This is a genomic window from Novosphingobium sp. AAP83, from assembly GCF_001295795.1.
Classification (GTDB): domain Bacteria; phylum Pseudomonadota; class Alphaproteobacteria; order Sphingomonadales; family Sphingomonadaceae; genus Novosphingobium.
The window spans coordinates 115343-230685 of the sequence record NZ_LJHY01000003.1; the positions used below are offsets into that span (position 1 = coordinate 115343).

Here is a 115343-nt window from a genome sequence, read left to right on the forward strand (position 1 = left end):
AATATCAGGGAAGTGAACGCCAAAGGCGCTGCCTTCCTGCTTGTGAACGACCGCGTAGAAGTATGTCATAGCCAACCTGCCATCTTTGCGATGCTGCCAATATCACACTTCATACGCAACTTGATACACACGCTACCTAAAGTGCTGAGTTAGGCCAGCTTCCATTCCCAGCCGAGCGGATCACCGTCCATCACGTCGACACCCTGTGCTGCGAGCTCATCGCGCAGCGCGTCGGAGCGGGCGAAGTCCTTGGCAGCACGCGCTTCCTTGCGGGCGATGAGGGTAGCTTCGATTTCGGCTTCAGTGATGGTCGCGGCCTTGGGGCGGATGCGCAGGTCCGTCCGTTCGATCATATAAAGGTCTAATCCAAGAACTTGGTCCATGAGGTTGACAACATTCAACTTTTCGCCGGGTTGCGCGAGCTTGTAAAACAGGGCTTCTTCCATGAATGTCAAAGCCAACGGTGTATTCAGATCATCAGATACGGCGACTTGAAATTTTTCGAGCAATCCAGCCAGGCCTTTACTTGTGTTAATTTCTGGATCGCTGGCATTGTCTAATTTACGAAGAGCCATCAACATCCGCTTCAACCGCGTCAGCGCTGCCCCCAGCCCCTCCCACGAAAACTCCAGCTCGGACCGATAGTGCGCTTGCAGGCACATCATGCGATAGGCCAGCGGGTGATAGCCTTTGTCGATCAGCAATTGCAGGCGCAGGAATTCGCCCGACGATTTGCTCATCTTGCCCGAGCGTTCGACCAGAAAATTGTTGTGCATCCATATCTTGGCGCCAGAATTTGCGGGCAAGTCTAAACCATTGGTGCAGCAAAAGGCCTGATTCTGGGCGATCTCGTTGGGGTGGTGGATCTCGCGGTGATCAATGCCGCCGGTGTGGATATCGAACGGGAAGCCCAACACTTCGCCCGACATGACCGAGCATTCCAGATGCCAGCCCGGAGCGCCCTTGCCCCATGGCGAATCCCATTCCATCTGGCGCTTTTCGCCCGCAGGCGTTTTGCGCCAGATCGCGAAGTCGGCGGCATTGCGCTTGCCCTCGACCGCTTCGATCCGTCCTTCGCCGTCGTCGGTCTGCGCGCGGGCCAAACGGCCATAGTCTGCGACGGAGGAGACGTCGAAATAGAGGCCGCTATCGAGTTCGTAGCAGTGCTTTTCGGCGATGGTCTGGGCAAATGCGATCATTTGCGGGACGTAGTCAGTCGCCACGGTCCATTGTGCAGGCTGGCGGATGTTGAGCGCGCGGACGTCGGACCAGTAGGCCTGCTTGTAATGCTCGGCGATGTCCCAGATGGAACGTGCCTCTGCCCGCGCCATCTTTTCCATCTTGTCTTCGCCATCGTCCGCATCATCGGTCAGATGGCCGACATCGGTGATGTTGATGACGTGAGTCAGCTTGTACCCCTTGAATGACAGCGTGCGCCCCAGCACATCGGCAAAGACATAGGCGCGCATGTTGCCGATGTGGGGATAGTTATAGACCGTCGGCCCGCAGGAATAGACGCGCGCTTCGCCTGCATGGACCGGCTGGAACGGCTCCAACTGGCGCGTCAGGCTGTTGAACAGGCGCAAGGGTGCGGCGGCGGGGACGGATGCATCAGACATAGGCCTGCCATTGCCCCGCCCTTGCGCGCTTGGTCAAGAACTTCGGTTGTGCCAATTATGGCGCGGCAGGTGCGGTCGCCGCTTCATCCTCTTCCAGCGAAGCCGCCAGCCAATCGAATTGCGCCTTGCAGCCATTGTCCAGAAGCAGCGTGCCAAGCGATGCCGCATCGGCTGGCACGGCTTCAGGTTCGATCATCACGATCCGGAATTCCGTCGCCTTGTCGGGCGTGGTTTCATCATAGATGCGGTAGGTGCGCGCCTCTTGCGGGGCGAGCACGGTTTTGGGCCAGGCGATGCCGACCGTCTTGGGCGGCCACTGCATCCGCACCATCTCGCCGCCGGCAGCCTCGGTCAGCCATGAAAAACTGCGACTGGCGCTGTCCTTGCGCCACAGATAAAGGTCGCTGCCGCGCGGCACGCAAACGGTGCCGCCCTGATCCGTATCCGCGAGCCAGATGCTGACCGGCAGGACGGTATCGCCAGACGTATCACCAGCGCCGCGCACGGCCCCTGCCCGCACCGAAGCCGGATTGCTGAGCGAGCGGGCGAGCAAGGCTGCGCCGCCGCGCTCACGATTGGCGGAAACTGTCAGCGAGAACGTACCCGCACCACGCAGTACCCGCGTACCCGCCTTGTCGAGCACGGTGACGATATCACCCGCTTTCAGCGCAACCTGCTCGGTCGCTCCCAAACGCTTGCCCTTGGGGTAATTCACCGCCGACGGGCCGGTTGAGCGGACGACCACCGCCTGGGCCAGCGCCTGCCCCGAAACCGCAAGGCACAGCGTCAGCGCCAATGCCGTCACCAAGCCGCGCCCCGTTGTCCGGTTCATGCGCTCAGCCCCCCGCCGGTGTGGAAGCGGCGAGGCCTGCGAGCAGATCGAGCTGCGCGGTGCAACCCTTTTCGGCCATGGCGGCGGCGACTTCGATCTCATCTTCCGGCACGCTGGCCAGCAGCATGGTGCGGATTTTCACCGGCGCGCCCACGGCATTGCTGAAGCTATAGCTTTGTCCGTCAACCACAGGGACCGTGGCCGAAGGCCAGACTTTCAGTGCGCTGCCTGCCCGCCAGATAACATCGGCCGTGCTGCCATCCTGCGAGAGCAGCTTGCCGGTGCCTTCCTCGGTCTTGGCAGGACGCCACAGCACCAGCGTTGCAGGATCGGCAACGCAATAAGTGCCGCCCTTGCTCACATCGATGTGCCACACGTTTTCAGGACCAGTGGGCGCAGTTACAACAGGAGCCGCAGTGGCTCCGCGCACCGCTCCGGTGCGGGTGCGGGCACCGCCGCCGCGCGTCATCATCGCCGCAAGCGCCGTGCCGCCCGCCGCATCGCGGTTGACCGCACCATTCAGCGCAAAAGTGCCCGGGCCGGACAGCACGCGGGTGCCCGACTTGTCGAGCACGGTAACGTGATCACCCGCACGCAAAGCCACCGAGGCATTTGCCGGGAGCTTTTTGCCTTGCGGATAGGTCGCTGCCGAAGGGCCGGTCGAGCGCACGACGACCGATTGCGCAGCAGCCGAGCCTGCCAGCATCAAGCCGACGATGGCCGCAGCACCAGCCAGAACGGCCTTGCGTGCCTGTTCGCGCATGATGGGTGCATCAACCAAGAACATAACTTTCTCCCTTGTGCGTATTGCGCAATCTTTCGATCAAATTGATCATCGCATCATCATTGATAACTGATTCGCCAATTGTTGCTGTGAGTGTCTGCACACGATCCACTTCACCGGCTGAATGGGCGCTGACGAGGTCTTTGGCCAATTGGCGCTCGTCTTCGGGCATGTCCGGCACCGGCTCGAAAATCTCGACCGGGGTGTTGCGCCCGCGCAGCGTGACAGCGCCCATCGGGCGGAACCAATCAAGGCCAGACCGCTCTGCCGCCTCGCGGCTGACCAGCACTTTGGTATCAAGCGGTTTGTTCGCGCCTTCCAGCCGCGCGGCAGTGTTCATTGCATCGCCCAGCGCGGTATATTGAATGCGCCCTTCGCCACCAAAGTTGCCCACCACCGCATCGCCATAGTGAACGCCAACGCGGGTGCGGCCGATCTTGGGCACGCCTGCAGGCGCGGCTTTGCGGAATTCCTCGCCCGCCAGATACATCGCATAGGCGGCCTTCACCGCACGCTCGCCATCATCGGGATAGGCAATCGGCGCGCCCCAGAATGCCACCACCGCATCGCCCACGAATTTGTCGAGCGTGCCGCCATATTCCAGCACGACCGCACTCAACCGGTCCAGATAATCGTTAAGCAGCCGCGCGATCATTTCCGGCTCAACCGCGTGAGTCAGTTTGGTAAAGCCTTCCAGATCGCTGAACAGGCAGAAGATTTCGCGCTTTTCACCGTGCAGCAAAAGCCGTTCGGGATTGCGCATGATTTCGTTGGCGACCGAGCGTGGCAGATATTTGCCCAGCGCCCCTTGTGCAAATTCGCGCTGCGCCGCATTGACCGCGCGAACGCTGGAGCTGACCGCGGTAAAGGCAATCAACCAGCCGACAATCCAGCCAGTTGCCGGAAGGTTAAGCGTATCATAGCCCGCCCTCTCAACCAGAAATGGCACGATGAGGAACAAGGCAAATTGTGCGATCACGGCCAGCGCCTGCACCCAAGTGCGCGCCTGCACCAGTGCAGTGATTACGCCCAAGCCAACGGCCACAATCGCAGCCAAAACCTTGATCCACAGCGCAGGCGGCGCTTTCCACGCCTTGTCGAGCAATTGCGCGAGCATCGAGGCGTGGACTTCAACGCCGATCATCCGCGTTTCACCCGTTACCGGATTGCCGGTGCGGGTGAACGGCGTATCGAATTGGTCAAAGTCTGAAAAATCGCCGCCGATCAGAATATAACGGCCCTTGATGGCTTCGGCCACCAGCGGCGCGGTTTCGGGATCAGCCAGAAGATCGATAGGTATCTTGTCAAAAACCGGGCGATCAATGGCCGTGGGCACGCGATAGCGGATCGGCCCGGTATAGCGGGCAAATCGCGCATCGGCATCGGGTCCGTCTTTGGTTAATGCCAATGACAGCAGCGGCGGCAAGCCTGCATATTGCTTGGGCCAATAGCGCGCGACACCGTCGGCGTCAGTTTCCAGCAGGATCGAAGTGGGTTTGACCACATCGGTCTTCACGCTGTCCATAAAGGCGCGCAAATCCTGCTCTTGTTCATAGGTGATGGCTTCAGGATTGGTGCGGTTATCGGCAAAGGCCAGATGCACCGGCGTGCGCATGGCTTTCAACGCGGCGCGTAATTCCACGTCATCGTCTTGCGGGCTATCAAACAGAACGTCGATGCCGATGCCTTTTGCCCCCAACTGGTCAATCTGCGTCAGCGCCTTGGCCAGAATCGTGCGGTCAACCGGCGAAATCTGCCCCGTCGCGCGGTTGGTGTCGGCGGTATAAACCACCAGCGTCACGCGTTTGTCGGTATCGCTGCGTGGCGCAAAGTTTACGGCGCGAATATCATAGAAGGCAGCTTCGGCATCGTGCAGCAAAGGCAAGCGCCACGAACTGAAGGCAATATGCAATGCCAAGCCGAGCAGGAGAACCGCCACCGTGATCCGCTGCCAACCCAATTGCTTGAGGCTGCGGCGAGCCGTCTTGCTGATCTCGCCCGGACTGTTTTTCACAGCACCTCTATCCGGCATATTGTCACCCCCCGAACATCAAACATCTCTGCCGGTGAGTTGCCAGGTGGCATCGCACAGGCATTCCCAAGGCCAAGGCACCTGCCCCGGCTTTGCGATCAATAGTACTTGCGATGCCCGATAGCTTTTATGACGTTGGACACAGCATAAGCGCATTTGATCGCCGCTGCCAATGTCCTGCGCACAGTCGTCCCTATGAGAAACCCGGCTTTACTCAAAAGCCTTCAAAGGCAATCACTTCATCCAGTGGTGCGCGGGAAACTTGAAACGTATTGATCGCCGCCTGTGGATCGCGTTTGCCGATGGCAAGGCCGCAATAGAAGATGTGATCATCGGGAATGGCTGTGTGGCTGCGCACCTGTTGCTGGAAGGCCGCCCATGATTCCTGCGCGCAGGAATCCAGCCCCTCTTCGCGCAGCAAGAGCATGACCGTTTGCAGCCACATGCCGATATCGGCCCACTGCGGCGCACCCATATAGCGCGGTGTATGCACCAGCATCAAAACAGGCGCGCCAAAGCCACGGAAGTTGTTGAAATACTGCGCCAACCGCCCGCGCTTGTCATCGCGCGTTACACCCAGCGCTTCATACATCGCCTCGCCCACACCAAAGCGGCGGGCTTCATAAACGCCATCAAGCTCTGGCGGATAGACCGGATATTCGGGTGCGTGGGCCGCGCGCCCTTGCGGGAGCACCTCTGCTATGCCCGCGAAAAGCCGCGCCAGTGGCTCACCTGTCAGCACACGCGCGTTCCACGGCTGCACATTGCCGCCCGATGGCGCGCGCTGCGCTTTTTCCAGCACCCGCTCCAGCACTGCCAAAGGAACCGGATCGGGCAGAAAATCGCGGACCGACCGGCGGCTGGCAACAGCCTCTGAAACGGTGAGGCCCATCGCTTTAGAAGCCAAGGAAGCGGACGTTGCCCTCAACCGGTTCGCGCTGGCGTTCGAACTGGTTTACCGCCGTGTCATCAACCCGGTAGCCAATGGCAATGCCGCAGAAGAAAATGTGGCTTTCATCCGAAACGCCAAGGAACTCCTTGATCAGCCTTGCATGCATCGAGAGAAATTCCTGCGGGCAGGAATCAAGCCCCTCTTCGCGCAGCAGCAGCATGACAGTTTGCAACCACATGCCCACGTCCGACCATTGTGGCGGGCCCATGCGCCGGTCAAAATAACAGAGCAGCACGGCAGGTGCGCCGAATGACATCACATTGTTGCGCACAAAATCGTCGCGCGCTTCGGCATCAGACCGGCCAATGCCCATTGCCTGATACATTGATGCCCCTACCTGTTGCAGGCGCGCTTTGCATTCGGGGATCACTTCGGGATCGGACCACGAGTATTCAATCGGGTCCTGCATCGGCGAAACCAGCATCTTGGCCTGCAATTGCGCCAAAGGTTCGCCCGAGATGATCGTGGCTTCCCAAGGCTGGAAATTGCAGCCCGAAGGCGACCAACGGGCTTTGTCCATCACGCGGTGCAGCACCTCGAACGGGACAACATCGGGCTTGAACACCCGGATAGAACGGCGGGAAAGGACGGCTTCGCTGACGGTCATGTTGCTCATGCCGGGTTAACTGCCCACTTAACTGCGTGCGGTCAACCCGGCAATGAGCTTGGAGGTTCAGTTCGTGGCTGGCGCTGCTGCTGCCTCAGGCGCAGGCGCTGCTGGTGCCGCTTCAGGAGCAGGAGCAGGGGCAGGCGCAGGCGCTGAACCAGCAGCAATAGCCGCTGCCATCTGATCGGGACGAATCGCACCGGGGGCTGGACCCATGTCATCGGCATCCACCAACCGGTCAGTGCCCGCCTTACGGAACTCGGCTTCGGTTGAAGGGCGCAGATCGGGGCGTCCGGCCATGATGCCCATCTTGATCTTGCACATCGCGTACTGGGTTTCGCCCGATTCCACTTCAAGCGCGAGCATGTCCTTGGCTTCGCTCTTGACGGTGTATTCGTGGCGGCCGGGTTCGGTCACCAGAACGAAGTAGCGGCCAGCGCCCAATGAACTGATCTTCTGCCCGCCTTCATTCACGGCGCAGCCCATGGCGGCGCCCATGATCGTGCCGGTGCGATAAAACACGATCTGGCCTTTGCCTGCGGGCGGTGCCGGAATCACGACGGGCGCATCCGACGCCGCAGATACAGGCGCTGCGTACAGCAGCGACAAAGCGGCCAAAGGCATGATTTTTTTGAATGTCTTGAGTTTCATTTCAGGTCCTCTTGTTGCACTTGTCTGGCGGTCTTTGCACTATCGCCGCCAAATTCAGGGTTGGTGATAGAAAACGCCTCGGCGGTTTTGGCCTCGGCCAGATCCCCTTTGGCGTGAACGGCATTCTTGCCTTTGATGAAGAAGCCGAGCAGGCCCAGCGGCACTGGCGAAGCTGCCGATGCTGCATTGAGACTGTCGATTTTCTGGATCGCATCTTTTCCGGCAACATTCAGCCGGAGCGAACGCAACTTGAGCCGCTTGCCGCCAACTTCGAGCCATCTGGCGGCGACGACCAGTTCTCCGCCCGCGCCGCTTCCGCCCGATTTCTTGGCGTGGACGACTTCACCCTCGCCCAAAAGACCTGCCGGAAGCACGGTGACACCCGCGATCAACACGGGTTCGGCGAGGGATAAAGGAAAACGGTCACCCGTCTTGTTCAAGCGGCTGCCAAGATCGGCTTCCAAGCGAATAACGAGCGGGGTGAGAGCTGGCACCACCAGCTCGGGCGCATCATTTGCCTGTGGCGCAGCACCAGCAACGGCGGGCACTGGCACCACCGCGGACTGATCGTTTGCCAAAGCATTGGCCGCTGTGGTGCCCAAGGCAACAGCTCCGGCGAAACCGAATTTTCTCAAGACCACCCACCAGAAATATTAACTTTAGTTAAGTGGGGGGATGGAGCAGGTCAAGTCACTCGTCTTCGAACAGATCGGCCAATTGCTCGATGATTGTGCCGCCAAGCTGTTCGGCGTCCATGATCGTCACGGCGCGGCGGTAATAGCGGGTCACGTCATGGCCGATGCCGATAGCAACGAGCTGGACCGGCGATTGCTTTTCGATCCATTCGATCACCTTGCGCAAATGCTGCTCAAGATAGCCTGCATTGTTGACCGACAGGGTGGAATCATCGACCGGCGCGCCATCGGAAATCACCATCAGGATGCGGCGGTCTTCAGGCCGCGCCAGTAGGCGGCTATGCGCCCAGAGCAGCGCCTCGCCGTCGATGTTTTCCTTCAGCAACCCTTCGCGCATCATCAGGCCAAGGTTCTTGCGCGCACGCCGCCAAGGCTCATCAGCCTTTTTGTAAACAATGTGGCGCAAGTCGTTGAGACGGCCCGGTTGTGCAGGCTTGCCGCCGGTCAACCACGCCTCGCGGCTTTGCCCGCCCTTCCACGCGCGGGTGGTAAAGCCCAGAACTTCGGTTTTCACCCCGCAGCGCTCCAGCGTGCGCGCAAGGATATCGGCGCTGATCGCCGCGATAGAGATCGGACGTCCGCGCATCGAACCCGAATTGTCGATCAGCAGCGTGACGATGGTGTCCTTGAACTCCACGTCGCGTTCAATCTTGTACGACAGCGAATGGCCGGGCGAGATCACCACGCGGGCCAGCCGCGCGGCATCAAGCAAGCCTTCTTCCTGATCGAAATCCCATGACCGGTTCTGCTGCGCCATCAAGCGGCGCTGCAACCGGTTGGCCAGCCGCGTGACCACGCCCTGCAAGCCCTTGAGCTGCATATCGAGGTAAGCGCGCAACCGCGTAAGCTCTTCCTCGTCACACAGATCGGTGGCGGCAATCACTTCGTCGAACTGGGTGGTGTAAGATTTGTAGTCAAAGTTTTCGGGCAAATCGGTCCATGGCCGGTTCGGGCGGGTGGGCAACATGCCTTCCTCGCCATCATCGGCCATATCAGCATCGGCAGCATCGTCGCTCTGCTCGATCTCCTGCTCGGATTCCGAATCCTCGTCACCCTCGCTGGTATCGCCTGCGACTTCGGAGGGTTCTTGCTGCTGCTCGTCGGAGGAATCGGGCTGTTCTTCGCCCTCGTCATCCTGCTCCTCGCCCTCGTCTTCCTCGGTTTCCTCGTTCTGCTCGGCAGGCGACTGGGTGAGATCGAGATGCTGGAGCATGTCGAGCGTCAATTGCTGGAACGCGCGCTGGTCTTCGAGCGATTGGGCAAGACTTTCGAAATCGTCGCTCGCCTTGCTTTCGATCCAACTACGCACCATCGCCATGCCGACATCGGTGCTGGCAGGCGCACTTTGCCCCGTCAACTTTTCGCGCAACAGCAGCGCCAAGGCTGATGGCAAAGGCACTTCTTCGGGCTTGGTGGCGCGGGCAATCGGGTCTGATGCCATGCGCATGGCCAGCGCAGCATCCAGATTGCCACGCATGCCCGCAAAGGAATTGGCACCCAGCGCTTCATAGCGCACCTGCTCCACAGCGTCATAACACGCGCGCGCCAGCGCTTCGGTCGGCGCATGGCGGCCATGCAGCGCGGCATTGTGATGCCGCAACCGCAGCGCCATCGAATCGGCATGGCCGCGCGCCTGCGCCACCTGATCGGCTGGCAAAGCGCGCCCCGGCATGGGCACGCGCATCGAGCTTCCCGACTGGACCGGCGCATCCGCTGTCCACGCCACCTCAACCTCGGGGTCGAGCGAGATGGCGCGGGCAGTGCCGGTCAGCACCGAGCGGAAACGGTCTAGAGGAGATTCGTCAGCCAAAATGGGGTGCCCGTTGCCAGATGTCGTATTCAGGTGTTGCTATCAGACGATGCTTTGGCCGGTCTTTGCCCAATCGGCAAGGAACCCTTCGATACCCTTGTCCGTAAGGACATGTTTGAACAGGCCCTTGATCACGGCGGGCGGCGCGGTGATCACATCGGCACCAATCCGTGCGCTTTCCAGCACGTGCATGCCGTGGCGGATCGAGGCAACAAGGATCTGCGTTTCGAACGCATAATTATCATAGATCAGGCGGATATCGCGGATCAGGTCCATGCCATCAAAGCCGTTGTCATCATGACGGCCGACGAACGGCGAGATGAACGTGGCGCCAGCCTTGGCCGCCAGCAGCGCCTGATTGGCCGAGAAGCAAAGCGTCACGTTCACTTGCGTGCCTTCGCTGGTCAACGCCTTGCAGGTCTTCAGGCCATCAATCGTCAGCGGCACCTTGATGCACACGTTGTCAGCGATTTTGCGCAGCACTTCGGCTTCACGCATCATCGTGGCGTGATCCAGCGCAACGACTTCGGCAGAAACCGGGCCATCGACCAGCGCGCAGATTTCGCGCGTCACTTCGATGAAGTCTTTGCCCGCCTTGGCGATCAGCGTGGGGTTGGTGGTAACACCATCAAGCAGGCCAGTGGCGGCAAGGTCTGCGATTTCGGCGGTGTCAGCGGTATCGACAAAGAACTTCATGGGGCAAACCTTCCGAGGCGGGGAGCATGATTCCCCCCGCCTATAGGCAAGAGAAGGCGCGCTGTCAGTCCATCACTTGATGCCAAACGCGCCCATCAGGACCGGATCGTTGGTGGAACGCGGATCGGCGCGGATCGCGGCTTCTTCGCGGCCAATCGCGCGGAAGATGGCGTTATCCGCCTCAAACGCCAGCGAATTGGCGATTCCGCCAACATCCACGCCGGTCAATGCGGACAGAACCTCGCTCACCAGCGGCTCGCGGCTAACGCGCAAGGCATCGCCGAATTCAGGCACCATGATCTCCACAAGGCTCGCCCCCATTTCCTGATGCAAGAAACTGGTTGCCGCCATCGGATCGCTGCTGCGCACAAGCGCCAAAGCATTGCGGATGCCGATTGTGCGCACCGCATCGGTAACCGCAGGCGCCGCGCGCTCTGCCGCGTCATAGGCCATGTCGTTGAACGCGCGCTGCAACCGCTCGCGGAAGATCGGGCCGGTCAGGATGCGCTGGACAATCCCGCCGCGATTGCCGATCACCTCGGGCAAGGCCAGCCGCGCCACCTGATTGTCCCAGAAACCGCCGGGCCGCAAAAGGCTGGCAAAGGCGCGGTCTGTTGAAAGGAACAGCAAGCGGCGTATCACCTCTTCAAGGCTGAACGCGGGCAATGTCGCGCAACCGGCCAAGGATAGCAGGGCAACTGATGAAATTCCGCCCAGCACGGACCGGCGATTGTGCGATAACGAAAGCTGCGACATCGTTTTCTCCTCTGTTGCGTGCACAGCGGGCTTTGCCCACCGCATCGCGGCCCCATATAGAACCCCTAATATGAACCGCGTCCGATGCCTTGTCTTCAATTCTGCGCTGGGTCCGCTCGATTATCGCGTGCCCGAAGGCATGGTGGTCGAGGCGGGAAGCGTTGTGGTGGCACCGCTGGGGCCACGGCAGATCATCGCGGTGGTGTGGGATGCCGGTCGGCTGCCGGGGGCCGAAATACCCGCCAACAAGCTGCGCCCGCTGCTTTCGGTGCTGCCGGTGCCGCCCCTGCCCGCCCCTTTGCGCCGTCTGATCGAATGGACCGCAGACTATTACCTCGCCTCGCTCGCCTCGGTCGCGCGCATGGCGCTATCGAGCAACGGCGCGCTTCGCGGTGGCAGCACGGTGACCGAATACCGGCTGACCGACACAGAACCGGGCCGGTTGACCCCGCAGCGCGCCAAAGCGATTGAAGCATTGGATGGCCAGCAAGCCACGATCCGCGAACTGGCCGAAATCGCGGGCGTATCCGATGCCGTTCTGCGCGGCATGGTCAATGCAGGGCTGCTTGAGGCGGTCGTGGTTGATTCGGACAGGCCGTACCCCCCTGCCGATCCTGCGTTTGGCGTGCCGGACTTGTCGGACGACCAGACGCAAGTGGCCGCCAGATTCGTGGCCTCGGTCCACGCGCATGAATTCCAGCCCTATCTGCTCGATGGCGTAACCGGATCGGGCAAGACCGAGACCTATTTCGAAGCCGTGGCCGCTGCGATGGAAGACGGGCGGCAAGTGCTCGTCCTCCTCCCCGAAATCGCGCTGACCGAGACGTTCCTCAAACGCTTCGAGGCGCGCTTTGGCGTGACGCCCGTCACCTGGCACTCCTCGCTCAAATCCTCTGAACGCCGCCGCGCGTGGCGGGCCGTAGCGATGGGCAGCGCGCAAGTGATCGTCGGCGCGCGCTCTGCGCTGTTCCTGCCCTTTGCCAACCTTGGCCTGATCATCGTCGATGAAGCGCATGAAGTCTCGTTCAAGCAGGACGATGGCGTGCGCTATAATGCCCGCGACGTTGCCGTGATGCGCGCCCGCTTTGAAAGCGTGCCGGTGATCCTCGCCAGCGCGACGCCTGCGCTGGAAAGCCTGCAAATGGCCGAGAGCGGGCGCTATGAACGCGTGATCCTGCCCAGCCGTTTTGGCGGGGCGACCATGCCCGATATCCAAGTGGTCGATCTGCGCATCGAACAGCCCGAACGCGGACACTGGATCGCCCCGCCCTTGGTCAAAGCGCTAAAGGACCGGCTGGAAAAGGGCGAACAATCACTGCTATTCCTCAACCGGCGCGGCTATGCCCCGCTGACGCTGTGCCGGACTTGCGGCTATCGCTTCCAGTGCCCGAACTGTTCGGCTTGGCTGGTCGAACATCGCTTGTCGCGCCGTTTGGCCTGCCACCATTGCGGCCATGAAGTGCCAACGCCCGATGCCTGCCCCGAATGCCACGAACCCGATTGCCTCGTTGCCTGTGGCCCGGGGGTTGAGCGGATTGCCGACGAAGTGGCCGCGATCCTGCCCGAAGCGCGCGTGGCGCTGGTCACGTCCGACACGCTGACCAGCCCTGCCAAAGCCGCCGAATTTGTCGAAATGGCCAGCGCCAAAGCGATTGACGTAATCGTGGGCACGCAGCTTGTCACGAAGGGCTATCACTTCCCCGAACTTACGCTGGTGGGCGTGATTGATGCCGACATGGGCCTTGAAGGCGGCGATCTGCGCGCGGCAGAGCGGACCTATCAACAGGTGGCGCAAGTGGCCGGACGTGCAGGGCGTGGTGAAAAGCCGGGCGAAGTTCTGATCCAGACACGCCATCCCGAAGCGCCGGTGATCGAAGCCTTGGCCAGCGGCGATCGCGACGCCTTCTATGCCGCCGAAACCGATGCCCGCCGTGATGCCGGCGCACCACCGTTCGGACGTTGGGCGGCGATCATCGTCAGCAGCGAGGACGAAGCCGAAGCGCGCGATGCAGCACGCGGCATTGGCGGCAGCGCGCCACATCTGGCCGATGTGATGATCCTCGGCCCCGCCCCAGCTCCGCTATCCTTGCTGCGCGGCCGCTATCGCTATCGCCTGCTGATCAACGCGCGGCGCTCCACCGAATTGCAGCGCGTGATCCGAGAATGGCTCGATCAATTGCGCTTTCCCCCCGGCGTGCGCGTGGCGGTGGACATTGATCCTTATAGCTTTGTCTAAAGGGGCAGGTTGAACCAATCCGCTGCTCGGCCATTGCACAACCATGCCCGGCCCCATTCTCGTCCCGATCCTTGGCGATCAGCTTTCGCCCGCTATCTCCAGCCTTGCGGATCGCAAACCCGATGACACCGTGATCCTGATGATGGAGGTGGCCGAGGAAACAACCTATGTGCGCCACCACAAGGCCAAGATCGCGCTGATCCTCTCGGCCATGCGCCACTTCGCCGCAGAACTGCGCGCCGCAGGCTGGACGGTCGATTACGTCCGGCTTGATGATCCCACCAATACCGGCAGCTTCACCGGCGAAGTCCTGCGCGCCATCGAACGCCATGCCCCGCGTGGCGTGCAGGTGACTGAACCGGGCGAATGGCGCGTGAAACAGGCGATGGAAGAATGGCGCGATCGCCTGCCCGTGCGCTCGCGCATCCTGCCCGACACGCGCTTCATCAACCCGCTCACCAGTTTTTACGAATGGGCTGCGGGCAGGCGCGAATTGCGGATGGAGTATTTCTATCGCGATATGCGCCGCAAAACCGGCCTGCTGATGGAGGGAGACAAACCCGTTGGCGGCAAATGGAATTACGATTCCGAAAATCGCGGCGGTCCGGAAAAGGGCCTCACCCCGCCCGCACTACCGCCGTTCACACCCGACGCCATCACCCGCGAGGTGTTTGCGCTCGTCGAGCAACGCTTTGCCGGACACTTCGGATCGCTCGAAAAGTTCGCGTGGCCCGTCACCCGCGCCGATGCTGAAACCGCGCGCGATGTCTTTCTGAAAGAGCGCCTTCCGCTATTCGGCAAGTATCAGGACGCGATGGTGGCGGGACAGGATTTCCTGTTCCACGCCGCGCTTTCGCCCGCGATCAACATCGGCCTACTCGATCCGCTGGACCTTTGCCGCCGTGTCGAAACCGAATGGCGCGAAGGCCGTGCGCCGCTGGAGGCGGTGGAAGGCTTCATTCGCCAGATCATCGGCTGGCGCGAATATATCCGGGGCATGTACTGGCTGGAGATGCCGGGACTTGCCGATGCCAACGGCCTTGCCGCCACACGCCCGCTGCCCGATTTCTATTGGACCGGCGATACCAAGATGCGCTGCCTGTCCGATTGCGTGCGCACCACGCAGGAAAACGCCTATGCCCATCACATCCAGCGCCTGATGGTGTTGGGCAACTTTGCACTGCTGGCGGGGTTGAAGCCGCAGGACGTGGCGGACTGGTATCTGGCGGTCTATGCCGATGCGTTTGAATGGGTAGAGCTGCCCAACGTGGCGGGCATGGTGCTGCACGCAGACAAGGGCCGCCTCGCCTCAAAACCCTATGCCGCAAGCGGCGCCTATATTGACCGGATGAGCGATTATTGCAGCAAATGCGCTTATAACGTGAAGAAGAAAGTGGGCGAAGATGCCTGCCCTTTCAATGCCTTATACTGGCATTTTCTGGCGCGGAATGAACAGGCACTGGCAGGCTATCACCGCCTCGCCCAACCCTATGCCACATGGCGGCGCATGGCCGAAGACAAGCGCGCCGATACCATCGCCAGCGCCGATGCGTTTCTCGCAACGCTGGAGCCTGCCAAACCGGGCTGGGCGCGCTAACGCTTTACCCACATCGGCGGCCTGATCCCGCCTTGCTTGGCCACGCGCACCAGCAGAATAAGCCCTGCCGTTGTTGCAACGAGCATCGCCACCACGCTGGCCTCAAGCCCGAAAGCGCCGCCCGTCAGCCATTCCGGGCCATTGCGCGATGTAATCAGCAGTCCGGCAGGCGCCGCTCCGCCCGATACCGGCACACTGAATACCCAGCCTTGCGTAAAATTCCACGCCGCATGAATGCCGATGGGAATCCACAATCGCCGCTTCCACAGATAGGCCGCGCCCAGCAGAATGCCCGCCTCCATCGCGATGGCGAAGGCCGCAAACGGGCTGGAATCGGGGTTCATGATATGGGCAAGGCCAAACAAGGCCGAAGTGATCGCAAGCGCCGCCCATGTTCCCAGCATTGCCTCAAGGTGGCGCAGCAAAATACCACGGAACATGATTTCCTCGATAGTGCCAGACGTAACCGCCATGCCCAGCATCGCCCAGAGCGCGCCCACACCGTTCACGCGATCAACCGTAATCCCGCCCATCAGCGCGACGATCCCCGTCATCAGCGTAAACAGCCCCGCGCCGATCAACAGGCCGAGCGGCAGTTCACGCGGGAGCAGCGAAAGCGGGACTTCATCATTCGCAACGCGCTCGATCCAATGGCGGCAGGCGACGTAGATCGCGATGGCTGCGACAGCCACCGCCAACCCGCCAAGGAAATAGCCCGGCGCATCCTGCGTCACAAAGCCCCTGAGCCCCCACGACACCAGCGAAGCGCCAGCCACGACCAGCACAAATTCCACAATCATCAGCGTCAACGGAAAGGCAATGATCCGCCGCAAAAGGCCCGGTCTTGTCTGCGGCTCATCCATCGTCATTCCCCGTTTGCTGCGCGCTCCTTTTCCAGCAAACGCTGCTTGATCTCAAGCCCATAAGCATAACCGCCCAGCGATCCGTCCGAACGGATCACGCGGTGGCACGGAATCAGCACCGCCACATTGTTTGCGCCATTGGCCGAACCTGTCGCGCGCACCGCACCGGGCTTGCCCACGTCTACGGCGATTTGCGCATAGGAGCGCGTTTCGCCCGGCGGGATTTTCCGCAGCGCCCGCCACACCGCCTCCTGAAACGCGGTGCCCTTAACGTCTAGCGGGATATGCGAATGATCGCCCGGCGTTTCGACCGCTGCAACCACTTGCACGAGTAGCGCCTGAAAATCAGCTCCGCCTTGCTGCAAATCCGCATGGGGAAACCGCAACCGCAGCGCTGTTTCTTCCTCATTAAAGGACAAACGGCACACTCCACGCTGGGTTGCCGCAACCAGCATCGGCCCCAGCGTCGTTGGTACCACTGCCCACGCAATCGCAACATCCCTGCCACCATCGCGCCACACCGAAGGCATCATACCCAACCTCTCCTGCGCTGCTGAATAGAACCGCGATGGCCCTGAAAAGCCCGCATCGTAAACTGCATCTGTCACCCGTCCTGCACCCGTCAATACATCAGCCATCCGCTCCTGCTGCAATGCGCGGGCATAGGCTGCGGGGGAAAGGCCGGTATGCTTCACGAACACCCGCTGGAAATGCGACGGCGAATAGCCACTAAGCCCGGCAAGCTGCGCCAGCGTTGCTCCGCCGCCCGCCTTGCCAACAGCCTTGATCGCCGCAATCGCGCCAAGCACCGCCTGCTCATCGCGCGCCACATCATCGGGCAGACAACGCAAGCAGGCGCGCAAGCCCGCCGCCTGCGCCGCCCTGCCATCGGCAAAGAACCGCACATTCGCGCGCGCCGGATGTTTGGCGGCGCAAGACGGCCGGCAATAAATGCCCGTGCTCAAGACGCCCGTGACGAATCTCCCGTCAAATGCGCGGTCGCGTGCCTGAACGGCGCTCCATGCCTCTTCATCGGCGATCACATCCCATTCCCTTCACGAACAGTCCCAATCACCACTTGATTGCACAAGCCGGATGATCATCGCATCCTGCACCTTGCGATCAAACGCAAACAGCGCAAGAAGCGCGCAATGCGTGTCGCCAAAATAATAACCGCTTGCCTGTCGCTGCTGATGTCGCTGCTGGGTGCTAATGCTGCCCATGCCGATCCTGCCGACATATCTGCCGCCAGCCGCTCCGTCGTGCGCGTCGTCATCATCCAAAGCGATGGCGACCGTGCCAATCTGATCACCCACGGCACCGGTTTTGCGGTCACTTCCAATCTGATCGTGACCAATGCCCATGTCGTAGAGCAGCTTCGCGGCGATGACAGCCTGATCGCTGGCGTTGTTCCGGCAGAGGGCCGCAATGGCTATCCGGCGCGGCTTGTAGCCTATTCACCGTCAAACGATCTTGCGCTGCTGCGCATCGAAGGCGGCGGTACGCTGACCCCGCTGACGCTGTTTCCCGGCGTGCCCGAGGATGGCGCAGAGGTCTATGCGGTGGGCTATCCCGGCAACGTCGATCTGGCGCAAGGACTGTCGATGGGTGATCTGGTGACGCCGCAAGAGGCCGTTAAAACGCGCGGTTATCTGTCTGGCGGACGCTCCTCGCGCTCGTTCGATACGCTTTTGCACACCGCACCGCTCGGGTCCGGCAATTCGGGCGGGCCATTGCTGGATAACTGTGGCCGGGTGCTGGGGGTCAACTCGTTCGGCACGATCAGCGATAATGGCACGGATTCGGCGTTCTACTTTGCCATTTCCATGCGTGAGCTATCCGCGTTCCTGCTCCGTGCGAAAGTTGATGCACGCACCAGCGGCCTGCCTTGCCGCTCTATCGCCGATCTCGATCGTGCGGAAGCGGAACGGGCCATTGGCGATAAAGCGCGGATGGAAGCGGCAACCCAAGCCAAGGCCGAATCACGCCAACGCGCGGCTGACAAGGCCATCCACGATGCGGAAATGGAAGTCCTCTCGGAACGAGACAACGGACTTGCCCTTGCCGTATTACTGCTCGTTGGCGCGCTCGGTGCTGCCGGTTGGGCTATGATGCAGGCCTCGGCCCGGCGCGGAAAATTCCAGCGTAAACACATCTTCGGCGCCGTGGCGCTGCTTTTGGCTGCGGTGATAACATGGTTTTTGCGCCCGTCCCTGTCATCCATCGATGAACGCGCACGCGACAAACAAGAACAGCCTGCCCCCATCGCCAGCGGCAGTATGGAAACGCCACAAAGTGCAAACAAATCCGGCCCCATGATCTGCGTGATTGAACCCCAGCGCAGCCGCGTCACGGTATCGGATATCACCGATGTGCCACTCGATTGGACCCAAGACGGCTGCGTAAACGGAAAATCGCAGTATGGCTTGGCGCAAGATGGCTGGTCGCGAATCCTCGTACCTAACACCGAAGACGCGATTTCGCTCAACACCTATGATCCGGCCACCCGCACTTACACCGTAGAAAGATATTTGCTGAGCCTTGATGCGATGACCAAGGCCCGTGCCGCGCGCGCAAAGCTGAATGCACCTGCTTGTGGTGCCGGTGAAGAAGCCGCGCGGCGCTTTGGAGAAAATCAGCAAACCATCAAGGCTTTGCTGCCGCCTGAACCGAATGAACGCATGCGTTACACCTGCCAGCCCGCCCGATAAGGTGGCCCGGAACAAAAAACCGTCTCATACCTATGCACATCTCCTTACGTCGCATCTTGTCATAAGCGCCTGACGTTGCTAGGCGCGCCCCGTCAGCAGGCCACCGGGTGTTCGTCACACGGCATTGGTCTGCATCGGCTTATCCTTGGATGAAGGAACTTCGGCGCGTGGAAATTTCCGGCGGCATTACAGCCAGCTTGTCAGGGCGTTACGCTTCGGCGTTGTTCGATCTGGCAAATGAACAGGGCCTCGTTGCCACTGTTGAAGGCGATTTGGAAAACGTCGGCGCTGCTCTGCGCGAATCGGCTGACCTCACCGGTCTGATCCATAATCCGCAAGTCAGCCGTGCAGCTGCTGCGGCTGCGATTAATGGCGTTGCTGGCCTGCTTGGCCTTTCGGCGCTGACCAAAAACTTTCTCGGCGTTCTCGCTGGCAACCGCCGCCTCTCGGCATTGCCGGACGTGATCCGCGCTTTCGCACAGATTGCTGCTGCCCATCGCGGCGAGGCGACTGCCGAAGTCACCAGCGCTCACCCGCTCGACGATGCCCAGCTTGCGGCTTTGACGGAAAAGCTCAAGGTCCGCGAAGGCAAGGACATCAAACTCAAGACCAATGTCGATCCCGATATTCTCGGTGGACTTGTCGTGAAAATCGGCAGCCAGATGATCGACAGTTCGATCCGCACCCGTCTCAATTCCCTCGCCCAGGCGATGAAGGCTTGAAGCCACAAGGCTCTACGAAAGGCTGATAATGGAAATCCGCGCCGCTGAAATCTCGAAGGTCATCAAGGACCAGATCGCCAGCTTCGGCACCGAGGCCCAAGTCTCGGAAGTCGGCTCAGTGCTGTCGGTCGGCGACGGCATCGCCCGCATCCACGGTCTCGACAAGGTCCAGGCCGGCGAGATGGTCGAATTCTCGAACGGCGTTAAGGGCATGGCCCTCAACCTCGAAGCCGATAACGTCGGCGTCGTGATCTTCGGTTCTGACTCCGAGATCAAGGAAGGTGACGTCGTCAAGCGCACCGGCACCATCGTTGACGTTCCTGTCGGCAAGGGCCTGCTGGGCCGCGTCGTCGATGGCCTCGGCAATCCGATCGATGGCAAGGGCCCGATCGAGTACACCGAGCGCAAGCGCGTTGAAGTCAAGGCCCCGGGCATCATCCCGCGCCAGTCGGTTTCCGAACCTGTGCAGACCGGCCTCAAGGCCATTGACGCTCTGGTTCCGGTTGGCCGTGGCCAGCGCGAATTGATCATTGGTGACCGTCAGACCGGCAAGACCGCCGTCGCGATTGACACCTTCATCAACCAGAAGGGCCCGAACGCGGGCACCGATGAAAACAAGAAGCTTTACTGCATCTATGTTGCCATCGGCCAGAAGCGTTCGACGGTTGCCCAGATCGTGCGCCAGCTCGAAGAAAACGGCGCGATGGAATACTCCATCGTCGTGGCCGCTACCGCTTCGGAACCCGCTCCGCTCCAGTACCTCGCGCCATACACCGGCGTGACGATGGGCGAATTCTTCCGCGACAACGGCATGCATGCCGTGATCGTATATGACGATCTTTCCAAGCAGGCTGTGGCTTATCGCCAGATGTCCTTGCTGCTGCGTCGTCCTCCGGGCCGCGAAGCTTATCCCGGTGACGTGTTCTATCTGCACAGCCGCCTGCTTGAGCGCGCTGCAAAGATGAACGATTCGCTTGGTGGTGGTTCGTTGACCGCTCTGCCGATCATCGAAACGCAGGCTGGCGACGTTTCGGCCTACATTCCGACCAACGTGATCTCGATCACCGACGGACAGATCTTCCTCGAAACCGGCCTGTTCTATCAGGGCATCCGTCCAGCCATCAACGTCGGCCTTTCGGTTTCGCGCGTTGGTTCGGCGGCTCAGACGAAGGCGATGAAGAAGGTTGCCGGCTCGATCAAGCTGGAACTGGCGCAGTACCGCGAAATGGCGGCCTTTGCCCAGTTCGGTTCGGACCTTGACGCTTCAACGCAAAAGCTCCTCAACCGTGGTTCGCGCCTGACCGAGCTGCTCAAGCAGCCCCAGTTCTCGCCATTGGGCTTTGAAGAGCAGACCGTGGTGATCTTCGCTGGCACCAACGGCTACCTCGACAGCATCCCGGTAAACCGCGTTGGCGAATACGAAGCCGAACTGCTCAGCTACCTGCGCACGCAGAAAGCCGATCTGCTGGCAGAAATCCGCGACACCAAGGACTTGGGCAATGATACCAAGGCCAAGGTCGTCGAGGCGCTGACCGCTTTCGGTAAGCAGTTCGCCTAATTTGTAGAGTTATCGTCTCCCCGGCCTTCGGGTCGGGGACGACGGATCAAGGGAGCCATCATGGCCTCGCTTAAAGAACTCAAGGGCCGCATCAACTCGGTCAAGTCGACCCAGAAGATCACCAAGGCCAAGCAGATGGTTGCGGCAGCAAAGCTGCGCAAGGCGCAGGCTGCGGCTGAAGCTGCGCGCCCTTATGCCAGCCGTCTGGCCGAAGTGATGGGTAGCCTCGCATCGAAGGTTGCAGGTCAGGACAATGGCCCGCTGCTGATGCGCGGAACCGGATCAGACAAGCGTCACCTGCTCGTTGTCGTGAATACTGACAAGGGCCTGTGCGGCGGTCTGAACTCGAACATCGTCAAGGAAGCCAAGCTTCAAGCCCGTGCGCTTGAAGCTGCGGGCAAGGAAGTCACCTTCTACCTTGTCGGCAAGAAGGGTCGCGCGCCAATCAAGCGCGATTACCCCAATGCCATCGCCGAGAACTTTGACACCAGCACCGTGCGCACGCCCGGCTTCGATGAAGCCAGCGCCATCGCCCGCGAAGTGATCGCCATGTTCGAAGCCGGCAAGTTCGACGTTGCCCACCTGATCGCTCCGGTGTTCAAGTCGGCGTTGGCACAAGATCCGGTCACTACGCAGTTGATCCCGGTTCCTGCGCCTGCCGCTACCAGCGAAGCCGGTGCCGTGGTCGAGTATGAGCCAAGCGAGGAAGAAATCCTCGAAGAGCTGCTGCCGCGCTATGTCACCACCAAGGTGTTCGGTGCGCTGCTCGAACGCGAAGCTTCGGAACAAGGCTCGTCCATGAACGCGATGGACAACGCCACGCGCAACGCCGGCGAACTGATCCAGAAGCTGACGATCCAATATAACCGCAGCCGTCAGGCCGCGATCACCACCGAACTCATCGAAATCATCGCTGGCGCTGAAGCGCTCTAACGACGACATAGAAGGCAAGGAAACAACCATGGCCACCGTGCTCACCTCTACTGGCAAGATTAGCCAGGTCATCGGCGCCGTCGTCGACGTGACCTTCGACGGCGAACTGCCTTCGATCCTCTCGGCGCTTGAAACCGACAACAACGGCAACCGCCTTGTTCTCGAAGTTGCGCAGCATCTCGGTGAAAACACCGTGCGCACCATCGCGATGGACTCGACCGACGGTTTGACCCGCGGCAACCCTGTGCGCGATACCGGCGCGCAGATCTCGGTGCCGGTTGGCCCGATGACGCTGGGCCGCATCATGAACGTGATCGGTGAGCCGATTGACGAACGCGGTCCGGTAGGCGCGGCCAAGACCGCCCCGATCCACGCCAAGGCTCCCGAATTCATCGACCAGTCGACCGAAGCTGCGATCCTTGTGACCGGCATCAAGGTCATCGACTTGCTCGCGCCCTATGCACGCGGCGGTAAGATCGGTCTGTTCGGCGGCGCAGGCGTTGGCAAGACCGTTCTCATTCAGGAACTGATCAACAACATCGCCAAGGGTCACGGCGGCGTGTCGGTCTTCGCAGGCGTTGGTGAACGCACCCGCGAAGGTAACGATCTGTACCACGAATTCCTCGACGCAGGCGTTATCGCCAAAGACGCTGACGGCAATCCAACGCCAGAAGGTTCGAAGGTTGCGCTCGTGTTCGGCCAGATGAACGAGCCTCCAGGCGCCCGCGCCCGCGTTGCTCTGTCGGGTCTGACCATGGCAGAATACTTCCGCGACGAAGAAGGCCAGGACGTTCTGTTCTTCGTCGACAACATCTTCCGCTTCACGCAAGCAGGTTCTGAAGTGTCGGCTCTGCTCGGCCGTATTCCTTCGGCTGTGGGCTATCAGCCAACGCTGGCAACAGACATGGGCCAGTTGCAAGAGCGCATTACCTCGACCACCAAGGGTTCGATCACCTCGGTTCAGGCCATTTACGTTCCTGCCGACGATCTTACCGACCCTGCGCCAGCCGCATCGTTCGCCCACTTGGACGCAACGACCACGCTGAACCGCGCGATTTCGGAACTCGGCATCTATCCGGCAGTTGACCCGCTCGACTCCACCAGCCGCGTGCTGACGCCTGCTGTTGTCGGTGAAGAGCACTATCAGACCGCCCGCCGCGTTCAGGAAACGCTGCAGAAGTACAAGTCGCTGCAAGACATCATCGCGATCCTTGGCATGGACGAGCTTTCGGAAGAAGATAAGCTCACCGTCGCCCGCGCCCGCAAGATCCAGCGCTTCCTTTCGCAGCCGTTCCACGTTGCAGAAGTGTTCACCGGCATCAGCGGCAAGTTCGTGCAGGTCGAAGACACCGTGCGTTCGTTCAAGGCTGTGGTTGACGGCGAATACGATCACCTTCCCGAAGCCGCGTTCTACATGGTCGGCGGCATCGACGAAGCGGTCGAAAAGGCCAAGAAGCTGGCTGAAGACGCTTAATTAGACTTAAACCCCTCCCGCAAGCGGGAGGGGAGAAGAGGTTCATGATGCTGCACTTCGAACTCGTCACCCCGGCCCGCCTCGTCCGTTCGGAAGAGGTCCATATGGTCGTGGTTCCCGGCACCGACGGTGAATTCGGCGTGCTGGAAGGCCACGCGCCGTTCATGTCGACGGTCAAGGACGGCTCGATCAAGGTCTACAAGTCGGCAGGCGCTGCGCCTGAAGAGATCAAGGTCCAAGGCGGCTTTGCCGAAGTCGGCGCAAACGGCCTGACGGTTCTGGCAGAACACGTCGAAGGCTGATTCGCCTAATCTGTAACGTTGAAAGGGCTGGCCCGCGAGGGTCGGCCCTTTTCGTTTGTTTCGAAGAATGTTTCGCGCAGAGGCGCAGAGGAAGAGAGACGCAGAGAGAACTCGCTTTTGGCGAAGCCGCCTCTTCTGCTAGCCATTGGGCTCATAAAAAAGCCTACAGCATTCAAGCATAGCCCCCAGCATTCTCTGCTTCCTCTGCGTCTCTGCGCGAAACACCCTTATCCTCGGGGCCAGCGATACAAACATTCCGTATGCAACACATACAATTTTTCGTCCAATTCATCATTCCGAACTTTTCATCTATGCGAAAATATGCCAAAGCGATTTCAACATCGCGAATTCACATCGGGAGAGTCGAAAAATGTCCCAAACACTTGAGCAGGTCATCCAGAACGCAGGAGACCTCGTCAACTTTGTCCGCAACCAGCAAGTCGGACCTAACGTCTATCCGGGCGTTCCTTCAGAATTCTCGAACTGGCGCGCAGAGCAGTGGGCTTGGGGCCACACTGCGGTGCTTTACAACCAGTCATACCACATGGTCGATCTGGCCGTTAAAGGCCCCGATGCCTTCGCAATGCTTGAGCATCTTGGCATCAACAGCTTCAAGAACTTCCAGCCAGACCGCGCCAAGCAGTTCGTGCCCGTCACCCCCGACGGTTACGTGATCGGCGACGTGATCCTGTTCTATCTGGATGAGAACCATTTCAACCTTGTCGGCCGCGCGCCGACGATTGAATGGGTTGAATACCACGCCGCCAGCGGCAACTGGAACGTCACGGTCGAGCGGGACGAGCGTTGGGCGATGCGCAGCGATGGCAAGCGCAACTCCTATCGCTTCCAGGTGCAAGGCCCGAACGCGATGAAGATCATCGAAAAGGCCACCGGCAAGCCCGCGCCTGAACTCAAGTTCTTCCACATGTGCCGCATGACCATCGGCGGCAAGGAAGTGCGCGCGCTTCGCCACGGCATGGCAGGCCAGCCGGGCTTTGAATTGATGGGACCTTGGGAAGACTACGGCGCTGTTCATGCAGCACTGGTTGAAGCAGGCAAGGAATTCCAACTCGCGCTGGTCGGTGGCCGCGCCTATTCATCGAACACGCTGGAATCGGGCTGGATCCCCTCGCCCTTCCCCGCGATCTACACCGGCGAAGCACTCGCGCCCTACCGCGCATGGCTCTCGGCCAATTCCTATGAAGCCAAGTGCTCGGTCGGCGGCAGCTATGTGCCTGAAACCATCGAGGGCTATTACACGACGCCATGGGATCTGGGTTACGGTCCGTTCGTGAAGTTCGACCACGACTTCATCGGCCGCGCCGCGCTCGAAAAGATGGCCGCAGAGGGCAAGCACCGCACCAAGGTGACGCTCGCACTCGACAACGAAGACGTCATGCGCGTCCAGTCGTCGGCGCTGTCACAGGGTGAGCGCGCCAAGTTCATGGAATATCCAAGCGCGGTCTATTCGATGCACCCGTTCGATCAGGTGCTAGTCGACGGCAAGCTGGTCGGCCTGTCCACATGGATTGGCTACACTGCCAACGAGGGCAAGTTCCTGACGCTGGCAATGATGGAGCCGGGTTTTGAAACGCCGGGCACCGAAGTGAGCCTTCTCTGGGGCGAACCAAACGGCGGCACTACCAAGCCAACGGTCGAGCCACACGTCCAGACTGAAATCAAGGCAGTCGTTTCGGCCGTCCCTTATGTCGCCGCTGCACGCGACAATTACGCCGAAGGCTGGCGCACGAAAAAGTAAGCTTCGGGCCAAAAGCCTGATTGCGAGAGCGCCGGCCCTCCCGACGGGGTCGGCGCTCTTTGTGTTTTAGTAGGTGGCGCATAGCCTTCGACAAGCTCAGGCCGAGCGGGTTGGTGGAGTTGCTGTTCCCAAAGCCCGCTCGTCCTGAGCCGGTCGAAGGATGTTACCCACCGCCTGTTCAAGGCTATAAATTTAGTTTGTGTTGCTAACGAAATATGGCACAATATCGACAATAAAAAATTGAGGATGCCATGGCACAGAACAACACCATCACGTTCTACGATCTCGCGCTCAGCACAGGCGCGACAATCAGCCCGTTTGTGTGGGCAACAAAGTATGCCTTGAAGCACAAGGGCTTTGATCTGGATGTCGTGCCCGGCGGGTTCACCGGCATTCTGGAACGTACCGGCGGCAAGACAGAACGCCTGCCCGCGATTGTTGATGACGGCGAATTCGTGCTCGATAGCTGGGGCATCGTCGAATACCTCGACGCCAAGTACCCCGATCGCCCTGCCCTGATCCCGCATGAAAGCGTGGCGGCGACGCTCAAAGCGCTGGACCACTGGTTCTGGAACACCGCGGTCGGGCCGTGGATGTTCTGCTTCTGTCAGGATTATCGCGATCTTTCCCTGCCGCAGGATCACGAATACGTGACGCACAGCCGCGAGAAGATGCTGGGACGCAAGCTGGAGGATGTTCAGGCCGGGCGCGAAGAGCGTTTGCCCAAGATTTCCGCCGCGCTTGAACCTTTGCGCGCCGCGTTGGCGCAGCATCAGTGGCTCGGCGGATCGACGCCGAACTATGCCGATTTCCGCATCATGGGCGGCATTCTGTTTACCGCATCGGTGTGCAAGATTCCGGTGCTGGCCAATGACGATCCGATGCGTGACTGGATCGAGCGCAGCCTTGATCTGTTCGGCGGATTGGGCCGTCACCCCGGCCTGTTCCCGTTGTTCGGACTGGAGCAGCGCGAGGGCGATCCTGACTTGTTCAACCGTGCAGCGGGCCAGGGCGGGATTTACAAGCGCAACACCGGCCCTGCATCGACCAGCGCCGAAACCCAGCGCATTACCGAAGGCTTGAAGCGCTAATCGCCCTGAATGGCGGCGGCAGAGCGGATCAGCAAGGCGCGTATCCGCTCTTCCATGACGGCATCGAACCGGACGGCTGGCACGGCGACGCTGAGCGCGCCGACGAGTTCTCCGTCAATCCAGACGGGGGCTGCGACGCCGCATATGCCGACAGTCGCTTCCTCGCGCGCGACGCAGATTCCTTCGCTGCCAATGCGGGCGAAATCAGCGCGCAATGCAGCTTCCTCCGTGCGTGTTTTGACCGTCAGATGCTGGCGAGGCGCTTCGGCGAAATAGCGCGCCTGCTCTTCAGGCCTCATCCACGCCAGCAAGACCTTGCCCGCAGCCAGTGCGTGCAAAGGCCGCCGCGTGCCGGGATCGACCGCATAGCGCAGCGCGTGATCGCTGGCTTCGGTCACCAGCGATTCCACCTCCCAGCCGCGCCGAACCATGAACGATGACGTTTCGTTGAGTTCCGACCGCAGCGCACGAACCAGCGGGGCCACGCGATCTTCCAGCGTGATCGCCGATTCCGGAGCACGCAGGCGTTCAAGCCCCGGCCCCGGCAAATAGCGCCGCCCCGCCCGGGATAAGTAGCCACGCTCAACCAATGTGCCGAGCAGATAGGACAGGCTGCTGACGGGTATGGCGAGCGCGCCTGCAATCTCTTGCGCCACCGCGCCTTGGCGATTGGCGACGACATACTCGATCACATCGAGCGTGCGCATCGCCGATTTCACAGGATTGGTGGCGGCAGGCGCGTTCATCAGAAGGTTAGGCTACCGCGTCTTTCGGCAAAGCGCCAACCATCGCCGGTCAGGACGAAGCGATCGTGGAACGAGCCGACGAGCGGCGCCCCCTCGCCCGTGAACAGCAGCATCGCGCTGGTGCCGCGCGCGGAGGTTTCGCTTTCCACATCAATCACCACGTTCGAGCAAACGTGGCGGGTGGTGCGCGGCGGGCGCGATTTGAACGCCGCCAAGATCGCCTCACGCCCGGCCACGGGGGCGTCGGGTGCGGTGGGGCGATACATGACGCCGTCTTCGGCATAGAGCGCGGCGACTTCGTCCCACCGCGCTTCGTCGTTGAGATTGGCGTAAAGCGCGATCAGCCGGGCGCAATCGGCTTCGGCGGCGCGGCGGTCATCGGCAGTCACAGGCGGGCAGCCGCGATGTCAGCACCTTCGCGCAAGGACTTGAGCTTGCGCCAGGTGACGATGGGATCGAGCTTGCCATAGCCTGCGAAAGTGCCGAAGCCGCAATCGGTACTGGCAACAACGCGATCCGCGCCGACGAAACCGGCAAAGCGTTCAATGCGCTGGGCGATCAGTTCGGGGTGTTCGATATAGTTCGAGCAGGTATCGATCAGGCCGGGGGCGAGGATCTTGTGATCGGGCAGCTTGGCGTCTTTCCACACTTTCCATTCGTGTTCGTGGCGCGGGTTGGCACCTTCGAACAGGATCGTGGCCGGGCGCGCGCCAATGACGATATCGACCACGCGCTCCAGCGGGATGTCGTGATCGTGCGGGCCTTCGTAATTGCCCCAACAGATGTGCATGCGCATCTTTTCGGGCGGGATGTTGGCGGTGGCGGCATTCAGCGCCTCGACGTTGGCCGCAGCGATCTTGATGAATTCCGCTTCGTCCATATCCTGATAGCCGGTGTGGCGGCTCATCGCCAGATCGGGACAATCGAGTTGGAGCAGGAAGCCTTCGTTGACGATGGTCTCATACTCTTCGCGCATCGCATCGGCCAGATCGGCCAGATAAGCCTCGTGGCTGGGATAGTGGCGGTTGACCTGGAACGCGGTGATCAGGCCCGGCGATGCGGCGTTCATGAAGGCTTGGGTATCGGGTGCAGCATGCTTGGCCAGTGCCGATTTGAAGCGGCGGATATCATCATGCAGCGGTTGCAGCGTTACCTTGCGCACCGGGCCGATGCACGAGGCGCGGACGAATTCCTGGCTGCCCATGATCGCCGAAAGCTTTTTGGCAAGGTCGGGCACTTCGGCAAGATCGGCGGCGGGTTTGCGATCAATGTGGCCGCCAAAACCCGAAAGGCGTTCAATCATGTATGTCGAATAGCCAACTTTGCCGAGTTCGCCATCGGACACGACCGAGACGCCCGCTTCGACCTGATGGCGCACGGCTTCATCGACGGCGGCCGAGACCGCGGTATCGAAAGCCTCGGCGTCATAGGGTTCACCCTTGTCACGCGCGAGCAGGAGGGGCGTGAGTTCATCGCCGCGTGGCAGGCTGCCGACGTGAGTGGTCTTGATCTTTGCCATGGTTCAGGCCCCTTCCCAATTCATATCTGTGAAAATTTCATAGAGCATTACGCCGCCGAAACAAGCCGAAAGCGGCAACTCTGGCGATTTTGCAGCGGAGGGGGTTTACACAGTTTACACTGTACAGAGGGAAAACTCCGGCCCCTCCCCGACGTGTCCTGAAAGGGACCGGTTTTGCGATATCGGGCGATGGGCGGACGGGCATCAGACATGCCACATGCATGGCACAACGGCGCCCTTGTAGGACAGCCAAAACCGCTGGCCCCAAGTTACATATTTCGGACAAGTATTACGCTGAAAAGACAGAATATTTTTCACTTTATGCAACAGTTCTGACGCATGATCTTGTCATTGGGAGCCGGGCTGGAAAGGTCAGCCCGGGGGGCTTACCAGATGATCCGCAGAGTATTGCTTGCCGGTTGTGCCACGGTATTTCTGGCCGTCTCTAGTCTCACACTTGCCGCATCTCCCGACCAGTTCACCGGCGCGATAGAAAGTGCGCAACTGCTGGATGCGCTCCAGCTTGATGGTGAATTGTTCCACGTTCAGGGCCTTGAAATACAGGGCGGCACGATCTGGGTCACCTCGGTCGATAACGACAATCATCGCGGCTATATCCACGAGTTTGACCGGCACAGCGGCAAGCTGCGGCGGCGGTTGGAATTGACCGACGGGGCGCGCTATCATCCCGGCGGCATTTCGATTGCCGGTGGGTCGATCTGGGTGCCCGTGGCCGAGATGAAGGCGAAGAGCAGCGCGGTGCTGGTGGAGATTGACACCGCCACGCTGCAAGTGCGCCGCACGATCCATGTGGCCGATCACCTTGGCTGCGTGGCCGCGGTGGACGGCAAGCTGGTGGCGGGCAATTGGGACAGCAAATTGCTCTATGTGTTCGATCTGGCGCGCGAGCATCCCGAACAGCCCGAACGGATCGTACCCAACCCTTCGCAAACGCGGTTTCAGGACATGAAGTTCGTCGATGGCCATCTGGTGGCAGGCGGCCATCTCACATGGCTGAGCGGTGCGGTTGACTGGATCGAATGGCCCTCACTGAAGCTGAAGCGCACATTGCAATCCGGCGCAGTAGGCCCCGTCCGCCCCTTCGGACGCGGCGGCCCCTATACCGGCGAAGGCATGGCGATCACCGGCCGCGACCTGTTCGTGGTGCCCGAAGATGGGCCAAGCCGGGTGTTTCACTTCAGGTTGGATAGTTAGGGCGCGGTGAGAAATTCGAGCGGCGAGCCCCATGGCAACTATGCGATTTTTTTCGCCAGAAGCAGACATTCAGGAAGCGACCCCGGAGTGGTAATCTTGTCTTCCGTGCTTCGAGTTGATGGATGATCCTGAATGACATCGGTCGACCGATAACCCAACACCCCGCAGGCCGCCCAATTGTCTTCACCCCGGACGAGCGGTGCACGCCCGGCGACTGATCGCAAGCTGGTCACCAACTTGCAGCAACAATCAGTTTGATGGCGCGCCCTCCGGTGTCTCCGGCTTCGCAGGACGTGCGAAATCATTGGTTGCTGTAAGCATGAACAATGTCTCATCGACCTTTTCCCAAGCTACCTGATAGACTTCAGGATCAATCACCGGGCGATCGTCACGGCTTTTACCCATTAGCCCGAGCCTTGAGCGGCGCTCGACGAAATTGAGCCGCACCTTGGTCGACCCGTTGGGCAAAGGCAGAAAACTTGCTGTGACCGCGACCTCTGAATAGGATTCGGTGCCGATAATCAATCTTTCTGCCAATGGCGTTGTATCGACCGATGGACTAACCGCCGAAATAAAGCCGCTGGGCAAGTCGGCGCTTTGCAGGATGTAGCCCAGATCCTGCAATACCGACATGACGGACTTGAACGCAAGATTGCGCGGGACGTTGAATTCGCGCGCCTGAATGGCCTGCAATTCCAAGGGGGTTGCCATCTGGCTAACCGCGGCTACGCCATCGATAGAGGTGCATGAAGGCAAGAGCAACCCGAAGGCCAAAGCCGCCGATGCCCGCAGGCAAAGGCTTCTAGAATTCACTGGCCCGGCTCCTGAAATCAGAAACAACATCTTTTTCGTCAAATCGGATGATGAGCGTCATGGTGCGCATTGTTTCCGAAAAGGCAGCCTGATCGGATGCCAATCCGCCAAGCAGAACCGACCAAGCATTGCTGCGGGCTTCGCTTTGGGCAACTCGGGCGTAGCGTTGATAGGACCACACCTCGACACCTGAACCGTCACGCGTAGTCACGTTGGGTGCGCCGAAAACATCGAGAACGTCGGACTTGCGGGTCTCGCCGACGAGCAGATTCATCTGGACATTGCCCTGTGTCAGTTGATTGTTGGCCTTGGGGGGCTGGATGTTGACCTGTTCAAATTGGCGCGGGCTTTGGGTGGCGCATGCGCTTAGTATGCACAACGTAAGGACGGGCAATAGAGTTCGATAAAGATGAAACATAAATGCTCCAACGCAGGCTGAATCCTGTGCGGCACACTCTCGCTAGTCCAACTATTTTGCTGCCAGAGTGCTGCAAGCAAGGCGATACCAAGGTCAGATTGCTTGTTGTTGTATAGATTATTTCACGAGAATATATGCAAGTCATGCGAGCTTCATGGATTGGTATCATCACGTTCCAGCGCGTCTGCCATGCCGCTTGCGAACGTTGGTCTGCAACACCATCGGACACCACCTTCGTGAGGGCAGAAAACCACCCACTTTCAGCCTTCCAGCACACACGGCCCACCCCCTGAAAGCTGCCGTCTCATTTCTCGTCGCCCCGGACTTGATCCGGGGTCAGGCTTTGCTTTGCGGCGTGCAGGCCAAGAAAAGGGGTTCGCGCAGAGAGCGCGGAGCGGTTGGAGGCTTGTAGATTCTCCACTTCTCTTCGCTCTTCGCGGTCTCTGCGCGAAAAAGAAAGCGGGACCCCGGGTCGAGCCCGGGGTGACGGTGGTTGGGGAGATCAGGGCACATATACGCCATTGACCTATATGTCATTGACCTATACACCTCATCCCATAACCAGCTTGCAGGCCGTTGTGGAACTGCCCGAATTCCTGCGGCGGGCCAAAGCGATCATGTCCGACGAGGAGCGCGCCGCGTTGGTGGATTATGTCGCGGCCAACCCTGAAGCAGGCGTTCAACTTGGCGGCGGTCTGCGCAAGATACGCATTGCCCGCGAGGGTGGCGGGAAGAGCGGTGGCTACCGGACGATCTATGTATTCGGCGGGGTGAAGGTGCCGATTTTCCTCGTCACCCTGTTCGCCAAGAACGAAAAGGACAACCTGAGCAAGGCTGAGCAAGCGGAACTCGTCGCGCTCAGCAAGCTTCTGCTCGCCCATTATGGAGACCGATCATGAGTGCCTATGAGAGCATCAAGCAAGGACTGACCGAGGCTGTGGCCTTTGCTGAAGGGCGGGAGACTGGCGCGATTGTTCATGAGGTGGCGGTGCCTGCCGTCGATGTTGCCGCGATCCGCGCCAGCACCGGTTTGTCACAAGGGGCCTTTGCCCGCAGCATCGGTGTTGCCAAGGGCACCTTGCTCAACTGGGAGCATGGTCGCCGCCGCCCCACAGGCCCTGCGCAAGTGCTGCTCGCCATGATCGCGCGGCGGCCCTCGCTGGTGAGCGAATTGCTGGGCTGATTGCCAGCAACACAAAGCTTGCCACATCGCCCATGTTCGTGTGTTGGTCGGCGCGAACGGCGGGCCTGTTTGGGCTGCCACAGTTAGGCCTGACGCGATGACGACGATCTTGTTCAACAAGCCCTATGGCGTGCTGTGCCAGTTTACCGATGAGCGCGAGGGGCCGCCGCGTCCGACTTTGGCCGATTTCATCACCGTGCCCGGGGTCTATGCGGCGGGGCGGCTGGATACTGATAGCGAGGGCTTGCTGGTGCTGACCGACGATGGCCGGTTGCAGGCGCGCATTGCCGATCCTCGGTTCAAGACGCCCAAGACTTATCTGGTGCAAGTGGAGGGCGAGCCTGACGAGGCCGCGCTGGACGCTTTGCGCCGGGGGGTGCGGCTGAAGGACGGAATGACCCTGCCTGCGGGGGCCGAGCGGATCGACGATCCCGCGCTGTGGCCGCGCGATCCGCCGGTGCGGTTTCGCAAGACCGTGTCCGATTGCTGGATCAGGCTGACGATTGGCGAAGGGCGCAACCGCCAAGTGCGGCGCATGACCGCTGCGGTTGGCCATCCCACCTTGCGGCTGGTGCGCTGGACGGTGGGGGATTGGAACCTTGACGGGTTGGCGCAAGGCGAATGGCGCGAAGTGGCCTCAAGCTGATTTGCGCGCGAAGGACCTGAGTGCGGGACTTTTTGGGGCCGGAGGCGGGCCGATTATCGCCTGCCTGAGGCTCTCTGGCTGGGCTTCGTATGCCTCGCGGAATTCGGCAATCGGCATGGGGTGCCCGAACAGATAGCCCTGCAATTTGTGGCACCCTGCCTCGCGCAGAATTTCCGCCTGCTGTTCGGTCTCCACCCCTTCGGCAATCACCCGCATATCAAGGCCTGAGGCGAGATAGATGGTGCCAGTGACGAGCAGCGATGCCTTGCTGCCGGGCTGCAAGCCGGACAGCAGCGACTTGTCGATCTTGATATGGCTGAAGCCATAGGATTGCAGATAGTGGATGCTGGTAAAGCCGGTGCCGAAATCATCAAGCGCGATCGACATGCCCATCGCCTTGAACCGTTCGATAGCACGGATCGCGCGTTCCGGCTGGGCGAGCAGATAGCCCTCGGTGATTTCCAGCTGGAGCCGGTGCGGTTCAAACTGCGTCTGTTCAAGCACGTGCGCAACTTGCCGTTCAAAACCGGGATCACGGAACTGCGCGGGTGATACGTTGACGCTGAGCTTGAGCCGGCTGAAGGGTTTGAGATCGCGGCAGGCGCGTTCGAGGACAAACAGACCCAAGGGGTGGATTTGCCCCGTGCCTTCGGCAATATCGATGAAATCCTGGGGGTCTAGCGGACCATCGGGGCGGCGCGGCCAGCGGATCAGCGCCTCTGCCGAGGCAATCTCACCGGTTTGCGCGCTGACAACGGGTTGATAAAACACCTCAAATTCTGCATTGGCAAGGCCATTGCCGATTTCGCGCCCAATCGCCAGACGACGAATCCGGCCTTCATCGAAAGCGGGATCGTATATCGCCACTTCGCCCTTGCCGCGCGTTTTGATGTGATACATCGCGGTATCGGCGCGGCGCAAAAGCTCGTTTGCATCAACAAAACCTTCCGAATTGCTGGCAATGCCGATGCTGGCACCCACTTGCAAAACGTGGCGGTCGATCAGCACGGGCAGGCCGATTTCCTCGCCAATGCGCGTGGCCAGCTGCTGCGCCATCGCGGTGGCATCGGGTGCATCGATCAGGATGGCAAATTCATCGCCTCCAACGCGCGCCAACAGCGCCTGTTCCGGGCAAATCTTGGTCAGGCGCGCGCTGATGCTTTTGATCAGCGTATCGCCCGCGTGATGGCCGTGGGCATCGTTAATGTCTTTAAAGCCATCCAGATCAATGAACACGATAGCAAGGGTATCGGCTTTTGCGGTGCCGCTTGCCTCCAACTGTCCAAGGCACGACAGAAGCTTGCGCCGGTTGGGCAGGCCACTGAGCGCATCGGTAAGCGCTATACGGCGGTTTTCCTCGCTAAGCTTTTCCGTTTCAGCTTGGCGCAGGCGCAAGTTGCGCTGTGACCGGATCAGATTGGCGAAATCAATGTTGAAGCGGTAGGTGACGACCATCATACCCGCACCAACAAAGAGCAATACGATAGCCTCGACCAGCATCTGCCCCTGATCGACAAAGCTGAAATACACGACAAAAGTGAGCGTGCTGGCCAGCGCAACGCGCATGGCCGCAGCGCGCATTGTCATCAAACAGAAAACGCAACTGACCTGGGTTAGTGCGAGGAAGAAGGTAAGGTGGCCGCGCGCGTAAGCATCGCCAAGATCATAAATCCAGAAGCCCCAAGCTTCGAAAGCGAGCGTCATCATCACCGCCAGCGCGCAGGTGCGCCTGATCTGGTGGGCAATTTCGCGGTCGGACAGTGTAGCTGCGCCATCCTGCCGCCACCACCACCGCGCACGGACCAGTCCGATGACGCAGATGATCAGCGGTACAACGAACGTCTTTACCAGGGAATCAGGCCGGTAGAAATCGACCATGAGCGCAAATGCGTTGAGTACAAGAATGATGTAAAGCAGCGGCATCTGATGGGAGAAGGAACGGAATTGCGCGCGTGCCAGATCGGGATCATCAAGATCAAGGCTGAAAAGAGCAGCGAAGCCGCGCAAGGTCGGTCCTCCTTTCATCATCATCAAGCGCGCTCCCAAGATGCGAAACCATGGGCGCAGCGGATTGAAGAACGGGTTTTGCCAGCGCTAGGTATTCATACCAAGCAACTGTCACAGAATGATTATTCACAATGCCTTAATATAGTTTAACAACTGGTAAACGCGGGAAGAAAAACGGCTACCGCCGACGCTCGTCAATAGGGCGCCGGCCAGTCATACGTTGATAAAAGCGGGAAAAATAGGAGGGGTCATCGAAGCCGAGTTCAGCGGCAACCTGGGTTCCGGTGGCATTGGTGAAACGCAGCAACCGATGCGCTTCGAGCGTCAGCCGGCGGTGGACGACATCCAGCGGCGTGCAACCAAGCCTTGCCGTGGTAAGCCGGGTCAAAGTGCGACGGGTCATGCCAAGGGCGTCGGCATAAAAATCGAGGCTACGGTGCTGGCGATAGTGCAATTCCACAAGCTGGCGGAAACGGTCGAGGCGGCGGTCTTGCCGCGCTTGCGGGGCTGCTTCGGGTTCATGCATCGCCAGCGTGCGGATCAGCGCTTCGGCGAGCGCCAGAAACAACGGATCTTGCTCCTGCCACTGCTGCTGTAAATCCAGCATTTCACGCGCAAGCCAGAAGGCGCGAACGGTTGCCTGTGGCGGCAATGGCGCGAGGCCTCCGCGCGCCAGCGCCGCCAGCAGCGGATCGGCGGGGCCGGTGCTCCTTGTGGAAAAGTCTGTCGACAAGGTGAGGACAAATCCGCGTGTGCCCTCACGAAAGCGAAATCCGTGGACGGCGGCAGCCGGTACGATCACCCTTCCCGGCCCTTCGAGCCCTACTGATGCACCTTCGAGCGTCACCTCGGCATGTCCCTCCTCTACCAGCAGGACCTGAACGAAGTGATCGTGTCGGTGGATGCCGATTTCCCAATCATGCAGCGCGCTGCGCTCGGCAATGGTTTCAATATGCGCAAAGCCGCCGGGAGTTTGCCCTGCGCCTTCGCCATAGAGCGCATAAGTGGGAATGGCTGTCAGCATGTCCCGAATGTACCAGTTGTTTGTCCTGAGCCTGCATTCCGCTTTTGCGCGCAGTCTGTCAACTTCGCGACATTGGTGCCGGCAGCCAGAGCGGGCGCGTGGGAGACGGATGATGAAGACACAAGTCGCCATTATTGGTGCCGGGCCTGCCGGATTGTTGCTGGGCCACTTGCTGAAGGCCGAAGGTATCGATTGCGTGGTGGTGGAACGCCAGCAGCCCGATTACATCCTTGGCCGCATTCGCGCAGGCGTGCTTGAACAGATCACCGTCGGCCTGATGGCGCGGCTGGGGCTGGACGGGCGGCTGAAGGCCGAAGGGCTGGTAGAAGAAGGCTTCAACCTTGCCGACGGCGAACGCCTGATCCGCATCGATGTGGCGAACCTGACCGGCAAAACCGTGGTCGTCTACGGCCAGACCGAAATCACCAAAGACCTGATGGATGCAGCGCCCGAACGCGGGTTGCCTGTCATTTATGGTGCAGAAGACGTGGCGCTGTTCGACATCGAAAGCGATGCGCCTTATGTAACCTATGCCGTGAATGGTGAAGCGCAGCGGATCGACGCGCGGTTTGTGATCGGCTGCGATGGCTTCCACGGACCTTCGCGCAAGGCCATTCCCGCCAGCGTGGCGCGCGAATATGAGCGGGTCTATCCGTTCGGCTGGTTGGGCATTCTGGCAGATGTGCCGCCTTGCAACCCCGAACTGATTTATGCCAACCATGAACGCGGCTTTGCACTGGCATCGATGCGCAGCCACACGCGCAGCCGCTATTATGTCGACGTGGCTCTGACCGAAAAAGTCGAGGACTGGAGCGACGAGCGCATCTGGGACGAACTGGCCGTGCGGCTGGGTCCAGAAGCGGCCGCAGGTATGACGCGCGGGCCTTCGATTGAAAAATCGATCGCACCCTTAAGATCGTACGTATTCGAACCGATGCGCCACGGCAGTCTGATGTTGTGCGGCGATTCTGCCCATATCGTGCCGCCAACCGGAGCCAAGGGCCTGAACCTTGCCGCCAGCGATGTGCATTATGCAGCAGAGGCGCTGGTCGCCTATTTCAAGCGGTCAGACAACGATGCGGTTATCGGCTATTCCGCCAAAGCCCTGGCCCGCGTGTGGAAATCCGAACGATTTTCGTGGGTTCTGACCAAGCTGATGCACCGCTTCCCCGAAGACGGTCCCTTTGAACGCGCGATGCAGGTGGCAGAACTCGACTATATCTCCAGCAGTGTTGCCGCCCAGACCAGCATTGCCGAGAATTATGTAGGATTGCCGGTTTGAACAGGTGGCCTGACCATAAGGGCTGTAACATCGTCATGCGCCCGTCACATTGCCGCGACAGAAAGCCCCTGTAGTTCAGGGGCTTTTTTGTATGCGGCATATCGACATCTTGCTGACCGAAGAGTTGCCCGGAGGGCGTGATACCTTTGCCCATTCGGACTTGCGTGTGGTGTTTCATCGCTGGAAATCTGATGCGCCGCTCCCATTGATGGAAGGCCAGCCATGGGCGTTTATCGATTGGGTCCTGCCCGAGATGTCGGGTCTTGAATTATGCCGCCGCTTCCGCGCAGTGGATGGACTTGGCCAGAACGCGCATATCACCATGATCCTTGAGGATGATGACGCCGAAGCCAAGCGCCGTGCGCTGCGGGCCGGTGCCGATGATTACATCATGGGACCGATTGACCGCGCGGCGCTGCTTGATCGCGTGCTTTCGGTCCAATTGCCCGATCATGAAGCCCCTGCCCGCACCCTGAAGCTTGGCGATCTGACGCTCGACCTTGCCGCGCTGCAAGCCCGCTGGCGCGAAAAGGCGCTGATCCTTATGCCGAACGAACTGCGCCTGCTGCGCTACCTGATGGAACAACCCGGCCACGTGTTTAGCCGCCAGCAATTGATCGCAGCCCTTGGCAAGCACGACCAGCCGATTGACGAACGCACCGTCGATGCATGGGTGAGCCGCCTGCGCCGTGCCTTGCGCGATGTTGGTGCCGGATCACCCTTACGCACCGTGCGCTCTTTAGGGTACGTCCTAGACCGGCCCTAATAATCCGAAGAACTCTACCTGTGGCAACAGGCTACATATACCTTGTGCTCTTTCAAAGTTTGGCGTTACACTCTTTAATACTGCAAGTATTGAAGCACAGAACCAAACGGCGAGCCTAATGTCCGAAAAAGAACGATTATTTCCCGGTATTCCATTGGTGGAATCCCCGATCTTTCGCCAAGAACTGCCCCGAATGGGGCTTTCAGAAGTTGAAATGGAAATCGCTATCGCTCTAAACCGGGACGGTTTTGCAGTTTTCGATTTTCCCGATCCTGTTATTGATGACAGGATCGAGCGCATCCGCAAGAGTTTGAGCGTCGAATTGGGCGTGAACGACGCCGATCCCGAAGCCTCGAAATTGAGCGGCCCCGGACGCATTCAGGATGCGTGGCAGACCAATGACGATGTGCGCGCCATTGCGTCAAATGCCATTGTGCTCGATTTGCTGTCACGGCTTTACGGACGCAAAGCCTTTCCGTTCCAGACCTTGAATTTCCCCGTCGGGACGCAGCAGCATTTGCACACCGATGCTGTGCATTTTTCAACCATACCGCCCAAATTCATGTGTGGTGTCTGGTTGGCGCTGGAAGATATTCAGGCAGACGCAGGTCCGCTTCATTACGTGCGCGGATCGCACAAATGGCCGATGATCGATAATGCGATGATCGGACGCAAAGGGCATGGCGCCGCCGACACATCAGCGCAAGCGCCTTACCACGATGCATGGGCTGCATTCATGGACGAGCACAATGCGCAGCCCGAACAGTTCCTCCCCTGCAAGGGCCAGGCGCTGATCTGGTCAGCCAACCTGCTGCATGGTGGCAGCATGCAGAACGATCCGCGCCTCACCCGCTGGTCACAGGTCACGCATTATTTCTTCGATGACTGCGTCTATTATACCCCGGCTTTCTCGGACGAATATCTTGGCCGTCTGGCGCTGCGCAATCTTGTCAGCGTGGCCGACGGGTCGCCGAAGCCCAACCTCTATCTGGGCGAAGAAATTGCACCAGTGACGCAAGCTCCATTGCCATGGGCAAAGCGCTTGAGGCAATCGCTGACCTTACGCCGCAAATACCATCAGGAAAGCTCTATGAAATGATCAGTTCCATGGTGAAATCCGCAAAGCGGCTGCAACGCTCGCTTCGTCCCGTGGGCAGTGTCGATGCCTTGGCAGGGGCGCGTGTTGCCGGTTGGGCATGCAGCAAAGGCCCGGTAGAGGTCGAAGTTTGGCTTGGAAACCGCCGTGTCGCAACATGCCTGCCGTCCATCGCGCGGCCCGATGTTGCACAGGCTTTCCCCCGCATGAAAGGCGCTGCGACAAGCGGTTTTAGTCTTGATCTTCCCGCAGGCGCCTTGGCCCCCGATGATCTGGCCGAGATGAAGATCCTTGCGCGGCCCAGAAATGGCATACTGCCCGCCAGCACGATCGGCACTTTTCCGGTTGTCGGGGCAAACCTTGCCCGAAAGTTCGCTACCGCCGGAGACAGCGGGATTGTCGGCCCCTTCCCCAAGGACGTCATCGACGCCACTGCAGCGGTCTGGCCAGAAGCCTGTGCCGACTTGAACACAGTTGAGGGCCAGACGCGGTTTGTTGACCGGCTCAAGCAAGTGATGAACACGGCGAGCCTGAACGCTCTGCCTGTATTTTCAAGATATTCCCGCTATTTAAGCGCCACGATGGCGCACTGTCGCTTTGTCGAACGCCATTTTCCGGCGGTGAATACAACGTCCGCACAAGGGGCTGCGGATTTTCACTGCAAACCCAATTCGATCAGCGAGCTGTTCTCTATCATCCATCAGCTTTACGTGCTGAAATCATGGGGAATTTCTGGCGATTTTGCCGAATTCGGGTGTTTCAAGGGCTATAGCTCCGCAATGCTCAGCTATGCCTGCGCGCAGCTTGGCATCAACATGCACATCTTTGATTCCTTCGAAGGTCTGCCGCCAGCGCCCGGCTCGGGTTATGAAGCCGGTCAATATGCCGGCAGCCTTGATGAAGTGCGCGACCATGTCGAGCGCTTTGGCCACTTGCCCTCGGTAACCTTCCACAAGGGCTTCTTTGCCGACACCTTCAAAACCTACACGCCCCCGCCACTAATGTGCCTGTGGATGGACGTAGACCTTGAGGTATCGTCACAAGATCTGATGGTGGTTGCTGACCGTCTTGATCCGCGCGCCAGCCTGTTCAGCCACGAATGCACTTCCGGCATATTCCAGGCAGGCGAAATCAGGACATCTGTCTCACCTGACAATCCGATTCCCCCGATGCTCGCCCGTCATGAAGAACTCGGGCGGCCACTGACCGGACGCTATGTTGCGGGCTACACCGGCGCATTCTGGCCAAAGCAGGGCGGCATCCCCGTCATCGACACCGAAGTGCTGGCGCAATTGACACGAAGCTTGCCGTAAAGTCCGGCCCAAAAAAGAGGCGGCCCTTTCGCAAGGGCCGCCTCCATAGGGTGGTTGATCGTGAAACGGTTTAGAACTTGAGCGAAGCCGACAGCGAGACGACGCGACCTAGATCATAGCTGTTTACTTCGACGCGGTTGGCGCCCGACTGTTGGAATTCGATGTTACGGCGACCGGTGAGGTTGCGCGCTTCGAACTTCATTTCCAGTTCGCGCTTGAACAGCTTGAAGCCCTGACGCGCCACGAAGTCGATACGCAGGCCGGGGTCCTGGAACACGTCCGGTTGGCTGGTGTTGATAAGGCCACGGCTAAAAACGCGCTTGCTAGCGTAGCTAAACAGCAAGGTTTGCTGCGACAAGCCATCGGTGTCTTCAAGTCCTAACTGAAAGTTAGCGATGTGTTCAGACTGACCAGTTAGCGGAGCCCCATTCCGGAAGAGAACCGAGGCAGGTTGTAGGACATCGGCTTCAACTATCGAGAACACTGATGTCGTGTCACCTTCGCGAACTCTAAGTTTCGACTTCGTATAAGTGTAGTTCGTAACCGTTACCAAACGCCGTGATTCCCAAAAACCACCCCAATCTGAAAGATCAAAGTACTTTTGAAGCTCAAGTTCAGCGCCGTAAAGATCGGCCCTAGGCGCGTTGGCAAAACTGGTGGACAAGCGGTTCGTGTCGACAACTACGTAAGTTTCAATCGGATTGTCGATCCGCTTGAAGAAGCCTGAAACTGAGAGCCGCTGATCACGGTCAAAGTACCATTCATACCTTGCTTCGGCATTGGTCAACTTGCTGTCTTGCAGGTTGGGGTTACCAGTGAATATGCGGTTCGTATCAGGATCAAAATAGAACTGGAGGATCAATTCACGGAATTGAGGGCGCGCAATAGTTTTTGACGCATTGAAGCGGACTTGCATGTTGTCTTGGAATTCCCAAGTCAACGTAGCCGCAGGCAGCCAATAGTCATTACTGATGCGTGTTTGCGCGCCACTGTTGTCTTGTGAAGCATTGGCAAACACTTGCACCGGTGAAACGCGCATGTTGCCCTTTTCAAACCGAACACCCGCATCAAGTTGCAATGAATCCATCAATTGCGCGTCGATTTTGGCATAAGCTGCATGATTGCGTAATGATGCAGCGAAGGTCGGATTGGGATTGACCTCGTTAAACTGAATGTCAAAGGCATCGATAACTGCATCGCTGAGCAAATGATCAGGGCGCAAGATGCTTACGCCGTCAGGTAGGTTGATCGCGCGATATTGGAAATCGCGGCGTGAACTTGTGCGATTAAAATCGGCAAAAGCATACCCGACAGTGGCGGTAACGCTGGGCAAGACCTTGTAAGATACGTCAACCCCGCCAGACCAAACATTCTCATTAAGGTCTGAAAAACTTACACTTGCGCTGCCTGAGGTCCCGTCAAGGTTATTGACAAAAAACTCACCGAGAGGATCGATGGCGTTGTTAGAACGGAGATATTCAAAGCCAATTTCATACGGCGCTTCACGCTGAGAATTTGAATATCCGCCACGCAAATCAACAGCCAGACCATCAAGCGGCTTAAACTCAGCCACCAAGTGGGTGTCAATAAGTTGCCGCTCGTACCAGGCTGTTTCTTGCTGTTGCACTTGTGTGGTTGCATTCTGGAGAGGACGTGTACCAAGACTTACTCGCGTATGCTTCAAGGTGTCGCGGATGTATAGATTGGTCCAACGGATCTTGTTACGATCAAATTCAAGGCCAAGGCCGAGCATTCCGTTGGCAACAATGCGATTATCCGTCACCACCCGGCGGAAATCCGATTCCAAGAGCGATAAATCATCTTGCCGTGATTCCTGGCTCAGAATGTCGCGCGTAATCCACTTGTTGCTGTATCCAGCCGTGGCGATTACGCCAAGCGTTGCCCCACCAAGTTCAAATGCCTTGCCTGCCGAAAGGGAGAGTGAACTGTTTACCGGCATGTTTGGAATACGCTGGGTTAAACCGTTCCGCGTGTTAATGACGCCCTTACCCAGCCCAATGTTATCCACCCCATCATCACCGGTACGATCACCGTTGGTAATGTAGTTTTGCAAAGCTGGCGTGAAATTGCGCTGCCCGTTATCGAACCCGGTCCAATCCGTGCTCGATCCAAAGTATGTATAGCCAAGCTGATTGGTGGTTTCGCTATCAAAGCCCAATCCGCCACCAATGCTAATGAAAGGCTCGTCTGGCGAGGATTTGGTGGTCAAATTGATGACACCGCCACCGAATTCACCCGGATAGTTTACCGAATAGGATTTTTGGACCAGCGAGGATGCGATGATGCTGGAGGGGAACAGGTCAAGCGGCACAACGCGCTTCATCGGCTCAGGGCTTGGTAATGGCGAACCATTGAGCATTGCCAATGAATAACGATCACCCAATCCGCGAACATAGACATAACCGTTGCCGACAACGCTCAGACCCGTCACGCGGCCAAGAGCGCCAGCGATGTTGCCTTCGCCCGTACGCGCGATTTCTGCCGATCCCAAAATCGATACGACTTGTGGTGCAGCGCGCTGAATGTTGCGATCACGCTGTCCGGTCACAACAATCTGACCGCCCGGGATGGACACTTCGACAGGGTTTTCTTCCGAAGTTTGCTCCACAGTCGCGTCAACTGCCTCAGTGGCGGTTGTATCGCTTGATGGAGTGTCAGCCTCAGCCGGTGTTGCGATGTTCTGCGCATGAACCAGCGCGGGCGAAAGCAGCGCGGTTGAAAGCAGCAGCGAGGTGGCGAGCCGCAGCATGGTCATATCCTTGTCCCCCCTGGGGATAATCCTGAGGAATGTTTTTTAATTGTATCGCGAGAAAGGGGGCAGCCGTTGCCAGCTACCCCCCGATATCGCGAAAGGCAGCCGATTACGTCGTTGGCAACGAGAGGCAAGAGCCGCTGGTGCTGCCAAAGTTTGCAGCCGTGCTGTTGCAAGTCCAACCTGCATACCACGTATCAGTGCTATCACGCACAGCGCCGATATAGGGCCGATCAGCGAAGAACGATGACAAGCTAACGATGCTGAAAGGTGTCACCGCAGTTTCGTTGGCACCATTGATGAAACCGCCCGTGAGGGTTGAGGTTAAACCATCGTTGTTGTTGTTTGCACCCGTGCCGAAGAAGTCGCCAACCTGTGTTGCGTTGAAAGTCCCGGTACCAAGGTACTTTGTAGCGTTGCAGGTCATCACAACGGAACGTGCCAACAACGTGGCGGAGTTTGCCCCACCCGAACCGTTCATACGGATACATTCGTTGTTCGGTGAAACAACTACGCCGTTGTACAGTTCAACGTCAGAATTGCCGCGGAAGAACAACGAGGCTTGGTTTTGACGCTCGTTATCAGGGTTGGCGAGCCTTTGAATTGCTGTGAAGTTAGAAATACGCGCACGCTGACGTGGGGTATCGGCTTCGTTATTGTTGCTGTCCAATTCCATGAGTGAGTCACCCACTCCGTCACGCTGGATCAGCAGAAGGTATTGGAGATTTGCTTGAATCCCGACATCCATATCCAAGCTGTCATCGTCAGCACCGACCACAATCAAGTGATTCATGTTTACGACGCCACCAAAAAACTCAACGCCGTCATCCGAGCTGTTGTAGCTCTGGATGTAGGAAAGCTTGGTGCCCGAACCTGTGCCCTCTGTGGTCAAAGACTGAAGTTCATCGTCAACCGCAATGGCAGCGCCAGAATAGCGGATTTGAACATATTTCATTTCACCACTGTTGTCGGTTGGCAAAGCACCGCCATAACGTGATTGATCTACGTCACCTTCAGTTCTGCGCTCACAATTGTTGGTTCCTACAGAACCAAATTGACAATCTGTAACAGGCGCACGCCCCATCAGGACGATGCCACCCCATTGCTGGTTTGACGTTTCGGTATTTTGACCGCGGACATTCTGGAGGCTGGTGAAGATAATTGGCTGGGTTGCTGTGCCCACAGCGTTGATTTTGTTGCCACGGTTAACAGCAAGCCAAGCACGCGAGTTGCTGGCATAAATGATCACGCCCGGGTCGATCGACAATGTAACATTGGTGTCTGTAGCAGGAGCAACAGGACGACTAAATCCGCCATCGGTACCGACTTGCACGCGACCGTTCATTTCATAAAGAACGCCGGGAGCTTTGGTCAGCGTGCTCGATGCGTTGAACCTGGCTGGCAGGCGGCAAACGCGCCACGTGCCTTCTGGACCAGTAATGGTGCCGGCATTGGTGAGGCCTTGCGAGTCAGCAATCGAGGGGCATTCAGCAGCAGCCTGCACCAAAGTCGACGTTGGCGTCGGGGTTGGTGCGGGTGCTGGTGGGGTGTTCGTCGTGTTGTTGATGGTAACGTTGCCGCCGGTGCCTGGCGAGGCGATGTCGGTAGGGCCGCAGCCGGCGAGCGCCAAAGCGCTGCAACCAACCAGGAAAAGGCCGTGGAAATTCTTCACGTGGTATCCCCCATGGATGATGGCAGGATCAATTCCCGCCGGGTCGAGGGGTTCTCTACGGGTCTAAAGTGACAGCCTGTTTGCGGTTTCTTGACAGTTATATGTCATATTAACTGACGGTTATGTGACTAATGTGACGAAGTGACGGAAACCAGCGGGTTTAATGATTGCAGATTTGTGACAATGTTACAGTTTGATTGCACTTCGCCGAGAATCACATAATTTCTGTTTCAGACAAAAGATTGAAACGGAGAGTCGGACATGAGCATGAGCCTTTTCCTCGCCGCCGCCCTGATGGCGCAAGCCCCCGCGACACTCACCGTGCCGGCTCCGGCATCGCCTGCAACAGACGTTGGTTATCATGAATTGATGACCGGCAGGCCCGAAGCCGCGATTGCGCGGATTGAACGCAATGGCCTTGCGCAGGCGGGCGATCCACTGGCGCTGATCAACCTTGGCACGGCATACAAGATGCTGGGCCGCAAGGATCAAGCCGCACGTTTCTATCGCGCCGCCGCCAGCAGCGATGAACGCTATGACGTGGAAATGGCCAATGGCCGCTGGGTCGATTCGCGCCGCGCCGCCAATCTCGCGATGGCCGCCATCGGCAGCAATGAACTGCTGGCGCTGAAGTAACTGCTCAATCCCGGCCACGCGATAAGGCGGGCCGGGATTTCTTCACTCTGCTGCGGTGATGATTGCAATATCGGACGCGGCAGGGCTCCATTCGCTTGGCAGCAAGCCGCCTTGCCCAAACAGCGCGCCAACCGGATCGGTTGATGCCGCCGCCCGCGCCAGTTCCGCCGCTCGTGGATCATCAACCCCACCGTTGGCACCCCTCAGATGCGCTATCCACGCGCCGATGGCGGTAAGGATCGCCTTGCACGGCCGTCCACCCTTGGCAGCTTGGGCGGCCAGTGTTTCCAGCCAGCGCTGCGGGATCTTCTGGCTGCCATCCATCGCAATCTGGATCAGCCGGTGATTGAGCGCGGGGTTGGCAAAGCGATCCAGCAAGAGCGTCGCATAGGCCTGTAGGTCTTGCCCCGGTGCAGCAGCGATGGTTGGCGCGGCCTCTTCGCACATAAGCCGTTCGGCCAGCGCACGCAAGGCAGGATCGGCCACCGCCTCGTGAACATAGGTGTGCCCCGCCGCCAGCCCGCAATAGGCCAGCGCCGAATGCGCGCCATTGAGCATGCGCAGTTTGGCGGTTTCATAAGGGGCCACGTCAGCCACCAGTTCCGCGCCCACCGCTTCCCAGCGCGGACGCGGTCCGGCAAAGCGGTCCTCGATCACCCATTGGCTGAACGGTTCGGTCACCACGCAAGCCTCATCGGCAAGGCCGCCCAGCCCCTCGGCAATCTGCGCGCGATCTTCATCCGTCGTGGCCGGAACGATTCGGTCAATCATGGTGCCGGGGCACGCGCAATTATCCGCAAACCACCCGACCAGATCCGGTTCGTGCCGCTCAAGATAGTGCCGCATCAGCGCCGCCAGCTTGGCCCCGTTATCGGCCAGATTATCGCATGATAGCAGGGTGAGGCCCGACAGCCCCGCATCGCGGCGGCGCAACAGTGCCTGCGTCACGAAGTAATAGAAGCTCAGCGAATGGGCGAGCGCGAAATCGAGCCCGCCCTGCCCGTCACGGCAATAGCCCTTCTCGGTCACCGTCAGGCTGACGATGCGCGTTGTAGGCGATGCGATGGCCGCGATCACCGCCTCGGGCTCCTCACTGGCCACCAAGACATTGCGCACCGCCCCTGCGATGCGCAGCGCGCTGCCCTCGCCCGATTGCTCTGCCACAGTATAAAGCCCGGACTGCGGATTCATCTGGCGGGCAACGCCGGGCGAGCGCAAGGAAACGCCGGTAATCGCCCAGTCGCGGTCGCCCGCATTCATCGCGGCATCGGTATACCACGCCATGTGCGCGCGGTGAAACGCGCCAATGCCGATATGGACAATGCCCACGGCCTGCGCTTCGCGATCATAGATCGGCCGGGCCACTTGCGCGGGCAAATTGGCCAAGGCTTGCGCGCCCAACCTCACAGTTTATAGGCCTTCTTTGCGAGGTTGTAGGACAGGTCTTGCGCCAGTTCAGCCGCTTCCCAATCCTCAATGCGGTGCTCCATCACCAGTTCGGCCAGGAACCCGCAATCGATCCGCCGCGCCACATCATGCCGCGCCGGAATCGAAAGAAACGCGCGGGTATCGTCGTTAAAGCCGACAGTGTTATACAGGCCTGCCGTCTCGGTCGTCATATTGCGGAAGCGGCGCATGCCTTCGGGACTATCATGGAACCACCACGCTGGCCCCAGCTTGAGGCAGGGATAATGCCCCGCCAAGGGTGCCAGTTCGCGGGCATAGGCGCTTTCATCCAGCGTAAACAGGATGATCGAGAGGCGGGGCTCATTGCCATAGCGATCCAGCAACGGCTTGAGCGCGTGTACGAAATCGGTGCGCATGGGGATGTCAGCCCCCTTATCGCGCCCGAATTGTTCGAATACAGCGGCGTTGTGATTGCGGAAACTGCCGGGGTGGATCTGCATGACAAGCCCGTCATCAACACTCATCCCGGCCATCTCGGTCAGCATCTGGGCGCGGAACAGTTCGGCATCAGCGTGGGAAAACTGGCCGGAAACAACGCGCGCGAACAGCGCTTCGGTTTCTGCGCTTGAAAGATTGGCCGTCGCCGCCGTGGGGTGGCCGTGATCGGTGCTGGTCGCGCCCATCTGCGCAAAGAACGCACGCCGCTTGCGGTGCGCCGCCAGATAGCCAGACCATGTGCAGCAATCTTCGCCGGTGAGCGCCGAGAAGGTATCAAGATTGTCGCGGAAACCTTCGAATTCGGGATCGACCACGGGATCGGGGCGATAGGCGGTTATGACGCGCCCCTGCCAGCCGCTGGCACGGATCGCAGCATGATGCTCAAGCGTATCAAGAGGGCTTTCGGTGGTAGCCAGCACTTCGATGTTGAAGCGTGCAAACAGCGCGCGCGGGCGGAACGCCTCGGTGGCGAGGCTTTCGGTGATCGTATCGTAATAGTGGTCAGATGTTTCAGCGCTCAACTGCACATCAATGCCAAACCCTTCGGCAAAGACCCAATCGAGCCACATCCGCGAAGGCGTGCCCCGGAACAGGTGATAGCGCTCGGCCAGCAAGCGCCACGCGGCACGCGGATCGGCGTTCTTGTTGCGCACACCCAGATCGGGCAACGCGATGCCTTGCGAATAGAGCATGCGGAACACGTAATGATCGGGCACGATCAGCATCTCGGTGGCGTTGCCAAAGCCCTCGTCCTGCGCGAACCAGCGCGGATCGGTATGGCCATGCGGGCTGATGATAGGCAGCCCTGCAACGCTGGCATAAAGCTCACGCGCCAGACCGCGAACCGAAGGATCGACCGGCAAGAGGCGGTCCGGGTGCAGTTCAAGTTTACGCGGCATCGATCTTCCAAACGTCGTTATGCTTTGTCGCAACGGCTAGCCCCTTGCGTGGCCACCCCTGCTCCTGGGCTGGTGCCGGGTTTATCACTCTGCTCTGATCGGTGAAACGACGATTGCAAAATTGCGCATACGAAATCATGCCTGCCTTACCGGGCTCTTGCAGCCTGCCGGAAGTCGCAATCTTTTCTGCTATTCCTTGGGCTTAACCGTAACCCAAACGTCCACCGGCGTCACAACCTTGCCCGGTGCCGGCTTGCCGATGTCGATCCGTTCGGCGGTGACCAGTTCGCCACTTTCCAGATTGAAGCTCGCCCAAGGCTTGGGCATGCGCCCGAATGTCATCTTCTGGATCGGCCGTCCGGTGACGGTGTTCATGATTGTTGCTGTAATGCCCATGAGTCGGCGGCTAGCGCTGCCGGGGGCATCCTGTCCACCGCACCACTGGGGATAAGTACCGCTATCCAAGCGTTTTTCAGCAAAGACGTATCGGTTCTGGCAATCGCAAGCAAAGTCGTGCTAGGGGCACCCCTGCAAACTTGGCATTCATGGAAAGCAGGCGCTAACGGCTCCTTCTTCCATCACGGCAAGACCTTGCAAAGCCGGCACGATACTTTGCTGTCGGCACAACTTTCAACTTAAAGGTTTTCGAGTACAGATTGATGGCAGGATACAAGGAACCAGGATTTAACGACCGGATCTCGGCAGCCGCAACAGCGCGCGCCAAGGCGCTTGCCCGTTTGCAGGCAAAGCCCGTCATCGATCCCGCAGCATTGGCCGAGAAAATCGCCAAAGCTGCCGAACGCGAAGCAGCACAAGCTGCCAAACGCGCCGCCGCACTGGCAGAGCGCGAAGAAAAGCGCGCGGCCGAGGCTGCCCGCAAGCAGGAATTGGCTGAGGCGGCGCAAGCTGCGATCAAGCCCGAAATGACCGAGGCCGAGCGCAAGGCGGCCCGCGATGCGCGTTACGCCGCGCGCAAGGCACGCAAGAAGTAGTACAGGACATCGAAGTTCTAGAACCGCTGCCCGGGCACGATTGGATCGGCACGGCGCACATCCCCAATGGCGTTGAAATCCGTCTGATGCAGCGTGGTGACGAGTTCACCATCCTGTTGGAACACACCGAATTAATGGGCACGCGCGCCAGTGGCTCGGAAGAAGCACTGGCGACAATGACCCAGCAGCGGCTGGGTGAACGCGCCGGGGCCGATTGGCTGATCGGCGGTTATGGCATGGGCTTCACGTTGCGTGCCGCACTCGGCTGTGTGGCCGACGATGCTTCGATAACGGTGGCCGAAATCGTGCCCGAAATCATCGAATGGGCGCGCGGGCCGATGCATGTGCTGACTGACGGCTGCCTTGATGATCCGCGCGTGATGATGGTCAATGGCGATGTCGCCTTGCTGATCGATTCAGCGCGCGAGGCCTATGACGCGATCCTGCTCGATGTTGACAACGGCCCCGACGGGTTGACCCGCGAAGTCAACGACGAGCTTTATCACCGCGATGGCTTGCAAGCCGCAATGGCCGCGCTGCGCCATGGCGGCATCCTCGCGATCTGGTCAGCCGAACACGACGAAGCTTTCGCCAAACGCCTTGCCGATACCGGCTTCGACGTGGACGAAGTGATCGTGCGCGAAGTGCTCGACCCGCGCGACGTAGACACGAACGGCGAAAAAGGCGGGCGACACATTATCTGGTTCGCCCAAAAGCCCTAAGCCTTAACGTGTTGCACTGCCCGGTGCTACTGGCGCGCTTTCCGCCACCAGCGGTTTCGCCCCATCCCCCAGCACAATGAATGCCGCCCAATAGAACGGGTGCGAGGTGTTGGGATCATCCATCAGCTTGTTCTGCGCCGATGACAACGCGTCTGCCAGTTCCTGCCCCGGCTTCGATCCGATCACGCCACCGATCAGCCGCTTGGTCGCGTCGAAATCATCCGGCACTGGCCAGTGGCTGGCGATGACCGTACGCGCCCCTGCGCCCACGAATGCGCGAACAAGACCATCAAGCGCATAGTTCCCGCCAGACGTCACGCCCGCTTCGCGGCTGGCCGCAACCGTGGCCATGCCCGCCGTATCGCAGGCCGACAGAATCACCAGATCCGCATTCAGCCGCAAATCGAAGATTTCGCGGAAGCTGAGCAAGCCGTCCGATCCATCCGCGCCGAAGCTGGTGACCAGCGCAGGCCTTGCCGGACAATCGGCGCGCGGTGCGGTGACCAGCCCGTGCGTGGCAAAGTGCAAGACGCGATACTGGTCAAGATCGGTGGACGATAGCAGCGCGCTGTCGTTGAACGCAGCTTCAGTCAGCACCGCACTGCCGCCGAGCTTCAGTGTACGCTGGGCGTACAATAATTCATCGGCGGAAATGGGGTTTTGCCAGGTGGCCAGCGGCCAGTCACATTCATCCGCCACCGCCGTCAGCGGGCGCGCCGATGGCTTGGCATTCTTGCCCAGCCCCAGATAATTGCGCGGCGCGGTGGATGCAGCCAGCTTGCGCAAATCAAGGAAGCCGCGCGAGCTGACCGCGATTGAAACTTCGCGCCCCCTGCCCAGCCAATCGATCCCGGTGAAATCGAACGGATCGCCATCGGGGCTTTCCATGCGCTCGGCATAATCGGCCATGCCTTTGTCCGATGCCACCAGCACGGTTGGCGGAAGCTGCAACATCCCGCCATCGGGTTCGAATATCAGGTGCTTCACTTGCGGCAGCCGCTCTTCAATCGGGGAAAACAACTGTTTGTAAAGCGCGCGGGACTTGTCGAGATCAAAGGGATAATTGACCTGTTGGCCATTCTCGACCTTGACGATCGTATCGCGAATTTCCTGAACCGACGTGTTCAACCGGTCAGGTGTCAGGCCAGTATCGAACACTTGCGCAGACGATGATGTAGCAACCAGGCTGTAGACATTATTGCCCACAATCATCAGCTTGTAATAAGCCTCACCGGTTTTGAGCGCGCTCTGCATTTCGGCAAGGGTAACGCGCTTTGGCGCAAGCACATTATAGCGCGGATAGGCCGCCAGCTTGCTGACAAGCGCGGTCTGGTCGCGCTGCATCGACGCCAGATTTTCCTGCGCAGTCTTCAATGCCGCAAGGTCTTGTGCGGTGGGCGCGTCAATCGCACCCAGCGCAGTCACCGTCGCATCAAGCCGTGCAATCTCGCGGGTGCGGTTAACAGACAGGCGGAAAAGCGCCGAAGCCTCGTCGTTGCCTTCGGACAATTGGCGGGCCAGCACGGCCTGCGTCTGCGCAACGCCGGGCCGTTGCAGGATTTGCGATGCGTTGAACAGCGCTGTCGACGCCGCATCATCGCCCTTCTTCGCCAATAGCCCGAAATAGGGCGCGAGCAATTCGCGCAAGGTGGTTCCGGCATCCGGCACAGCCTGGCTTTCTTCCACGACCTTGGCATAAAGCGCGAGCGCGCCTGCCTCATCGCCCGAACGCCCCAACCAGCCGGCCTTGCGCGCCTGCGCCGAAAGCAGCGCGGGCGATTGCGGAAAAGCGCTGGCGATCAGGCGGATCGAGCGATCAAATGCTGCTCCGGCATCGGAACCGCGCCCTTGCGCTTCGGCCAGCAGCGCCTGTTCCATCCGGATTTCCGAGCGCAACCACGCCGCCGAGGTAATGCGTCCGCCGCGCACCGCATCTATCCTGCTTTCAGCGGCCTGAAAACCGGCTATCGCCACTTCGAACTTGCCTTGGATACGCGCCGCCGTGGCGCGCAGGGCATCGGCCTGCGCATCAAGGATTTCAGCGCGCTCGGCATCGGACAAATCGGGATTGGCCGCGCCAAGCCGCTTGAGCGCGATACTTTCGCGGTTGATCTCCTCGGCCAGCGGCATATTGATTACCCCTGCCGACAGGCTTTCCCGATCGAATGAAGCGGCCATATTGGTCACATCGGCATCAAGCGCCTTCAGCGCGGCAACCGCGCGATGCTGGTTGAGCTGGTTGATCGCCCGGTAATTGCGGATCAGGCGCTGGCTCACACCATCGCTTTTCGAAGCAGACGCGCTCGCCTGTGCAAACAGGCGATCAGCGGCAGAGAAATTGCCAAGGTTGGATTGCTGCAAGCCTTGATTGGCCAGTGCTTCGGCAAAACCGTCGGCATTCGACGCACGCCCGCGAGCCGCCAGCGCTTCAAAAAACTCTGACGATTCAGCATAGCGCCCGCCATTGTTGCGCAAATAGCCTTCATCACGCGCGCCCAGCCGGTCAAGCTGTCCGGCCTGAACGCGGGCAAAAGCGGCAGGATCACTCACCTCCGTGGTCGCCACGCGGATTTCGCCGGGCACTGTGGCATCGCGAACCGCACTGGCAAGCGCAAGCTGCAAGGCCGGATCATAACCCGCCAGACCTTCCACGAAATACGTTACTTTTCCGTGCTTTACGACGTATCTTTTATAATCGATGCCAGCTTTCGCGTCTGTGCAAGTAACGGCATCGGCATTGCCCAATCCGGTGATAGCCACCGTTTTCGGCGCACTGCAATCAAACGCAACGCCGGCAAAGTCCGATGGCTCGGCCGCAATAGCAACATCGCGGCGTACCGCGATCATCGTGCCGATAGCTCCGGCAGCATCGCGGCAAGTCAGGCGGTAGCCGCGGTCAAACAAACCGTTCAACCGCTTGTCGAGCGGAGCGTTTTGCGCTGTGCAGGTGACGCCGCTGGTGCCGACGCGGAAAGAATTGCGCACCGAGAGCGGTTGCCCGTCCTTGCCCGCGCCCAGCGCCGGGACGGAAAGCCCGGCAATTGAAAGAACAAGTGCGGCCTGCCCGAGCAGGCTGGCGCGACGGACGATCCGGCTGGCCGGTGCGCAGTTCTGGGTGCTCACTGTGCGGTTCCTTCTGCACTGTTTTCATTGACTGCCGAACCGATCAGCGACGGGTTGCCACTGCCCGCAACCGGTTGATCAATTGGGGGTTTTTGTTGAAGCGGCGCGCTGTCAATGATCTGCGGCGGGGGCGCGATCGGACTGGAGGCGCTTTCCGAGGTAATTGCAGCGGCTACGGCTGCCTCAGCCTCTTCCTGCGCCTCTTCCGTCGCTTGCGCACTCTCGTCGCTTGCGACACTTACCGATGATGCGGGATCGGGCGTGAACTGCGGTGTGTTGCCAAGCACGTTGGTGGAAACAATCGCAATCTGGCCGGTAATCGCAGGCGTCGGGTCCAGCAGTTCCTGCGTCGCCGTGCAGGAAGCAGCGTTGAGGGCACAACCATTGACAGCGCTGCTTGCCGTATAGAGCGCCAGTGTATCGATACTGTTGACGACAAGATCGCGCGCGGCAATTCCCCCGATGACGCCTGCCGGGGTTTGCCATTTGCCGTTCACGATCAACGCGATGCTGGCAGGGCTCGCATTGGCCGGCGGGGTTACCTCGGAGAGTGCGAAATCGGCAAAGAATCCGGCGGGATCAAGGACCGTACCGGTATTCTGGATGTAGAGCGTTCCGGTGGGGAACAGATCAAGGCCCAGCGCGCGCAAAACACCTTCAGGGCGGCTGACCGCCGCAGCATTGTTAAGATCATCAACATACCCGACATAGAACGGATCGGCGGCCAACCGCTCCAGAATGGACCCGCTGGCGATGTGGATATTGGCCGCCGCAATCTCGACCGTACCGCCCAGCGCGGTGCCGGTCTGCGTGAGCGAAAGCGAGCCGGTGGCGGCATCGAGTTCAAACCGGCCCGTTGCAAATTCAAGGACATTGCTGCCCGCAAAGCCGCTGCCCGTTACATTGCCGGTAATGCGGATTGAACCGCCCATGGTTTGGGTATTACGGTTGCCAGTGGCAAACAGGATGCGGCCGCTAGGCCCCGCCACGATGCTTTGGCCGACAGTTCCACCCGCTGTCAGCGCCAGATTGCCGATCCGCATGCTGGCGGAACTGGCGGTGCTGCTGGAAGCGCCAATCACCAAGTCGCCCGTCGAGATCAGCCCGAACTCTGCAGCCGACAGGGCATAGCCAGTGCCGATAAGACCATCGCCGATCAACGTCTGCTCGCCACCGATGGATACGAGGCGGATGCTGCCGGTCGGGGTTGAATGAAGCCCCGATAGAACAGGCCGTCCAGCGGCATCGGTCAGGCTGCCATTATCGATGATCCGGATATCTGCCGAAGCGATAGTGGCAAGGGGCGATATCCAGCGCTGGGTAATGTTCACCCGTCCGCCTGTTTCAACATCGAGCAAAGCGCTGGTCGTTATGGCCGAACCCGTCATCGCGCCTTGGCTGTAGGAAACAAACCGGCCTGCACTGACCGCACCGACATTGACGGTGCCGCCGGTCCGGATAGGGGAAGCTGCCAGCAAGGCTGCGTAATCAACCGATGCCGAGCGCAGGAAGCTTTCCGCAGCAAGGCTGTTGCTGGCGATCAGGACGCGGCCTGTAGGGTTGGTGCTTTGGGCAGGATTGACCGGGTTGGCAGAAGATGCCCCTGCAAACACCCCGCCAGTCGACACGTCTGCGCCCGCCAGCAGCACGACATCGCGCGCGTTGATCGGGCCACCCACGCTCAGTGATTGCGGTGTGCTGATCAAAACATCGTTGCGCGCAGTAATTGCGCCGGTCGTCGCATTGCCGCTTAATGCAGCCACTTTCACCCCTTGGGTGTCAGAACGCAATGATCCGGTACTCAGGGCGCCTCCTGCCACAAGGTTTAGCCTGTTGGCCGCTACCAGATTGTCCGCGTTCAATGCGCCGTCTGCGGTAATCAGCAGATTGCCCGATCCAGTGGTCGATGGCAGCACAGTGATCGACTGGCTGGCAAACTCCGCCAGGGTGGCCGCCGTAAACGCAGCGGCAGATACCGCTCCCACCGAGATCGCCCCCCCAGTGGCGACAACAGGGCTTGCGAACACAAGATTGGCGTCAAAGCCATTGGCCAGTTGCCCGATGGCTTCCATCGACCGGTTGGCAATGAGAACGCGGTTGGATGCATTCAAATTGGTCGTCGAAACACTGCCCCCGCTCAGCAGCAGCAGATCGTAAGCCGTGGCTTGCCCGGTGCTGATGTCGCCATTGGCAAAGACATTCAGGTTTGATCCGGCAAAGAGCACGCCGGCGGTGATGCCACCATCCGAACGCAAGTTGATCGAGTTGAATTCACCATTCATTCCGGTTGGCGTGCCTCCACCAGCAGCAAGGTCGCCAGCAACCAGATTACCGATGCTTTCAAGACTTATGTCTGCGGCAGCATTTGCTCTTTCGACATCCATCGTACCAAGGGCCGACAGCGATATGGCCCCGTTTGACGCAATTTCACCAAACGATGAGTTTGCGCCTGCTGTTCCGAATACTGAACGTGCATCTATGTTTCCATTCACCGTCAGCGCCTGCGATGCGCCAAGCGTTACATCGTTGCGCGCGGTGATCGCGCCGGTTGCGATACTGCCATTCAGCGTGTTGACGCTGACACCCTGCAAATCGGAAACCAACGCTCCTGTGGAAATCGACCCACTGGCAGACAAGGCAAGCGCATTGCGCGCCGTCAAATCTGTTGCGGTTAGCACGCCCCCTGCATTGACAAGCAGACTGCCCGAGCCGGTGGTCGAGGCAACGACTGTAATCGCGCCGCTGGTAAATGCACCTTGCGTTGCCGCACTAAAGGACGTGGCAGATACCGGGCCATTGATCGTGATCGGGCCGGATGTTGGCACAACAGGCGTGGCGGCGAACACAAGATTGGCGTCAAAGCCAATGGCCAGTTGTCCGATGGCTTCCATCGAAGCATTGGCTATGAGCACGCGGTTGGAGGCGTTGAGCCCGCCGGTTGAAACGCTTCCTCCGCCCAGCCACAGCATATCGTAAGCCGTTGCCTCGCCCGTTGAAATAGCGTTTGTGGCAACGATGCCGAGGTTCGAAGCTGCGAAAATCGTGCCCGTGGCAATGCTACCGCCAGAGCGAAGCCTCACAGAGTTCAAATCGCCGTTTGATCCGGTTGGCACACCCATGCCCGCGACAAGGTTGCCGGTGGTGATGTTGGCAAGACTTTCAGCGGTAATAGAGTCGGTTACCGTGACATTACCGACATCAATTAAGCCCGTGGCCGAGAGGTCCAAGGCCCCGGCTGTAACATCATCAAGCGACAATGTTGTGCCTGCGATTGCTTCAACCAAACCAACGGCCGATATCGAACCAAGGTCGATCGCGCCAAGAGCGCCAAGCGCAAGCGTGCTTTGGGTTGCCAGATTGGCATGGGCGACAAGGTTCTGCCCGGAGCTCAAAGTGAGCGCCGTGGTGCCGGTCAAGGTTCCCAGCGTTGCAGGCACGACCGGATCGAGCACCCAGTTCGCCGCTCCGATTGCGACCGTTCCTGCTGCCAGCGTCGATTGATCGAGGGTAAGAGACGTTGAGGTCGACGAATTGAGCTGGAACACGCCAGTGACGGTTACTGCGGAATTGGCCAGCGAAATCGGATCAACAATTGCCAAATTCGCTGCATTGTTTGCCAACGAAAACAGAGATATGTTGGTTGCAGAGACAGAGCTGTCCTTGATGATGAACTGGGCCGCACTGCCAAGCTTGGCTTGCGTCCCGTTAATCAGACCTGTTCCTTCAGTAGCTGAAGACGCAAAGATCAAGTCTTGGGCTACAAGATTGCCGCGTTGTGAAGGTTGGCCGGACCGGCTTGTTACAAAAGCCGAGCTTCCCGCAATTGCAAATGGATCGGTACTGCCGATGGCAGCATTTCCGCCATTGCCGGTTGAAGCGCCCGATCCGCCTTGACCACCCAATGAGTTAGCTTCCCAAGAGGCCAAGCCATTGATCGTGACCGTACCACCTTCAACAACCAACCTTGCGCCGCCGCCGGTGGCGTTGCCGCCAGTGCCGCCAATAGCCCCGGCGATATTGACATCGCCTGCGCCACCATTACCGCCCGCGGCATTGGCCAAAGCAGCGATACTTCCGTAAGTGGCAGATCCAAGGTTGAGGGAACCGGTATCGGTCCCGCTTATCAAGCCGGTCCGAATTTGTCCGCCCGCAGCTTCACCGCCATTGCCGCCAGCAGCTTCAATGCCACTGCCACCCAGCCCGCCTATGCCAGAAGCAATTGCTTGAAGACCCCCTGTCTGCAAAGTTCCATTGCCGGCGCTGCCAGCAACCAAAACAGTGCCCCCCTCACCGAGACCACCACCTCCGCCCGCCTGACCGGGATCGATAGCATTGCTTCCGGCACCACCTGTGCCAGTGGCATTAACGGATACGGAACCAGCCGAGATCGCAGAAGGTCCGGAAAGTGCATTGCCTGCCAAGATGTTGACAGTGCCGCCCGAGCCGGCACCGCCGTTCGCGCCCAAAAGGCCGCCACCTGAATCAAATGCAACGCCATTGGCGCCCAAACCAAACGCGGTGATGTTCACGTTCGCGAGTGTTACATTGCCGCTATAGGCATAGATATTGGCTTGACCGCCGATCCCGGTCCCAGCGCCGAATGCCTCTCCGCCGGTGCCGCTTGCATTCAGCTGCGTCTGACCGATGACCGAAATCACCCCGCCATTACCAAGGACTGAGGGGGTTCCGGCACTAAGCGTTGCAAGACCGCCGGTGCCAACTCCGCCCGTGGTGGTAAGGTCTCCAGCACCACCTTCACCACCTAGGCCGGCGACGTTTAAAGTGAGATTCTGGCCAAATGTTGCCAAACCACCGTTAAAATCTACCGCTGCGGTTCCGCCGGTTCCGTCACCACCTTGCATCAAGGAGAAGATAGTATCCAACGCGTTGCCACCTATGCCAGTGGCCAAGAGATTGGTCGCTCCTGCAACGGAGAACACACTGCCCCCAGTGCCGGAGATTCTGGCTGTTCCGCCCAGACCATGCCCCGCCGGACCTTCTTCTTCGACGTTGGACCCCTGCCCGAAAGCTTCGATATCCAATGATCCGTCCAACTGGATTGAACCGCCGCTACTCAAGGTGATCTCAGCTGTGCCACCGCTACTGGTACTTTGAGGAAACGGAATAGCCGTGCCACCACCAAGGCCATTGGCGAGCAACCCTGTCCCAAAGGCGACGGTTATCGTACCACCTGTTTGCGCATCAAGGTTGACTTGACCGCCCGTACCGAAGGACACACCAGCGTTTCCACTACCGCCAAGAGCACCAGCATTGGCAGTCAAGGCTCCGTTGAAATCGAGCGTGTGCCCATCACGCGCGCCAATATAAATCTCGCCGCCGGTTCCATTCGAAGCGAAGCTGCCCACATCAGGGTTCGACCCACCAAGACCCTGCGCGCTAACCGAAACCCCACCATTAAAAGTCGTCGTGTCCGGACCGACCCCTGAGACTAAAACATTGATTATGCCGCCTGTGCCGTTGCCTCCTTGGCCAAAACCTGTGGCATTACCACCAACACCTTCGGCTGCAATAATCGTATCGGCAAACGTATTAGCAAACGTTAGGCTGCCCCCGTTACTCCCGGAAACATCAATGAGGCCGCCGGTACCGCTTCCGGCCAAGCCTTCCTGCGCATCGCCACCAATGCCGCTCGCTTCGATGTTTACAAAACCACCGATCGTTATGGTGTGGTCACCTGCCGCACTGATTGTGCCGAGGCCACCGAAACCATCTCCGCCGGTCGGTAGGCAGGTTGAACAAAAGAGACCAGCCCCCCCTGTACCGACAGCGCTTACACTAACGCCTCCAGTTATCGCAACCGATGAACCTGCCGTACCTGCTGCAAGGATATTGGCACTGCCACCAAGACCGGTACCGCCAGCACCAGACGAGGCCTGAACTCCACCGCCAAAACCGTTGGCATTAATCCCGGCATTGCCCAAGATGGTGATCTGGCCACCGTTGCTTGCTTGAATGGTCGCCAAGCCGCCGGTACCGCTCAATCCGGTTGATCCGGGCGAAGATGCTGCGGCACCAAAGCCTTCCGAGTTCAGCGCCACACTGGCGTTAAGATTGGCGACACCGCTAGAGTCGGCCAAAATTGACACGTCATTGCCGACAATCGGCCCCATACCAGAAAATCGATTGCCACTGATCGAGAGATTGCCAACAACGTTTAACACGCCGCCAGCATTGGCAAAGAGGCTGGAGCTGGCTCCAGTGGCTATGATGCCAGCATTAGAGGCAAAGTTAAGCCCACGCGCAAGGTTTGAACCAAGGTTTACGCCTCCGTTTACCCTCGCAACAAAGTTTGAAGTGATGTCCGCGTCGCCACCGATGACAGAGACCTGTCCTGTACCGCCAGCCGATGGGACAAAAGTTTGACTGCCGCTGAATAGGCCTAGATTATTGCCGCCCGACAAAATGATGGTATTGCCATCAATGTTGGCAGCGCCAGCAATGGCAAAGCCAAGCTGACTGCCGCTGCCAATGGCCATAGTGATTGCGTCGTTCTTGGCAACGGCAACCATGTAAATGCGGCGGGTGTCTGCGACACTCAAAGCAGCAGGGCCGGTGATCGTACCTACATTCTCGATGACCGTACCCGTTGCGCTGGTGCCGTCATCGACCGTTATCGTGAATAGCCCGCTGGGGGAGAAGGTGATTTCAGCAGAATCAGCTGCCACTAATGCAGCTGATCCATTTACGGTAATGGTGCCGCCGTTATAAATTCGCGGAGCCACGAGAGCGACATAGGAATTACTGGTGGTTGTATCGATCGTCGCGCCGGGGAGGATGCGGACCTCGGAGCCCGGAACCAAAGCATTGGTTGTGAGCGAGCCGAATGGATTGAAATTGTATGTACCCGCCGTGCCGAAATTGCCTGTGTTATCGTACTCTAAATCGAGGGTCGTGAGCGCGAGACTGCCGACGTCGAAGTTTGCGGTTGAACCAAGGATGATGCCGCCGGGGCTGTAGAAGAAGATGTTACCGCCGGGAACGTCTGTACCGGACACATTGATATTCGACACGACGTTGCCATTGAACTGGACAGACCTTGTCGAACCTGACGGGATGATGCGGTTCAGTACTGCATAATTGTCAAACGAACCGTCTGTGCGGGTAAATGTCGCGGTCGTGCCTGCGGTCTGGAAATTAATCGGGCCGCCCGTAATCGCGTTATCAGACGGAAGCCAATTGATAACCGCGCTGTCGCCACTGATACTGATATCGGTTACGCCGGAACCGATACTGACTGAAAACGAGCCTGCCCCCGGGCCATTGACCGTACCCTGAAACGATTGCGCTTGCGCCACCGGTGCGTGCGAGAGCAGCGCTGTTGCCAGTGCGGCGCTGGAGGCCGAAACGAGCTTGCGGGAAAGTGACGGGATCGGGCGCATCAGAAAGCACTCCACGGCAGGAGACGCGTAGTCAGCGTAAGAAGAAAACGGGGGTCGGATTTGAGCGCTTGCAAGCCGACCTTTTCAAGCGGGACGGCCAATGTGGCGTCCAGCCGGAAGCGCGCGCCGATTTCGCTGCGAATGCCGCCCCCGGCAGAGGTAAGCCGTTGCGATCCGGCACGGTCCTTATTCCACACCCATGCTGCATCGAAATAAACAAACGGCTGGATGCGCACTTTGCTGCCGCGCGACAGACCAAACCGAGGACCGCGCATTTCCGCGCTACTGCCCATCGCATCATCGCCGATCAGTTCGCCCGGATCATAACCACGCCCGATGGTAAAGTTACCAGCGGAAAACTCTTCAAAGCTCAGCAATGGCTTGAACGCATATTGCGCGCGCGGTGCAAGCAGGAACGAAATATCACCGAACGAGCGTTCATATTCACCCTGCCAGCGCACCGTCGTGGCGCTGCGTGAGCCGTCAGTACGGCTGGGAGGCGTCAGCCCCACACAAGCAGCACCGGTGCATCCGTTTGTCGCATCAAGGATGGCCAGGCCTTGCCGCACTTCCAGCGAATTGCTATAACGCCAGGCTGGACGGGGGCGGCTGAGATCAATGCCGTCCATGTCAAACCGCGCCCAGCCTACCCGCACTTTATCGCGCGACAGCGGCCCGATGAAATCGACGTCCTGATTGATCAGGTCCAGCCCGCCCGAAAGCCACCTGTTGCCCGCCTGCGCACGCTTCAGCGGATAGCGGGCATAGAGGCTGGCAAACAGGGTACGCGCCTCGATCCTGACGCCCGCAGGCAGACCTGCCACGTTGGGGTTGGTCCACGCGTACGTCATTTGCGCGCCAACGATCAGCCCGTTCCTGCCGGGGCGGAATTCGTGGCTGCCTTGCAAGATGTGCTGTTCGCTGAAGTCCTGCGTGGCGTAATAGGAAAGCGAGGTCACATCACCAAGGCCGGTGATCCCGAACGCCTGCGCGCGCACTTGCCCGCCAAACCGGCCCGTTGCCTCGGAAGCCAGATTCTGGAGCGTCAGGTCTACGGCATAAGGTTCGCGCAGCACGCTGACTTCGCCGACCAGATCACCCGCGCCCGTGCCTGCGGGGCGCAGTGTGAGTTGGACATTATAGCCGGGCAGATCGCGCGCCAGCAGCAGATAGCGCTCGGCACGGTTGATGTTGAACACTTCGCCTTCGGTCAACGCACCAAGGTATTGTTGCAGCTTGCGCTCGGCCCCCTTGGTTTCGCCGCGCGCCCGCACCGACGATATCCGCGCATAGAGGACTTCCATCCGCACACGGCCATCTTCGATCTTCTGCGTGGGCACCTGCACGGCTGCCAGATAGCCGCGATTGCGCAACGCAGTGCCCGCAGCATCACGGATTTCGCACAGTACCGAAACCGATTGCTCTGTCCCGACATAAGGCTGCCATACTTGTGCCAGTTCTTCGGGGCTGGTCTCTTTCAACCCGCCAAACGTAACGTCGGCGATCTTGATCTTGATATTGGCATATTGGGGATCTGCCAAAGGGCATGGCGAACGCTCGATATCGCCTTTCACCGTCAGGCGTGAAGGCGCAGGCGTCTGCTGGCTGGTAACACCCTTGATATCGTCACGCGTCGGGGCCGATGCGCCTGCTTGCGGATTGATATCTTGGCCATAAGCCTGCTGCGCCGCAAAGGCCAAGCCCGCTGCCGCCAAACGCGCGATACCACGCTGCAAAGCGGCTCTACCTGAAACCCCGAAATTCATGCTGACGCCCCCACGTGTTTTTCCGTAAGGCGACCCATATTTTCTAATTGTTGCTACACCGTTAGCGACAGCAGCTTGATTGTGCAAACTCTTGCGATAAAAATCGGTTAACTCTGTTTTCTCTCAATATTTTATATGGTTAATAGTTGTTTAACTTAGCCGTCAGGGATCATTGTCGGCATGCCGCGACAAAAGCCGTTCAACGCGCTCGAGTTGCTCCGCCTGCAATTCCTTGATTTCGCGAAGAACATCGCGCAGTTCCGGATTATCCAATGCTTCCAGCATGTCAGCCATCAGAATGTCCCCGACCGAGGCAGGTGGCTCGATCGACGCTAGTGCATAAGCGCGTTTCAGGATCACGGCGATTTCCCGCAGCCGCCCATTGTCCATCAATGATCCGCGAGTCCCATTCATTTCAACATGATAGCGCATTTTTCATAAACTTGGCACCTTTTGCGGATGCCTAGACCTGCCAATGGGCCAAACAAACAACGCAAAGATGCGCATATGTGCAGTTTCGTTGGCGCAACAAGAATGCGATAAGTCTGCTGCGGCCTTGGAACGATTGCAAAAATCGTGCAGGACCGGGAGGATATTCCAGAATGGCAAATACAGGAACATAGCGTGCAGACATTTGTGACGGAACGGGTCGCCTGGCCACCCACAGCGCCGGAATTGCGCGCGCAAGTGCGCAAACTCGTCGCCGACCACAGGCCGGGTGACGCTGTCTCGCGCGCCAATTGCTGGACCAGGGCAGACGCAGAATTCAGCCGCCTGCTCGGACAGGCGGGGCTCATCGGGATGACATGGCCCAAAGAATATGGCGGCCATGAACGCAGCGCACTTGAGCGCTATATCGTGCTTGAAGAATTGCTTGCGGCTGGCGCCCCCGTCGGCGCGCACTGGATTTCTGACCGGCAAACAGGTTCGCTCCTGCTGCGTTATGGCAGCGAAGAGGACAAGCGCCGCTGGGTGCCCGGCATGGCGCGCGGTGAAGTTTTTGCCTGCATCGGCCTGTCCGAACCGGGGGCAGGCTCCGACCTTGCCTCGGTGCGCACGTTCGCGCGGCGGGATGGCAACGATTGGATCATTTCCGGCCAGAAGGTGTGGACCACCAACGCCCATCACTCGCACATGATGATTGCGCTGATCCGCACCGAAGAAGGATCGGAACGCAACAAGGGGCTCTCGCAGTTTGTCGTCCCGATGGACGCACCGGGGCTCACCATCCGCCCGATCATCGATCTGACCGGCGGCCATGATTTCAACGAGCTGTTCTTCGAGGACGTCCGCGTTCCCGGCACCGCGCTGGTCGGTACCGAAGGCAATGGCTGGCAGCAGGTCACGGCGGAATTGTCGTTGGAGCGCTCCGGCCCCGAACGCTATCTCTCCTCGCTGTCGCTGCTGATCGAACTGATCCGCGTGGCCGAAAAGGCCGCATCGCCTGAAATCAATGCGCTGATTGCTCGCTTGACCGCCGAAGCATGGACTTTGCGCATGATGAGCACGGCGGTGGCCTGCAAGATCGCACGCGGCGAAGATCCGGCGCTGGAAGCCACGATGGTGAAAGACATGGGCAACAGCTATGAACAAGCCTTGCCCGAACTGGTGCAGGCTGCGGTGAATGTCGATCCTTCAGGGCCGGATGCACTCGGGCTGGCGCTGGGCTATCTGCTTCAGATGTCACCGTCATTTTCGTTGCGCGGAGGCACCCGCGAAATTCTCAAAGGTATCATAGCACGGGGGCTTGGCCTGCGATGAACGACGAGCAGCGCATGCTGGCAGACATGGCCAGCAATCTTTTCGCAAGCCTTGGCACGTCCGCCACGATTGAAACCAGTTGGAGCGACATCAGCGATCTCGCGCTGGACGGCTTACTGCTGACAGAAGAGCAAGGCGGTTTTGGCGGATCATGGGAAGACGCCCTGATCGTGTTCAGACTGGCTGGCTACAACGCCTTGCAACTGCCTGTTGTTGAAGCGGTTGTTGCCGCATCATTGGCAGGCCGCAATGACGGGCGCGGCACGATCGCAAGCTCTGCCAACGGCACGATGGACGGGGATCGCTTCACCGGCACGATCGGCGGCATCTGCTTTGGCAAAGGCTCAAGCTTTATCGTGGCTCCCTACCCCACCGGCGGATCGATGGTCATCGAAACAGCGGCGCTTGCGCTGGAAGATCAAACCAGCGTGGCTGGCGAAGCGCGCGAACATGCAACATGCGAAAACGTGCCCGTCACCTGCATCGAAGCCGATGTCTTTGCCATCGGCGCTTTGGCCCGCGTGGCGCAAATTGCGGGCGCGATGGATGCGGCCTTGGCCAAGTCGGTTGGCTATGCCAATGATCGCCAGCAATTCGGGCGGCCTTTGGGCAAGTTCCAAGCGGTACAGCAGAATCTTGCGACATTTGCCTGCGAAGCCGCCGCTGCAAACTGCGCCGCGATGGGCGCGTTCCAGGCTATGGCGCGCGGATCAGCCCCGTTCGAAACTGCTGCGGCCAAATTGCGCGCCAACCGGGCCATCGGCATCGGCACCGCGCTTGCCCATCAGGTGCACGGCGCTATCGGCTTTACCATCGAATATGATCTGCACCCGCTCACGCGCAGGCTCTGGGCGTGGCGTTCCGAATTCGGCAGCGATGCCTATTGGTCAGGCGTGCTTGGCGCGCAGGTCGTCGCGCGCGGGGCGGATAACTTCTGGGCCGATATCACGGCGCTCGATGGCTGACGGTGTTCTGGCGGGCAGCGGCTTTGGCCCCTGCCCGCCCGCCTGCCTTATACCCTGACAACACAGCGAAACCCGATGTGCGTGGTGGATGTATCGACCATTTCAGGATGGCGTGCGGCGGGGCGATAGCGCTGGCAATAATTCGCTGCGCACAAGTGTGATCCGCCTTTCAGCACCTTGCGGCCTATCTTTACGCGGGGCTGTGTCGGATCAAGGCTATCGCGCAATTTGCCGCCGCGCGGATTGCTGATCGTGCAGCACGCGTCCTTGCTTTTCTTTGCCGCCGCAGCGGGATTTTCCTGCCACCAATCGGCGGTCCATTCCCACGTATTGCCGATCAGATCATAAAGGCCATAACCATTGGCCGGGTAAGTCCGCACCGGCGAAGTCCGCTCCCACCCGTCAAGGCACTGGTTGGCAAAGGGAAACAGGCCCTGCCAGTAGTTGGCGCGCATTTGCCCATTGGGCGCCAGTTCATCACCCCACGCATAATCCTTACCGTCAAGGCCACCGCGTGCGGCAAACTCATACTCGGCTTCGGTCGGCAGCGCCTTGCCCGCCCACTTGGCATAAGCTTCGGCATCGGCGTGGGCGATGTGCACCACCGGATGATCATCAAGCCCCGCCAAATCGCTATCCGGCCCCAGCGGATGCTTCCAGCACGCGCCGAACACAAAGTGCCACCAGTTGGCGGGATCAGCCGTATCGACCGGCCCTGCGGTTTTGTGAAACACCAGCGATCCGGCCCGGTCCATGCCCGGCAACATGCCGGGGTAATCTTTGGGATCAGGCGCAATCTCGGCAAGCGTGATATGGCCTGTGGCATCAACAAAGCGCGCGAAATCGCGATTGGTCACAGGCACTTCATCGATCCAGAAGCTATCGACCTTCACCCGGCGCAGCGGCGCTTCCTCGGGATAGAACGTCTCCGATCCCATGGTAAACAAGCCACCTTCAATCAGGCGCATGCCTTGATGGAGCGGTTCGGAAGTCACCCAAGGTTCTTGTCCTGTCATACCGTGCTTAAACAGAAAAACGTAAGTCTGGACAAGCCTTGCGGCTTTGCGCACGAAAATCTGGCAAGATGGCACCCAAGTGCTATTCCGCGCCAAATCATTGGAAAGTAGGGTAACGCTGCCCGATCAGAATCGCGCGGTTCTCGCACACCTATTCGCTTGGACAACAGGAGATCGCATTGACGCAGGCCGCGCCGACATCGACGTACTTCCGCCATCTGGCGGAAGGCCGCTTTATGCTCCAGCATTCGCCCAGCACGGGTGAATGGGTCTATTACCCGCGCATGGTCGCCCCGAAAACCGGGGCTACAGATATGGTGTGGAAGCAACCAAGCGGGCTTGGCACTGTCTATGCCACCACCGTAAAGCGCGTGAAGCCGCCCGCCGCCGATGTGAACGTCGCCATCGTCGAACTGGATGAAGGCCCGCGCATGATGACCCATGTCCAAGGCATAGCGCCTGATGCCGTGCGCATCGGCATGCGCGTGCGCGCCTGCATCGTCGATGGCCCTGACGACGCCAAAATCCTTGTTTTCGAACCGGAGGCCGCAGCATGACCACAAGTGCACACTTGCGCGGCAAAACCGCCTTCGTCGGCGCGGCAACCTTCGGCTGTGGCGAGGCTCCGGGCTATACCGCGATGGAACTGGCCGCAGAGGCCGGACGCCTGGCGGTTGAAGATGCAGGCCTCTCGCTTTCGCAGATCGACGGCCTGTTTATCTGCCTTCCTGCAGATTTCCTCTCGGGCCTCAGCATCGCCGAATACTATGGCATCCGCCCCAAGATGACCAACAACAGCCGCACCGGCGGATCGGCCTTTTTGGGCCATGCCGAATGGGCCGCACTCGCGCTTGATGCCGGGCTGATCGATTATGCACTGATCGTCTATGGCAGCAACCAGCGCACGGGCGCGGGCAAACTGGTCAGCGCGCAAGCACCGTCCGTTTTCGAACACCCCTATCGGCCCAACAATCCCGTTGCGTCCTATGCTCTGGCCGCATCGCGCCACATGCATGTTTACGGCACGACATCCGAACATCTGGCATCGGTTGCCGTATCGGCGCGGCAATGGGCCAATCTCAACCCCGAAGCCTTCCGGCAGGGACCGCTGTCGATTGACGATGTTTTGTCCACGCGCCTTGTGGCCGATCCGCTTCGCGTGGCAGATTGCTGTCTGGTCACCGATGGCGCAGCCGCCGTGGTGATGACCCGCGCTGACCGCGCGAAAGACTTGCGCAAGCCGCCGGTTTCGCTTTTGGGCACGGCCTCGGCCACATGGCATTCGGAAATCTCGCAGCTTGATGATCTCACCGTCACCGCCGCCACGGAATCGGGCGCTCGCGCCTTTGCCCAGGCAGGCCTCACCCCGGCGGATGTTGATGTGGTAAACCTCTATGATGCCTTTACCATCAACACGATCCTGTTCCTCGAAGACCTTGGTTTTTGCAAAAAGGGTGAAGGCGGCGCGTTTGTCGCCAGCGGAGCGATTGCACCGGGCGGCAGCTTGCCGGTCAATACCAATGGTGGCGGGCTCTCGTTCTGCCACCCCGGCATGTACGGTCTTTTCACGTTGGTTGAATCCATCCGCCAATTGCGCAACGAAGCGGGCGCGCGCCAGATCACCGGCGCAAAGATCGCATTGGCGCACAGCAATGGCGGCACCTTGTCCAGTCAGGCCACCTGCGTGATGGGGGTTGCCGAAACAGTGTAAAGCCGGTCACTGTCCGGCCAAAGCGGAAGCACTGCTGCGCCCTACGGCCATATTTCGATAATTCTCGAATTATCGATTGACTCATGCTCGTGCGCATGTACTTCATCAACTTGCAAAAGGTGCAAGCATGAACGAACTCGCCCCCCAAGACCACGCGATCGAAGCCCTCGCCGCCCTCGCCCACGAAACGCGCCTTGCGGTATTCCGCATGTTGGTGAAGGCCGGCCCTGGTGGCCTAATCGCCGGTGCCATCGCGGAAAAGCAGGGCGTTCCGCCCTCCACCATGTCGCATCATCTGGCCACGCTGGAACACGCGGGCCTCGTGCAATCAACCCGGACAAGCCGCCTGATCCACTACCGCGCCGACTACCCCGGCATGCGCCGCCTGCTTGTCTTCCTGCTTGCAGACTGCTGCCAGGGCGCGCCCGAAATGTGTGGCGATCTGTTCGCCGATCTGAACTGCCCCCCAACCCCGCTTTGCAACGCTTGAGGACACAATGGCTGACATCATCATCTACCATAACCCCGAATGCGGCACCTCGCGCAACACTCTGGCGATGATCCGCAACGCCGGAATCGAACCGCATGTGGTCGAATATCTCAAGACACCGCCCTCGCGCGCCATGCTCGAAAACCTGATCGCCCGCGCCGCCATCCCCGCACGCGCGCTGCTGCGCGAAAAGGGTACGCCCTTTGCCGAACTTGGCCTTGCCAACCCCGATCTGACCGACGCGCAACTGACCGAGGCGATGATCGAACACCCGATCCTGATCAACCGCCCGCTGGTCGTATCCCCCCTCGGCGTAAAGCTGTGCCGTCCTTCCGAAGAAGTGCTCGATCTTCTTCCCGAAGCCCAGCGCGCCGCCTTTGCCAAGGAAGACGGCGAACTGGTGATCGATGCCGCTGGCAACCGCGTAACGGCCCGATAATGAACGGGACCAAACCAGCCGCTGGCAAACCTGAACGCCTGTCGTTCCTGGATCGCTACCTGACGCTCTGGATATTCCTCGCCATGGCCACTGGCGTCGGCTTGGGATCTGCTTTTGACGGCTTGCCGAAGGCGATTGATGCCATGTCATGGGGCTCCACCAATATCCCCATCGCTGTCGGCCTGATCCTGATGATGTACCCGCCCCTTGCCCGCGTGCGGTACAACGAACTGCCCCGCGTGTTTGAAGACAAGCGGGTACTGGCAATCTCTTTGGTCCAGAACTGGATCATCGGCCCGGTGCTGATGTTTGCACTGGCGGTGCTTTTCCTGTCGGACAAGCCGGAATACATGACCGGACTGATCCTGATCGGCCTTGCCCGTTGCATCGCGATGGTGATCGTGTGGAATCAGTTGGCGAAGGGTGACAACCAGTACGTCGCCGCGCTTGTTGCGTTCAACTCGATATTCCAGATCCTGTTCTTCAGCATCTATGCGTGGTTTTTCTTATCGTTCCTGCCACCGCTGCTGGGGCTTGAGGGCAGTGTTATAAACGTCGGCTTCGGGACCATTGCCGAAGCCGTAATGATCTACCTTGGCATTCCCTTCCTTGCCGGATTCCTGACCCGCCAATGGCTGGCAAAGGCAAAGGGCGACGAGTGGTACGAAAAGACCTTCCTGCCCCGCATTGGCCCGATCACGCTGATCGCATTGCTATTCACCATCGTTGCCATGTTCAGCCTCAAAGGCCGCGACATCGTGACCTTGCCCGGTGACACGATCCGCATCGCCATTCCGCTCACGATCTATTTCGTGGTCCAGTTCACGATCAGCTTCTTCATGGGCAAACTGATCGCCAGCGATTATCCGCGCACCACGGCAGTGGCCTTTACTGCGGCCGGTAACAATTTCGAACTGGCAATTGCCGTTGCCATCGCGGCATTCGGCCTCGCCTCGCCGGTTGCATTTGCTGCTGTTATCGGCCCGCTGGTGGAAGTACCGGTGCTGATCCTGCTGGTGAACGTCGCGTTCTGGTTCGGGAAGCGCTGGTTTCCAGACACTGTGCCGCCACGAGGCTTTGGAGCGTGACAACCGTGACATTCGAACGCCTGCGCCACCTTGCCGATCCCGACCACCTGCCCACTCTGAAGGCACAATACGCGCAACCCAAACCTGCCGCAGGTTTGGGTGATCTTGATCCGCCACCGCGCATTCTGCTGCTTTACGGCTCCTTGCGCGAACGCTCTTATTCACGGCTGGTGGTCGAGGAGGCCGCGAGGCTGCTGCAATACTTTGGTTGTGATACGCGCATCTTCGATCCGTCAGACCTGCCGCTGCCCGATCAGGTGAAGGATGATGATCACCCCGCCGTCGCTGAATTGCGCGCCCATTCGCTGTGGTCTGAAGGTCAGGTCTGGTGCAGCCCGGAACGCCATGGCCAGATCACCGGCATCATGAAAACGCAGATCGACCATCTGCCACTGGCCTATAAAGGGATGCGCCCGACTCAGGGCCGGACATTGGCGGTGATGCAGGTGAGTGCCGGTTCGCAATCATTCAACAGCGTCAACACTCTGCGCATCCTTGGCCGCTGGATGCGGATGTTCACGATTCCGAACCAGTCCTCGGTCGCCAAGGCCTATGAGGAGTTTGACGATGCCGGGCGGATGAAACCCTCGGCCTATTACGACCGGATCGTCGATGTGGTTGAAGAGCTTGTGCGGTTCACAGTGCTGATGCGCCCGCATGCCGCCCATTTGGTAGACCGTTACTCCGAACGCAAAGACCGTAACGAACCGGTTGCCACCCCCGCCGAAGCCGCAGGACTTGTGTCTAAACCTGCTGCTTAGCCAAGCGGTGGTCCGGGGGGCAGCGGGAAGCGCGATCGTGGCGAACTTCCCCTCGCTGGCGAAACGGCCTTGGGCGCTGAATATCGCAAGGAATCAGTCGCTGGTACGAAATGCCAAACCGGCTGCCCGGCCTCGACCGCAGACTTCCGCACGATCAATACCAACAAGATCGCGGGCCAGTGGTATCTTGATGCATCGTTGACCAAGCGTTTTGCCGTTGCCGGAACCGATGCGGAAGTGTTCTTATACGTCCGCAATCTGTTCAACAGCGATCCTGTACTGGTCGGTAATGGCCCGACAGGCGATAACACGCCTGCATACCCGCAAACCAATCGCAACTTGTACGATGTGCTGGGCCGGGTCTTCCGTTTGGGCGTTCGCCTGAAAATCTAGCTGAAGCCAAGGCCGGAGTGGCACGCCCAAGCGCCAACTGCCCTGAAAACCGAAGCAGCAGCACTGATCGATGGCAATGCCAAACTGGTTCAGGAGATGGTCGATTCCGTATTCAGCTTTCAGGAACCGGGCTTTCGAGAATTCCAGACGGCGGACTATCTGACCGGCATCCTTGAAAAGAACGGCTTTACGATCACAAAGGGCGTTGCGGGTATCCCGTCTGCGTGGACCGCAACATGGAGCAATGGCGAAGGACCCGTCGTGGCTCTGGGGTCTGACGTTGATGGCTTGCTTGGCCTGTCGCAAATGCCGGGCGTTCCCGGAATCAAGCCAATGGTTCCCGGAGCCCCCGGCCATGGCGATGACCGTGCTCGATGTGATGACCACGCCAAAGCTGATGAGCGATGCCAAGACCTATTTCAAGACCGTGCAGATGAAAGACGAAAAGTACGATCCTGTACTCACTCCCGAAGATCAGCCAGCAATCCACCTCAACAAGGAATTGATGGAGCGCATCCGGCCCGAGCTTAAAAAGTTCAATTACGATCCGGCCAAGTATCCGCCATATCTCGTTCAGCTTGGCGTCAATTATCCGATTCTGATAGCACAACCTTAAGGCTGCAAAGGCCCGGTGTCACAGCAATGGCACCGGGCCTTCACATGGATCGTCAAAACTTCGGAGCGGTGCGCCCCATGCCGGATTTCCCCGTGCCGTTGTGCAGGGTGCCCCAAGCGCCCGTCAGGCTGCTACCCGCCGGAATACGCTCTGCAATTCTTCAACACTGGCTTTGGCAATCGCACCCTGACTGACGTCGTCGGGCGACCAATGCCACGTGTGGGAGGGATCATGCAGCATCGCCCAATCCGGGAACATCCGACTTGCAACTTCCGACCGGCTCAAAAGCTTCACTTCCAAATGGCGTGGATCAGCCGCAATGCGTTCAAACAGCGAATCGATTGCTTGCGCCGGCCCTTCCAGCATTTGCAGATAGATGTCCTGCCGACAAATCAGCGCCCCTGTTAACCCATGCTGCGGATTGTTGCGCCGCGCCGTGGCGAGTATCCCCGAGAGCGTTGCGCTGTCATACCCAAAAGGCTGAGACATATAGATCAATTGCGTAATCATGGCTTGAACCCTCTCCAATGGGCGGATGCTAAACTATTGAATAGGCTGCAACAAGCTCGCTGCGTTGTGCTATATCAATGGGTATATGGCAATATTGCAGCGCAGCATTGAGCTGTTAACAGTATTACCCAACCAATATATTCCCTTGCCCCTTTGGGCAGGTTTTTGATCTGCCCTCGACAGAGGTACGCGGTTGTGTTGTCTTGTCGAGGCAGATTACGGCATCGGTACAAAAAAAGGGAAGCACCATGGGACAGGCGGCCAAGGCGGCATTTCCGGCGATTGACCGGCAGAGCCTTCACAGGCTTGAAACGCATTTCATCGCATCTGACATTTATCGTCGGGATGATGTTGCTGCGCGGCAGGTGAAACTCGCACGGCTCATCTCAAACAAAGTCATTCCCCAGCTATTACGCATTCATGCCGATGTTGTTCCTGATGCACCACCGATCGAGGAAATTATAAAGGCGCTTGCGCCTAGTAACAGTGACATAACCGATCTTGCCGACATCGTTTTGGGCAGCGATCTGGAAGCCGCCGTTGCCTATATTATCGTGCTGCGTGATCGCGGTGTGGCGATGGAAACGCTGTTCGTCGAACTGCTGGAGCCGACAGCACGTTATCTGGGCGAAATGTGGGACCGTGATGAGTGCGATTTTATTGATGTGACATTGGGCGTAGCGCGGCTGCAAAAGCTGCTGGCGATCTTTAACAATACGCACCACGTCCCCTCGTTGGATAAGCGGCGGCAGGTGCTGATGGCAATGACTCCGGGTGACCAGCATTCCTTTGGCGTCACGATGGTCGAACGGTTCCTGGTTGCCGCAGGTTGGGAAGTTCACACGGAGTTATCTGGAACTGTTGAAGATGTTGTGACGGCTGCGAAAGAGGGTTGGTTTGCGGTAGCAGGCCTCACATTGGCGTCGGATGAAATGATAGACAGCCTGAAATCAACCATCGTGAAATTGCGCGAGCATTCGCAAAACCGCTACATCGGAATCATGGTTGGCGGGCCATGCTTCACCGCCAATCCTGCGTTAGCAAAGGAAGTCGGGGCCGATGCAACCGCCCCCAATGCGCCTTCGGCGGTTGTAACTGCGCAAAAGTTGTTTGATTTATCGATTGCCGCCAGCCACCGAATGAGCTCTTGAGGGCCTGAACGGATGATACTGAATCTGTTTGCCGACCCGTACCACTTACCATATCTTTAACGCGAGACCGTGATGCCGCGCGAATGGCTATCAAGAATTCGCGCCACCGGTTGAGGGGACGGCGACTGTGCGGGATCATGAACTTAGACGGCGGGCCGTGGGCGAGATGCACTTGCGGCGCTGGCCCCTGCTTCCGGTACCGTGCCATATCATCCAGTGGGTGCTGGCCGTATCGGACGATGAACGCCCCGCCGAACTAGCGGCGGTTGAAGCGCAATCGGGCAAAAACGATCTGGTCGGCAACCCATCGCATCGTGAAGGCGTCATCAACGCCAAGGTATCCTTCACATGGGAGCGGCAGAGCGAAGGAAGCAGCCTTACGCTATTTGCCAGCGATTGCGATGAAGCGGGTTTTCTCGATCCCGCGAGCGATACGGATATCAACACGGCAATTGCCTGGGCACTGGAACTGCCCGGCCAAATCGTCCGCAGCACACGGGTTTGGCTGGGGGAAACCGATGCCCATGTCGCCGGTCTTCTGGAACAAATATCGCTCAACCGTGATGAACTGGTGTCCAGCACGCTGGGCGGGACCATCCGCATCTGGTCCGATTTCCGCATCATGGATGATGGCTTCGGGCGGTTGATCGTGGCCGCCAATGGCGCTGACGAGCGTGATCTTACCCGCCAGCTGCAACGGATGCAGGAACTGGGTAATTACCGCAACAAAGCGTTGCTAGGCCTGCCCATCGCCCGCGAATGCTGGCCAAAGCTTGACGCTGCCGAAGTGCGACTGCGCGATCTGGCGGACCGCATTGCCAATAGCGAAGCCCGCGATGATAGCTTGATGGAGGAGCTCTCCCACCTGTCGCTTGATCTTGCGTCCTTCTCCACATCAATGTCCTTCCGGCTGGATGCCACACGCGCTTATGGCCAGATCGTCGAGGAACGGCTTGAGCAAATCGAAAGCCGTCCGATCGAGGGTTATGCCTCGCTCACTGACTTTACCCAGCGGCGCTTTCGCCCCGCGATGAACACATGCCTTGCCACAACCGAACGGATTGAGCGTTTGGCCAAAGGTACTGAGCAATTGGCATCGCTGTTGCGGGCACGGATCGATACGCGGATCGAGAATCAGAACGCATCATTGTTGCGGTCTATGGAGCGCAGCATAACCATGCAGGCGCGGCTGCAACAATTGGTCGAGGGTCTATCGGCGGTGGCGCTCAGCTACTATTTGCTGGGCCTGATCAAATACGCACTGTACGCCGTACCCCATGACATGCTGGGTGTATCGGGCGATTCCGTGGTGGGTGTGCTTGTGGTGCCCGTAGTGGCAACGGTCTGGTACACGATGCGCAGCTTGAAAAAACGGCTAATGGGCAAATTTGAATAAACCGAAAAACCGCTTGTATTGACGCATTTAGTTGTCCAGAGTATTGGACATATGGCACGCTTTCCGTTCTCTGCAATCGTCGGCCAAGATGAGATGAAGCTAGCGCTTTTGATCGCGGCCGTGGATCCATCCATCGGCGGGGTCATGGTATTTGGTGATCGCGGCACCGGAAAATCCACCGCAGCGCGTGCGTTGGCTGGGCTTTTGCCGCCCATCATGGTGATGGACGGCTGCCGCTTTGGCTGCGCGCCCGCTGCTGGTCCACGCACTTGCCCGGTGCCTTGCACGGCCAGTGCTGGCGGTGGGAAAGCGCATAAGCAGCCGGTGCCGTTTGTTGATTTGCCGTTGGGCGCGACAGAGGATCGCGTGCTTGGCTCGCTTGATCTGGAGCGGGCATTACGCACTGGCGAAAAGGTGTTCGAACCCGGCCTTTTGGCCCGCGCCCATCGCGGCTTTCTATACATTGATGAGATCAACCTGCTGGAAGACCATCTTGTTGATTTGCTTCTGGATGTTGCCGTTTCGGGTGAGAACGTGGTGGAGCGCGAGGGGCTTTCTGTGCGCCATAAAGCCAAGTTCGTGCTGGTGGGCAGCGGCAACCCCGAAGAGGGTGAATTGCGCCCGCAATTGCTCGACCGTTTCGGCCTTGCCGTGGAAGTGCGCACCCCGCGCGCGATTGATGATCGCGTGGAAATCATGCGCCGTTGTGCGGCACATGATGGCGATTCGGTGGCGTTTGGTGCACTTTGGGCGCAAGAAGACGACAAAATTCTGCGCCAAATCGCGCGCGGACAGCGCAAGCTTGCATCACTGGAGGTGCCTGACGATGTGTTGGTTGATGCCGCCACATTATGCAGCGCGGTGGGCGTTGATGGATTGCGCGGCGAATTGACGCTGATGCGCGCGGCCCGGTCCATCGCTGCGCTTAATGGTGCCAAGACGGTGCGGCGCGAACACTTGTTGCAAATCGCACCGATGGCGCTGCGCCACCGGTTGCGCCGCGATATTCTGGACGAAACCGGATCGACCACCCGGATTGAACGGGCCATTGCCGAACACTTCGGATGATACCTGATCCGAACGCAAACGCTTCGGGCGAGACCGCGCCTGGCGCTTTGCATGATGCCTACCTTGCCGTCCGTTTGCTGGCGCTGGCACCGCAGGCTTTGGGCGGCATTGCCTTGCGCGGGGGTGGGCCTGCGCGTGATCTGGTGATTGATGCTTTGCGGGCGCATGTCCCGCCGGAGCAGCCGTGGCGGCGCTTGCCTGGGCATATTGATGATGACCGGCTGACAGGCGGGACGGATGTGGCGGCCAGTCTTGCTGCGGGGCGAGTGGTGCATCAGCGCGGGCTAATGGCCGAAGTGGCTGGCGGCGTGTTAAGCGTGCCGATGGCCGAACGGCTGCGGGAAGACTTGTCTGGCCGTTTGGCGCAGGCTCTGGATAATGCTGCAAGTACGGGTGCTGGATTCACCCTGATCCTGCTCGACGATGGCGTGGAGACCGATGAACGCCCGCCACTATCCCTGCTGGAGCGGATCGCGTTTGAATGTGATCTTTCGGGTCTGCGGGCTTTGGTGGATGCACCGGCATTTGGCGAAAGTGCGATCGCGCTGGAGGCGGTTGCCCCCCTGCCCGATGATGCGCTGATGATATTGGCCGCAACGGCTGAGGCATTGGGCGTTGCATCGATACGTCCGCTGTTGTTTGCAGGGGTGACGGCGCGGGCGCATGCTGCCTTGGCTGGGCGAACCAGCGTTGAATTGCCCGATCTTGAAGCAGCGGCGCGGCTTGTGCTGGCCCCGCGCGCGACGCGGCTGCCGCCCGAGCCTGAAAGCGAAGGGGACCAGCCCCCTCCCCCATCGGATAAAGACGAGCCGCGCCAGAACGATGATCCGCAAGATCAGCAACAGGATGGGGCTCCACCCGAAGACCGTGTGCTGGAAGCCGCACAGGCCGCTATCCCGCGCGATGTGTTGGACCAGATTGCCTCTGGCCGTGCGATGCGGTCTGCGCGCGGTGGCGGCACGGGACGGCGGACCGGATCAAAGCTGCGCGGACGCCCTTTGAGCGCGCGGCCCGGAATGCCGGGAGGTGGCGTGCGGCTGGCGCTGGTGGATACTTTGCGCGCGGCGATCCCGTGGCAGCCCATCCGCCAGCGTGAACCTTCGGTGCGTGAAGGCGGGATGATCCGCTTTCGCCGCGACGATTTGCGTGTGCGTCGGTTTGAGGAGCGATCGACGACGGTCACCGTGTTCTGCGTCGATGCATCGGGCTCTGCCGCTGTGGCGCGATTGGCCGAAGCAAAGGGTGCGGTCGAATTGATCCTTGCTGCGGCTTATGTGAAGCGAACCGAAGTGGCGCTGATTGCGTTTCGCGGGTCTGGAGCCGATGTGCTGTTGCCCCCTACCCGCTCGCTCACGCGCGCCAAGCGCGCTTTGGCCGAATTGCCTGGAGGTGGCGGTACGCCCTTGGCAACCGGAATCACGTTGGCGCGGCAATTGGGCGAAGCGATCACTTCGCGCGGGCGAACACCGATGTTCGTGTTCCTGACAGATGGTAGTGCGAATATTGCCGCCGATGGCACACCGGGCCGCCCGCAAGCGCGCGAAGATGCGCTGGCGGCGGCGCGCGGCATGGCAGCAGCGGGATGCGATGCGCTCGTGATCGACATTTCGCCGCGCCCTCGCCCCGATGCCGAGCAATTGGCCGAGGCAATGCGCGCACGCTATCTGCCGCTACCGATGGCTGATGCGCGCAAATTGCAGGCAGCGCTTGTCACCGCGCAGCCCGAGCCTCGCCCCGCACAAAGGGCAAGACGATGAGCGTGCTGCGTTGGGAAACCGATGGCCGGAATTGGCCGAACCGTGCCGCCAGCCGCTTTATCGAAACCCCGAAATTGACATGGCACGTGCAAGTGATGGGCGCTGGACCAGCGCTGTTGCTGTTACATGGCACGGGGGCGGCATCGCACAGTTGGCGCGATTTGATGCCCTTGCTGGCCCCTGATTTTACGGTGATCGTGCCTGATCTGCCGGGGCACGGCTTTACCAGAGGACGGCCCGCTGGCGGATTGACGTTGCAGGGCATGGCGCGCGCGCTGGCGGATTTGCTGGCGGCGCTCGATCAGCAGCCGGTTTTGATAGCGGGGCATTCTGCCGGTGCAGCAATCGCGCTGCAAACCGTGTGTGACAGCGCATTAGCGGTGCCCGTCATCGGGTTCAACCCGGCGCTAATGCCGTTTCCTGGGCTTGCTGCGCGGATTTTTCCCCAATTGGCCAAGATGCTGTTTATCAACCCGTTCGTTCCACGCATTTTTGCCGCCACCGCGCGCCGGGCGGGCGAGCCAAAGCAGTTTCTGGAAAAGGCGACCGGATCGAAGATCGGTGTGGCGGGCATTTCCCATTACGCGACGTTGCTGGGCAATCATCACCATTGCGGCGGGGCGCTTGAGATGATGGCCAACTGGGATCTGGAAGCCTTAAGTGCCATGCTGCCCGATGTGGCCAATCGCGTGCTGTTGGTGCATTCAAACAGAGATAGCGCGGTGCCGCTGGCTTCGGTAGAAAAGGCCGCACGCATCCTGCCCCATTGCACGCTTGAGGTGCTGCCTAGTCTAGGCCATCTTGCCCATGAGGAACAACCCGAAACCGCCGCCGCGCTTATTCGCGAATTTGTGGGCCGGGCTGATAACGGAGAAGGCATGGCATGAGCTATTTGTCAGATAACTTCGGCTGGATAGAGCTGGTCTTCAGCGGCGCTGTAGCGCTCGGCTTCGGTTTTTATCAATTGTGGTCGGTCAACCGCGAGATTGCTGCTGACAAGCGTAAACGCGATGAGACGCAAGCGCCACCCGATCGGGATGAACCTTCAGTGCGCTGAACGCAGCAGATCAATCCTTGCGTGAATGCAATTGACCTTTACAATTTATATGTCCAATCTTTTTGACATATGGACAAGATTAGCGAGCACTCCGGGGTAAAACCGCCGGAATGGAAGCGGCGTTGGATCGCCTGGCGCAACCGCATGCTGGGCAGTGCCAGCTTTCAGGATTGGGCCGCACGTGTGCCGCCCTTCAGCTTTATGGCAAGGCGACGGGCAGCGCAGACTTTCAATCTTGTTGCAGGGTTCACCTACACCCAAGTGGTGCTTGGCGTCGTGCAGCTAAACTTGCTTGATCTGCTGCACAATGGCCCCTGCAATGCTGCAACAATTGCTGCACAGAGCGGGCTGAGCGAAGATGCCGCTTTGCGCCTTGTGCGCGCCGCTGCTGCGCTTGATTTGGCAGAGGAAATTTCGCCTGGGTGGTGGATGCTGGGGCAGCTTGGCGCATCGTTGCGGACCAACCATGGCGCATTGGCGATGATCCGTCACCACCCACTGCTTTACGCCGATCTGGCCGATCCTGTCGCCCTGTTACAGCGTGATCGCCAAGCGCCGACAGCCTTGGCAGATTTTTGGCGATACGGCGCGCAAACCCCCGGCGAAACCGCAGATCGCTACTCTGAACTGATGGCGGCATCGCAGGCGATGGTCGCGCATGAAGCCATTGCTGCGTACCGGTTTGACAAGCACAAACGCCTGCTTGATGTGGGCGGTGGGCATGGCGCATTTGTTCAGGCGGTGGCCAGAGCCTGCCCGAATCTTGCGCTTGGGGTGTTCGATTTGCCGCCGGTCATTGCAGGAACGGCAACTATCATCGAGTCGGCCGGTCTTGGTTCCCGAATCGCGCTGCACGCTGGCGACTTTTTCCGCGACTCGATCCCACAAGGCTATGATTGCATCACCTTGGTGCGCATTTTGCATGACCATGATGATGCACAAAGCCTTGATTTATTGCGCACAATTCGTCGCGGCCTAGCCCCGGGTGGCCGCCTGATCATTGTAGAACCCATGGCCAAAACTCCCGGCGCGCAAGAGATGGGGGATGCCTACTTCGGAATGTATCTGTGGGCGATGAATTCTGGCCGCCCCCGCTCTGCCGCGGAATACGGGAAAATGCTGCAAAGTGCCGGATTTGCGCGGTGGAGCCGCGTCAAAACTCCGCAACCGATAATTGCCAGCATGATTGTAAGCTCAACTTGACATATAAAACCGTCCAAACTGTTTGACACCCCTTGCCGTTAGAGTATTGTGAACCATGCCTTAGCGTATCCCATCCGGATACCGGGGCAGGGCCACAAGGCCGGAAAGGGGATCGAGGGGAATGGACGCGCTGGCGGTCATACTGGAAGCTCCGAGGCGCATTGCGCTTCGCAAGCTCGCATTGACCGGCTCGGATTCCGCAAGCTCAGGCTTCACCGGCCTCGCCCCTTCAGACGTCCTGATCGACATTCATTGGAGCGGGGTTAGCGCCGGCACCGAAAAGCTGCTGTGGAGCGGCGAGATGCCGCCCTTCCCCGGCATGGGTTATCCGCTGGTTCCCGGTTATGAATCGGTAGGCCGAATTGTGGATGCCGGAGCTGACGCGCAAGGTCGCATCGGTGATTGGGTCTTCGTTCCGGGCGCAACGTGCTATGTTGATGCGCGCGGACTGTTTGGCGGCACCGCACAGCGTTTGATCGTGCCATCGGCCCGCGCCTTTCCGATTTCCGAGCAGCTGGGGGCAGATGGCGTGTTGTTCGCGCTTGCCGCCACCGCGCTTCACGCCATGCAGGATGGCACGCCGCCTGATCTGATTATCGGGCACGGCGCGCTGGGCCGGTTGCTGGCACGGATCACGATTGCTTGCGGAGCACCTGCACCGGTTGTGTGGGAACGCAACCCTGCCCGCCGCAATGGCGCTGTAGGCTATGACGTCATTGCTCCTAAGGACGATGACCGCCGCAATTACACGTCAATCTATGATGTCAGCGGCGATGCCGATGGTCTCGATGCGCTGGTAGGGCGGCTTGGCAAAAAAGGCGAGATTGTTTTGGCAGGCTTTTATGCCAATCGCCCAAGTTTTGCCTTTGCCCCTGCTTTCCGGATCGAAGCGCGTTTTCGCGTAGCCGCAGAATGGGCGCCCGATGATCTGGCCACCACGCGCGCGCTGATCGAAAGCGGCGCGCTCGACCTGTCGGGTGTGATTACCGATATGCGGTCTGCTGCCGATGCAAAGACCGCCTATTCAGACGCCTTTCTCGATGCCGACTGTCTGAAGATGGTCCTCGATTGGAGCCAATGCGCATGACTATGCTCGAAGACGAAATGGCCCAGCGCGATCAGCACTTGCGGGATGAAGCCGCGATAGAGCCTGATCCGGTTCACACCGGCGAAGTGCGCAAGGAAACCCAGATCATCGCCATTTATGGCAAAGGTGGATCGGGCAAAAGCTTCGCCCTGTCCAACCTCAGCTACATGATGGCGCAACAGGGCCTGCGCGTGTTGCTGATTGGCTGCGATCCTAAATCGGATACCACCAGCCTGCTGTTCGGCGGCAAAAGCTGCCCGACCATTATCGAAACGTCCTCTGCCAAGAAACTGGCAGGCGAAGAAGTGCGCATCGAAGATGTGTGCTTCCAGCGTGATGGCGTGTTCGCGATGGAACTGGGTGGGCCGGAAGTGGGCCGAGGCTGCGGCGGCCGCGGGATTATTCACGGCTTTGAACTGCTGGAAAAGCTGGGCTTCCATGATTGGGGCTTCGATTTTGTCCTGCTCGATTTTCTGGGCGACGTGGTGTGCGGCGGCTTCGGCCTGCCGATTGCCCGCGACATGTGCCAGAAGGTGATCGTCGTAGGATCGAACGATCTGCAATCGCTTTATGTGGCCAATAACGTCTGCAAGGCGGTGGAATACTTCCGCAAGATGGGTGGCAATGTTGGCGTTGCCGGCATGATCATCAACAAGGATGATGGCACGGGCGAGGCCAAGGCCTTTGCCCAGGCCGTCGACATTCCCGTGCTGTGCGCGATCCCGGCAGACGAAGATATCCGACGCAAATCAGCCAATTACCAGATTATCGGAAAACCTGACGGCCAATGGGGCAGTCTCTTTGCAGAGCTTGCCGATAATGTCGCTCAGGCACCGCCGCGCCAACCCCGTCCCCTCGACCAGGACGGGTTGCTGGGCCTGTTTTCCCCCGAAGAAACTGGAGGCGGCATCGAGCTACTTCCAGCAACACAGGCTGATATGCGCGGCGGGACATATGAAACGCGGCCTTCGCTCGAGGTGATCTATGACGAGGTTTGAGTCATGACCACCCTGGCGTCCGATAGAGCGCGCGAACCTGATCGGCTTGATTTCGATGCCGTGGCTGAGCCGGGCGTTGCTGCCGCTGTGTCGACTGAGGGCGGCGCATGCCATGCCCAGGCCGATGTCCTGCGCGATGCCACGAACAAAGCGCAGGGGAGCGAGTTGCTCGCGCGCTATGCCGCCGATTATCCGGTCGGCCCTCACGACCAGCCGCAAAGCATGTGTCCAGCGTTTGGATCACTGCGTGTTGGATTGCGCATGCGCCGCACGGCCACCGTCCTTTCAGGATCGGCTTGCTGCGTTTACGGACTTACCTTCACCTCGCACTTTTACGGGGCGCGTCGCACGGTGGGCTATGTTCCGTTCAATTCGGAATCGCTGGTGACCGGCAAGCTGTTTGAGGACATCAAGGAAGCGGTCGAAGACCTTGCCGATCCGGCGCTTTACGATACGATTGTTGTCACCAACTTGTGCGTTCCCACAGCCAGTGGTGTGCCGCTGCGGCTGCTGAAAAAGCAGATCAACGGGGTGCGTATCATCGGCATCGATGTGCCCGGTTTTGGCATTCCTACCCACGCCGAAGCCAAAGATGTGCTGGCCGGCGCGATGCTGAATTATGCCCGCACCGAAGTGGAAGAAGGCCCCGTCCCTGCCCCCGCCAACCGCCCGGACAAGCCGACGATCACGCTGCTGGGCGAAATGTTCCCGGTCGATCCGATGGGCATCGGCCAGATGCTGGAGCCGCTTGGCCTTGCCGCTGGCCCGGTTGTGCCGACACGCGAATGGCGTGAGCTTTATTCCGCGCTTGATTGCGCCGCCGTTGCCGCAATCCATCCGTTCTATACTGCCAGCGTGCGCGAATTCGAAGCCGCCGGTCGTTCGGTCGTGGGGTCAGCCCCGGTGGGTGCGGATGGCACTGCGGCGTGGCTGGATGCGATTGGTGCGGCCTGCGGCATTGCGCAACACACCGTCGACCTGACCAAGGACCGCTTCGTTGCCGCCATTCGTGGCGCATTGGCGGCCAATCCGATCAAGGGCCGGATCACGGTTTCGGGTTATGAGGGTTCGGAACTGCTGGTCGCTCGTCTGCTGATCGAAAGCGGCGCGGATGTGCCTTATGTCGGCAGCGCCTGCCCACGCACGCGCTGGTCCGATCCTGATCGCGAATGGCTGGAAAGCCGCGGCGTCCGCGTTAATTTCCGCGCGAGTCTTGAGCAGGATATTGGCGCGGTTGAAGAATTCCGCCCCGATCTGGCGATTGGCACCACACCGGTGGTGCAGCACGCCAAGCAAAAGGCGATCCCGGCACTATACTTCACCAACCTGATTTCAGCGCGCCCGCTGATGGGTGTGGCAGGGGCTGGCAGTCTGGCGCAGGTGGTTAACGCCGCGATGGCCAACAAGGCCCGCTTTAACAAGATGACCGCGTTCTTTGACGGCGTGGGCACCGGCATTGGTGCAGGCGTGTGGGAAGATGTTCCGCAGGACCGCCCGCAATTCAAGAAGAAATATGCCGCGCTGAATGAAGCTGCGCGCAAAGCTGCGGAGGCTGTGGGATCATGACCCTTGTCCTCGACCACAGCGCTCGACATTTCGTCGTGATCTCCCGTTGCGCAGGAGGCAAGGCATGACCTTGGTGCTCGATCACGACAGGGCTGGCGGCTATTGGGGCGCCGTCTATGTGTTCACCGCGATCAAGGGATTGCAGGTGATCATCGATGGGCCGGTGGGTTGTGAAAACCTGCCGGTAACCTCGGTTTTGCATTATACTGACGGGTTGCCGCCGCACGAATTGCCGATTGTAGTGACCGGCCTTGGCGAAGAAGAGCTGGGCAAGACCGGCACCGAGGCGGCGATGATGCGGGCGTGGAAAACGCTCGACCCGGAATTGCCGGCAGTGGTCGTGACCGGTTCCATTTCCGAGATGATCGGTGGCGGCGTGACGCCGATGGGCACCAACATCAAGCGGTTCCTGCCGCGCACTATCGATGAAGACCAGTGGCAAGCCGCGGATCGCGCGCTGAGCTGGCTGTGGACAGAATTCGGGCCGAAGGCTGTGCCTGCGGCAAAGCCAGTGAAAGCGGGTGAAAAGCCCAAAGTCAACATCATCGGCCCGGCTTATGGCATGTTCAACATGGCCAGCGATCTGGCAGAAATCCGCCGCCTGATCGAAGGCATTGGCGCCGAAGTGAACATGGCTTTCCCGCTGGGCAGCCATCTTGCCGATGTGCGCCGCCTTGCTGATGCGCAGGTCAACGTCTGCCTCTATCGCGAATTTGGCCGCAACTTGTGCGAATTGATGGAGCGGCCCTATTTCCAGGCCCCGATCGGGCTGACCAGCACGACCAGCTTCCTGCGCGCTTTGGGCGCGGAATTGGGGCTTGATCCAGAGCCGTTCATTACCCGCGAAAAACACACGACGATCAAGCCTCTGTGGGACCTGTGGCGTTCGGTTACGCAGGATTTCTTTGCCACCGCCAGCTTTGGCATCGTGGCGAATGAAACATACTCGCGCGGCATCCGCCATTTTCTTGAAGAAGATATGGGCTTGCCCTGCAACTTTGCCTTTGCGCGCAGCGCCGGGGTGAAGCCGCGCAACGAGGACGTGCGCGCCGCAATCCATGACAACCCGCCACTGGTGGTGTTCGGCAGCTATAACGAGCGCATGTATATGGCCGAGCGCGGGGGGCGCGGGATCTATATTCCCGCCAGTTTCCCGGGTGCGGCGATCCGGCGGCATATCGGCACGCCGTTCATGGGCTATTCCGGCGCGACCTATCTGATCCAGGAAGTGTGCAATGCGCTGTTCGATGCGCTGTTCCACATCCTGCCGCTTTCAACCCAGCTGGATCAGGTGCCCGCCACGCCGACGCGCGAACACCGCGAGCTGCCGTGGGATGATGATGCCAAGGCCAAGCTTGACCAACTGGTTGAAGCCCAGCCGGTGCTGATCCGAATTTCTGCTGCTAAGCGTTTGCGCGACGCGGCAGAGGCCGCTGCCCGCCGCACTGGCGAGACCCGTGTTTCGGCAGAGCGTCTGGCCGATGCCTTGCTGGAAGCGCAAATCGCATGACGCGCGCAGCTCCCCTTTTTCTGGCTCCCGTCGCAGGATTGCCAGACAACCCCATCCATGCGGAATTCTCCGTGCGGATACCGAAAGAGGCCATTTGCCTCTCTATCACCAACACTGAATTGGAGATTGGGCTATGAGTGATCCTGATGATCGCTTCGGGCTGAGAACCTACCTCACCCCAGAAGAAGCCAAGGAATTCCACAAACTGTTCATGAGCGGTTTCCTCGGCTTCACCGCCGTGGCTGTTGCTGCTCATACACTGGTTTGGATGTGGAAGCCCTGGTTCTAAACCAAACCGCTAATCCATCGACGGACTTTGTCGTTGGATATTACCATCTTACACAAGGATAGATACCATGTGGAGAGTCTGGCTTATTTTCGATCCGCGCAGGGCGCTTGTCGCCATGGCTGCATTTTTGTTTGTACTTGCAATGGTGATTCACTTCATCTTGCTCAGCACCGACACCTTCAACTGGCTCGATGGTCCGAATTCGGCGCAAGGCATTGCAACGGCCGTCGCCGCACCGGCGTCAACCTGACAGCTCCCCATTCAAGAGGCGGTGGCTTAATCACCGCCGCCTCTGGGGTTTGATCACTTTAATCACATAAGCTCACCGCGCGACGGTGGGGAGGGGTAGAGCTATGGCACTCCTAAGTTTCGAGCGAAAATATCGCGTTCGCGGCGGCACTCTGATTGGTGGCGACCTGTTCGATTTTTGGGTGGGCCCGTTCTACGTCGGCTTCTTCGGCGTAGTAACTGCGATCTTCGCATCGCTCGGCACTGCCCTCATCTTTTACGCAGCCTCACAAGGCCCAACATGGAACCCTTGGCTGATTTCGATCGCGCCACCAGACCTTAAATATGGGCTTGGACTAGCGCCGCTCAAACAAGGCGGGTTCTGGCAGGTCATAACGGTCTGCGCACTCGTATCGTTCACTTCGTGGGCGCTGCGCGAAGTTGAGATTTGCCGCAAACTTGGCATGGGCTTTCATGTGCCCGCAGCGTTTGGTATGGCGATCTTTGCCTATTTCACCCTGGTAGTGATACGTCCCGTCCTGCTGGGCGGCTGGCACTTTGGCTTCCCTTACGGGATTTTCAGCCATCTCGATTGGGTTTCCAACACGGGATACCAGTACCTGCACTTCCACTATAACCCGGCTCACATGCTTGCCGTATCGTTCTTCTTCACCACCACACTGGCGCTTGCGCTTCATGGTGCACTGGTGCTGTCGGCGGTCAATCCACCCGAGGGTGGGGAAGTAAAATCGCCGGAATACGAAGACTCGTTTTTCCGTGATCTCATCGGCTATTCAGTTGGCACCCTGGGCATTCACCGTGTTGGTCTCTTGCTGGCGATGAATGCCGGCTTCTGGAGCGCGGTATGTATCGTGATCAGCGGCCCGCTGTGGACCAAGGGTTGGCCGGAATGGTGGACCTGGTGGCTTAATCTGCCGATCTGGTCGTGAAGGAGCATTGAACGATGGCTACCTATCAAAACATTTTCACCCAGGTCCAACTGCGTGGCGAACCGGAGGCTGGCGTTGCCATGGCCCCCGGCAGCGAGCCCCGCATCCAGGCGACCTCCTTCAATCACCTTATGGGCCTGATCGGCCATGCCCAACTTGGCCCGGTCTATCTAGGCTGGACCGGCGTGGCATCGCTGATCATGGGCTTCTTTGCGATCGAGATCATCGGGCTGAACATGCTCGCCTCGGTCAATTGGAACCCCATCCAGTTCGTGCGGATGCTGCCTTGGCTTTCGCTTGAACCACCGGGACCCGAATATGGCTTCAGCCCATTTGTGCCTTTGGCCAAAGGTGGCTGGTATATCCTTGCCGGGTTCCTGCTGACGTCATCAATCCTGCTGTGGGTCGTGCGGACTTACACCAGAGCGCGCGCATTGGGCATGGGTTCTCATGTTGCGTGGGCGTTCCTTTCGGCAGTCTGGCTGTATCTGGTTCTGGGCTTCATCCGCCCCGCCTTTATGGGCAGCTGGTCAGAAGCCGTACCTTTCGGAATATTCCCGCATCTTGATTGGACCGCAGCGTTCTCCATCCGGTATGGTAACTTGTTCTACAACCCGTTCCACGCACTCTCGATCGCGTTCCTCTATGGATCAACGCTCTTGTTTGCGATGCATGGCGCCACCATCCTTGCGGTTGGCCGTTATGGCGGTGAGCGCGAAATCGAACAGATCACCGATCGCGGTACCGCCTCTGAACGCGCCGCATTGTTCTGGCGCTGGACGATGGGCTTCAACGCCACGATGGAATCCATTCACCGTTGGGCATGGTGGTTTGCGGTGCTGACGACGCTGACTGGCGGGATCGGTATCCTGCTGACCGGTACGGTCGTGGATAATTGGTATCTGTGGGCGCAACAGCATGGCTATGCTCCGGCCTATCCCGATACCGGCGTGGTTGATCCCGCAACATTGGGGAGCGCAGGACAATGAGAAATATCCTTGCAATCGCGGGCTTGGCTTTCGCCTCGCTCGCGCTGAGCGCCTGCGAATTGGCGCCCAAAACCTCGACGCAGAATGGATACCGTGGCACCGGGATGGATACCATCAAGGTAAACGCAAAGCCTGCTGATGCCGATGTTGTGCCGCCGCCACCCTATGACCAACCGTCAACCGAAGGTCCGCGCGCAGGCGCAGCCTATAAGAACGTACAGGTTCTGGGTGATGTTTCGGAAGAGCAGTTCACCTATACCATGGCGGCACTGACGCAATGGGTGGCCCCCGAACAGGGCTGTAACTACTGCCACAATCCTGCCAATCTGGCATCGGATGAGCTCTATACCAAAGTTGTCGCGCGCAAGATGTTGCAGATGACGCGCAACCTCAACCAAAACTGGGGTCAGCATGTGGCCAAGACTGGCGTAACATGTTGGACATGCCATCGTGGACAGCCGGTGCCAGCCAATTACTGGACTATGCCAGGTGGCGCAAAGAACGGCATTATCGGCAACAAGCATGGCCAGAATGATCCCATTCCAGCCTCGGCATATGCCTCTCTGCCTAACGCATCGCTTGCATCGTACCTGACAGGTGATCCCAAGATCGATCAGAACATCCGCGTGAATTCGGATGGCATGCACCCGACCACGGCGAACAAGACTTCGGTCATGGAAACAGAAAAGTCGTATGCATTGATGATGCACGTTTCCAAATCGTTAGGGGTGAATTGCACGTTCTGCCACAATGGCAACTCGTTCCAGAGCTGGTCGAGCAGCAATCCGCAGCGTGCAACGGCATGGTACGGCGTGCGCATGGTACGTGACGTGAACAGCAACTATATGACCCCGCTAGCCAGTGTATTCCCGGCCAAGCGTAAGGGTCCTGAAGGCGACACGTTCAAGGTCAACTGCACCACCTGCCATCAGGGCAAGAACAAGCCCATGGGCGGCTATAAGATGGCAAAGGACTATCCTGCGCTGTGGGGTCCTGAGAAGGCCGTTGCACCAGCAGCACCAGTTGCGGCTGTAACAACGCAATAAGTATGAAGGGATAGCGTCGCTTTCAGTGGGACGCTCTTTCAAGGGTTCGGCGAGCTTGGCTTGCCGGACCCTTTCTTTTTGCAATTTGGGTTGTGTTGCAAGGCGCGTGACGCTTGCCCGGTCTGGCTTTTCCTCGTCACGACGAGGAACTGGCTTTGTTTGCACAACTGCACGAACCCGGCAAACGAGATAGAACCGGTCAACAATTTGGGTTAAACAGGCTGCGTTGTAGCGCTCCCCTGCACTGTCGCGCGCAGGGTCAGCTTTTGCGGGCTGACAGATCCGCCAGATGTGCGGGGAATGACAGCGCGAGCGGAATTGCAATCCACGGCCAATCGGCACCAACGAGCGCGCTGCGCAGGCCAATCATCATCAACGTGCCAGGAAGCAGCATCAGCACGATACTGCGCTTGGTCCAGCCGCACCAGCTGAGCCAGATGGCTTCGATTGCAAGGACGGCCAGAATGATATCGGCCGCACGTCCGCTGGCAAACAAAGCCTCAAACCATGGCGTGCCGCCCATCACAGGCTTAGCCGAAAGTCGGATTGAGTTGATTGATTTGCCAGTTCAGCGTGCCCGCAACGGTCACCCAGAGCAGATATGGCACCAGCATGAGTGCGGCAAAACGCGAGAAGCGCACGCAATAGCCAATAAGCAGCGCAATCGACAGCCAAAGCAGCGTTAGCTCCATAAATGCCCAATCAGGGCGCTGGAGGCGGAAAAAGATCAAGCTCCAGAGCACGTTGAGGAAGCCGTTTAACGCGAACAGCCCGATCACCGTATCAGAAATACGCGAATTGGGGGCCGCGCGCCACGCCGCTACGCCAGCAACCGCCACCAGTGCGAAGATGATGGTCCACGCGATAGGAAAAACCGCGCGTGGCGGGTTCCAATCGGGCTTGTTCAATGCTTCGTACCATGGACCAAGATCGATAATCGTGCCGCCCAATGTGGCAACGCCCAGCGCGGCGAGCGATGCAATGCTGACCGGCAATATCCAGTTAGGGGTCATTGCGCGACAGGCTTAAGGCCCAGAAGATGCGCGCAGTCCTTTATGAAAATGCGCACATGGGCCATAGGATTGGCGCGTACCAGCTTCTTGTTCATGTAGGCCTGCCAGGTCAGAACCTGCACGTCGCGGTCTGCGCACATATCGACAAACCGCTCGCGCCGCTTGTCACTGGAGTACCAGAAATACTGCATGATTCCCAAGATCCAGAACACCCGCCCATGTTCACGCAAGAAACTGCGCCGCGCACGCTTAAGCAAGGTGGGATTACCCGTAGCGATGAATGCTTGCGCGGTTTGTGCAGCAATCCGGCCGCATACCATGGCATAGTAAATGCCCTCACCCGATGCAGGCGCGACCACTCCGGCGGCATCGCCTGTGACCAGCACATCGCGGCCATTGTCCCAGCGCTTCAGCGGCTTGAGCGGAATAGGTGCACCTTCGCGGCGCAGGGTTTCGCAGCCCTCCAACCCCATTTCATCGCGCAATTGCTTGACCGCGCCACGCAGGGAAAAGCCCTTGTTGGCACTGCCGACGCCAATGCTCGCGGTTTCGCCGTGCGGGAATATCCAAGCATAGAAATCAGGCGACAGTTTTCCCTGATACAGAACATCGCACCGCGTGCCGTCAAAGCCTTCGGGGGTGGTAGCCGGCGATTTCACGATTTCGTGATAAGCGAACACGCACTTGTTGCGTTCAGCGCCGGGAATGCTTTCGCGCGCTACGCCCGAGCGCGCGCCATCGGCACCGATGACCAGCCGGGTGCGCACCTTGTGCATTTCGCCACCACGCGCGGTGCTATAGCAGACGACCGCGCCTTCAGCGCTATCACGCTCAATGTGATCATACGTGCCAATGCGGCGTTGCGCACCGGCAGTTTCAGCGCGCGCCCGCAGCCATTCGTCAAAGACATCGCGATCCACCATCCCAACATAGCCGATTTCGCCCACCGGCATATCGACCGCGCGGTTTGATGGCGCAACCATGCGCGCCGACCTCGCACGGGCGACGAGCAAGGATTGCGGAACTTCGAACTCTTCGAGCAGGCGTGGCGGCACTGCGCCGCCGCAAGGTTTGGTGCGGCCTGCGCGGTCTAGCAGGAGGACCGATCGGCCTGCACGCGCCAGATCCCAAGCAGCGGTTGCGCCTGCCGGGCCTCCACCAATGACGACGACATCGAATTCGACCGCGTTTTGATCATGTGTCATATCTGGACAGACCTTTGATTTTCAGTCCGGTGCCGGACTGTTGCTACGCGCATGGCGAGCAATGCGGACAGGATGAACAGGCCTGCCTCCACGGCGAAAATGAGCTGGAAGGCCATGCCATCACGCCCCATCGCATTTCGGGCTATATCGACGCCCATCGCGCCCGATAGCCCACCAAGGCCAAACGCAATCGCTTGCGCGGTGCCCCAAACGCCCATGCGCACGCCTTCACGCGTACGCTTTCCTGCGCCAGCCAGCCCCATCATCGATCCGATGGCCGCGACGGCAAAGGCGCCGTTGAAAAATCCAAGTGCCGCAACATTGGCGGTCAGCGGCCAGCCTGCTCCATAGCCTGCGGCCATCGCCAATCCGGCAAGGGCGAGCGCTGAGCCGATACAGCCCAGCATCGTCCAAACGCGCAATTCCACCGGCGTCCGCCCTGCAAAAGCGCTGCCGCCAAGGCCTGTCACAATCATGCCGATCAATACGCCAGCGTGCTGAACACCGGAAAGGCTGGTAGATTGGCCCGGCGTCATGGCAAAAACCAGTCCGGCAAACGGTTCGAGGATAAGGTCTTGCATGCTGTAGGCCAGCATCGAGACGAAGATGAATGCGGTGAAACGGCGGGCTTCGGGTTCTTCGTAAATCTCGCGCAACGCTTCGGCAAAATTGGGCGGAGGACCATCACCATCACGTTGCACCATCTGTAACGCTGGCGTTTCCAGCCGGAAGATCGCCGCGCTGGAAACCACCAGCGCCGCCAGAACCACGCCGCTGGCAACCATCATCAACCGCTGTTCAGAATAAGGATCAAGCATCGCTCCTGCTGTCGCTGCTGAAATCACGATACCCATGACCATCATGATCCAGGTAGTTGCGGCAGCGGCGGCGCGCCGTTCAGGTGCAACGCTTGATGCCAAAATGGCGAGCATGGATGTGCCGGCCGCGCCAACACCAGCACCAATGAAGGTGAATGCGATCACGGCCAATGTCAGCCCGAGCGTGCGATCATTTGCAAGCATGGTTGTGCCATACACCGCGAGCATTGCACCAAGACCAAGGACCACCATACCGGCCAGAACCCAAGGCGTGCGGCGGCGACCCATGTCAGAGCCGTGCCCCCAGATCGGGCGGGAAAGCTGCACGGCATAGTGCCACGCGACAAGCCCTGCGGGAATAGCGGCGGCAAGCCCGTATTCGAGCACCATCAGGCGGTTAAGCAAGGACGTGGCAAGCATGACCATCGCCCCGATCGAGGCCTGGACAAGACCCAGCCGAATAATTGAAAGCCAGCCGAACCCGCGCTGCATCACAGATATCCCCCGAGGCCGAGCGAGGCGGCCATCATTCCCGAAACATAAAGCGAAACCCCCGTGGCATTATACCAGGGCGCATAGCGCGCCGGGGCCGAAACCAGCCGCGGCATCAAGGCCAATTGCACGATCAGCAGCACGGCCACGGCGACCGCGGAGATCATATGCCCCCACGCCAGCATCAGCGCGACAACAACCGCCTGCGGCAATGCCATGACCACACAAGCCAGCACGGCGGCAGGCCGTTCGCCCATCACGACGGGCAATGACCGCAAGCCGGTGGCACGATCACCTTCGACTGCTTTGAAATCATTGAGCGTCATGATGCCGTGCGCACCGACGCTGTAGAGGACCAGCGTGATCAGGATGTGCGACGCAGGCAAAGCACCTGCCATAACGGCAGTGCCGGTAAACCAGCTCAACCCTTCATATGTCAGGGCGACAACCGCCGGACCAATCCAGCCGCTGGTCTTGAAGCGGAACGGCGGCGCGCTATACGCCCAAGCGCAGATCAACCCAACGAAGGTTGCAGCCAGAACCCAGCGCCCCGTCATCGCCGCAACCGCTAGCGATACCACCGTCCAGATCACCGCAATGGCAAGCCCCCACCTGCCCGCAATCCGGCCTGAGGGAATCGGACGATTTGGTTCGTTGATCGCATCTACGTGACGGTCAAACCAATCATTCACCGCTTGGCTTGTACCGCAAACCAATGGTCCGGTCAGAGCAATGCCTGCTAGCAAAAACGCCCAGCGACTAGTGATCGGAACGCCCGACGATACGACGCCGCAGAGCAACGCCCACATCGGCGGAAACCAAGTGATTGGCTTGAGAAGTTCCAAGATATCGCGAAACGCCGGAGGCGGGCTTACCTTAGTAGAGACTGCCGATTGTGCCATTCCAACAGGCTACGCCTGACAGACAAAAGCGTCAAATTAATTTGACACTCGAAGTGTCAATCTGTTGCATCAACAAGATTGCCAAGGCCGTAGCGATGCAATTTGGAATAAAGGCTTTGGCGGCTTAAACCAAGGATTTCGGCGGCAGAAGCACGATTGTTGGTCGTGTATTCAAGCGCCGCTTCTATGCAGAGCCGTTCGATCAGATCGGTGCTTTCGCGCACGATATCTTTCAACGACATGCGTCCGACCAGTTCGGTCAACTGTTCAACCGAACGCGGGGTATCATTGGGTGCTGGCAAATCGCGCAAACGGCGGCCAATCGGGCGAATCACAAAACCATGGGCGGGATGATCGCCACCGGTACGCACGGCGGAAAGCTCTACTGGCTCACCCTCAAATCCATCGCTTGCACCGATCACGGTGGTAACATTGCGGGCAATATCGTGCTTGGCCAGTTGGCCGTCGATCATGTCGAGGCCGATGCCGGGTCGTCCGACAAACTCACTCAGCGGTCGCCCGCGAATTTGATCAACGGTAGCTGCGCCAACGAGTTCTACAAATGCGGCATTGGCCACCTGGATGACCAAGCTTTCATCTGTCAGCACGAACGCATCGGGCATCGATTCGATGACACCGAGGGTTGCGGCAGATGTCTCGCCCGCAATCCTGTTGGCGCTGGCCAGGCGGATGAGCAGGAAGTGCCCGCCGCGTTGGCGGAAGCCGCTGGCAGACAGAAGCACTTTTTCGCCACCATCAACAGGCTCTGCATCAATCGGTTGCACACTGCTCGACACCATGACCGAGCCGAGAAAAGCGATCAACGGTTCACGCGCAGGCTTAGAGAATAGCGCTGTGAATTTGCCGCCCTGCAATGTGCCCGGTTTTGCCCCAAACAGCTTATGTGCTGCGGGATTGGCTTCACGGACCCGGTATGTATCAGCGTCAATGATGATCACCGGCTCTGCCGATTGATCAAACAGCAAACGATAGCGCGATTCGAGTTGGCGCAGTTGCAGGTAATCTCGTTCAAGGGATTGCTGTGCTTGCAACAATCGCTGTTGCAAGGCAGCTGCATCGCGCATGTCACGCCCGAAGGCGATACACCCCGCACCTTCACCCAAGCTGACAACGGAATAGCGTACGGGCACATTGCCATCGGTGGTATTGTGAGTCACCTGTCGCCAGTGCTGCGTCATACCTTTGTGTGCACTGGCCAACATATCGACAATTTTGGGTTTGCTTTCGACCGTAACCGTATCAATCCAAGCACGCCCGACAAATGTTGTAAAAGCAGAGAAGTCGGCAAGATCGGCGGTGACGTCAACAATCGTGCCAGCTTCATCAATCACGAACGCGACGTCACCAGCGAGCATGGCAAACTTGGCCACGGCTTCGCTGCCCACCGATTTGAAATGCCGGTCTAGACTTGCGAAAGGTCGTTTGCCTTCGATGCTATTTTTTGGCGCTGGCATGTTCTGTTGCAGACTAAGCAAAGGAAAGATCGAGTCGGCCCGATCCTGTGATTTTCAATTCGGCCAATGCCAAAAAGGAGCACGCATCTGGCGCTGTGCCATCAGCATCCACCGCAGCAACAATTCCGGGATCGTCGTTGACCATTCGTCCGCCGATGAAAATTTTGGTCTTGGGTGACCGGGAAACGCTACGAATAGCCGAGATCAGTTCTTTCAGCGCTCCGGTAGGACAATCGCTACTTATGGTCAATCCTACCAAGTCGAAATGTTGCTCTGCGACTATTTGCAGCAATTCCTTGCGTCTAGGTTCTATCAAAACATCCGTTTGCCAACCGTTGCGCGCAAACACCTCTTCAATCATCAATGCGCCGAAACTGTGGTCATCCCCCGGCATGGACAAGAACAGAGCGGAACGCGCCGGATCTTTTGGGCCTACCGTTGATGGAAAGCATATTGCGATCTCGCGCATGACTTCCTGAAGCCGCCACAAACCCATGGAAACATCAAGAAAATCGCAGCCATCTTCCTCCCAAAGCTCTCCAAGCTTGCGCGCGGAAGGTGCCAATAGATCAACATAGATCGATTCCACCGCGACACCGCGTGCCAAATAAGCTTCGACAACAGTCAAAAGCTCATCTGCTTCCAGTGCCAAAGGAAGCGATGCAAAGTTGGCTGCATCTTCAGGATCAATAGTTTGCACGCTATCCGGGATTTGTGGCGGTCCATCAAGCGAGTGAGCCATAAGCAATCGCGGTATGATCTGCTCTACGATCAAATTGTCCCAAGGAACTGGGGGCAGTGATCGCCCTGAATGATTTGGGCCTGACTGATTTGAGCCTGTATGATTTGGCCACGCACGAGACCTGCCAAAATTCGACCGAGATGCCGAAGACGACCTGCTTTGCCTATTCGGCGATCCTGCACCCATTACCGATGCCATGAAGGCCTCCCCCGGTCTGGTATCGGCGCGGTTTGCGCCCTGCCTGGTCGGGTGTGGTTTAAACAACCGACTCCGACCGGGAGTTGAAACGTACGCCCCTTTGTCAAATCTACCAAACGCAAAAGTGTCATTATTTTTTGTCGTCAAGATAGATTGACACTTTCACCAATGAAGGCGTACTCTTCTTGGACAGACAGATAAGGTGACCACACACCATGCAAGGGGATGCATTCCATACCGGCCCTACCGGACCTACAAACCGCAAAGGCGGTAACGGGACTATTGTAGGTGCTGGGGCCGCAAAAGCGGGTGGGACACTCTACACCCCTGAAGAGCGCGAACGCCGCGACTCGACCCGTTGGACACTGGTGCAAGGGCTGCTTGCTCCTTTCCAGTTTGTCGTATTCCTGGTCAGTCTGGTGCTGGTGGTGCGTTATCTGGCAATAGGTGAAGGCGCTTGGGCTGCTGATGCATCGATCGTGGCCAAGACTGTCACCCTCTATGTGATCATGATTACCGGCTCGATCTGGGAAAAAGTCGTCTTTGGCAAGTGGCTGTTTGTTCCGGCCTTCTTCTGGGAAGACGTGTTTTCCATGCTCGTTTTGGCGCTGCACACGGCCTATCTGGTCATGTTGTTCGGCGGATATGGCACGGTGGAGCAGCGTATGTTCGTCGCCCTGGCAGGCTACGGCACGTACCTGATCAACGCTGGGCAATTTCTGCTGAAGCTTCGCGCAGCAAGGCTTCAAGCAACACCTTCACAAACCCTTCCGATCCAAATGGCGGTGTCAGCATGACAACAGACGTGCTCATCCCCGCCCAAGGTGCTGATTGCGCGCCGGTATTGCGCGAACGCGGGCAGCGCGAAGTGTTCTGCGGACTGACCGGAATCATCTGGCTGCACCGCAAGATGCAGGATGCGTTCTTCCTTGTCGTCGGCTCACGCACTTGTGCGCATCTGCTGCAATCAGCCGCTGGCGTGATGATTTTTGCCGAGCCGCGCTTTGCCACGGCCATCATGGAAGAGCGCGATCTGGCAGGCTTGGTCGATTGCCATGACGAGCTGGACCGGATTGTGGACCGGCTGCTGAAGCGCCGCCCCGATATCCGCACGCTGTTCCTTGTCGGCTCGTGCCCTTCGGAAGTCATCAAGCTGGACCTGCACAAGGCCGCACAACGACTCGACGCCCTGTCTGGTCCGCACACGCGCATCCTAAACTATTCGGGCAGCGGCATCGAAACGACCTTCACCGAAGGTGAGGATGCCTGTCTTGCCACGCTGGTGCCGGAAATGCCGGCACCCCCGGTGGGATCGGCGCCTAACCTTCTGATTGTCGGCGCTTTGCCTGATATCGTTGAAGACCAATTCATGCGTCTGTTTGCGGAATTGGGCATCACCAATGTGGGCTGTTTGCCCGCCCGCAAAGTGGCCGATCTGCCAGCCATTGGTCCGCAAACGATGTATCTGCTGGCCCAGCCTTTCCTTGGCGCAACCGCAATGGCGCTGGAAGATCGCGGTGCCACGCGGCTGGATGCGCTGTTCCCGTTTGGCGCAGAAGGCACGACCGACTGGTTGCGCGCCGCCGCTGATGCCTTTGGCATTGATCGCATGCACTTCAACCGCGTGATTGCACCGGGGCGTGAACGCGCCAAGCGTGCGATCGAGCACAGCCGCGAACGGTTAACCGGCAAACGCATCACTTTCCTGCCCGATTCACAGCTGGAAGTGCCGCTGGCGCGGTTCTTGTCGAACGAATTGGGCATGATTCCTGTTGAAGTGGGAACACCTTATCTACACCGTGACCATACTGCGCGCGAAGTGGCGCTGCTCCCTTCAGGTACGCGGATCAGCGAAGGTCAGCATCTGGATCGTCAGTTGGACCGGGTGCGTGCCGATCGCCCTGATCTGACCGTCTGCGGCCTGGGGCTTGCCAATCCGCTGGAAGCCGAAGGCCTTTCCACCAAGTGGGCCATCGAACTGGTCTTCTCGCCCATCCATGGCTTTGAGCAGGCAGGTGATCTTGCCGAGCTCTTTGCCCGTCCGCTTCGGCGGCGCGACATTTTGAAGGTCTAGGCGATGCAACTGGCAGTCTGGACATATGAAGGCCCGCCCCACGTAGGCGCGATGCGCGTGGCAACGGCGATGGAGGGCATGCATTATGTGCTCCATGCGCCGCAGGGCGATACATACGCCGACCTGCTGTTCACGATGATCGAGCGGCGCGCCAAGCGCCCGCCTGTAACTTACACCACCTTTCAGGCCCGCGATCTGGGCAAAGACACCGCCTCGCTGTTTCAGGATGCAGTGCGCGATGCGGTGAAGCACTTCCGCCCGCAAGCGTTGATGGTTGGGGCTTCTTGCACAGCCGAACTGATCCAGGACGATCCCGCAGGCCTTGCCGAGGCGATGGATCTGCCCTGCCCGGTCATACCGCTGGAGTTGCCAAGCTACCAGCGCAAGGAAAACTGGGGCGCTGCCGAAACATTCTATCAAATCGTGCGCAAGCTGGTTGATAAAGACCTGCGCCCTGCCCCACGTGAAGGCCGCCAGCCGCTGGTCAACATTCTGGGTCCAACCGCGCTGGGCTTCCGTCATCGCGACGATCTGGTTGAGGTGGGCAAAATCCTTGATGCGCTGGGCATTGCAGTCAATGTTGTCGCGCCGCTAGGCGCGACACCTGCTGATATCGGCCGGCTCGGGGCTGCTGATTTCAACATCGTGATGTACCCCGAAATCGGCGACGAGGCATCACGCTGGCTTGAGCGCACCTTGAAACAGCCTGCCGTGCGCATCGTTCCGATTGGCGTTGGCGCAACACGTGAATTCATCGCTGAAGTCGCGGCGCTAGCCGGTGTTGATCCGGCCCCTGCCCTTGCCGACAATGCATCGCGCATGCCGTGGTGGAGCCGCTCGGTGGATTCGACCTACCTGACGGGCAAGCGCGTTTTCATCTTTGGCGATGGCACGCATGCGGTTGCCGCAGCGCGAATCGCAGCTGAGGAACTGGGCTTCGAGGTCTGCGGCCTTGGCTGCTATAATCGCGAATTTGCCCGCGATGTTCGCGCGGCCGCTGCGCGTTATGGCGTTGAGGCGCTGATCACCGATGATCACCTTGCGGTTGAAGATGCCATTGCCGCTGCCACCCCCGAACTGGTGCTGGGCACGCAGATGGAGCGGCATATCTCGAAGCGGCTGGGCCTGCCCTGCGCGGTAATCTCGTCCCCCGTCCACGTGCAGGATTTTCCCGCGCGCCACAGCCCGCAAATGGGCTTTGAAGGCGCGAACGTGATATTTGACAGTTGGGTTCACCCGCTGGTTATGGGCCTTGAAGAGCATCTCTTGACGATGTTCCGCGATGACTTTGAATTTTCCGATGAAGCCGGCGCATCGCACCTTCATCGCACGATGCCAAAACCTGCGGACGAGGCCCAGCCGGTTGGCACTCCGGCGCTTGCTGCTGCCTCTGCATCGGCAGAATTGACACCAGATCTCGACACACCTTCAACCATTCCGCCTGCCCAAGGGACTGCTGCATGGACCACTGAGGCCGAACGTGAACTGAGGAAGATACCCTTCTTCGTTCGCGGAAAAGCCCGGCGCAACACAGAACACTTCGCTTTGGCACAGGGCCGGGCGCAAATTGACCTGGCCACCCTCTATGACGCCAAAGCCCATTATGCCCGTTGATATTGCCCCTCCGGTCCGCGTTGCGATCGTGACGCTGGACAATCACCTCAAAGGTGCGGTTGAGCGTGCTGAAGAGCAACTTGGCGCGGCCAATATCACGATCTCGCTGCATGCAGCGACCGATTGGGACCAGCATGCACATAAGCTTGAAATCACAAAAAAGGCGGTCGCCAACGCAGACATCGTAATCGTCACGATGATGTTCCTGGACGATCACATCCGGGCCATTCTTCCAACCCTCGAAGAGCGCCGCGAAGCATGCGACGCGATGGTTTGCCTGATGTCTGCCGGTGAGGTCGTCCGCCTTACCCGCATGGGCAATTACCGGATGGATGCCCCCGCCAAGGGTCCGATGGCCATGCTCAAGAAGCTGCGCGGATCAGGCAAACCGGGCTCCAATTCCGGCGCGGGCCAGATGCGCATGCTGCGCCGTTTGCCAAAGATCCTGCGCTTTATACCGGGCACCGCTCAAGACGTTCGCGCCTATTTCCTGACATTGCAGTATTGGTTGGCAGGATCAGACGAAAACGTCGTGGCAATGACCCGCGCGTTGATTGATCGCTACGCTGCCGGAGACCGGCTGGCCCGGCGCGGCAAAACTAGCGCTGCGGCACCGCGCGCTTATCCTGAAGTCGGCGTTTATCATCCTCGCGCCGCAGAAAAGCTTGCGGAAAGTCTCCAGTTTCTGCCCAAAAACAACGGTGCCAAAGGTACGGTCGGCATCCTTTTGCTGCGTTCTTATCTCGTCAGCAATGATGCCGGTCATTACAACGGCGTGATCTCGACGATGGAAAACGCAGGGCTGCAAGTCATCCCTGCATTTGCCAACGGACTGGATTCACGTCCGGCCATCGAAAAATTCTTCATGAAAGATGGCAAGCCAACGGTTGATGCGGTTGTTTCGCTGACAGGTTTCTCGCTGGTGGGTGGCCCGGCCTACAACGATGCCAAGGCCGCTGAGGACATGCTCGCCAAGCTTGATGTGCCTTACATTGCAGCACATCCGCTTGAGTTCCAGACGTTAGAAAAATGGGGGGCGAGCAGACAAGGTTTGCTGCCTCTGGAATCCACGATCATGGTTTCCATCCCCGAACTGGATGGATCGATCCTGCCAACCGTGTTTGGCGGGCGCTCGGATGGTTCGGGTAATGCCTGCACGGGCTGCGAACGCGGTTGCGTGTTTGAACAAGCCGGCCCCGTCAACGAAATGCAAGCCTGCATCGAGCGCGCCGAGGCCTTGTCGGCCAAAGTGGTAAAATTGATCGCATTGCGCCGCGAAGAACGCGCTGCCCGCAAGATTGCGATCACGATTTTCAATTTCCCGCCCAATGCCGGGGCAACCGGATCGGCTGCGTTCCTTGCCGTCTTTGAATCGCTTTACGCAACGCTGCGTCGCTTTGCCGCTGAAGGTTACACTGTCGAAGTTCCCGAAAGCGTCGATGCGCTTCGCGACAGCATTCTGAAAGGCAATGCCGAACGCTACGGTGCGGATGCAAATGTGGCCTTCCGGATCAGCGCCGACGATCATGTGCGCCGCGAACGGCATTTGTCGCAGATTGAAGCCCAGTGGGGTCCAGCCCCGGGCAAGGTGCAATCCGATGGTTCGCATATCCATGTGCTTGGTGCGATGTTTGGCAACGTGTTCATCGGGGTGCAGCCCACATTCGGTTACGAAGGTGACCCGATGCGGCTCCTGTTCGACGGTGATTTTGCGCCGACCCATGCGTTTTCAGCCTACTATCGCTGGATCCGTGAAGACTTTGGCGCGCATGCGGTGCTTCACTTCGGAACCCATGGCGCGCTTGAATTCATGCCCGGCAAACAAGTCGGCCTGACCGGCAGTTGCTGGCCCGAACGCCTGCTGGGCGATCTGCCAAACTTCTATCTTTATGCCTCCAACAATCCCTCGGAAGGCGTGATTGCCAAGCGCCGCTCGGGTGCAACGCTGATCAGCTACCTCACGCCTCCGCTTTCGCGCGCCGGACTCTACAAAGGCTTTTCGGACCTCAAGGTGAGCGTGGAGCGCTGGCGCAGTGCAGACGATGGCAAAGAGCGCGATGCGCTGGCCGCGATGATCATCGATCAGTGTGCCGCTCTTGATATCGAATCCGGCGATATGGAGCAGTTGGGCGCGCAGCTTTATGAGCTGGAGCGTGCACTCATTCCAAACGGTCTGCATGTCTTTGGCCAGCCCGCCGTTGGCCAAGAGCGTGAAGAACTGCTTGACGCGATGGTCGAGGCCGATCCTTCAGGCAACCGGGCAGCGCTTGCAGCCGCGTTTGATGGCTGTGACGAACTGGGCGCTTTGCTGCATGCTTTGGATGGCGGTTACGTTCTGCCCGCTCCAGGCGGCGATATTCTTGCCAACCCTGCCGTGCTGCCAACCGGGCGCAATATCCACGGCTTTGATCCCTTCCGCATCCCCAGCCTTTTTGCCTGTGATCAGGGCCGCGAGCAGGCCGAACGGCTGATCGCCCGCCACATTGGCAGCGGCAAGCCGTCTCCTGAAAGCCTAGCGATTGTGCTTTGGGGCACAGACAACATGAAAAGCGAAGGCGCGCAGATTGCCCAAGCGATGCATCTGTTGGGCGCCCGTCCGCGGATGGACAGCTATGGCCGGTTGGCCGGTGCCGAACTGATCCCGCTCGACGAACTCGGTCGGCCGCGTATTGATGTCGTCATCACGCTGTCGGGCATCTTCCGCGATCTTCTGCCCTTGCAAACGCGGATGCTGGCCGAGGCTGCATTGCTGGCCGCCAGTGCGGATGAAGCGCTCGACCAGAACTTTGTGCGCAAGCACAGCCTTGCCTATCAGGCCGAGCACGATTGCGACCTTGTAACAGCATCGCTGCGCGTATTCTCGAATGCCGAAGGCGCCTATGGTGCCAACGTCAACCAGATGATCGATAGCGGCGTATGGAACGATCCGGCTGAACTTGCCGAAGCATTCGAGACCAAAAAGGGCTATGCTTATGGCGTTCAAGGCACGCCGGTTCCGCAACGCGACCTGATGCGCAGTGCGCTTAAAGATGTAGATTTCGTTTTCCAGAACCTTGAAAGCGTCGAAGTCGGCATCACCGATCTTGACCAGTACGTCGATGGCCTGGGCGGTATCAGCCGGTCCATCACCAAGGCGAAGGGTGGCGTCCAGGCCCCTGTCTATATCGTGGATGCCACGCAGGGCAGCACCAAAGTCCGCACGCTGGGTGAACAGATCGATCTGGAAACCCGCAGCCGCACACTGAACCCGAAATGGTACGAAGGCATGCTCAAGCACGGCTTCGAAGGTGTCCGCAACATCGAGTTGCATGTGACCAACACGGTCGGCTGGTCCGCTACGACGGGCGAGGTCGCACCATGGGTTTACCAGCAGATCAGCGAGACCTTCGTGCTCGATCCTGAAATGCGCGCCCGCCTCTCGAAACTGAATCCCAAAAGCTCTGCACGTGTTGCTGGCCGCTTGCTTGAAGCCTGCGATCGCAAGCTTTGGGAACCAAACAACGAAACCCTGCAAGCCCTGCGCATTGCCAATGATGAACTCGAGGACCGCCTCGAGGGCGTGTTCGCGGGCCAATAAGGAGAATGACATGAACCTTCTGGATCCCCGCGCACGCTTTAGCCCTCCTGATGGCGAAGGTTCGGTGCAAGTCGAACTGGACCCGCAGGACCAGATCAAAGGCGCCAAGGTTTTTGCCGTTTATGGCAAAGGCGGAATCGGCAAGTCGACCACCTCCTCCAATCTTTCCGCCGCGTTTTCCAAACTGGGCCATCGCGTGCTCCAGATCGGGTGCGATCCCAAGCATGACTCGACCTTCACACTCACCAAGTCGCTGATTCCGACGGTGATCGACGTGCTGGAAGGCGTGGAATTCCACGCCGAGGAACTGCGGCCCGAAGATTACGTCGTTGAAGGCTACAATGGCGTGATGTGCATTGAAGCGGGCGGGCCACCTGCGGGCACGGGCTGCGGCGGCTATGTCGTTGGGCAAACAGTCAAGCTGCTGAAACAGCACCACTTGCTGGAAGATACCGACGTGGTGATCTTCGATGTGCTGGGCGATGTGGTGTGCGGTGGCTTTGCCGCGCCGCTGCAACATGCCGAGCGCGCGCTGGTGGTTGCCGCAAACGATTTCGATTCCATCTTCGCGATGAACCGGATTGTTGCTGCCATCGGTGCCAAAGCCAAGAATTACAACGTGCGGCTGGCAGGCGTCATCGCCAACCGCTCTGCTGCCACCGACGAAATCGACCGTTTCAGCGAAGCGATCGGCATGAAGCGTCTGGCGCACTTCAAGGATCTTGATGCGATCCGTCGCAGCCGGTTGAAGAAGTGCACTCTGTTCGAAATGGACGATTCACCCGAGGTTATCGCCGCCCAGCTTGAATATCTGCGCCTTGCCCAGTTGCTGTGGGACGGCGTTGATCCTCTTGCGGCCATGGCAATGAAAGATCGCGATATCTTCGATTTTCTGGGGTTTGAATGATGGCAACGCAAGCATCTTATCATCCGCAAACAACCCGTTACGATATGCAGCGCGAAAAGCTGGCTGCTTATTTCGATGGCACGGCGCGCAAGGCTTGGATCGATCTGACCTCTGACGTGAAAGTTAGCGGAATTCGCGCAACGGTGCGCGCAGGCCGTGATGCCATGCGCGCACAATTGCTCGATTGGCTGCCTGAGGATTTGCGCCGCACCAATCTGCTGGATGCCGGTTGCGGCACGGGCTCGCTCAGCGTCGAGGCCGCGTGCCGCGGCGCGGTTGTCACTGCAATTGATGTGGCCGGTGGGCTGGTCGATATCGCGCGCGAACGCGCGCCATCCTATCTTGGGCATGGCCGGATTGATTGGCGTGTCGGCGATATGCTTGACCCGACGCTTGGCGAGTTCCACCATATCGTCGCGATGGATTCTTTGATCCATTACACCGCAGCAGACATCGTCGACACGCTTACCGCCCTGTCCCAGCGGTGCCATGGTTCGATCCTTTTCACCTTCGCACCTTACACGCCGCTGCTTGGCGCTATGAACAACCTTGGCAAAGTGTTCCCGCGATCAGACCGCTCGCCTGCCATCATTCCCGTTTCGGAAGACAATCTGCGCCAGCGTCTGTCAGCGCTGAAGGGCTGGGACATTGGTCGCAGCGGCCGGATCTCAAGCGGCTTTTACAAATCACATGCTATGGAACTGGTGAAGCGCTGATGCCAACGCGGGAAGCCTTTGCTGTTAAATGGAGCCGGGTCGCGCTGACCTGGTTGCCATTTGCAGACGCGGCCAGCGCGCAAATTCCGTTGTCGCGCTTGTTGCGCCTGTCATTGTTCCAAGTCAGCGTCGGCATGGTCATGGTGCTGCTCAACGGCACGCTCAACCGGGTTATGATCGTTGAATTGGGCATTCCGGCATGGCTCGTTGCGCTAATGATCGGCATTCCGCTGCTGGTTGCGCCGTTCCGCGCGATGATCGGCCATCGGTCAGATATCCATCGCTCTGTGCTGGGTTGGCGGCGGGTGCCTTTCATCTGGTTTGGCACGCTGATGCAGTTCGGCGGACTTGCGATCATGCCATTTGCCCTGCTGCTGATGACCCAGTCAGATTCGTTTACGGTGGGCACCTTTGCCAGCGTCGTTGCCTTTTTGCTGGCTGGCACGGGGATGCACGTGACGCAAACCGCAGGCCTTGCGTTGGCGCAGGATCTGGTCCCAGAAGACCGCCGCCCGCGCGCCGTCGCGCTGCTCTATCTCGCGCTGCTTGTTGGCATGATGGTCTCATCGCTGATTATCGGCAGCATTCTTGCAGACTTCACCCCGACCCGGTTGGTGCAGGTGATTCAATCTGCTGCGGTTCTCACTTTCTTGCTAAACCTCGTCGCGCTGTGGCAGCAGGAGGCGCGCAGCCCCGCCATTGCCTCAGCATTGACCCCTCGCCCGCCATTCTCGCAGGTCTGGGCGCAGTTTATGTCTGAGCCGATTACATTGCGCCTGCTTTGCGCATTGGGCCTCGGATCGATTGCTTTTGCAATGCAAGATGCCCTGCTTGAACCATATGGTGGCGAGATCCTTGGCCTATCTGTTGGCGCAACCACAAGATTAACCGGCGCTTGGGCACTCGGCGCGATGGCGAGCTTTGCCCTTGCCGGTCGCTGGTTGGATAATGGCACCGACAGCCTGCGAATCGCAGGCTTCGGCGTCGTCATCGGAATCATGGCATTCCTGTTGATCGTCTTTGCAGCTCCTCTTGATAGCGCTGTTGCATTGGCACTGGGTTCAATGGGGATTGGCGCAGGTGCCGGGATGTTTTCGGTCGGCACGCTCACTGCGGCCATGGCGCTTGCTCGCCATGATACCGCTGGCCTTGCGCTTGGAGCATGGGGCGCAGTGCAAACCACATCTGCCGGCGTCGCCATCGGCATGGGCGGCATTTTGCGTGATCTGGTTTCAAATCTGGCCGTGTCAGATGGGCTTGGTCAAACCTTGGCGCACCGCTCCACCGGCTACGCCACAATTTACATAATCGAAATTTGTCTGCTTCTTGCCACGCTTGTCGTGCTTGGTCCGCTTGTCGGTCAAAGCCCGCTGACAAAGCCAGCAGCCGGCACAGGCTTCGGCCTGACAGAGTTTCCCACATGAGACACCGGGAAGGATACTGCGATGACTAATGGCAATATTGTAGGCACGATTGATGCAGCCGAGCTGGCACTCGGCACCTTTGCTCTGTTTTTCCTTTTGCTCGTGGTGTGGCTACGACGCGAAGACAGGCGGGAGGGATACCCCCTTGAAGATTCATTAACGGGACGCCCGGAATCTGAAGGCGGCCCGATCAGCACCGCTTCGGCCAAGACTTTCATCCTGCCGTTCGGCAAGGGCAAAGTCTCGTTCCCGACATGGGACCGTGAGCCTGTGAATATTGCAGCCAAGCGCCGCGAAAACTTCGGTGGGGCACCTTATACGCCCCAAGGCGATGTTTTTGCAGCAGGCGTTGGCCCGGGCTCCTACGCCAACCGTGCAAAATTCGCCGATCTTGATGCACACGGCAATCCGCGCATCATTCCCATAGGCGATCTTGCGGGCATGAATGTGGCACCTGCCAGCACAGACCCCCGGGGCCTGCCGGTTTATGGCGCTGACAATGCCAAGGCTGGCGTTGTGACCGACCTCTGGGTTGACCGCGCTGAAAGCGTAATCCGGTATCTCACAATCGATACTGGCAGCACCACAATTCTGGCCCCGATGGCGATGGCGATTGTCCGCAAGGACCGCGTCATCCTGAACGCTGTAAACGCGGCTGACTTTGCAGGCGCTCCGGTTCCTGCCGCGGCGGGCGAGATCACGCGCTATGAAGAAGAGCGCATCGTTGCCTACTTCGGCACCGGCTATCTTTACGCCAACGCCGACCGGATGGAGCCACTGATATGACCGAATATGATCATGAGCCGATCCGGGGCCTTCCCGGTGATCTTCCGGCTGGCGAAGAGATCCTGTGGCAAGCATCGCCCGATTGGCGCACATTTGCCCGCAGCGCACTCTATACCCGCTATGTAGCTGGATATTTTGCCATCCTCGCCTTGTTCGGCATCCTCAGCGGCAGCATCTTTGGTGCAGTGACCAGCGTTGTTGCAGGCGTAATTGTGCACGCATTGCTAGTGCTCTTCGCCGTGCAGATCGGGCGAACGACAGTCTATACAATCACCAACCGGCGCGTTGTGTTGCGCATTGGCGTTGCTTTGAACAAGTGCATTAACCTGCCACTTCGTCAGATCGCTTCTGCCAATCTACGGCCCCAACCCGAAGGCCGGGGCGACATTGCGCTGACCCTTCTGGGCAAGCACAACCTTGGCTATGCCGTGCTGTGGCCCCATGCCCGGCCGATGCACTTTGCCCGGCCGCAACCAATGCTGCGGGCGCTCCCCGATGCTGCACATGCTGCAAATATTCTTGCCCGCGCCTGCGCCGCCCTTACCCCGGTAGAGATAGCCGCCAATGCACCTCAAGCTCAGGCTGCACTCTCCAAACCTGCACAGGGCCGCACTCAACCAGTGCCGGCTATGGCAAACGCGTTTCACGGGGTTCCAGCATGAGCCTAGTCCACGATCATGAAACCACAGTATCCCGGCCAATCTTGTTGCTTGCCGGGGGGCTGGTTGCGATCACGCTGCTGCTGACTGCATCTGTTTCGTTCGGGCTGGTTCCTCGCGAAGCGGTGCCATCAGTTGTTCGCGCGCAAGAAGGCATTGTGGCGATTGAAACACGGAACTTGTCATTCGCCGATCGTGCAGATGGCGCTGTCGCGGTGATTGATGCCGATACCAAGGAAACACTGGCAGTACTGCTGGGTGAAAACGATGGCGGCGGGTTCATTCGCGGCGTCATGCGCGGCCTTGCGCGCGAACGCCGGATGCACGGCCTTGGAGCGCAGGCCCCATTTTCATTGACACATTGGCAGAATGGCGCGCTATCGTTGGTTGACACAGGCACGGGTCGCTCGATCGAACTTGGATCATTTGGTCCGCAAAACCGCGCTGCTTTTGCCCGTTTCCTGAAAAGCGCCCGCACATGATGCAAGCCCGCGCCTTTGACGTGCCGTGCCGCATTGCCATTGAGCAGAGCGAGGAACACTTCCACGCGCACGTCGAACTGGCTGATAATATTGCGATCTATCCGGGCGACCGGGTGCGCGTGCATGGTGATCCCATTCGCATATCTTTTGGGCAAAGCGTGGTATTTGATCGCGTCGCCACGGTTGTACGCGCCGGACCATTGCTGCGGGCTTGGACCCGATTGGTCGCTTATTTCGACCTTGCCGAACTTTATGAAGTCAGTTTCAATCCTGGGAGCCTGAAATGAACGCTTACACCGCGATCAAAGCCGCGCCCGAGGCCGCTGTTGAGCCCGATGCGTTTGACAAGCACGAGGCCTTTGCCAAGCCCGACACCATGGCCATGGCGACCCACGAAACCGTGCTGAGCCCGCGTTTCTATACCACTGATTTCAAGGCGCTGGACTCGGTCGATGTGTCCTCGGTGCGGACCGAGTGGGACGCCTTGATGGCGGAGATGATCAGCGACCCAAACAAGCGCCATTTCAAGAAAGACGAGAGTTTTGATGGCGTTATTGAAGGTCTTGAACCTGCGCTCCGGGCTGAATTCACCGATTTCCTCGTCAGTTCACTGACATCGGAATTCTCTGGTTGCGTGCTCTATGCAGAAATCGCGCGGCGCAGCAACAACCCGGATATCAAACAGCTTTTCAAGCTATTGGCGCGCGATGAAAGCCGCCATGCCGGCTTTATCAATGAAACGCTCAAAGATTCCGGAATCGGGATTGATCTCGGCTTTCTTACCAAGGCCAAGAAGTATCATTACTTCAAGCCCAAGTTCATTTTTTATGCGGTCTATCTTTCTGAAAAGATTGGCTATGCACGCTATATCGCGATCTATCGCCAGCTCGCAGCCAAGCCGGAATTGCAGTTCCACCCGATTTTCCAGTGGTTCGAGCTTTGGTGCAACGATGAGTTCCGCCATGGTGAGGCCTTCGCCTTGCTGCTGCGCGCCGATCCCAAGCTGCTGAAGGGCATGAACAAGCTGTGGGTGCGGTTCTTCCTGCTCTCGGTCTATGCCACGATGTATGTGCGCGATCATGCCCGTCCGGTGTTCCATGAAGCACTCGGACTTGATCCGACCGCCTATGATTACCGTGTGTTCACAATCTGCACGCAGATCAGCCGTCAGGTCTTCCCGGTCGAGCTTGATACGGACTCGCCCGTTTTCCGCCGTAACATGGACAACCTGCTGGCAGCCAGCCGCCGTATCGAAGCGGGCAAGGCGCGCGGTGGCATTGCCGGATTGGCCATGCGCGCTTCGGGTATGGCAGGTGCTGGCTTGAGCTTTGCCAAAATGTATCTCCATCGCACGCGCACCAATGCCCTGCCCGCCACAATCCGGTTGCAGCCCGCATGGTAAGTTTCAGTGGCCATGTTCTGCCGATAGCAGCGACCATCGCGATCTGGTTTTTCGCAACGGGTCTTGTTGCATGGATCGATAACCGCGAACGCGGCACCTTTGCGCGCAGCATTGCGCTGGCGGGGGTTGCCGCGGTGGGCGGACTGGCCTTGATAGTTTTTTCAATGCATCTTGAAACTTTGGCGGCAATTTACGCTGCTTTTACTGGCGCCATCCTGATCTGGTCGTGGCATGAAATCAGCTTTTTGACTGGCGCTATAACAGGCCCACGCCGCACCCCCTGCCCGCCACAATCGCGCGGCTGGACCCGGTTTTTCCACGCGACCTCTGCACTGATCTGGCACGAGATCGCGCTGGTCAGTACGGCGTTGACCCTGATCTTGCTGACATGGTCGGCGAACAATCAGGTGGGTGCCATGGTGTTCGGCCTGATGCTGATCATGCGGCTTAGCACCAAGATCAATATCTTCTTTGGCGTACCCAACATGAGCACTGAAATCCTGCCGCCGCATCTGGATTATCTGCAAAGCTATTTCGGCCCGCGCCGTTATACTTGGATGTTGGCAGGTTCAATTGCCGCCGTGGTTGCCATGGCGGCCTGGATTGGGACCATCGCGCTCAACGCACCCTCCGGGAGCGCCGAAGCGGCTGGTGCCAGCCTGTTGTTCACACTGGCCGCGCTGGGCGCGCTAGAACATCTTTTTCTCGCATTGCCGTTTCGGGATGGAGCGCTTTGGGGCTGGGCCCTGCCAACGCGCCGGACGGCGAAATGAACCCTATAAGGACAAGCAAGAGGACGGACGGCTATGGATTTTGAAGCCTATTTCAAGGGTGAACTGGATGCGGTCCGCGATGAGGGGCGTTACCGGGTTTTTACCGAGATCGAACGTCATTGCGGCTCGTTTCCGCATGCCACCCGCTATGTGGGCGACAAGACGCAGGACGTAACCGTCTGGTGCTCGAACGATTACCTTGGCATGGGTCAGCATCCCAAAGTGCTTGATGCCATGCACAAGGTGCTGGACGAATGCGGCGCTGGTGCCGGCGGCACGCGCAATATCTCGGGCAACAATCACCACCATGTTCTGCTGGAACGCGAACTGGCTGATCTGCACGACAAGGAATCGGCGCTGATATTCACCAGCGGCTATGTTTCGAACTGGGCAGGCCTTGGCACATTGGCCGCACAGATTCCAGGCTGTGTGGTGTTTTCCGATGCGCTGAACCATGCATCGATGATCGAGGGCATCCGCCATTCACGCGCCACCTGCAAAGTCTGGCGTCATAACGATCCGGCTCATCTTGACGAACTGCTTTCGCAATACGGCCCCGAGGTACCCAAGCTGGTCGCGTTCGAAAGCGTCTATTCGATGGATGGCGATATCGCGCCAATCAAGGAAATCCTTGATGTGTGCGAAGCCCACGGCGCGATGAGCTATATCGACGAAGTACACGGCGTCGGCCTTTATGGCCCGCGTGGCGGCGGAGTGGCCGAACGCGAAGGCCTGATGGACCGGATCACCGTAATTGAAGGCACGCTGGGCAAGGCGTTTGGTGTGATGGGCGGCTATATCGCGGCCTCTGAAGCTCTGTGCGATTTCATCCGTACATTTGCGAGCGGGTTCATCTTCACCACAGCAATTCCACCTGCTTTGGCCGCAGGCGCTGCCGCAAGCATCAGGCATTTGAAGGAAAGCGAACTGGAACGCGCGCGCCAGCGCGACCGTGTAGCAGTCGTGCGCCGCCGTCTCGATACGATGGGCATTCCGCACATGCCAAACCCCAGCCACATCATACCGGTGATGGTTGGCGACCCCCACAAGGCCAAGCGCATCAGCGATTGGTTGATGGACAATCACGGTATCTATGTGCAGCCGATCAATTATCCCACCGTACCGCGCGGAACCGAGCGGTTACGGATTACCCCCTCGCCCGTTCACAGCGATGGCGACATTGATCGCCTGATCGAAGCGCTAAGCGACATCTGGTCGCAATGTGAACTGGCCCGGCGGGCAATTGCCGCCTGATCCGACCATTTGTTTGATGCAAAACGGAAAGGGCGCGGACCTTGCGGTTCGCGCCCTTTGCTATGGGGTTGAAAGCTGCGCAAAGCAGCTCTCATCCTTATCAGTTGGGTGCCTTGAGATAGGCAATCACGTCCGCACGGTCTTGTGCCTTGGGCAGACCTGCAAACGCCATCTTGGTGCCGGGGACAACACGCATCGGCTTTTCCAGATACTGGAACAGCTTGTCTTCGCTCCACGTAATGCCACTGTTCTTGTTGGCGGCGGAATAGGTGTAGCCCGCAACGGTTCCTGCTGCGCGGCCGATAACGCCAGCCAACGATGGGCCGATCATGTTCTTGCCAGCTTCAACAGCATGGCATGTTTTGCACTGCATGAACACTTGCTTGCCATGCGTTGCGTCACCCGTGACCGAAGCCAGCTTGGTGCCATCAACGGTATCGGTTGAATCCGGGGTCGGTGCAGCGGGGCTTGCTGCATCCGCGGCAGCTGGTGCCGCAGCTACTGCTGCTTCGGCTGGCTTTGCTGCCGAATCCGCAGCCGTTTTTTCTTCGCTGCCGCCACCACCGCATGAAGCAAGCAACATTGTCGCCGCAGTCAGCGCAAGATATTGAAATTTCAGTGTCATTTTCATCCCCTCTAATTTAGAAACAGCGCATTTGCAGAGCCGCACACGTCAGTAAAACACAAGGCGCTCATTGGCGCAACACGGTATTAAGTGCCAAATGCACCGCCGCATTTTGCATCTATTATCAAAATTTTGCTGCAAACTCTAGCCACCACCGAGCGCCATCCCATAAACGATGGCACCAAATTGGAGGCCTAGTAATGCTCGCTCGATCCGACTTGCGCGCCATGCTTGGCCAAAGCCTGAGCGCGATTGGCGGCGCGCGATTTATTGCACAAAAGTCCGCCTCATCAATGGGTGTCTGAAAGGATTTCGAGCGCCAGATTGGCTCTACCGTGTTTTGGCGAGTTCACCAGGCGCAAGTGTTTTGACAAGATTGCAGAAAGACAGCACGGCAAGGTGCTCAAGCTCGGGCATACGTTTTTCGAACGGTTTTTCGTAGCCTGCAAAAATCGTCATGCCTTCCATCGAGGCCGAGATAAACAGCGCGACGATCTCGCATTCGGCATCAGATAGATCGGGACGCATTTCCTTTACGATCTCCAGTATCGGGGCGCGGGCACGAACATAAAGATCCTGCACACGCTCAAGCACAAACTGGTCATGGTTTGACAGCGCCCACAACTCCGGAAAGAAGCGCGTCGTTTTCTTGGACCGGATGTCATCAAGCAAAAGCATGCATAAACGGCGCAGGCGTTCTTCGGCTGGGACGCCGGGCATGATCATGATGGTTTCGAATTCCCGCTCGTAACTGCTGATGACAGCTTCCATCAACTCTCGCACCAGATCTTCACGGCTGCGGTAATGGTAAGTGAGGTTGCCAAACTTCATACCGCAAGCCGCTGCGACTCCGCGCATCGACATCGCCTTGTAGCCACGCTCGATAACGATCGACAAAGCCGTACGCAGTATCAGTTCACGGGTTTCATGACCTTTGAGGTAGCCACCCTCACGATCCGGAAAAATCATGTCGGTGACATACTTTGGAGATCCATCATCCTGATTCATATGTGTATTTCCTGAAATTTTAGTGCAGCATGCCACAGGCTTAAAAACTTGTCACTCGACAAATTTAGGTCACTTGACAGATTTGTGTCCAGTTTGACATTATCCGGATGCAACCCAGCACAAGTCTGCTGCGTGCAAGGGGAGGTTTCGGATGAAGTTGTTTGCGCTGGCTTTGGCACTGTCTGCATCAGGCACGGCGCTTGCTGCTACCCCCGCGGCAGAGACACGGTTTCCAAAACCTCTGGCCGAAGAGCCTATACCGATCATCGAAACGCTGCCTGCACAATGGCCTGCTTCGTGGGTTATGGTGCATGATCTGCACTTCGCGTCCATCCTTGACGGGCGGGTGATGATCATTGATACGGCATCGCCCGAACGGCCAGTGCGCGGCATGGTACGTGCGGCACAGTTTGCGAACATGCTGGTGTCGTCCAGCCGCAAGGAAATCCTGACGTCCGAGACGTTTTATTCCCGCCTGACACGGGGCGAGCGCACCGATGCGGTGACGATCTGGGACATGACGACGCTGGAGCCCAAAGCCGAGATCCTGTTGCCCGGCGGCAAACGCCAGCAATCGGTCACTTATCCGCAATTGTTCCAGTTCACCAATGGCGGCAAGTGGGCACTTGTGGCGAATTTCACGCCTGCACAATCGGTTAGCGTGCTCGATCTGGATGCACGCAAGATCATTGCCGAAATTGATTTGCCCGGTTGTGCGCAGCTCTATCCCACGGGCCTGCGTGGCTTTACCAGCCTGTGCGCCGATGGTGCGATGCTTTCGGTAAAGCTTGGTGCGGACGGTCAGGCCACGTCATCGAAAACAATCGAGGGCGTGCAGGACATCGACAAGCAACCATTGTTCAGCACGCCTGCATGGATCGGCCAAAAGGCCTGGTTCGTCAGCTATTACGGCCAAATTCAAGGCTTCGATTTTTCCGGCGACGTCGCCAAGATAATCCCCGGGCCGTTCAATGTCGGCACGGCAGATGCCGCTGCTCCAGAATGGAGGCCGGGTGGTTGGCAAGTCATCGCAGCCGATGCTGCCGGCAAACTCTATGTATTGATGAGCCCTAACGGTCGCGAGGGTAGCCACAAAGATGGCGGTACTGAAGTCTGGGTGGTCGATCCGTCAACCAAGGCACGGGTGGCGCGTATTGCCTTGCGCGCCACTGCAACCGCCATTGGCGTGACAAAGGAGGCCACACCGCGATTGATTGCAGCGCGAACCGATGGGGTAATTGACGTACATGATGCGGCAAGCGGAGCCTACCTGCGCACGCTCGGCACCGCTGGCGGCGAAAGCCCCATCCTGATTACGGTGCCGTGAAATGATGGAAATTTCCACTTTTCTGGCGCTTTTGCTTGCAGGTTCTGCCCTGCACAAAGGTATCGCGCATGATCGTTTGGCGCCAGTTGCGGCCAAACTCACAGGCGCGCATGGCCAAGGCCTGCTGCTTCTGATCGTTACAGGTACGATCGAGCTTGTCGCCGCGATATGCCTGATGATCGCGCCCCTGCACCAGACCGGAGCCTTGTTGGCTTCCATAGTATGGCTGGCATACGCTGGCGCATTGCTGCGGCGGCGCGGTGAAACGCTTGATTGCGGATGCGATCTGGTTGCGCGGGAAAAGCCTGTTGACTGGCCACTGATTGCCCGCCCCGCTGTGCTCGCCATGCTGGCCCTTATCGTTTCCACCCTGCCTGTGGCGGCGTTCGGCATTGATACGCCTTTTGCCGCCGCCGCGCTTTTGGCCCTTTATCTGGCCGGGTCGGAACTCCTTGCCATTCCTCACCCTCGCTGGAGGAAATCATGATGCTGACATCCCAGATCCTGTTGTGGACTGCCGTGATCGTGCAAGCGCTGCTGATCGCCGCCCTTGCCCGCCAGGTTGGCATTCTGCACGAACGCATAGCCCCCGCTGGCGCTCTGACGCTGCACCAGAACGTCAACGTGGGCGAAGTCGCTTCCCCCATGACCGTGACGACAATAGATGGCGCGCCGATTGAAATTGGCGGCACGCGAGACGGGCGTAGCCAGTTGCTGTTTTTCGCATCGCCCGATTGCCCGGTTTGCAAATCACTGCTGCCGGTTGTGCGATCAGCCGCAACGGCAGAGGCCGATTGGCTTGATATCGTGATCGCCGGAGACGGATCGAAAGCGGATTACCAGCGCCTGATTGGCCAGCACGGCCTGAGTGACGTGCCAACTGTTCTGTCAGAGGCGCTCGGCCGGGCGTTCGGCGTGTCAAAGCTACCCTATGCGGTGCTGCTGGACGAGGCTGGCCGCGTGGCATCGCTTGGTTTGGTCAATAGCCGCGAACATCTCGAAAGCTTGTTCGAAGCCAAGGAACGCGGCGTTGCCTCGATTCAGGATTTCCTCTCGCGCCGCAACAAGGAGGCCTGAGCCATGGCCGGTTTTGATAAATGGACCGAGCGCCTTTCGCGCGGGGTTGCCCGCCGTACATCGCGCCGCAGCACACTGGCATGGCTGGGCGCTGCCATTACCGGCGCTGCCACCATTCCCGTTCTACCGGTCGCGCGCGCGGCAAGCGGTTC

General features: G+C 59.1%; 107 protein-coding genes and 1 pseudogene (2 of these 108 running past the window's edge). 67 read left to right on the forward strand and 41 right to left on the reverse strand.

The window, feature by feature from the left end:
• The 12 genes from IP81_RS02270 to IP81_RS02325 all read right to left on the reverse strand — a co-directional run.
• On the reverse strand, window positions 1–69 hold the 5' portion of the coding sequence (locus tag IP81_RS02270; RefSeq protein WP_054106349.1) for a type II toxin-antitoxin system HicB family antitoxin. 330 nt of this gene lie to the left of the window's left edge; only the first 69 of its 399 coding nucleotides appear in the window; the start codon lies at window positions 67–69; the stop codon falls past the left edge of the window.
• 80 nt (window positions 70–149) lie between these two features.
• Entirely contained in the window at window positions 150–1619 is a 1470-nt protein-coding gene (gene cysS / locus IP81_RS02275; RefSeq protein ID WP_054106350.1) for a cysteine--tRNA ligase, read from the reverse strand.
• Window positions 1620–1674: 55 nt separating this feature from the next.
• The gene (locus IP81_RS02280) at window positions 1675–2451 is read right to left on the reverse strand and encodes a hypothetical protein (protein ID WP_054106351.1); all 777 of its coding nucleotides are present in this window, start codon (window positions 2449–2451) and stop codon (window positions 1675–1677) included.
• Window positions 2452–2455: 4 nt separating this feature from the next.
• A complete protein-coding gene (locus IP81_RS02285; RefSeq protein WP_054106352.1) occupies window positions 2456–3238 on the reverse strand; it encodes a hypothetical protein in 783 nt (260 codons plus the stop codon).
• Window positions 3225–5249, reverse strand: coding sequence for an adenylate/guanylate cyclase domain-containing protein (locus IP81_RS02290; protein ID WP_231626207.1), 2025 nt, complete (start codon window positions 5247–5249; stop codon window positions 3225–3227). The genes IP81_RS02285 and IP81_RS02290 overlap by 14 nt, the downstream gene beginning before the upstream one ends.
• 232 nt (window positions 5250–5481) lie before the next feature.
• Window positions 5482–6174 (reverse strand): nitroreductase, encoded by a 693-nt coding sequence (locus IP81_RS02295; RefSeq protein WP_369800692.1) that lies wholly within the window; start codon window positions 6172–6174, stop codon window positions 5482–5484.
• Entirely contained in the window at window positions 6164–6835 is a 672-nt protein-coding gene (locus tag IP81_RS02300; RefSeq protein ID WP_369800693.1) for a nitroreductase, read from the reverse strand. Before IP81_RS02300 ends, IP81_RS02295 begins: the two co-directional genes overlap by 11 nt.
• A 57-nt stretch (window positions 6836–6892) precedes the next feature.
• Window positions 6893–7477 (reverse strand): DUF2846 domain-containing protein, encoded by a 585-nt coding sequence (locus IP81_RS02305; RefSeq protein ID WP_054106355.1) that lies wholly within the window; start codon window positions 7475–7477, stop codon window positions 6893–6895.
• Window positions 7474–8112 carry a hypothetical protein gene (locus IP81_RS02310; RefSeq protein WP_054106356.1) on the reverse strand — a complete coding sequence of 213 codons (639 nt, stop codon included), beginning with the start codon at window positions 8110–8112 and terminating at the stop codon, window positions 7474–7476. The genes IP81_RS02305 and IP81_RS02310 overlap by 4 nt, the downstream gene beginning before the upstream one ends.
• 55 nt (window positions 8113–8167) lie before the next feature.
• The gene (gene cobT, locus IP81_RS02315; RefSeq protein WP_054106357.1) at window positions 8168–9982 is read right to left on the reverse strand and encodes a cobaltochelatase subunit CobT; all 1815 of its coding nucleotides are present in this window, start codon (window positions 9980–9982) and stop codon (window positions 8168–8170) included.
• A 42-nt stretch (window positions 9983–10024) separates the two neighbouring features.
• Window positions 10025–10678 carry a fructose-6-phosphate aldolase gene (fsa, locus tag IP81_RS02320; RefSeq protein WP_054106358.1) on the reverse strand — a complete coding sequence of 218 codons (654 nt, stop codon included), beginning with the start codon at window positions 10676–10678 and terminating at the stop codon, window positions 10025–10027.
• 72 nt (window positions 10679–10750) lie between these two features.
• The gene (locus tag IP81_RS02325; protein ID WP_054106480.1) at window positions 10751–11434 is read right to left on the reverse strand and encodes a DUF4197 domain-containing protein; all 684 of its coding nucleotides are present in this window, start codon (window positions 11432–11434) and stop codon (window positions 10751–10753) included.
• A gap of 70 nt (window positions 11435–11504) precedes the next feature.
• Here IP81_RS02325 and IP81_RS02330 point away from each other — a divergent pair, with 70 nt between their 5' ends.
• On the forward strand, window positions 11505–13670 hold the full coding sequence (locus tag IP81_RS02330; protein WP_054106359.1) for a primosomal protein N': 2166 nt from the start codon (window positions 11505–11507) through the stop codon (window positions 13668–13670).
• A 43-nt stretch (window positions 13671–13713) separates the two neighbouring features.
• A complete protein-coding gene (locus IP81_RS02335) occupies window positions 13714–15267 on the forward strand; it encodes a cryptochrome/photolyase family protein (protein WP_054106360.1) in 1554 nt (517 codons plus the stop codon).
• Here the strand turns inward: IP81_RS02335 and IP81_RS02340 are convergent.
• Both IP81_RS02340 and IP81_RS02345 read right to left on the reverse strand, forming a co-directional pair.
• On the reverse strand, window positions 15264–16130 hold the full coding sequence (locus IP81_RS02340; RefSeq protein ID WP_054106361.1) for a CPBP family intramembrane glutamic endopeptidase: 867 nt from the start codon (window positions 16128–16130) through the stop codon (window positions 15264–15266). The two genes, IP81_RS02335 and IP81_RS02340, sit on opposite strands and share 4 nt — an antisense overlap.
• Before the next feature lie 2 nt (window positions 16131–16132).
• On the reverse strand, window positions 16133–17173 hold the full coding sequence (locus tag IP81_RS02345) for a bifunctional transcriptional activator/DNA repair enzyme AdaA (protein ID WP_054106362.1): 1041 nt from the start codon (window positions 17171–17173) through the stop codon (window positions 16133–16135).
• A gap of 108 nt (window positions 17174–17281) precedes the next feature.
• Here IP81_RS02345 and IP81_RS02350 point away from each other — a divergent pair, with 108 nt between their 5' ends.
• The 8 genes from IP81_RS02350 to IP81_RS02385 all read left to right on the forward strand — a co-directional run bounded on the left by IP81_RS02350 (window position 17282) and on the right by IP81_RS02385 (window position 26680).
• On the forward strand, window positions 17282–18841 hold the full coding sequence (locus tag IP81_RS02350; RefSeq protein WP_157573045.1) for a serine protease: 1560 nt from the start codon (window positions 17282–17284) through the stop codon (window positions 18839–18841).
• A gap of 167 nt (window positions 18842–19008) precedes the next feature.
• Entirely contained in the window at window positions 19009–19563 is a 555-nt protein-coding gene (locus IP81_RS02355; RefSeq protein ID WP_054106481.1) for a F0F1 ATP synthase subunit delta, read from the forward strand.
• Window positions 19564–19591: 28 nt separating this feature from the next.
• Entirely contained in the window at window positions 19592–21121 is a 1530-nt protein-coding gene (gene atpA / locus IP81_RS02360; RefSeq protein WP_054106363.1) for a F0F1 ATP synthase subunit alpha, read from the forward strand.
• A gap of 60 nt (window positions 21122–21181) precedes the next feature.
• Window positions 21182–22054 carry a F0F1 ATP synthase subunit gamma gene (locus tag IP81_RS02365; protein ID WP_054106364.1) on the forward strand — a complete coding sequence of 291 codons (873 nt, stop codon included), beginning with the start codon at window positions 21182–21184 and terminating at the stop codon, window positions 22052–22054.
• Window positions 22055–22082: 28 nt separating this feature from the next.
• Window positions 22083–23528, forward strand: coding sequence for a F0F1 ATP synthase subunit beta (gene atpD, locus IP81_RS02370; RefSeq protein WP_054106365.1), 1446 nt, complete (start codon window positions 22083–22085; stop codon window positions 23526–23528).
• 44 nt (window positions 23529–23572) lie between these two features.
• Entirely contained in the window at window positions 23573–23830 is a 258-nt protein-coding gene (locus IP81_RS02375) for an ATP synthase F1 subunit epsilon (RefSeq protein WP_054106366.1), read from the forward strand.
• Window positions 23831–24200: 370 nt separating this feature from the next.
• Complete coding sequence (locus IP81_RS02380) at window positions 24201–25589, forward strand: aminomethyltransferase family protein (protein WP_054106367.1); 1389 nt, start codon at window positions 24201–24203, stop codon at window positions 25587–25589.
• A gap of 251 nt (window positions 25590–25840) precedes the next feature.
• The gene (locus IP81_RS02385; protein ID WP_054106368.1) at window positions 25841–26680 is read left to right on the forward strand and encodes a beta-etherase; all 840 of its coding nucleotides are present in this window, start codon (window positions 25841–25843) and stop codon (window positions 26678–26680) included.
• On the opposite strand, the gene IP81_RS02390 is transcribed toward IP81_RS02385, so the two are convergent.
• From IP81_RS02390 to IP81_RS02400, 3 genes are read right to left on the reverse strand one after another with little or no spacing between them, the layout of a single operon-like run.
• Window positions 26677–27426: an IclR family transcriptional regulator gene (locus tag IP81_RS02390; RefSeq protein ID WP_054106369.1), complete on the reverse strand. Its 750-nt coding sequence runs from the start codon at window positions 27424–27426 to the stop codon at window positions 26677–26679. The genes IP81_RS02385 and IP81_RS02390 overlap by 4 nt on opposite strands.
• Window positions 27426–27815: a nuclear transport factor 2 family protein gene (locus IP81_RS02395; RefSeq protein ID WP_054106370.1), complete on the reverse strand. Its 390-nt coding sequence runs from the start codon at window positions 27813–27815 to the stop codon at window positions 27426–27428. The genes IP81_RS02390 and IP81_RS02395 overlap by 1 nt, the downstream gene beginning before the upstream one ends.
• A complete protein-coding gene (locus IP81_RS02400) occupies window positions 27812–28945 on the reverse strand; it encodes a cobalamin-independent methionine synthase II family protein (protein ID WP_054106371.1) in 1134 nt (377 codons plus the stop codon). The genes IP81_RS02395 and IP81_RS02400 overlap by 4 nt, the downstream gene beginning before the upstream one ends.
• Window positions 28946–29338: 393 nt before the next feature.
• On the opposite strand from IP81_RS02400, the gene IP81_RS02405 reads away from it, so the two are divergent.
• A complete protein-coding gene (locus IP81_RS02405) occupies window positions 29339–30160 on the forward strand; it encodes a DUF6454 family protein (protein ID WP_157573046.1) in 822 nt (273 codons plus the stop codon).
• Between the two features lie 249 nt (window positions 30161–30409).
• On the opposite strand, the gene IP81_RS02410 is transcribed toward IP81_RS02405, so the two are convergent.
• The gene (locus tag IP81_RS02410) at window positions 30410–30973 is read right to left on the reverse strand and encodes a hypothetical protein (protein ID WP_157573047.1); all 564 of its coding nucleotides are present in this window, start codon (window positions 30971–30973) and stop codon (window positions 30410–30412) included.
• The gene (locus IP81_RS02415) at window positions 30963–31391 is read right to left on the reverse strand and encodes a hypothetical protein (protein ID WP_082355903.1); all 429 of its coding nucleotides are present in this window, start codon (window positions 31389–31391) and stop codon (window positions 30963–30965) included. Before IP81_RS02415 ends, IP81_RS02410 begins: the two co-directional genes overlap by 11 nt.
• Before the next feature lie 536 nt (window positions 31392–31927).
• On the opposite strand from IP81_RS02415, the gene IP81_RS02420 reads away from it, so the two are divergent.
• From IP81_RS02420 to IP81_RS02430, 3 genes are all read left to right on the forward strand, one after another.
• Entirely contained in the window at window positions 31928–32290 is a 363-nt protein-coding gene (locus IP81_RS02420; RefSeq protein WP_369800694.1) for a type II toxin-antitoxin system RelE/ParE family toxin, read from the forward strand.
• Complete coding sequence (locus IP81_RS02425; protein ID WP_054106375.1) at window positions 32287–32574, forward strand: DNA-binding transcriptional regulator; 288 nt, start codon at window positions 32287–32289, stop codon at window positions 32572–32574. The genes IP81_RS02420 and IP81_RS02425 overlap by 4 nt, the downstream gene beginning before the upstream one ends.
• Before the next feature lie 97 nt (window positions 32575–32671).
• The gene (locus IP81_RS02430; protein ID WP_054106376.1) at window positions 32672–33220 is read left to right on the forward strand and encodes an rRNA large subunit pseudouridine synthase E; all 549 of its coding nucleotides are present in this window, start codon (window positions 32672–32674) and stop codon (window positions 33218–33220) included.
• On the opposite strand, the gene IP81_RS02435 is transcribed toward IP81_RS02430, so the two are convergent.
• Window positions 33212–35251: a bifunctional diguanylate cyclase/phosphodiesterase gene (locus IP81_RS02435; protein WP_054106377.1), complete on the reverse strand. Its 2040-nt coding sequence runs from the start codon at window positions 35249–35251 to the stop codon at window positions 33212–33214. The genes IP81_RS02430 and IP81_RS02435 overlap by 9 nt on opposite strands.
• Window positions 35252–35405: 154 nt before the next feature.
• A complete protein-coding gene (locus IP81_RS02440; protein WP_054106378.1) occupies window positions 35406–36251 on the reverse strand; it encodes a helix-turn-helix domain-containing protein in 846 nt (281 codons plus the stop codon).
• 112 nt (window positions 36252–36363) lie between these two features.
• Between IP81_RS02440 and pobA the strand changes: the two genes are divergently transcribed.
• The 4 genes from pobA (at window position 36364) to IP81_RS02460 (ending at window position 40708) form a co-directional block, all read left to right on the forward strand.
• Complete coding sequence (gene pobA, locus IP81_RS02445) at window positions 36364–37533, forward strand: 4-hydroxybenzoate 3-monooxygenase (protein WP_054106483.1); 1170 nt, start codon at window positions 36364–36366, stop codon at window positions 37531–37533.
• A 91-nt stretch (window positions 37534–37624) separates the two neighbouring features.
• Window positions 37625–38299 (forward strand): response regulator transcription factor, encoded by a 675-nt coding sequence (locus IP81_RS02450; protein ID WP_054106379.1) that lies wholly within the window; start codon window positions 37625–37627, stop codon window positions 38297–38299.
• A 193-nt stretch (window positions 38300–38492) separates the two neighbouring features.
• Window positions 38493–39398, forward strand: coding sequence for a phytanoyl-CoA dioxygenase family protein (locus IP81_RS02455; protein ID WP_231626208.1), 906 nt, complete (start codon window positions 38493–38495; stop codon window positions 39396–39398).
• The gene (locus IP81_RS02460; protein WP_054106380.1) at window positions 39395–40708 is read left to right on the forward strand and encodes a TylF/MycF/NovP-related O-methyltransferase; all 1314 of its coding nucleotides are present in this window, start codon (window positions 39395–39397) and stop codon (window positions 40706–40708) included. The genes IP81_RS02455 and IP81_RS02460 overlap by 4 nt, the downstream gene beginning before the upstream one ends.
• Window positions 40709–40778: 70 nt before the next feature.
• Here the strand turns inward: IP81_RS02460 and IP81_RS02465 are convergent, their stop codons facing one another.
• Both IP81_RS02465 and IP81_RS02470 read right to left on the reverse strand, forming a co-directional pair.
• Entirely contained in the window at window positions 40779–43484 is a 2706-nt protein-coding gene (locus IP81_RS02465) for a TonB-dependent receptor domain-containing protein (protein WP_054106381.1), read from the reverse strand.
• Between the two features lie 106 nt (window positions 43485–43590).
• Window positions 43591–45153, reverse strand: a complete 1563-nt coding sequence (locus IP81_RS02470) for a hypothetical protein (protein WP_054106382.1) — start codon at window positions 45151–45153, stop codon at window positions 43591–43593.
• 261 nt (window positions 45154–45414) lie between these two features.
• Here IP81_RS02470 and IP81_RS02475 point away from each other — a divergent pair, with 261 nt between their 5' ends.
• On the forward strand, window positions 45415–45789 hold the full coding sequence (locus IP81_RS02475) for a tetratricopeptide repeat protein (RefSeq protein WP_054106383.1): 375 nt from the start codon (window positions 45415–45417) through the stop codon (window positions 45787–45789).
• 42 nt (window positions 45790–45831) lie between these two features.
• Here the strand turns inward: IP81_RS02475 and IP81_RS02480 are convergent, their stop codons facing one another.
• From IP81_RS02480 to IP81_RS02490, 3 genes are all read right to left on the reverse strand, one after another.
• Complete coding sequence (locus tag IP81_RS02480; protein ID WP_197274490.1) at window positions 45832–47175, reverse strand: mannitol dehydrogenase family protein; 1344 nt, start codon at window positions 47173–47175, stop codon at window positions 45832–45834.
• A gap of 17 nt (window positions 47176–47192) precedes the next feature.
• On the reverse strand, window positions 47193–48593 hold the full coding sequence (uxaC, locus tag IP81_RS02485; protein WP_054106385.1) for a glucuronate isomerase: 1401 nt from the start codon (window positions 48591–48593) through the stop codon (window positions 47193–47195).
• Window positions 48594–48782: 189 nt separating this feature from the next.
• On the reverse strand, window positions 48783–48989 hold the full coding sequence (locus IP81_RS02490) for a hypothetical protein (RefSeq protein ID WP_082355907.1): 207 nt from the start codon (window positions 48987–48989) through the stop codon (window positions 48783–48785).
• A gap of 263 nt (window positions 48990–49252) precedes the next feature.
• On the opposite strand from IP81_RS02490, the gene IP81_RS02495 reads away from it, so the two are divergent.
• Both IP81_RS02495 and IP81_RS02500 read left to right on the forward strand, forming a co-directional pair.
• Window positions 49253–49585 (forward strand): DUF6481 family protein, encoded by a 333-nt coding sequence (locus IP81_RS02495; protein WP_054106386.1) that lies wholly within the window; start codon window positions 49253–49255, stop codon window positions 49583–49585.
• Between the two features lie 26 nt (window positions 49586–49611).
• A complete protein-coding gene (locus IP81_RS02500) occupies window positions 49612–50307 on the forward strand; it encodes a spermidine synthase (protein WP_157573048.1) in 696 nt (231 codons plus the stop codon).
• A gap of 3 nt (window positions 50308–50310) precedes the next feature.
• On the opposite strand, the gene IP81_RS02505 is transcribed toward IP81_RS02500, so the two are convergent.
• The 4 genes from IP81_RS02505 to IP81_RS02520 all read right to left on the reverse strand — a co-directional run bounded on the left by IP81_RS02505 (window position 50311) and on the right by IP81_RS02520 (window position 62956).
• Window positions 50311–53430, reverse strand: a complete 3120-nt coding sequence (locus tag IP81_RS02505) for a CHAT domain-containing protein (protein WP_231626209.1) — start codon at window positions 53428–53430, stop codon at window positions 50311–50313.
• A complete protein-coding gene (locus IP81_RS02510) occupies window positions 53427–60830 on the reverse strand; it encodes a hypothetical protein (protein ID WP_054106388.1) in 7404 nt (2467 codons plus the stop codon). Before IP81_RS02510 ends, IP81_RS02505 begins: the two co-directional genes overlap by 4 nt.
• Complete coding sequence (locus IP81_RS02515; RefSeq protein ID WP_054106389.1) at window positions 60830–62596, reverse strand: ShlB/FhaC/HecB family hemolysin secretion/activation protein; 1767 nt, start codon at window positions 62594–62596, stop codon at window positions 60830–60832. Before IP81_RS02515 ends, IP81_RS02510 begins: the two co-directional genes overlap by 1 nt.
• Window positions 62597–62758: 162 nt before the next feature.
• Window positions 62759–62956: a hypothetical protein gene (locus IP81_RS02520; RefSeq protein ID WP_197274491.1), complete on the reverse strand. Its 198-nt coding sequence runs from the start codon at window positions 62954–62956 to the stop codon at window positions 62759–62761.
• A gap of 264 nt (window positions 62957–63220) precedes the next feature.
• Here IP81_RS02520 and IP81_RS02525 point away from each other — a divergent pair, with 264 nt between their 5' ends.
• Both IP81_RS02525 and IP81_RS02530 read left to right on the forward strand, forming a co-directional pair.
• On the forward strand, window positions 63221–64357 hold the full coding sequence (locus IP81_RS02525) for an acyl-CoA dehydrogenase family protein (RefSeq protein ID WP_054106391.1): 1137 nt from the start codon (window positions 63221–63223) through the stop codon (window positions 64355–64357).
• Window positions 64354–65322 (forward strand): acyl-CoA dehydrogenase family protein, encoded by a 969-nt coding sequence (locus IP81_RS02530; protein WP_054106392.1) that lies wholly within the window; start codon window positions 64354–64356, stop codon window positions 65320–65322. Before IP81_RS02525 ends, IP81_RS02530 begins: the two co-directional genes overlap by 4 nt.
• Window positions 65323–65369: 47 nt before the next feature.
• On the opposite strand, the gene IP81_RS02535 is transcribed toward IP81_RS02530, so the two are convergent.
• On the reverse strand, window positions 65370–66290 hold the full coding sequence (locus tag IP81_RS02535) for a formylglycine-generating enzyme family protein (protein ID WP_054106487.1): 921 nt from the start codon (window positions 66288–66290) through the stop codon (window positions 65370–65372).
• 227 nt (window positions 66291–66517) lie between these two features.
• On the opposite strand from IP81_RS02535, the gene IP81_RS02540 reads away from it, so the two are divergent.
• From IP81_RS02540 to IP81_RS20015, 9 genes and pseudogenes are all read left to right on the forward strand, one after another.
• A complete protein-coding gene (locus IP81_RS02540; protein ID WP_082355908.1) occupies window positions 66518–66895 on the forward strand; it encodes a Zn-ribbon domain-containing OB-fold protein in 378 nt (125 codons plus the stop codon).
• Complete coding sequence (locus tag IP81_RS02545; protein WP_054106393.1) at window positions 66892–68049, forward strand: thiolase; 1158 nt, start codon at window positions 66892–66894, stop codon at window positions 68047–68049. The genes IP81_RS02540 and IP81_RS02545 overlap by 4 nt, the downstream gene beginning before the upstream one ends.
• A gap of 127 nt (window positions 68050–68176) precedes the next feature.
• The gene (locus tag IP81_RS02550) at window positions 68177–68539 is read left to right on the forward strand and encodes a helix-turn-helix transcriptional regulator (protein ID WP_054106394.1); all 363 of its coding nucleotides are present in this window, start codon (window positions 68177–68179) and stop codon (window positions 68537–68539) included.
• 7 nt (window positions 68540–68546) lie between these two features.
• The gene (gene arsC / locus IP81_RS02555) at window positions 68547–68978 is read left to right on the forward strand and encodes an arsenate reductase (glutaredoxin) (protein WP_054106395.1); all 432 of its coding nucleotides are present in this window, start codon (window positions 68547–68549) and stop codon (window positions 68976–68978) included.
• Window positions 68978–70066, forward strand: a complete 1089-nt coding sequence (gene arsB / locus IP81_RS02560; RefSeq protein ID WP_054106396.1) for an ACR3 family arsenite efflux transporter — start codon at window positions 68978–68980, stop codon at window positions 70064–70066. The genes arsC and arsB overlap by 1 nt, the downstream gene beginning before the upstream one ends.
• Window positions 70063–70827 (forward strand): arsenical resistance protein ArsH, encoded by a 765-nt coding sequence (gene arsH / locus IP81_RS02565; RefSeq protein ID WP_304437621.1) that lies wholly within the window; start codon window positions 70063–70065, stop codon window positions 70825–70827. Before arsB ends, arsH begins: the two co-directional genes overlap by 4 nt.
• A 69-nt stretch (window positions 70828–70896) precedes the next feature.
• Complete coding sequence (locus IP81_RS02570; protein WP_054106397.1) at window positions 70897–71220, forward strand: TonB-dependent receptor; 324 nt, start codon at window positions 70897–70899, stop codon at window positions 71218–71220.
• A pseudogene (locus tag IP81_RS21210) lies at window positions 71221–71583 on the forward strand (amidohydrolase); the annotation flags it as partial.
• Window positions 71576–71836: a hypothetical protein gene (locus IP81_RS20015; RefSeq protein WP_054106398.1), complete on the forward strand. Its 261-nt coding sequence runs from the start codon at window positions 71576–71578 to the stop codon at window positions 71834–71836. The pseudogene IP81_RS21210 and the gene IP81_RS20015, both read left to right, overlap by 8 nt.
• 123 nt (window positions 71837–71959) lie before the next feature.
• On the opposite strand, the gene IP81_RS02580 is transcribed toward IP81_RS20015, so the two are convergent.
• Entirely contained in the window at window positions 71960–72346 is a 387-nt protein-coding gene (locus IP81_RS02580; protein ID WP_054106399.1) for a BLUF domain-containing protein, read from the reverse strand.
• 365 nt (window positions 72347–72711) lie between these two features.
• On the opposite strand from IP81_RS02580, the gene IP81_RS02585 reads away from it, so the two are divergent.
• From IP81_RS02585 to pufC, 16 genes are all read left to right on the forward strand, one after another.
• The gene (locus IP81_RS02585; protein ID WP_197274492.1) at window positions 72712–73497 is read left to right on the forward strand and encodes a B12-binding domain-containing protein; all 786 of its coding nucleotides are present in this window, start codon (window positions 72712–72714) and stop codon (window positions 73495–73497) included.
• Between the two features lie 127 nt (window positions 73498–73624).
• Window positions 73625–74893, forward strand: a complete 1269-nt coding sequence (locus tag IP81_RS02590) for a DUF3422 domain-containing protein (protein ID WP_054106401.1) — start codon at window positions 73625–73627, stop codon at window positions 74891–74893.
• A gap of 51 nt (window positions 74894–74944) precedes the next feature.
• Window positions 74945–75961, forward strand: coding sequence for a magnesium chelatase ATPase subunit I (gene bchI / locus IP81_RS02595; RefSeq protein WP_054106402.1), 1017 nt, complete (start codon window positions 74945–74947; stop codon window positions 75959–75961).
• Entirely contained in the window at window positions 75958–77718 is a 1761-nt protein-coding gene (locus IP81_RS02600; RefSeq protein WP_054106403.1) for a magnesium chelatase subunit D, read from the forward strand. Before bchI ends, IP81_RS02600 begins: the two co-directional genes overlap by 4 nt.
• Complete coding sequence (gene bchO, locus IP81_RS02605; protein ID WP_054106404.1) at window positions 77715–78605, forward strand: alpha/beta fold hydrolase BchO; 891 nt, start codon at window positions 77715–77717, stop codon at window positions 78603–78605. Before IP81_RS02600 ends, bchO begins: the two co-directional genes overlap by 4 nt.
• Entirely contained in the window at window positions 78602–78775 is a 174-nt protein-coding gene (locus tag IP81_RS20020) for a hypothetical protein (RefSeq protein ID WP_157573050.1), read from the forward strand. Before bchO ends, IP81_RS20020 begins: the two co-directional genes overlap by 4 nt.
• Before the next feature lie 69 nt (window positions 78776–78844).
• Entirely contained in the window at window positions 78845–79978 is a 1134-nt protein-coding gene (locus IP81_RS02610) for a methyltransferase (RefSeq protein ID WP_054106405.1), read from the forward strand.
• Window positions 79979–80099: 121 nt separating this feature from the next.
• A complete protein-coding gene (gene bchC / locus IP81_RS02615) occupies window positions 80100–81065 on the forward strand; it encodes a chlorophyll synthesis pathway protein BchC (RefSeq protein WP_054106406.1) in 966 nt (321 codons plus the stop codon).
• The gene (locus IP81_RS02620; RefSeq protein ID WP_054106490.1) at window positions 81062–82063 is read left to right on the forward strand and encodes a chlorophyllide a reductase iron protein subunit X; all 1002 of its coding nucleotides are present in this window, start codon (window positions 81062–81064) and stop codon (window positions 82061–82063) included. The genes bchC and IP81_RS02620 overlap by 4 nt, the downstream gene beginning before the upstream one ends.
• Window positions 82064–82066: 3 nt before the next feature.
• Window positions 82067–83629 carry a chlorophyllide a reductase subunit Y gene (gene bchY / locus IP81_RS02625; protein ID WP_082355909.1) on the forward strand — a complete coding sequence of 521 codons (1563 nt, stop codon included), beginning with the start codon at window positions 82067–82069 and terminating at the stop codon, window positions 83627–83629.
• Between the two features lie 64 nt (window positions 83630–83693).
• Window positions 83694–85139, forward strand: a complete 1446-nt coding sequence (gene bchZ / locus IP81_RS02630; protein WP_054106407.1) for a chlorophyllide a reductase subunit Z — start codon at window positions 83694–83696, stop codon at window positions 85137–85139.
• Between the two features lie 133 nt (window positions 85140–85272).
• Entirely contained in the window at window positions 85273–85428 is a 156-nt protein-coding gene (gene pufB, locus IP81_RS19510) for a light-harvesting antenna LH1, beta subunit (RefSeq protein ID WP_082355910.1), read from the forward strand.
• Window positions 85429–85495: 67 nt separating this feature from the next.
• The gene (gene pufA / locus IP81_RS02635; protein ID WP_054106408.1) at window positions 85496–85678 is read left to right on the forward strand and encodes a light-harvesting antenna LH1, alpha subunit; all 183 of its coding nucleotides are present in this window, start codon (window positions 85496–85498) and stop codon (window positions 85676–85678) included.
• Between the two features lie 103 nt (window positions 85679–85781).
• On the forward strand, window positions 85782–86606 hold the full coding sequence (pufL, locus tag IP81_RS02640) for a photosynthetic reaction center subunit L (RefSeq protein WP_054106409.1): 825 nt from the start codon (window positions 85782–85784) through the stop codon (window positions 86604–86606).
• A gap of 14 nt (window positions 86607–86620) precedes the next feature.
• A complete protein-coding gene (gene pufM, locus IP81_RS02645) occupies window positions 86621–87595 on the forward strand; it encodes a photosynthetic reaction center subunit M (RefSeq protein WP_054106410.1) in 975 nt (324 codons plus the stop codon).
• The gene (pufC, locus tag IP81_RS02650; protein WP_054106411.1) at window positions 87592–88641 is read left to right on the forward strand and encodes a photosynthetic reaction center cytochrome PufC; all 1050 of its coding nucleotides are present in this window, start codon (window positions 87592–87594) and stop codon (window positions 88639–88641) included. Before pufM ends, pufC begins: the two co-directional genes overlap by 4 nt.
• A 259-nt stretch (window positions 88642–88900) precedes the next feature.
• On the opposite strand, the gene IP81_RS02655 is transcribed toward pufC, so the two are convergent.
• The 7 genes from IP81_RS02655 to IP81_RS02685 all read right to left on the reverse strand — a co-directional run bounded on the left by IP81_RS02655 (window position 88901) and on the right by IP81_RS02685 (window position 95288).
• Complete coding sequence (locus IP81_RS02655; protein ID WP_231626210.1) at window positions 88901–89164, reverse strand: hypothetical protein; 264 nt, start codon at window positions 89162–89164, stop codon at window positions 88901–88903.
• A gap of 7 nt (window positions 89165–89171) precedes the next feature.
• The gene (locus IP81_RS02660) at window positions 89172–89654 is read right to left on the reverse strand and encodes a TspO/MBR family protein (protein ID WP_054106412.1); all 483 of its coding nucleotides are present in this window, start codon (window positions 89652–89654) and stop codon (window positions 89172–89174) included.
• The gene (locus tag IP81_RS02665) at window positions 89651–90859 is read right to left on the reverse strand and encodes a geranylgeranyl diphosphate reductase (protein ID WP_054106413.1); all 1209 of its coding nucleotides are present in this window, start codon (window positions 90857–90859) and stop codon (window positions 89651–89653) included. Before IP81_RS02665 ends, IP81_RS02660 begins: the two co-directional genes overlap by 4 nt.
• Window positions 90856–92169 carry a BCD family MFS transporter gene (locus IP81_RS02670; RefSeq protein ID WP_054106414.1) on the reverse strand — a complete coding sequence of 438 codons (1314 nt, stop codon included), beginning with the start codon at window positions 92167–92169 and terminating at the stop codon, window positions 90856–90858. Before IP81_RS02670 ends, IP81_RS02665 begins: the two co-directional genes overlap by 4 nt.
• Window positions 92169–93071 carry a chlorophyll synthase ChlG gene (gene chlG, locus IP81_RS02675; protein ID WP_054106415.1) on the reverse strand — a complete coding sequence of 301 codons (903 nt, stop codon included), beginning with the start codon at window positions 93069–93071 and terminating at the stop codon, window positions 92169–92171. Before chlG ends, IP81_RS02670 begins: the two co-directional genes overlap by 1 nt.
• Window positions 93072–93127: 56 nt before the next feature.
• On the reverse strand, window positions 93128–94462 hold the full coding sequence (ppsR, locus tag IP81_RS02680) for a transcriptional regulator PpsR (protein ID WP_231626211.1): 1335 nt from the start codon (window positions 94460–94462) through the stop codon (window positions 93128–93130).
• Between the two features lie 97 nt (window positions 94463–94559).
• Entirely contained in the window at window positions 94560–95288 is a 729-nt protein-coding gene (locus IP81_RS02685; RefSeq protein WP_231626212.1) for a B12-binding domain-containing protein, read from the reverse strand.
• A 56-nt stretch (window positions 95289–95344) separates the two neighbouring features.
• On the opposite strand from IP81_RS02685, the gene IP81_RS20025 reads away from it, so the two are divergent.
• The 15 genes from IP81_RS20025 (at window position 95345) to hemA (ending at window position 111154) form a co-directional block, all read left to right on the forward strand.
• Window positions 95345–95488, forward strand: a complete 144-nt coding sequence (locus IP81_RS20025) for a hypothetical protein (RefSeq protein ID WP_157573051.1) — start codon at window positions 95345–95347, stop codon at window positions 95486–95488.
• Between the two features lie 213 nt (window positions 95489–95701).
• Entirely contained in the window at window positions 95702–96283 is a 582-nt protein-coding gene (bchF, locus tag IP81_RS02690; RefSeq protein ID WP_082355912.1) for a 2-vinyl bacteriochlorophyllide hydratase, read from the forward strand.
• Window positions 96280–97560 (forward strand): ferredoxin:protochlorophyllide reductase (ATP-dependent) subunit N, encoded by a 1281-nt coding sequence (locus IP81_RS02695; RefSeq protein ID WP_054106417.1) that lies wholly within the window; start codon window positions 96280–96282, stop codon window positions 97558–97560. The genes bchF and IP81_RS02695 overlap by 4 nt, the downstream gene beginning before the upstream one ends.
• A 3-nt stretch (window positions 97561–97563) precedes the next feature.
• On the forward strand, window positions 97564–99174 hold the full coding sequence (gene bchB, locus IP81_RS02700; protein ID WP_054106418.1) for a ferredoxin:protochlorophyllide reductase (ATP-dependent) subunit B: 1611 nt from the start codon (window positions 97564–97566) through the stop codon (window positions 99172–99174).
• Window positions 99146–102751 carry a magnesium chelatase subunit H gene (locus IP81_RS02705; protein WP_157573052.1) on the forward strand — a complete coding sequence of 1202 codons (3606 nt, stop codon included), beginning with the start codon at window positions 99146–99148 and terminating at the stop codon, window positions 102749–102751. The genes bchB and IP81_RS02705 overlap by 29 nt, the downstream gene beginning before the upstream one ends.
• 10 nt (window positions 102752–102761) lie before the next feature.
• Complete coding sequence (gene bchL, locus IP81_RS02710; protein WP_054106420.1) at window positions 102762–103658, forward strand: ferredoxin:protochlorophyllide reductase (ATP-dependent) iron-sulfur ATP-binding protein; 897 nt, start codon at window positions 102762–102764, stop codon at window positions 103656–103658.
• A complete protein-coding gene (gene bchM, locus IP81_RS02715) occupies window positions 103658–104374 on the forward strand; it encodes a magnesium protoporphyrin IX methyltransferase (protein ID WP_054106421.1) in 717 nt (238 codons plus the stop codon). Before bchL ends, bchM begins: the two co-directional genes overlap by 1 nt.
• Window positions 104374–105798: a BCD family MFS transporter gene (locus tag IP81_RS02720; protein WP_054106422.1), complete on the forward strand. Its 1425-nt coding sequence runs from the start codon at window positions 104374–104376 to the stop codon at window positions 105796–105798. The genes bchM and IP81_RS02720 overlap by 1 nt, the downstream gene beginning before the upstream one ends.
• A gap of 21 nt (window positions 105799–105819) precedes the next feature.
• Entirely contained in the window at window positions 105820–106584 is a 765-nt protein-coding gene (gene puhA / locus IP81_RS02725) for a photosynthetic reaction center subunit H (protein WP_054106423.1), read from the forward strand.
• Window positions 106581–107246 (forward strand): photosynthetic complex putative assembly protein PuhB, encoded by a 666-nt coding sequence (gene puhB, locus IP81_RS02730; RefSeq protein ID WP_082355913.1) that lies wholly within the window; start codon window positions 106581–106583, stop codon window positions 107244–107246. Before puhA ends, puhB begins: the two co-directional genes overlap by 4 nt.
• Window positions 107243–107725, forward strand: a complete 483-nt coding sequence (puhC, locus tag IP81_RS02735; protein WP_054106424.1) for a photosynthetic complex assembly protein PuhC — start codon at window positions 107243–107245, stop codon at window positions 107723–107725. Before puhB ends, puhC begins: the two co-directional genes overlap by 4 nt.
• The gene (locus tag IP81_RS02740; RefSeq protein ID WP_054106425.1) at window positions 107722–108012 is read left to right on the forward strand and encodes a hypothetical protein; all 291 of its coding nucleotides are present in this window, start codon (window positions 107722–107724) and stop codon (window positions 108010–108012) included. Before puhC ends, IP81_RS02740 begins: the two co-directional genes overlap by 4 nt.
• Window positions 108013–108101: 89 nt before the next feature.
• Window positions 108102–109127, forward strand: coding sequence for a magnesium-protoporphyrin IX monomethyl ester (oxidative) cyclase (acsF, locus tag IP81_RS02745; RefSeq protein WP_054106495.1), 1026 nt, complete (start codon window positions 108102–108104; stop codon window positions 109125–109127).
• Window positions 109121–109900 carry a putative photosynthetic complex assembly protein PuhE gene (gene puhE / locus IP81_RS02750; RefSeq protein WP_054106426.1) on the forward strand — a complete coding sequence of 260 codons (780 nt, stop codon included), beginning with the start codon at window positions 109121–109123 and terminating at the stop codon, window positions 109898–109900. Before acsF ends, puhE begins: the two co-directional genes overlap by 7 nt.
• A gap of 33 nt (window positions 109901–109933) precedes the next feature.
• Window positions 109934–111154, forward strand: coding sequence for a 5-aminolevulinate synthase (gene hemA, locus IP81_RS02755; protein WP_054106427.1), 1221 nt, complete (start codon window positions 109934–109936; stop codon window positions 111152–111154).
• A 100-nt stretch (window positions 111155–111254) separates the two neighbouring features.
• Here hemA and IP81_RS02760 read toward each other — a convergent pair whose 3' ends face one another.
• Together IP81_RS02760 and IP81_RS02765 are read right to left on the reverse strand one after the other, a co-directional pair.
• Window positions 111255–111779, reverse strand: coding sequence for a cytochrome c family protein (locus IP81_RS02760; protein ID WP_369800695.1), 525 nt, complete (start codon window positions 111777–111779; stop codon window positions 111255–111257).
• 330 nt (window positions 111780–112109) lie between these two features.
• Window positions 112110–112787, reverse strand: a complete 678-nt coding sequence (locus tag IP81_RS02765; protein WP_054106429.1) for a TetR/AcrR family transcriptional regulator — start codon at window positions 112785–112787, stop codon at window positions 112110–112112.
• Window positions 112788–112938: 151 nt separating this feature from the next.
• Between IP81_RS02765 and IP81_RS02770 the strand changes: the two genes are divergently transcribed.
• The 4 genes in view from IP81_RS02770 to IP81_RS02785 are tightly spaced (at most 3 nt apart) and all read left to right on the forward strand, a layout consistent with a single transcriptional unit that may run on beyond the window.
• On the forward strand, window positions 112939–114114 hold the full coding sequence (locus tag IP81_RS02770; RefSeq protein ID WP_054106430.1) for an amine dehydrogenase large subunit: 1176 nt from the start codon (window positions 112939–112941) through the stop codon (window positions 114112–114114).
• 1 nt (window position 114115) lies between these two features.
• Entirely contained in the window at window positions 114116–114601 is a 486-nt protein-coding gene (locus tag IP81_RS02775) for a MauE/DoxX family redox-associated membrane protein (RefSeq protein WP_054106431.1), read from the forward strand.
• Window positions 114598–115191 (forward strand): methylamine dehydrogenase, encoded by a 594-nt coding sequence (locus IP81_RS02780; protein ID WP_231626213.1) that lies wholly within the window; start codon window positions 114598–114600, stop codon window positions 115189–115191. The genes IP81_RS02775 and IP81_RS02780 overlap by 4 nt, the downstream gene beginning before the upstream one ends.
• 3 nt (window positions 115192–115194) lie before the next feature.
• Window positions 115195–115343, forward strand: partial view of a methylamine dehydrogenase light chain gene (locus IP81_RS02785; protein WP_054106433.1) — the 5' portion only. 412 nt of this gene lie beyond the right edge of the window; the window shows 149 of its 561 coding nt (coding positions 1–149); it begins with the start codon at window positions 115195–115197; its stop codon lies beyond the right edge, outside the window.

Excerpts from the sequence above, each read along its gene's own strand:
- IP81_RS02460 (WP_054106380.1), top strand. The coding sequence starts at position 39,395 with ATGATCAGTTCCATGGTGAAATCCGCAAAGCGGCTGCAACGCTCGCTT.
- IP81_RS02375 (WP_054106366.1), top strand. The coding sequence starts at position 23,573 with ATGATGCTGCACTTCGAACTCGTCACCCCGGCCCGCCTCGTCCGTTCG.
- arsC (WP_054106395.1), top strand. The coding sequence starts at position 68,547 with ATGGCTGACATCATCATCTACCATAACCCCGAATGCGGCACCTCGCGC.
- puhB (WP_082355913.1), top strand. The coding sequence starts at position 106,581 with ATGACCGAATATGATCATGAGCCGATCCGGGGCCTTCCCGGTGATCTT.
- IP81_RS02415 (WP_082355903.1), bottom strand. The coding sequence starts at position 31,391 with ATGTTTCATCTTTATCGAACTCTATTGCCCGTCCTTACGTTGTGCATA.
- IP81_RS02435 (WP_054106377.1), bottom strand. The coding sequence starts at position 35,251 with ATGATGATGAAAGGAGGACCGACCTTGCGCGGCTTCGCTGCTCTTTTC.
- IP81_RS02530 (WP_054106392.1), top strand. The coding sequence starts at position 64,354 with ATGAACGACGAGCAGCGCATGCTGGCAGACATGGCCAGCAATCTTTTC.
- IP81_RS02330 (WP_054106359.1), top strand. The coding sequence starts at position 11,505 with ATGAACCGCGTCCGATGCCTTGTCTTCAATTCTGCGCTGGGTCCGCTC.
- IP81_RS02610 (WP_054106405.1), top strand. The coding sequence starts at position 78,845 with ATGGACAAGATTAGCGAGCACTCCGGGGTAAAACCGCCGGAATGGAAG.
- IP81_RS02335 (WP_054106360.1), top strand. The coding sequence starts at position 13,714 with ATGCCCGGCCCCATTCTCGTCCCGATCCTTGGCGATCAGCTTTCGCCC.
- atpD (WP_054106365.1), top strand. The coding sequence starts at position 22,083 with ATGGCCACCGTGCTCACCTCTACTGGCAAGATTAGCCAGGTCATCGGC.
- IP81_RS02495 (WP_054106386.1), top strand. The coding sequence starts at position 49,253 with ATGGCAGGATACAAGGAACCAGGATTTAACGACCGGATCTCGGCAGCC.
- IP81_RS02490 (WP_082355907.1), bottom strand. The coding sequence starts at position 48,989 with ATGGGCATTACAGCAACAATCATGAACACCGTCACCGGACGGCCGATC.
- bchC (WP_054106406.1), top strand. The coding sequence starts at position 80,100 with ATGGACGCGCTGGCGGTCATACTGGAAGCTCCGAGGCGCATTGCGCTT.
- IP81_RS02280 (WP_054106351.1), bottom strand. The coding sequence starts at position 2,451 with ATGAACCGGACAACGGGGCGCGGCTTGGTGACGGCATTGGCGCTGACG.
- IP81_RS02305 (WP_054106355.1), bottom strand. The coding sequence starts at position 7,477 with ATGAAACTCAAGACATTCAAAAAAATCATGCCTTTGGCCGCTTTGTCG.
- IP81_RS02770 (WP_054106430.1), top strand. The coding sequence starts at position 112,939 with ATGAAGTTGTTTGCGCTGGCTTTGGCACTGTCTGCATCAGGCACGGCG.
- IP81_RS02405 (WP_157573046.1), top strand. The coding sequence starts at position 29,339 with ATGATCCGCAGAGTATTGCTTGCCGGTTGTGCCACGGTATTTCTGGCC.
- IP81_RS02720 (WP_054106422.1), top strand. The coding sequence starts at position 104,374 with ATGCCAACGCGGGAAGCCTTTGCTGTTAAATGGAGCCGGGTCGCGCTG.
- IP81_RS02300 (WP_369800693.1), bottom strand. The coding sequence starts at position 6,835 with ATGAGCAACATGACCGTCAGCGAAGCCGTCCTTTCCCGCCGTTCTATC.
- acsF (WP_054106495.1), top strand. The coding sequence starts at position 108,102 with ATGGCCATGGCGACCCACGAAACCGTGCTGAGCCCGCGTTTCTATACC.
- IP81_RS02390 (WP_054106369.1), bottom strand. The coding sequence starts at position 27,426 with ATGAACGCGCCTGCCGCCACCAATCCTGTGAAATCGGCGATGCGCACG.
- IP81_RS02465 (WP_054106381.1), bottom strand. The coding sequence starts at position 43,484 with ATGACCATGCTGCGGCTCGCCACCTCGCTGCTGCTTTCAACCGCGCTG.
- puhA (WP_054106423.1), top strand. The coding sequence starts at position 105,820 with ATGACTAATGGCAATATTGTAGGCACGATTGATGCAGCCGAGCTGGCA.
- IP81_RS02660 (WP_054106412.1), bottom strand. The coding sequence starts at position 89,654 with ATGACCCCTAACTGGATATTGCCGGTCAGCATTGCATCGCTCGCCGCG.
- IP81_RS02400 (WP_054106371.1), bottom strand. The coding sequence starts at position 28,945 with ATGGCAAAGATCAAGACCACTCACGTCGGCAGCCTGCCACGCGGCGAT.
- IP81_RS02685 (WP_231626212.1), bottom strand. The coding sequence starts at position 95,288 with ATGGCTCACTCGCTTGATGGACCGCCACAAATCCCGGATAGCGTGCAA.
- IP81_RS02385 (WP_054106368.1), top strand. The coding sequence starts at position 25,841 with ATGGCACAGAACAACACCATCACGTTCTACGATCTCGCGCTCAGCACA.
- bchY (WP_082355909.1), top strand. The coding sequence starts at position 82,067 with ATGACCACCCTGGCGTCCGATAGAGCGCGCGAACCTGATCGGCTTGAT.
- IP81_RS02535 (WP_054106487.1), bottom strand. The coding sequence starts at position 66,290 with ATGCGCCTGATTGAAGGTGGCTTGTTTACCATGGGATCGGAGACGTTC.
- IP81_RS02430 (WP_054106376.1), top strand. The coding sequence starts at position 32,672 with ATGACGACGATCTTGTTCAACAAGCCCTATGGCGTGCTGTGCCAGTTT.
- bchF (WP_082355912.1), top strand. The coding sequence starts at position 95,702 with ATGCAAGGGGATGCATTCCATACCGGCCCTACCGGACCTACAAACCGC.
- atpA (WP_054106363.1), top strand. The coding sequence starts at position 19,592 with ATGGAAATCCGCGCCGCTGAAATCTCGAAGGTCATCAAGGACCAGATC.
- bchB (WP_054106418.1), top strand. The coding sequence starts at position 97,564 with ATGCAACTGGCAGTCTGGACATATGAAGGCCCGCCCCACGTAGGCGCG.
- bchZ (WP_054106407.1), top strand. The coding sequence starts at position 83,694 with ATGACCTTGGTGCTCGATCACGACAGGGCTGGCGGCTATTGGGGCGCC.
- IP81_RS02760 (WP_369800695.1), bottom strand. The coding sequence starts at position 111,779 with ATGACACTGAAATTTCAATATCTTGCGCTGACTGCGGCGACAATGTTG.
- pobA (WP_054106483.1), top strand. The coding sequence starts at position 36,364 with ATGAAGACACAAGTCGCCATTATTGGTGCCGGGCCTGCCGGATTGTTG.
- IP81_RS02455 (WP_231626208.1), top strand. The coding sequence starts at position 38,493 with ATGGGGCTTTCAGAAGTTGAAATGGAAATCGCTATCGCTCTAAACCGG.
- IP81_RS02545 (WP_054106393.1), top strand. The coding sequence starts at position 66,892 with ATGACCACAAGTGCACACTTGCGCGGCAAAACCGCCTTCGTCGGCGCG.
- IP81_RS02515 (WP_054106389.1), bottom strand. The coding sequence starts at position 62,596 with ATGAATTTCGGGGTTTCAGGTAGAGCCGCTTTGCAGCGTGGTATCGCG.
- IP81_RS02475 (WP_054106383.1), top strand. The coding sequence starts at position 45,415 with ATGAGCATGAGCCTTTTCCTCGCCGCCGCCCTGATGGCGCAAGCCCCC.
- IP81_RS02425 (WP_054106375.1), top strand. The coding sequence starts at position 32,287 with ATGAGTGCCTATGAGAGCATCAAGCAAGGACTGACCGAGGCTGTGGCC.
- IP81_RS02285 (WP_054106352.1), bottom strand. The coding sequence starts at position 3,238 with ATGTTCTTGGTTGATGCACCCATCATGCGCGAACAGGCACGCAAGGCC.
- IP81_RS02550 (WP_054106394.1), top strand. The coding sequence starts at position 68,177 with ATGAACGAACTCGCCCCCCAAGACCACGCGATCGAAGCCCTCGCCGCC.
- pufL (WP_054106409.1), top strand. The coding sequence starts at position 85,782 with ATGGCACTCCTAAGTTTCGAGCGAAAATATCGCGTTCGCGGCGGCACT.
- cysS (WP_054106350.1), bottom strand. The coding sequence starts at position 1,619 with ATGTCTGATGCATCCGTCCCCGCCGCCGCACCCTTGCGCCTGTTCAAC.
- chlG (WP_054106415.1), bottom strand. The coding sequence starts at position 93,071 with ATGGCACAATCGGCAGTCTCTACTAAGGTAAGCCCGCCTCCGGCGTTT.
- pufM (WP_054106410.1), top strand. The coding sequence starts at position 86,621 with ATGGCTACCTATCAAAACATTTTCACCCAGGTCCAACTGCGTGGCGAA.
- uxaC (WP_054106385.1), bottom strand. The coding sequence starts at position 48,593 with ATGCCGCGTAAACTTGAACTGCACCCGGACCGCCTCTTGCCGGTCGAT.
- IP81_RS02325 (WP_054106480.1), bottom strand. The coding sequence starts at position 11,434 with ATGTCGCAGCTTTCGTTATCGCACAATCGCCGGTCCGTGCTGGGCGGA.
- IP81_RS02695 (WP_054106417.1), top strand. The coding sequence starts at position 96,280 with ATGACAACAGACGTGCTCATCCCCGCCCAAGGTGCTGATTGCGCGCCG.
- IP81_RS20020 (WP_157573050.1), top strand. The coding sequence starts at position 78,602 with ATGAGCTATTTGTCAGATAACTTCGGCTGGATAGAGCTGGTCTTCAGC.
- IP81_RS02600 (WP_054106403.1), top strand. The coding sequence starts at position 75,958 with ATGATACCTGATCCGAACGCAAACGCTTCGGGCGAGACCGCGCCTGGC.
- IP81_RS02620 (WP_054106490.1), top strand. The coding sequence starts at position 81,062 with ATGACTATGCTCGAAGACGAAATGGCCCAGCGCGATCAGCACTTGCGG.
- IP81_RS02365 (WP_054106364.1), top strand. The coding sequence starts at position 21,182 with ATGGCCTCGCTTAAAGAACTCAAGGGCCGCATCAACTCGGTCAAGTCG.
- IP81_RS02780 (WP_231626213.1), top strand. The coding sequence starts at position 114,598 with ATGATGCTGACATCCCAGATCCTGTTGTGGACTGCCGTGATCGTGCAA.
- puhE (WP_054106426.1), top strand. The coding sequence starts at position 109,121 with ATGGTAAGTTTCAGTGGCCATGTTCTGCCGATAGCAGCGACCATCGCG.
- pufB (WP_082355910.1), top strand. The coding sequence starts at position 85,273 with ATGAGTGATCCTGATGATCGCTTCGGGCTGAGAACCTACCTCACCCCA.
- pufC (WP_054106411.1), top strand. The coding sequence starts at position 87,592 with ATGAGAAATATCCTTGCAATCGCGGGCTTGGCTTTCGCCTCGCTCGCG.
- bchO (WP_054106404.1), top strand. The coding sequence starts at position 77,715 with ATGAGCGTGCTGCGTTGGGAAACCGATGGCCGGAATTGGCCGAACCGT.
- IP81_RS02775 (WP_054106431.1), top strand. The coding sequence starts at position 114,116 with ATGATGGAAATTTCCACTTTTCTGGCGCTTTTGCTTGCAGGTTCTGCC.
- IP81_RS02765 (WP_054106429.1), bottom strand. The coding sequence starts at position 112,787 with ATGAATCAGGATGATGGATCTCCAAAGTATGTCACCGACATGATTTTT.
- arsB (WP_054106396.1), top strand. The coding sequence starts at position 68,978 with ATGAACGGGACCAAACCAGCCGCTGGCAAACCTGAACGCCTGTCGTTC.
- IP81_RS02655 (WP_231626210.1), bottom strand. The coding sequence starts at position 89,164 with ATGGGCGGCACGCCATGGTTTGAGGCTTTGTTTGCCAGCGGACGTGCG.
- IP81_RS20015 (WP_054106398.1), top strand. The coding sequence starts at position 71,576 with ATGGCGATGACCGTGCTCGATGTGATGACCACGCCAAAGCTGATGAGC.
- IP81_RS02380 (WP_054106367.1), top strand. The coding sequence starts at position 24,201 with ATGTCCCAAACACTTGAGCAGGTCATCCAGAACGCAGGAGACCTCGTC.
- IP81_RS02740 (WP_054106425.1), top strand. The coding sequence starts at position 107,722 with ATGATGCAAGCCCGCGCCTTTGACGTGCCGTGCCGCATTGCCATTGAG.
- IP81_RS02440 (WP_054106378.1), bottom strand. The coding sequence starts at position 36,251 with ATGCTGACAGCCATTCCCACTTATGCGCTCTATGGCGAAGGCGCAGGG.
- IP81_RS02350 (WP_157573045.1), top strand. The coding sequence starts at position 17,282 with ATGCGTGTCGCCAAAATAATAACCGCTTGCCTGTCGCTGCTGATGTCG.
- IP81_RS02450 (WP_054106379.1), top strand. The coding sequence starts at position 37,625 with ATGCGGCATATCGACATCTTGCTGACCGAAGAGTTGCCCGGAGGGCGT.
- IP81_RS02580 (WP_054106399.1), bottom strand. The coding sequence starts at position 72,346 with ATGATTACGCAATTGATCTATATGTCTCAGCCTTTTGGGTATGACAGC.
- IP81_RS02670 (WP_054106414.1), bottom strand. The coding sequence starts at position 92,169 with ATGCAGCGCGGGTTCGGCTGGCTTTCAATTATTCGGCTGGGTCTTGTC.
- puhC (WP_054106424.1), top strand. The coding sequence starts at position 107,243 with ATGAGCCTAGTCCACGATCATGAAACCACAGTATCCCGGCCAATCTTG.
- IP81_RS02705 (WP_157573052.1), top strand. The coding sequence starts at position 99,146 with ATGACGCCAAAGCCCATTATGCCCGTTGATATTGCCCCTCCGGTCCGC.
- hemA (WP_054106427.1), top strand. The coding sequence starts at position 109,934 with ATGGATTTTGAAGCCTATTTCAAGGGTGAACTGGATGCGGTCCGCGAT.
- IP81_RS02665 (WP_054106413.1), bottom strand. The coding sequence starts at position 90,859 with ATGACACATGATCAAAACGCGGTCGAATTCGATGTCGTCGTCATTGGT.
- bchI (WP_054106402.1), top strand. The coding sequence starts at position 74,945 with ATGGCACGCTTTCCGTTCTCTGCAATCGTCGGCCAAGATGAGATGAAG.
- bchM (WP_054106421.1), top strand. The coding sequence starts at position 103,658 with ATGGCAACGCAAGCATCTTATCATCCGCAAACAACCCGTTACGATATG.
- bchL (WP_054106420.1), top strand. The coding sequence starts at position 102,762 with ATGAACCTTCTGGATCCCCGCGCACGCTTTAGCCCTCCTGATGGCGAA.
- IP81_RS02340 (WP_054106361.1), bottom strand. The coding sequence starts at position 16,130 with ATGGATGAGCCGCAGACAAGACCGGGCCTTTTGCGGCGGATCATTGCC.
- pufA (WP_054106408.1), top strand. The coding sequence starts at position 85,496 with ATGTGGAGAGTCTGGCTTATTTTCGATCCGCGCAGGGCGCTTGTCGCC.
- fsa (WP_054106358.1), bottom strand. The coding sequence starts at position 10,678 with ATGAAGTTCTTTGTCGATACCGCTGACACCGCCGAAATCGCAGACCTT.
- IP81_RS02510 (WP_054106388.1), bottom strand. The coding sequence starts at position 60,830 with ATGCGCCCGATCCCGTCACTTTCCCGCAAGCTCGTTTCGGCCTCCAGC.